The organism is Psychrobacter immobilis (assembly GCF_904846235.1).
Taxonomy (GTDB): domain Bacteria; phylum Pseudomonadota; class Gammaproteobacteria; order Pseudomonadales; family Moraxellaceae; genus Psychrobacter; species Psychrobacter immobilis_C.
Map to the genome: position 1 here is coordinate 57,672 of NZ_CAJGZN010000001.1, position 115,343 is coordinate 173,014.

General features: G+C 43.4%; 96 protein-coding genes and 3 tRNA genes (2 of these 99 cut by a window edge). 75 read left to right on the top strand and 24 right to left on the bottom strand.

The window, feature by feature from the left end; translation table 11 throughout:
* Both mgtE and JMX07_RS00340 read right to left on the bottom strand, forming a co-directional pair.
* Positions 1 to 290: the start of a magnesium transporter gene (mgtE, locus tag JMX07_RS00335; protein ID WP_165597466.1), read on the bottom strand. Its footprint begins 1,114 nt before the window's first position; only the first 290 of its 1,404 coding nucleotides appear in the window; the start codon lies at positions 288 to 290; its stop codon lies off the left edge, out of view.
* A gap of 156 nt (positions 291 to 446) precedes the next feature.
* A complete protein-coding gene (locus tag JMX07_RS00340) occupies positions 447 to 2,480 on the bottom strand; it encodes a UvrD-helicase domain-containing protein (protein WP_114700718.1) in 2,034 nt (677 codons plus the stop codon).
* Between the two features lie 845 nt (positions 2,481 to 3,325).
* On the opposite strand from JMX07_RS00340, the gene ndhC reads away from it, so the two are divergent.
* The 14 genes from ndhC (at position 3,326) to JMX07_RS00410 (ending at position 20,697) form a co-directional block, all read left to right on the top strand.
* Positions 3,326 to 3,949 (top strand): NADH-quinone oxidoreductase subunit A, encoded by a 624-nt coding sequence (gene ndhC, locus JMX07_RS00345; protein WP_102091044.1) that lies wholly within the window; start codon positions 3,326 to 3,328, stop codon positions 3,947 to 3,949.
* 174 nt (positions 3,950 to 4,123) lie between these two features.
* Complete coding sequence (locus JMX07_RS00350; protein ID WP_101206265.1) at positions 4,124 to 4,792, top strand: NuoB/complex I 20 kDa subunit family protein; 669 nt, start codon at positions 4,124 to 4,126, stop codon at positions 4,790 to 4,792.
* A 152-nt stretch (positions 4,793 to 4,944) separates the two neighbouring features.
* Positions 4,945 to 6,720: an NADH-quinone oxidoreductase subunit C/D gene (gene nuoC / locus JMX07_RS00355; protein ID WP_057758925.1), complete on the top strand. Its 1,776-nt coding sequence runs from the start codon at positions 4,945 to 4,947 to the stop codon at positions 6,718 to 6,720.
* 147 nt (positions 6,721 to 6,867) lie between these two features.
* The gene (nuoE, locus tag JMX07_RS00360) at positions 6,868 to 7,377 is read left to right on the top strand and encodes an NADH-quinone oxidoreductase subunit NuoE (protein WP_057758927.1); all 510 of its coding nucleotides are present in this window, start codon (positions 6,868 to 6,870) and stop codon (positions 7,375 to 7,377) included.
* Positions 7,374 to 8,798, top strand: coding sequence for an NADH-quinone oxidoreductase subunit NuoF (nuoF, locus tag JMX07_RS00365; protein WP_227684567.1), 1,425 nt, complete (start codon positions 7,374 to 7,376; stop codon positions 8,796 to 8,798). Before nuoE ends, nuoF begins: the two co-directional genes overlap by 4 nt.
* 10 nt (positions 8,799 to 8,808) lie before the next feature.
* Positions 8,809 to 11,886, top strand: coding sequence for an NADH-quinone oxidoreductase subunit NuoG (gene nuoG, locus JMX07_RS00370; RefSeq protein ID WP_201605235.1), 3,078 nt, complete (start codon positions 8,809 to 8,811; stop codon positions 11,884 to 11,886).
* 52 nt (positions 11,887 to 11,938) lie between these two features.
* On the top strand, positions 11,939 to 12,931 hold the full coding sequence (gene nuoH / locus JMX07_RS00375) for an NADH-quinone oxidoreductase subunit NuoH (RefSeq protein WP_180958090.1): 993 nt from the start codon (positions 11,939 to 11,941) through the stop codon (positions 12,929 to 12,931).
* Positions 12,932 to 12,989: 58 nt separating this feature from the next.
* On the top strand, positions 12,990 to 13,538 hold the full coding sequence (nuoI, locus tag JMX07_RS00380; protein ID WP_010198902.1) for an NADH-quinone oxidoreductase subunit NuoI: 549 nt from the start codon (positions 12,990 to 12,992) through the stop codon (positions 13,536 to 13,538).
* Positions 13,535 to 14,278 (top strand): NADH-quinone oxidoreductase subunit J, encoded by a 744-nt coding sequence (gene nuoJ, locus JMX07_RS00385; protein WP_114700722.1) that lies wholly within the window; start codon positions 13,535 to 13,537, stop codon positions 14,276 to 14,278. The genes nuoI and nuoJ overlap by 4 nt, the downstream gene beginning before the upstream one ends.
* A 98-nt stretch (positions 14,279 to 14,376) precedes the next feature.
* The gene (gene nuoK, locus JMX07_RS00390) at positions 14,377 to 14,685 is read left to right on the top strand and encodes an NADH-quinone oxidoreductase subunit NuoK (protein ID WP_025653102.1); all 309 of its coding nucleotides are present in this window, start codon (positions 14,377 to 14,379) and stop codon (positions 14,683 to 14,685) included.
* Positions 14,686 to 14,689: 4 nt separating this feature from the next.
* Positions 14,690 to 16,564: an NADH-quinone oxidoreductase subunit L gene (gene nuoL, locus JMX07_RS00395; protein WP_201605237.1), complete on the top strand. Its 1,875-nt coding sequence runs from the start codon at positions 14,690 to 14,692 to the stop codon at positions 16,562 to 16,564.
* A 3-nt stretch (positions 16,565 to 16,567) separates the two neighbouring features.
* Positions 16,568 to 18,193, top strand: coding sequence for an NADH-quinone oxidoreductase subunit M (gene nuoM, locus JMX07_RS00400; protein WP_201605239.1), 1,626 nt, complete (start codon positions 16,568 to 16,570; stop codon positions 18,191 to 18,193).
* A gap of 3 nt (positions 18,194 to 18,196) precedes the next feature.
* The gene (locus JMX07_RS00405; RefSeq protein WP_201555948.1) at positions 18,197 to 19,675 is read left to right on the top strand and encodes an NADH-quinone oxidoreductase subunit N; all 1,479 of its coding nucleotides are present in this window, start codon (positions 18,197 to 18,199) and stop codon (positions 19,673 to 19,675) included.
* Positions 19,676 to 19,869: 194 nt separating this feature from the next.
* Complete coding sequence (locus tag JMX07_RS00410; protein ID WP_201605241.1) at positions 19,870 to 20,697, top strand: ferredoxin--NADP reductase; 828 nt, start codon at positions 19,870 to 19,872, stop codon at positions 20,695 to 20,697.
* A gap of 108 nt (positions 20,698 to 20,805) precedes the next feature.
* Here the strand turns inward: JMX07_RS00410 and JMX07_RS00415 are convergent, their stop codons facing one another.
* Positions 20,806 to 21,585, bottom strand: a complete 780-nt coding sequence (locus JMX07_RS00415) for a hypothetical protein (protein ID WP_227684569.1) — start codon at positions 21,583 to 21,585, stop codon at positions 20,806 to 20,808.
* A 581-nt stretch (positions 21,586 to 22,166) separates the two neighbouring features.
* Between JMX07_RS00415 and JMX07_RS00420 the strand changes: the two genes are divergently transcribed.
* Together JMX07_RS00420 and JMX07_RS00425 are read left to right on the top strand one after the other, a co-directional pair.
* Entirely contained in the window at positions 22,167 to 23,054 is an 888-nt protein-coding gene (locus tag JMX07_RS00420) for a TonB family protein (RefSeq protein WP_201571580.1), read from the top strand.
* 206 nt (positions 23,055 to 23,260) lie between these two features.
* On the top strand, positions 23,261 to 24,136 hold the full coding sequence (locus JMX07_RS00425) for a mechanosensitive ion channel family protein (protein WP_201605250.1): 876 nt from the start codon (positions 23,261 to 23,263) through the stop codon (positions 24,134 to 24,136).
* A gap of 49 nt (positions 24,137 to 24,185) precedes the next feature.
* Here the strand turns inward: JMX07_RS00425 and ybeY are convergent, their stop codons facing one another.
* A complete protein-coding gene (gene ybeY, locus JMX07_RS00430; RefSeq protein ID WP_201605259.1) occupies positions 24,186 to 24,785 on the bottom strand; it encodes an rRNA maturation RNase YbeY in 600 nt (199 codons plus the stop codon).
* Between the two features lie 313 nt (positions 24,786 to 25,098).
* Positions 25,099 to 26,202 (bottom strand): PhoH family protein, encoded by a 1,104-nt coding sequence (locus JMX07_RS00435; protein WP_201547628.1) that lies wholly within the window; start codon positions 26,200 to 26,202, stop codon positions 25,099 to 25,101.
* A 599-nt stretch (positions 26,203 to 26,801) separates the two neighbouring features.
* On the opposite strand from JMX07_RS00435, the gene JMX07_RS00440 reads away from it, so the two are divergent.
* The 3 genes from JMX07_RS00440 (at position 26,802) to JMX07_RS00450 (ending at position 30,850) form a co-directional block, all read left to right on the top strand.
* The gene (locus JMX07_RS00440) at positions 26,802 to 28,130 is read left to right on the top strand and encodes a UbiH/UbiF/VisC/COQ6 family ubiquinone biosynthesis hydroxylase (protein WP_201605261.1); all 1,329 of its coding nucleotides are present in this window, start codon (positions 26,802 to 26,804) and stop codon (positions 28,128 to 28,130) included.
* 167 nt (positions 28,131 to 28,297) lie between these two features.
* Positions 28,298 to 29,581: an FAD-dependent monooxygenase gene (locus JMX07_RS00445; protein WP_201605263.1), complete on the top strand. Its 1,284-nt coding sequence runs from the start codon at positions 28,298 to 28,300 to the stop codon at positions 29,579 to 29,581.
* 36 nt (positions 29,582 to 29,617) lie between these two features.
* Complete coding sequence (locus tag JMX07_RS00450) at positions 29,618 to 30,850, top strand: PIN domain-containing protein (protein ID WP_201605271.1); 1,233 nt, start codon at positions 29,618 to 29,620, stop codon at positions 30,848 to 30,850.
* A 1-nt stretch (position 30,851) separates the two neighbouring features.
* Here the strand turns inward: JMX07_RS00450 and JMX07_RS00455 are convergent, their stop codons facing one another.
* Positions 30,852 to 31,763 (bottom strand): lysine exporter LysO family protein, encoded by a 912-nt coding sequence (locus JMX07_RS00455; RefSeq protein ID WP_102092960.1) that lies wholly within the window; start codon positions 31,761 to 31,763, stop codon positions 30,852 to 30,854.
* Between the two features lie 264 nt (positions 31,764 to 32,027).
* Here JMX07_RS00455 and JMX07_RS00460 point away from each other — a divergent pair, with 264 nt between their 5' ends.
* Genes JMX07_RS00460 through JMX07_RS00470 form a run of 3 tightly spaced genes read left to right on the top strand, consistent with a single transcriptional unit; the run spans position 32,028 to position 36,757 of the window.
* A complete protein-coding gene (locus JMX07_RS00460) occupies positions 32,028 to 34,736 on the top strand; it encodes an alpha/beta fold hydrolase (protein WP_201605273.1) in 2,709 nt (902 codons plus the stop codon).
* Between the two features lie 3 nt (positions 34,737 to 34,739).
* Positions 34,740 to 35,933 (top strand): patatin-like phospholipase family protein, encoded by a 1,194-nt coding sequence (locus tag JMX07_RS00465; RefSeq protein ID WP_201605275.1) that lies wholly within the window; start codon positions 34,740 to 34,742, stop codon positions 35,931 to 35,933.
* The gene (locus JMX07_RS00470) at positions 35,930 to 36,757 is read left to right on the top strand and encodes an SDR family NAD(P)-dependent oxidoreductase (protein ID WP_201605277.1); all 828 of its coding nucleotides are present in this window, start codon (positions 35,930 to 35,932) and stop codon (positions 36,755 to 36,757) included. The genes JMX07_RS00465 and JMX07_RS00470 overlap by 4 nt, the downstream gene beginning before the upstream one ends.
* A gap of 26 nt (positions 36,758 to 36,783) precedes the next feature.
* Here the strand turns inward: JMX07_RS00470 and JMX07_RS00475 are convergent, their stop codons facing one another.
* The 3 genes from JMX07_RS00475 to nadA all read right to left on the bottom strand — a co-directional run bounded on the left by JMX07_RS00475 (position 36,784) and on the right by nadA (position 40,919).
* The gene (locus JMX07_RS00475; RefSeq protein ID WP_179798650.1) at positions 36,784 to 37,677 is read right to left on the bottom strand and encodes a phosphatidate cytidylyltransferase; all 894 of its coding nucleotides are present in this window, start codon (positions 37,675 to 37,677) and stop codon (positions 36,784 to 36,786) included.
* 121 nt (positions 37,678 to 37,798) lie between these two features.
* Positions 37,799 to 39,709 (bottom strand): L-aspartate oxidase, encoded by a 1,911-nt coding sequence (gene nadB, locus JMX07_RS00480; protein ID WP_201605279.1) that lies wholly within the window; start codon positions 39,707 to 39,709, stop codon positions 37,799 to 37,801.
* Positions 39,710 to 39,779: 70 nt separating this feature from the next.
* Positions 39,780 to 40,919 carry a quinolinate synthase NadA gene (gene nadA, locus JMX07_RS00485; RefSeq protein ID WP_201605281.1) on the bottom strand — a complete coding sequence of 380 codons (1,140 nt, stop codon included), beginning with the start codon at positions 40,917 to 40,919 and terminating at the stop codon, positions 39,780 to 39,782.
* A gap of 360 nt (positions 40,920 to 41,279) precedes the next feature.
* On the opposite strand from nadA, the gene JMX07_RS00490 reads away from it, so the two are divergent.
* From JMX07_RS00490 to JMX07_RS00500, 3 genes are all read left to right on the top strand, one after another.
* Positions 41,280 to 42,311, top strand: a complete 1,032-nt coding sequence (locus JMX07_RS00490) for an NUDIX hydrolase (RefSeq protein WP_201605289.1) — start codon at positions 41,280 to 41,282, stop codon at positions 42,309 to 42,311.
* 160 nt (positions 42,312 to 42,471) lie between these two features.
* Positions 42,472 to 43,332: a carboxylating nicotinate-nucleotide diphosphorylase gene (nadC, locus tag JMX07_RS00495; RefSeq protein WP_201605291.1), complete on the top strand. Its 861-nt coding sequence runs from the start codon at positions 42,472 to 42,474 to the stop codon at positions 43,330 to 43,332.
* Between the two features lie 302 nt (positions 43,333 to 43,634).
* Positions 43,635 to 44,276, top strand: coding sequence for a MarC family protein (locus tag JMX07_RS00500; protein WP_082624565.1), 642 nt, complete (start codon positions 43,635 to 43,637; stop codon positions 44,274 to 44,276).
* Positions 44,277 to 44,425: 149 nt separating this feature from the next.
* On the opposite strand, the gene JMX07_RS00505 is transcribed toward JMX07_RS00500, so the two are convergent.
* Positions 44,426 to 45,028 carry a LysE/ArgO family amino acid transporter gene (locus JMX07_RS00505; protein WP_201605293.1) on the bottom strand — a complete coding sequence of 201 codons (603 nt, stop codon included), beginning with the start codon at positions 45,026 to 45,028 and terminating at the stop codon, positions 44,426 to 44,428.
* A gap of 166 nt (positions 45,029 to 45,194) precedes the next feature.
* Between JMX07_RS00505 and JMX07_RS00510 the strand changes: the two genes are divergently transcribed.
* The 3 genes from JMX07_RS00510 to JMX07_RS00520 all read left to right on the top strand — a co-directional run bounded on the left by JMX07_RS00510 (position 45,195) and on the right by JMX07_RS00520 (position 47,377).
* A complete protein-coding gene (locus JMX07_RS00510) occupies positions 45,195 to 45,923 on the top strand; it encodes a hypothetical protein (protein ID WP_201605662.1) in 729 nt (242 codons plus the stop codon).
* Between the two features lie 175 nt (positions 45,924 to 46,098).
* On the top strand, positions 46,099 to 46,785 hold the full coding sequence (locus tag JMX07_RS00515; RefSeq protein ID WP_201605295.1) for a hypothetical protein: 687 nt from the start codon (positions 46,099 to 46,101) through the stop codon (positions 46,783 to 46,785).
* 40 nt (positions 46,786 to 46,825) lie between these two features.
* On the top strand, positions 46,826 to 47,377 hold the full coding sequence (locus JMX07_RS00520; RefSeq protein ID WP_201605297.1) for a hypothetical protein: 552 nt from the start codon (positions 46,826 to 46,828) through the stop codon (positions 47,375 to 47,377).
* A 154-nt stretch (positions 47,378 to 47,531) separates the two neighbouring features.
* On the opposite strand, the gene rluB is transcribed toward JMX07_RS00520, so the two are convergent.
* Positions 47,532 to 48,458: a 23S rRNA pseudouridine(2605) synthase RluB gene (gene rluB / locus JMX07_RS00525; protein WP_201605664.1), complete on the bottom strand. Its 927-nt coding sequence runs from the start codon at positions 48,456 to 48,458 to the stop codon at positions 47,532 to 47,534.
* Positions 48,459 to 48,780: 322 nt separating this feature from the next.
* Here rluB and folD point away from each other — a divergent pair, with 322 nt between their 5' ends.
* The gene (gene folD, locus JMX07_RS00530; RefSeq protein ID WP_201605299.1) at positions 48,781 to 49,659 is read left to right on the top strand and encodes a bifunctional methylenetetrahydrofolate dehydrogenase/methenyltetrahydrofolate cyclohydrolase FolD; all 879 of its coding nucleotides are present in this window, start codon (positions 48,781 to 48,783) and stop codon (positions 49,657 to 49,659) included.
* 99 nt (positions 49,660 to 49,758) lie between these two features.
* Positions 49,759 to 50,277, top strand: a complete 519-nt coding sequence (locus JMX07_RS00535; RefSeq protein WP_201605308.1) for a phosphate-starvation-inducible protein PsiE — start codon at positions 49,759 to 49,761, stop codon at positions 50,275 to 50,277.
* 80 nt (positions 50,278 to 50,357) lie between these two features.
* On the opposite strand, the gene corA is transcribed toward JMX07_RS00535, so the two are convergent.
* Both corA and JMX07_RS00545 read right to left on the bottom strand, forming a co-directional pair.
* Complete coding sequence (corA, locus tag JMX07_RS00540) at positions 50,358 to 51,512, bottom strand: magnesium/cobalt transporter CorA (RefSeq protein WP_413786646.1); 1,155 nt, start codon at positions 51,510 to 51,512, stop codon at positions 50,358 to 50,360.
* A 145-nt stretch (positions 51,513 to 51,657) separates the two neighbouring features.
* Positions 51,658 to 52,047: a DUF2237 family protein gene (locus JMX07_RS00545; RefSeq protein ID WP_057759025.1), complete on the bottom strand. Its 390-nt coding sequence runs from the start codon at positions 52,045 to 52,047 to the stop codon at positions 51,658 to 51,660.
* Positions 52,048 to 52,535: 488 nt separating this feature from the next.
* Between JMX07_RS00545 and JMX07_RS00550 the strand changes: the two genes are divergently transcribed.
* From JMX07_RS00550 to JMX07_RS00605, 12 genes are all read left to right on the top strand, one after another.
* Complete coding sequence (locus JMX07_RS00550; protein ID WP_201605318.1) at positions 52,536 to 53,834, top strand: ATP phosphoribosyltransferase regulatory subunit; 1,299 nt, start codon at positions 52,536 to 52,538, stop codon at positions 53,832 to 53,834.
* Positions 53,835 to 54,033: 199 nt separating this feature from the next.
* A complete protein-coding gene (locus tag JMX07_RS00555; protein WP_057759029.1) occupies positions 54,034 to 55,323 on the top strand; it encodes an adenylosuccinate synthase in 1,290 nt (429 codons plus the stop codon).
* A gap of 333 nt (positions 55,324 to 55,656) precedes the next feature.
* On the top strand, positions 55,657 to 56,088 hold the full coding sequence (gene ndk / locus JMX07_RS00560) for a nucleoside-diphosphate kinase (protein ID WP_201605321.1): 432 nt from the start codon (positions 55,657 to 55,659) through the stop codon (positions 56,086 to 56,088).
* Positions 56,089 to 56,601: 513 nt separating this feature from the next.
* Positions 56,602 to 57,831: a 23S rRNA (adenine(2503)-C(2))-methyltransferase RlmN gene (rlmN, locus tag JMX07_RS00565; RefSeq protein WP_201605329.1), complete on the top strand. Its 1,230-nt coding sequence runs from the start codon at positions 56,602 to 56,604 to the stop codon at positions 57,829 to 57,831.
* Between the two features lie 211 nt (positions 57,832 to 58,042).
* Positions 58,043 to 58,978, top strand: coding sequence for a type IV pilus biogenesis/stability protein PilW (gene pilW, locus JMX07_RS00570; RefSeq protein ID WP_227684570.1), 936 nt, complete (start codon positions 58,043 to 58,045; stop codon positions 58,976 to 58,978).
* Positions 58,975 to 59,787, top strand: a complete 813-nt coding sequence (locus JMX07_RS00575) for a helix-turn-helix domain-containing protein (protein WP_201605674.1) — start codon at positions 58,975 to 58,977, stop codon at positions 59,785 to 59,787. Before pilW ends, JMX07_RS00575 begins: the two co-directional genes overlap by 4 nt.
* 158 nt (positions 59,788 to 59,945) lie before the next feature.
* Positions 59,946 to 61,061, top strand: coding sequence for a flavodoxin-dependent (E)-4-hydroxy-3-methylbut-2-enyl-diphosphate synthase (gene ispG / locus JMX07_RS00580; RefSeq protein ID WP_102094328.1), 1,116 nt, complete (start codon positions 59,946 to 59,948; stop codon positions 61,059 to 61,061).
* A 123-nt stretch (positions 61,062 to 61,184) separates the two neighbouring features.
* The gene (gene hisS, locus JMX07_RS00585) at positions 61,185 to 62,474 is read left to right on the top strand and encodes a histidine--tRNA ligase (RefSeq protein WP_201605331.1); all 1,290 of its coding nucleotides are present in this window, start codon (positions 61,185 to 61,187) and stop codon (positions 62,472 to 62,474) included.
* A 70-nt stretch (positions 62,475 to 62,544) separates the two neighbouring features.
* Positions 62,545 to 63,339, top strand: a complete 795-nt coding sequence (locus JMX07_RS00590) for a YfgM family protein (RefSeq protein WP_102094330.1) — start codon at positions 62,545 to 62,547, stop codon at positions 63,337 to 63,339.
* Positions 63,340 to 63,485: 146 nt separating this feature from the next.
* The gene (bamB, locus tag JMX07_RS00595) at positions 63,486 to 64,694 is read left to right on the top strand and encodes an outer membrane protein assembly factor BamB (protein WP_201605333.1); all 1,209 of its coding nucleotides are present in this window, start codon (positions 63,486 to 63,488) and stop codon (positions 64,692 to 64,694) included.
* Positions 64,695 to 65,087: 393 nt separating this feature from the next.
* Positions 65,088 to 66,509, top strand: coding sequence for a ribosome biogenesis GTPase Der (gene der / locus JMX07_RS00600; protein ID WP_057759046.1), 1,422 nt, complete (start codon positions 65,088 to 65,090; stop codon positions 66,507 to 66,509).
* Positions 66,510 to 66,705: 196 nt separating this feature from the next.
* Positions 66,706 to 68,676, top strand: coding sequence for a sensor histidine kinase (locus tag JMX07_RS00605; RefSeq protein ID WP_201605335.1), 1,971 nt, complete (start codon positions 66,706 to 66,708; stop codon positions 68,674 to 68,676).
* Between the two features lie 185 nt (positions 68,677 to 68,861).
* On the opposite strand, the gene JMX07_RS00610 is transcribed toward JMX07_RS00605, so the two are convergent.
* Both JMX07_RS00610 and JMX07_RS00615 read right to left on the bottom strand, forming a co-directional pair.
* Positions 68,862 to 70,028 carry a D-alanyl-D-alanine carboxypeptidase family protein gene (locus JMX07_RS00610; protein ID WP_101206208.1) on the bottom strand — a complete coding sequence of 389 codons (1,167 nt, stop codon included), beginning with the start codon at positions 70,026 to 70,028 and terminating at the stop codon, positions 68,862 to 68,864.
* Positions 70,029 to 70,528: 500 nt separating this feature from the next.
* Positions 70,529 to 70,963: an MCR_0457 family protein gene (locus tag JMX07_RS00615; RefSeq protein ID WP_201605336.1), complete on the bottom strand. Its 435-nt coding sequence runs from the start codon at positions 70,961 to 70,963 to the stop codon at positions 70,529 to 70,531.
* 540 nt (positions 70,964 to 71,503) lie between these two features.
* Here JMX07_RS00615 and surE point away from each other — a divergent pair.
* From surE to modB, 12 genes are all read left to right on the top strand, one after another.
* Positions 71,504 to 72,322, top strand: coding sequence for a 5'/3'-nucleotidase SurE (gene surE / locus JMX07_RS00620; RefSeq protein WP_201605346.1), 819 nt, complete (start codon positions 71,504 to 71,506; stop codon positions 72,320 to 72,322).
* A gap of 135 nt (positions 72,323 to 72,457) precedes the next feature.
* Positions 72,458 to 73,246 carry a peptidoglycan DD-metalloendopeptidase family protein gene (locus JMX07_RS00625; protein ID WP_201605348.1) on the top strand — a complete coding sequence of 263 codons (789 nt, stop codon included), beginning with the start codon at positions 72,458 to 72,460 and terminating at the stop codon, positions 73,244 to 73,246.
* 69 nt (positions 73,247 to 73,315) lie between these two features.
* On the top strand, positions 73,316 to 74,614 hold the full coding sequence (locus JMX07_RS00630) for a lytic murein transglycosylase (RefSeq protein WP_201605350.1): 1,299 nt from the start codon (positions 73,316 to 73,318) through the stop codon (positions 74,612 to 74,614).
* 433 nt (positions 74,615 to 75,047) lie between these two features.
* Positions 75,048 to 76,343 (top strand): gephyrin-like molybdotransferase Glp, encoded by a 1,296-nt coding sequence (glp, locus tag JMX07_RS00635; RefSeq protein WP_201605352.1) that lies wholly within the window; start codon positions 75,048 to 75,050, stop codon positions 76,341 to 76,343.
* 205 nt (positions 76,344 to 76,548) lie between these two features.
* Positions 76,549 to 77,586 (top strand): GTP 3',8-cyclase MoaA, encoded by a 1,038-nt coding sequence (gene moaA / locus JMX07_RS00640; protein WP_413786647.1) that lies wholly within the window; start codon positions 76,549 to 76,551, stop codon positions 77,584 to 77,586.
* Positions 77,587 to 77,713: 127 nt separating this feature from the next.
* Positions 77,714 to 78,244 (top strand): molybdenum cofactor biosynthesis protein B, encoded by a 531-nt coding sequence (gene moaB / locus JMX07_RS00645; RefSeq protein WP_201605362.1) that lies wholly within the window; start codon positions 77,714 to 77,716, stop codon positions 78,242 to 78,244.
* A 56-nt stretch (positions 78,245 to 78,300) separates the two neighbouring features.
* A complete protein-coding gene (locus JMX07_RS00650; protein WP_201605364.1) occupies positions 78,301 to 78,999 on the top strand; it encodes a molybdenum cofactor guanylyltransferase in 699 nt (232 codons plus the stop codon).
* A gap of 30 nt (positions 79,000 to 79,029) precedes the next feature.
* Positions 79,030 to 79,536, top strand: a complete 507-nt coding sequence (gene moaC / locus JMX07_RS00655; RefSeq protein WP_201605367.1) for a cyclic pyranopterin monophosphate synthase MoaC — start codon at positions 79,030 to 79,032, stop codon at positions 79,534 to 79,536.
* 97 nt (positions 79,537 to 79,633) lie between these two features.
* Positions 79,634 to 79,915, top strand: coding sequence for a MoaD/ThiS family protein (locus JMX07_RS00660; RefSeq protein WP_160021603.1), 282 nt, complete (start codon positions 79,634 to 79,636; stop codon positions 79,913 to 79,915).
* A gap of 77 nt (positions 79,916 to 79,992) precedes the next feature.
* A complete protein-coding gene (locus JMX07_RS00665; RefSeq protein ID WP_201605369.1) occupies positions 79,993 to 80,484 on the top strand; it encodes a molybdenum cofactor biosynthesis protein MoaE in 492 nt (163 codons plus the stop codon).
* Positions 80,477 to 81,319 (top strand): molybdate ABC transporter substrate-binding protein, encoded by an 843-nt coding sequence (modA, locus tag JMX07_RS00670; protein ID WP_201605371.1) that lies wholly within the window; start codon positions 80,477 to 80,479, stop codon positions 81,317 to 81,319. The genes JMX07_RS00665 and modA overlap by 8 nt, the downstream gene beginning before the upstream one ends.
* Positions 81,320 to 81,365: 46 nt before the next feature.
* Positions 81,366 to 82,067: a molybdate ABC transporter permease subunit gene (gene modB / locus JMX07_RS00675; RefSeq protein ID WP_201605380.1), complete on the top strand. Its 702-nt coding sequence runs from the start codon at positions 81,366 to 81,368 to the stop codon at positions 82,065 to 82,067.
* A 215-nt stretch (positions 82,068 to 82,282) separates the two neighbouring features.
* Here modB and JMX07_RS00680 read toward each other — a convergent pair whose 3' ends face one another.
* The 3 genes from JMX07_RS00680 to JMX07_RS00690 form a co-directional block, all read right to left on the bottom strand.
* Positions 82,283 to 82,765 carry a hypothetical protein gene (locus tag JMX07_RS00680; RefSeq protein WP_057759076.1) on the bottom strand — a complete coding sequence of 161 codons (483 nt, stop codon included), beginning with the start codon at positions 82,763 to 82,765 and terminating at the stop codon, positions 82,283 to 82,285.
* Positions 82,766 to 83,222: 457 nt separating this feature from the next.
* Positions 83,223 to 83,299 (bottom strand) — tRNA-Asp (locus tag JMX07_RS00685).
* Between the two features lie 37 nt (positions 83,300 to 83,336).
* Positions 83,337 to 83,412: transfer RNA gene (locus tag JMX07_RS00690), tRNA-Val, on the bottom strand.
* A 283-nt stretch (positions 83,413 to 83,695) separates the two neighbouring features.
* Between JMX07_RS00690 and JMX07_RS00695 the strand changes: the two genes are divergently transcribed.
* The 7 genes from JMX07_RS00695 to JMX07_RS00725 all read left to right on the top strand — a co-directional run bounded on the left by JMX07_RS00695 (position 83,696) and on the right by JMX07_RS00725 (position 93,983).
* Positions 83,696 to 85,333 carry a cardiolipin synthase gene (locus tag JMX07_RS00695; protein ID WP_201605382.1) on the top strand — a complete coding sequence of 546 codons (1,638 nt, stop codon included), beginning with the start codon at positions 83,696 to 83,698 and terminating at the stop codon, positions 85,331 to 85,333.
* 116 nt (positions 85,334 to 85,449) lie between these two features.
* Positions 85,450 to 86,889, top strand: coding sequence for a tetratricopeptide repeat protein (locus JMX07_RS00700; RefSeq protein WP_201605384.1), 1,440 nt, complete (start codon positions 85,450 to 85,452; stop codon positions 86,887 to 86,889).
* Between the two features lie 132 nt (positions 86,890 to 87,021).
* On the top strand, positions 87,022 to 88,578 hold the full coding sequence (locus JMX07_RS00705) for a 3-deoxy-D-manno-octulosonic acid transferase (protein WP_201605386.1): 1,557 nt from the start codon (positions 87,022 to 87,024) through the stop codon (positions 88,576 to 88,578).
* Positions 88,575 to 89,297 (top strand): 16S rRNA (uracil(1498)-N(3))-methyltransferase, encoded by a 723-nt coding sequence (locus JMX07_RS00710; RefSeq protein ID WP_201605388.1) that lies wholly within the window; start codon positions 88,575 to 88,577, stop codon positions 89,295 to 89,297. The genes JMX07_RS00705 and JMX07_RS00710 overlap by 4 nt, the downstream gene beginning before the upstream one ends.
* 264 nt (positions 89,298 to 89,561) lie before the next feature.
* Positions 89,562 to 90,686: an extracellular solute-binding protein gene (locus JMX07_RS00715; RefSeq protein WP_201605390.1), complete on the top strand. Its 1,125-nt coding sequence runs from the start codon at positions 89,562 to 89,564 to the stop codon at positions 90,684 to 90,686.
* 170 nt (positions 90,687 to 90,856) lie between these two features.
* Complete coding sequence (locus JMX07_RS00720; RefSeq protein WP_201605392.1) at positions 90,857 to 92,533, top strand: ABC transporter permease; 1,677 nt, start codon at positions 90,857 to 90,859, stop codon at positions 92,531 to 92,533.
* Positions 92,534 to 92,657: 124 nt separating this feature from the next.
* Positions 92,658 to 93,983, top strand: a complete 1,326-nt coding sequence (locus tag JMX07_RS00725; RefSeq protein ID WP_201605395.1) for an ABC transporter ATP-binding protein — start codon at positions 92,658 to 92,660, stop codon at positions 93,981 to 93,983.
* Positions 93,984 to 94,017: 34 nt separating this feature from the next.
* Here the strand turns inward: JMX07_RS00725 and JMX07_RS00730 are convergent, their stop codons facing one another.
* Positions 94,018 to 94,893 carry a methyltransferase domain-containing protein gene (locus JMX07_RS00730; RefSeq protein WP_201605398.1) on the bottom strand — a complete coding sequence of 292 codons (876 nt, stop codon included), beginning with the start codon at positions 94,891 to 94,893 and terminating at the stop codon, positions 94,018 to 94,020.
* 56 nt (positions 94,894 to 94,949) lie between these two features.
* Positions 94,950 to 95,231: a hypothetical protein gene (locus JMX07_RS00735; RefSeq protein ID WP_057759093.1), complete on the bottom strand. Its 282-nt coding sequence runs from the start codon at positions 95,229 to 95,231 to the stop codon at positions 94,950 to 94,952.
* Positions 95,232 to 95,699: 468 nt separating this feature from the next.
* On the opposite strand from JMX07_RS00735, the gene JMX07_RS00740 reads away from it, so the two are divergent.
* From JMX07_RS00740 to JMX07_RS00770, 7 genes are all read left to right on the top strand, one after another.
* Positions 95,700 to 95,879, top strand: coding sequence for a hypothetical protein (locus tag JMX07_RS00740; protein ID WP_201605401.1), 180 nt, complete (start codon positions 95,700 to 95,702; stop codon positions 95,877 to 95,879).
* A gap of 292 nt (positions 95,880 to 96,171) precedes the next feature.
* Complete coding sequence (gene gyrA, locus JMX07_RS00745) at positions 96,172 to 98,964, top strand: DNA gyrase subunit A (RefSeq protein WP_201605403.1); 2,793 nt, start codon at positions 96,172 to 96,174, stop codon at positions 98,962 to 98,964.
* A gap of 176 nt (positions 98,965 to 99,140) precedes the next feature.
* Positions 99,141 to 100,211, top strand: a complete 1,071-nt coding sequence (gene rarD / locus JMX07_RS00750; protein WP_201605406.1) for an EamA family transporter RarD — start codon at positions 99,141 to 99,143, stop codon at positions 100,209 to 100,211.
* A 240-nt stretch (positions 100,212 to 100,451) separates the two neighbouring features.
* A complete protein-coding gene (gene rarD, locus JMX07_RS00755; protein WP_057759099.1) occupies positions 100,452 to 101,522 on the top strand; it encodes an EamA family transporter RarD in 1,071 nt (356 codons plus the stop codon).
* A 212-nt stretch (positions 101,523 to 101,734) separates the two neighbouring features.
* Positions 101,735 to 102,403, top strand: coding sequence for a glutathione S-transferase (locus JMX07_RS00760; protein WP_201605409.1), 669 nt, complete (start codon positions 101,735 to 101,737; stop codon positions 102,401 to 102,403).
* A gap of 94 nt (positions 102,404 to 102,497) precedes the next feature.
* Positions 102,498 to 102,809, top strand: a complete 312-nt coding sequence (locus JMX07_RS00765) for a hypothetical protein (protein WP_201605412.1) — start codon at positions 102,498 to 102,500, stop codon at positions 102,807 to 102,809.
* A gap of 103 nt (positions 102,810 to 102,912) precedes the next feature.
* A complete protein-coding gene (locus tag JMX07_RS00770; RefSeq protein ID WP_201605415.1) occupies positions 102,913 to 104,049 on the top strand; it encodes a ribonuclease Z in 1,137 nt (378 codons plus the stop codon).
* A 40-nt stretch (positions 104,050 to 104,089) separates the two neighbouring features.
* On the opposite strand, the gene JMX07_RS00775 is transcribed toward JMX07_RS00770, so the two are convergent.
* Positions 104,090 to 105,061, bottom strand: coding sequence for an ATP-binding protein (locus JMX07_RS00775; protein WP_413786644.1), 972 nt, complete (start codon positions 105,059 to 105,061; stop codon positions 104,090 to 104,092).
* A gap of 192 nt (positions 105,062 to 105,253) precedes the next feature.
* Between JMX07_RS00775 and JMX07_RS00780 the strand changes: the two genes are divergently transcribed.
* The 3 genes from JMX07_RS00780 to JMX07_RS00790 all read left to right on the top strand — a co-directional run bounded on the left by JMX07_RS00780 (position 105,254) and on the right by JMX07_RS00790 (position 107,465).
* Positions 105,254 to 106,279: a serine/threonine protein kinase gene (locus JMX07_RS00780; RefSeq protein WP_201605424.1), complete on the top strand. Its 1,026-nt coding sequence runs from the start codon at positions 105,254 to 105,256 to the stop codon at positions 106,277 to 106,279.
* A 167-nt stretch (positions 106,280 to 106,446) separates the two neighbouring features.
* Positions 106,447 to 107,007 (top strand): DJ-1/PfpI family protein, encoded by a 561-nt coding sequence (locus JMX07_RS00785; protein WP_320157996.1) that lies wholly within the window; start codon positions 106,447 to 106,449, stop codon positions 107,005 to 107,007.
* Positions 107,008 to 107,066: 59 nt separating this feature from the next.
* Positions 107,067 to 107,465 carry a ribbon-helix-helix domain-containing protein gene (locus JMX07_RS00790; protein ID WP_201605429.1) on the top strand — a complete coding sequence of 133 codons (399 nt, stop codon included), beginning with the start codon at positions 107,067 to 107,069 and terminating at the stop codon, positions 107,463 to 107,465.
* A gap of 213 nt (positions 107,466 to 107,678) precedes the next feature.
* Here the strand turns inward: JMX07_RS00790 and JMX07_RS00795 are convergent.
* From JMX07_RS00795 to JMX07_RS00805, 3 genes are all read right to left on the bottom strand, one after another.
* Positions 107,679 to 107,763 (bottom strand) — tRNA-Leu (locus tag JMX07_RS00795).
* 218 nt (positions 107,764 to 107,981) lie between these two features.
* A complete protein-coding gene (locus JMX07_RS00800) occupies positions 107,982 to 109,763 on the bottom strand; it encodes a sigma 54-interacting transcriptional regulator (protein WP_201605431.1) in 1,782 nt (593 codons plus the stop codon).
* Positions 109,764 to 109,861: 98 nt separating this feature from the next.
* Positions 109,862 to 111,226, bottom strand: a complete 1,365-nt coding sequence (locus JMX07_RS00805) for a two-component system sensor histidine kinase NtrB (protein ID WP_201605434.1) — start codon at positions 111,224 to 111,226, stop codon at positions 109,862 to 109,864.
* Between the two features lie 135 nt (positions 111,227 to 111,361).
* Here JMX07_RS00805 and rimO point away from each other — a divergent pair, with 135 nt between their 5' ends.
* The 4 genes from rimO to uppS form a co-directional block, all read left to right on the top strand.
* Entirely contained in the window at positions 111,362 to 112,948 is a 1,587-nt protein-coding gene (gene rimO, locus JMX07_RS00810) for a 30S ribosomal protein S12 methylthiotransferase RimO (protein WP_201605437.1), read from the top strand.
* 172 nt (positions 112,949 to 113,120) lie between these two features.
* Complete coding sequence (pyrH, locus tag JMX07_RS00815; protein WP_057759121.1) at positions 113,121 to 113,846, top strand: UMP kinase; 726 nt, start codon at positions 113,121 to 113,123, stop codon at positions 113,844 to 113,846.
* Positions 113,847 to 113,962: 116 nt separating this feature from the next.
* Positions 113,963 to 114,517, top strand: a complete 555-nt coding sequence (gene frr, locus JMX07_RS00820) for a ribosome recycling factor (RefSeq protein WP_057759123.1) — start codon at positions 113,963 to 113,965, stop codon at positions 114,515 to 114,517.
* A 389-nt stretch (positions 114,518 to 114,906) separates the two neighbouring features.
* Positions 114,907 to 115,343, top strand: the 5' portion of a protein-coding gene (gene uppS / locus JMX07_RS00825) for a polyprenyl diphosphate synthase (RefSeq protein ID WP_201605451.1). 322 nt of this gene lie beyond the right edge of the window; only the first 437 of its 759 coding nucleotides appear in the window; its start codon is at positions 114,907 to 114,909; its stop codon lies beyond the right edge, outside the window.

Here is a 115,343-nt window from a genome sequence, read left to right on the forward strand (position 1 = left end):
TCCATCAATGGCTGGCGCGTATCGACATCTAGCTCGGCAAGCACCTCACCTTTGATGTGTTCTGGCACCTGCGCCCAAATCAATAGACGATTTTGAGTTGGGAAGGACTCTAATAGGTTGGCAATCTCATATTCGGACTGCTTTTCTAAGAACTCTGTAATGGCCTCGTATGCTTTATCAGCAACCAACCCCTGCAGATACAGAAGCTTATATTCGGCACTATATTCAGCCGAATTATAGTCTCCTGACAGCATGGCGGTTCGTTCCTGATTTGGCATCGGGGTAGGCATAAGTGTTCCAAGTTTTTACAGTCGAGTTTTTACAGTATATAAAGAACAATAACAATGACGATTATAACAATCGCCTTTTGCGTAGTCTAAAGCATGTTCTTTTGAGCGTTTTACTTAGGTGTTTATTACTCAGATGCTTAAATGTTTTGAGTAAGATTAACGCTTACCCAGTAACGCTCGAATATTGGCCAGATATTCATCAGCAACAGCTTCTGGGTCTTTGGTCGCTTTTTTCTTTTTCGCTTTGGCAGGCCAATCAATATGATCCTCAGGCAGCTCATCCAAAAATCTGGATTCTGAGGTAACGCGCATCTGACCACCAGCACGGCGCTGGGTCGCGAGCGTCAATGTTAGTTCACGACGTGCACGAGTAATACCCACGTACATCAGACGGCGCTCTTCTTCGACCGTCTCACTCATAATGGAGTTGCGATGCGGCAGCATCTCTTCCTCAAGCCCCATGATATAAACAAAATCAAACTCCAAGCCCTTTGCCGCATGCAAGGTCATCAAGTTGACTTTGTTAGTGTTCTCTTCTTCTTGCTGTTGCTCAAGCATATCAAGCAGAACCAGCTTACGAATGATGGTATCAATCGTTCGGTCTTCATCTTCTTCAGCGCGATTAATCAAGGACTGAATACTGGTGTACAGCATATCGATATTATCAATACGGTTTTTTTCTTGTTGCGGCGTTTTGGCATCGCTACGGACAAAGTCAATATAACCTGTCTCATCAATCATCTGGCGTACGATCGGCACAGGGTCTGGGTGTTGATCCAGCTCACGCGTATAGTGCTCGATGAATTCACCAAACTCTTTTATCGTACCATAAGCCTTTGACGGCAATACATGAGTCAGGCCAGCATGGGTACAAGAGGCCAGTAACGATATGCTGTGCTCTTGCGCAAACAAACCAAGTTTTTCTAGCGTGGCTGGTCCCATACCGCGCTTAGGTGTATTGATAATACGCAAAAACGCACTGTCATCCTCAGGGTTCAAAATCAGACGCAAATACCCCATGATGTCTTTGATTTCACTACGCGCAAAGAATGACTGACCGCCTGATAATTTATAAGGCACTTGCAGTTGACGTAATTGTGCCTCTAGCATACGTGCCTGAAAGTTACTGCGGTACAGCACCGCATACTGTTCCCACTCATTGCCAAAACGCAGCTTATGAGTGACGATTTCTTTGGCCACGCGCTCCGATTCATCATCGTCATTACGGCAGTTAATGATGCGGATTTTTTCGCCTTGACCTTTATCTGACCACAGTTTTTTCTCGAATAAATGCTCGTTATTTAGAATAACGGCGTTGGCCGAAGTCAAAATACGCGTGGTTGAGCGGTAATTTTGCTCAAGCATAACGATTTTCAGCTTTGGAAAATCTTCTTTTAGCAGAGCCATGTTTTCAGGCTTTGCTCCGCGCCATGCATAGATAGATTGGTCATCATCTCCTACCACAGTAAAGCGACCTTGCGGGCCAACCAGATATTTAATCATCTCATACTGCGCTGTATTGGTATCTTGATACTCATCGACCAATAGATAGCGAATACGGTTCTGCCATTTGTCTCGCAATTCTCTATTTTCACGCAATATCTTGGTTGGCAAGACAATCAAGTCATCAAAATCGACGGCATTATAAGCGCGCAAGTTACGCTCATAAAGCGCATATAACGTGGCAAAAATCATGTCTTCTGGATCGTCTAGCGTTTCCATCGCCTTATCAGGCTCGACCAAGTCATTTTTCCAATCCGAAATCATTTTGATGGCTTTACCGACCAACTCGCGACTTTCAGCGCCACTCAAGTTGTCGCGCATCATCAGCTCCATCAGCAAACGCTTACTGTCATCGCTGTCCATGATGGAAAAATTGCCTTTTAACGGAGTATGAATCAGCTCATATCGCAAAAACTGTAGACCAAATTGGTGAAACGTCGACACCGTCAACCCGCGCATTTTTTCGCTTGGTAGCAGTTTGCTTACCCGCGCTTTCATCTCACGTGCCGCTTTATTGGTAAAGGTTACGGCGGTGATGCGCTCAGCTGGCATGTCACATTCTTGGATTAAGTAAGCAATCTTACGCGTGATCACAGAGGTTTTGCCGGAGCCCGCACCTGCAAGGACAAGTAATGGACCAGATACGTAGAGCATGGCTTCTTGTTGTTTGGGATTGAGTTGACTCATAACGTGACCTGTAAGACAAAAGCAAAAAAGAGGGTAGCGCTGATATGACAAAGATAGATAAACGCAGCGCGCATCATCAAAATTCGTATCGTTGCGATATTTTAATAATCTTTATTATAAGAATAATAGAATTTAAGGTTTGATGATGCCATATCATAAAAATCTGGTGGGTCATTATAAAGCAAAAATGCTCACTTTGGGGGAGGACTTGGGTGATGAAAGTGGGGTATTTGGACACTTGATTTTTGACAAATAGCGTGGCAGTGTTTGCTCATAGCCAAATGTACGGATTTGGGGTTAATATAAGGTAAGGTCTATATCATAATTCATAGTAAAAAAAACACATTTTTTTTACACAGAAAGTGACCGTTCAATACAGTTAAAAACTAGCTTTTAGGTACTGATATGCGTATAGTACGTAAATAATTTATGCCAGTTGTCACGTCATTGTTGACCACGTGTAATGAGCTATTAAATCAATTAAGTAAGCAGTCAGATATGATATTGATTTAATACGTTGATCTTACGTTGTTAGAAGATGCGTTGGGCGACCAGCCTTTATCCGCGCGCATACCGGAATCTCTACAGTTGGTCACGTCTGACATCGTCGTCAATAAGCTTGATAGTTGGTTGTTACCAGCAAAATACCTAACATGTGACTCAATGACAGTTACTTAAACACAGTGACAGTTGCTGAAGTGCAGTGACAATTACTTAAATAAAGTCACTTTTTAAATAAAGTCACTTTGTGTTTTCGTCTGCGTTATACCTGTCGCAACATGGCCTGAGTGGGTCAGTGCTTGCGCTGTGTCTAACACTCGATTGGGTGAGGAGCACGTATTATCATGTCTGCTTTTAATTGGTCAGCCATTGCTTTTATCTTAGCCGCCATTGGGCTAGTTGTCTTTATGCTGGTCGTACCGCGCTTACTTGGCGGTCGCTCTCAAGGCTCACAAAAGGAAGAAGTATTTGAAGCGGGTGTTGTCGGATCTGGCAACGCCCGTATTCGTTTGTCTGCCAAATTTTATTTGGTCGCAATCTTCTTTGTGATTTTTGATTTAGAGGCGTTATATCTCTACGCTTATGCTGTGTCAGTACGCGAGGCGGGTTGGCTTGGCTTTGCCGCCGCTGGCACGTTTATCACTATTCTGATTATCGGTTTGATTTATGAGCTGAGCTTGGGTGCGATGAACTGGGCACCTGCTGACAAGCTACGCAAAAAAGCACGCTTGTATGCGGCGCCTGCAGGCTTTAATTTGGCAGACATCACCAAGTTTGATGGTGCTCATGAGCTAATGGTCGATCCGACAGGTAAAGTACCCGCGCAGTCATCCGGTCAAATCAATGTCTCAAACAACATTGAGACCAATCGTCGTCATCTACAAAACATCGATCATATTAATACCACGGGTAACGTTACTTCTGTGGATTTTGCGACGTCTGCTCAGCAGGACAAAACTGAACGTTAATAGCAGTTGATGCTCAGCTTAGGGCGTTTGCAAAAACGAGCAGCAAAGCATGAAGGCGTCAGTTCTGTTTGAATTAATGATTGCTGATGATTAGCCACTTATTAATAATAAAATTATGGCGACAGCGCGAGCAAGATGATTGCCACGCCAAGCCTAATATGAAGGTTGTATGTTATGAAATACACATTAACAAAAGCCAACCCCGATGCAGATACCTATCCTGCACAGACCAGTCAAACGGTCAATGATCCTATCGAAGATGAAGTGAATAAAAACGTCTTTATGGGTCGTCTCGAAGACCTCGTTCATTCAACAGCAAACTGGGGGCGTAAGAACTCACTTTGGCCATTTAACTTTGGTACTTCTTGCTGTTATGTTGAATACGCTACTACCTTAACCGCCGTTCATGATTTGTCACGTTTTGGGGCAGAGGTTATTCGTGCCTCGCCTCGTCAGGCGGACGTCATGATCGTTGCTGGTACTTGCTTCGTTAAAATGGCACCTGTCATCCAGCGCCTATATGAGCAAATGCTTGAGCCAAAATGGGTTATCTCTATGGGTGCCTGTGCCAACTCGGGCGGCATGTATGATATTTATTCTGTCGTACAAGGTGTCGATAAGATTATCCCTGTTGATGTGTATGTGCCAGGTTGTCCGCCGCGTCCAGAAGCGCTTATTCAGGGTTTGATGTTGTTACAAGAATCTATTACTAAAGAGCGTCGTCCGCTGGGTATCCATGTCAATGAGCAGGGTATCTATCAGCCGCAAATGACGCCTGAGCGTGACCGCAAGCAGGCAGATCGTATCGCTGTCAAAAACTTGCGCAGCCCAGACAGTATTTAAGTTTCAAACAGCATTTAGACTTATAGCAACAGTTTCAATATTTTATGCGCTTATCATAGTTCGGTTATGATTAACATAGCTCAGTTATGGTTGACATAGTTCGGTTATGACTAACATAGTTCAGTTATGATTAATGAAGGAATACATCATTCATGGTCACGGTAGTCGAAAACATAGATCCTAAGATCAAGCCCGTCCCAGCAGTCATCACAGAGCTGGAGCAAAAGTATGCTGGTAAATTTGTCGTGCAGCAGACTGTGGATGAGATTCCAACGGTTTGGGTGGCGCGTGCTGATTTATTAGATATTCTTTTATTCTTGCGCAAACTGCCTAAACCTTACGTCATGCTATTTGACTTGTCAGCGATAGATGAGCGTTTACGCCAGCATCGCGCGGGTTTACCTGACAGTGACTTTACGGTGTTTTATCACTTGATGTCGCTTGAGCGCAATAGTGATGTACGTATCAAGGTCGCGCTGAGCGAAGACGATGTCAATGTACCGAGCGCCACCAATATTTGGCCAAACGCCAACTGGTATGAGCGTGAAGTATGGGACATGTTCGGTATTGTCTTTACGGGCCATCCGCATTTGACCCGTATTTTATTACCAAAATACTGGGAAGGACATCCACTGCGTAAAGAATATCATGCACGCGCGACGGAATTTACCCCGTACTTCTTGAATACCGCCAAGCAACAATACGAGCAAGAAAACCTACGTTTTGTCCCAGAAGAGTGGGGCATGAAGCGTTCAGGTCGTGATGAAGACTTTATGTTCTTGAACATCGGTCCTAACCATCCCTCTGCTCACGGTGCATTCCGTTTGGTACTACAGCTCGATGGCGAAGAAGTTGTCGATTGTATTCCTGATATCGGCTATCACCATCGCGGTGCAGAAAAAATGGCTGAGCGTCAAACATGGCACTCATTTATTCCTTATACCGACCGTATCGATTATCTTGGCGGTGTGATGAATGAACTGCCGTACATCATGTCGGTCGAAAAGCTGGCTGGAATCACCATTCCACCACGTGCTGAAACCATCCGCGTGATGATGAGTGAGTTCTTCCGTATTACCAATAACTTACTATTCGTCGGTACGTTCATTCAGGATGCGGGCGGTATGACCCCTGTATTCTATATGTTTACCGATCGCCAAAAAGCCTATGACGTCATCGAAGCCGTGACTGGCTATCGTATGCATCCAGCTTGGTTCCGTATCGGCGGTACTGCTGCTGATCTGCCACGTGGCTGGCAGCGTTTGGTTCGTGAGTTCTTAGATTGGATGCCAAAACGCTTGGACGAATATGTCAAAGCGGCATTGCAAAACAGCGTGCTCAAAGGCCGTACCCAAGGGGTTGCTCAATATAATGCCAAGCAAGCACTTGCTTGGGGCGTCACGGGTGCAGGTCTGCGTGCGACAGGCGTTGACTTTGATCTGCGTAAAGCGCGTCCATACATGGGCTATGAGAATTACGATTTTGAAGTGCCAGTTGGTTACAACGGTGATGCTTATGATCGTTGTATGGTAAAAGTCGAAGAGATGCGTCAGTCATTGCGTATCATCCGCCAGTGCATGGACAATATGCCACAAGGCCCTTACAAAGCGGACCATCCTCTAGCAGTACCACCGCCGAAAGACCGTACCTTAAACGATATTGAAACTTTGATTAATCACTTTATCTCAGTATCTTGGGGTCCTGTGATGCCAGCGGGCGAGTGTACGACGATTGTAGAAGCGACCAAAGGTTTGAACAGCTATTACATCACTTCAGATAAGGCGACGATGAGCTATCGTACCCGTATCCGTACGCCGACATTTGCGCATTTGCAGCAGATGCCATCGGTGATTAATGGCTCGCTCGTCTCTGATGCCATTATGTATCTGGCATCGATTGATATTGTGATGGCGGATTGTGATCGTTAAAGCCGCTGCTTCAAAAGTATTTGTTCATCAATATATTATTGCCTGATGGCACACCAAAATGCTGTTACTCGTCAATATACCCACAGTTTTAATCAGACTAATATTGGCTTGTGATAGAGCAGGATGAGTGAGGAAAGACAGAAGATTATGAAAATTGTTTCCGACAAAATGCCAAAAGTAGATGTGGAAAGCATTCTCACCAGTGATGAAATCGCTGCCATTCATGAGTTTATGCACCATTACCCACAGGCGCGTGCCGCCTCGCTAGATGCACTAAAAATCGTGCAAAAGCGTAACGGCTGGGTTGATGATGCGCAAGCAAATGCCATTGCCAACATTCTAGATATCCCGATGTCAGATATGGATGGGGTTGCGACTTTCTTTAACCGTATTTATCGCCAACCTGTCGGTCGCCATGTGATTCTCATATGTGACTCCGTGGCTTGTTATTTGACAGGTTATGAGGCGCTGTCAGCTGAGATTAGATCACAGCTAGGCATTGAGTACGGTCAAACCACTGCTGATGGACGTTTTACCCTATTGCCAATTTGCTGCTTGGGCAACTGTGATAAGGGACCAGCGGTACTGATTGATGAAGACACTTACGGCCCTGTCCAGCCATCTGAGGTCGCGCAATTATTGGAGCTATACGCATGAGTTTAACGATTTCAGAGCAAATTGCTCGTCGCGGTCAAGGCCAAGCGCCAAGCCAGCTAAATGCACAGCGTGTTCCAATTTACGGTGATAAAGCGACAGCCACTAGTGAAACCAAGCCATTGACGTGGCGTCTAGCGCATCATGATGCGGTGCTTGATTTAGCCACTTATGAGTCTCTAAAAGGCTTTACGGGTCTAAAAGAAGCGCTATCTAAGTCGCCTAAAGACGTCGGCAATATGATTAAAGCGGCCAATGTCCGAGGTCGCGGCGGTGCAGGTTTTAATGCTGGTCTTAAATGGTCGTTTATGTCGCCACCGGATGGTTTGCCGCGCTATCTCATCTGTAATGCTGATGAAATGGAGCCGGGCACATTCAAAGACCGTTTGCTCATGGAGCGTCTACCGTTTCAGCTGATCGAAGGTATGCTCATTACTGCTCATGCGATTGGCGCCACTGACGGTTATATCTTTATCCGTGGTGAGTATATCTTGGCCGCTGAACGTTTGGTCGCTGCTATCGAAGAGTGCTTGGCCAATAATCTCATGGGCGATAATATTTTAGGCTCAGATTTTAGTTTTAATCTGCATGTGCATACGGGCGCTGGACGTTATATCTGCGGTGAAGAAACAGCGTTAATTAACTGTCTAGAAGGTCGCCGTGCTAACCCACGTACTAAGCCGCCGTTTCCGCAAATCTCTGGTGCCTGGGGTCGTCCAACCGTTGTCAATAACGTTGAAACTCTGTGTAATATGCCAGCGATTTTGAATCATGGCGTTGAATGGTATCAGTCGTTATCTGAAATCAAAGGCAAAAGTAAAACGCCAGGCACCAAACTATTTGGCTGCTCAGGATTGGTCAATGATCCTGGTCTTTGGGAGTTACCGTTTGGCTATACGGCACGCGAAATCATTGAAGATTTAGCGGGTGGTATGAAAGATGGTAAAACACTGAAAGCTTGGCTACCGGGCGGCGCCTCGACTGACTTTTTGACCGCAGAACATTTGGATGTGGTGGTGGATTTTGACACCATTCAAAATGCGGGTAGCCGTATGGGTACTGGTCTGATTATGGTTGTTGATGAATCACAAGACATGGTGCCATTACTACGCAACCTTGAGATTTTCTTTCAGCGTGAGTCGTGCGGTTGGTGTACACCATGCCGTGATGGTCTACCGTGGGGCGTGAAATTGCTTACCGCCATCAATGATGGTGAAGGGCAAGTGGGCGATGTAGAAAAACTAGAAGGCCTGACGCGTGACTTATGGATTGGTAAAACATTCTGTGCGCATGCCCCAGGTGCAATGGAACCACTAATGAGTGCGATTAAATATTTCCGTCCAGAGTTTGATCAAAAAATCACGCAGGCGGTTGGTGTCGATGTTATTGATGCTGCAGCCAACCAACAGCCAGTAGTGAAATAAGGAGAGCGGCATGGCAGTCATACATATTGATGGAACCACTGTCGAAGTAGATAGCGCAGATAACTTGCTACAAGCCTGCTTATCACTTGGCATTGATGTGCCGTATTTTTGTTATCATCCAGCGCTTGGCTCAGTAGGCTCGTGCCGTCAGTGCGCGGTCAAACAATTCCAAAATAAAGAAGATATGGAAGCAGGTCGCGGTCGCCTTGTGATGTCTTGTATGGTCGCTCCTGGCGATGATATGTACATCTCGGTCACTGACGATGAAGCCAAAGCATTCCGCAAGTCGATGGTTGAGCTACTCATGACCAACCATCCACATGACTGTCCAACCTGTGAAGAGGGCGGACATTGTCATTTGCAGGACATGACCTATATGTCAGGTCATAGCCGTCGTCGCTATCGCTTTACCAAACGCACGCATCATAACCAAGAGCTTGGTCCATTCATCGCGCATGAGATGAACCGTTGTATCGCTTGCTATCGCTGTGTACGTTTTTATAAAGACTATGCGGGCGGCGAAGATTTGGGTGTTTATGGCTCAAACAATCGTGTTTACTTTGGCCGTGATAAAGATGGTCAGTTTGAAAGCGAATTTTCAGGTAACTTAACCGAAGTCTGCCCAACAGGTGTGTTTACTGATAAAACCCACTCTGAGCGCTACAACCGTAAATGGGACATGCAGTATGCGCCAAGCATCTGTCATGGTTGCTCAGCTGGTTGTAATATCTCACCGGGCGAGCGTTATGGTGAATTGCGCCGTATCGAAAACCGCTATAACGGCGAAGTAAACCGCTATTTCTTATGTGACCGTGGCCGCTTTGGTTATGGCTATGTCAATCGTGATGATCGTCCAACCCAAGCGCTTGAACGTATCAATGATAAGCATGTCAAAATCAATATTGACTATGCATTAGATGAAACCATCAAACGTATCAAAGATAAAAAAGTCATCGGGATTGGCTCACCGCGTGCCAGTTTAGAGACTAACTTTGCGCTAAAAAATCTCGTTGGGTTTGATAACTTTTCAACAGGTCTGAATCACCAGCAGCAAGCACTGGTCAATAAATGCATCGAAGTGCTTAGCACGGAAGGCATTTATAACCCTAGCATGACCGATATCGAAACGCATGATGCAGTGCTCGTATTAGGTGAAGACATCACGCAAACTTCATCACGTGTCGCGTTGTCAGTACGTCAAGCGGCAAAAAATGAAGGCTTGAAAATGGCGGCGGCGCTGCAAACGCAGCCGTGGCTTGCTGAACCAGTTAAGCGTATCGCTCAAGATGCGCTAAGCCCAGTCTATGTCATTGATGTGACGCAGACCAAGCTAGAAGATATCAGTAAAGTGAGCGTAGTGGCGACCCCTGAAGACATCACTAAACTTGGCTTTAAAGTCGCTGATGAGATTGCTAGTTTTGCTGATGATTTAGCAGAAATCGCAGATCCACAAGCAGTTGAACAAAATGCTGATGCCAGTACTGAGACTGATGGTATGCAAGCATTGGCTCAGCAAATCGCTTATGACTTGATTCAAGCCGATAAGCCACTGGTTATCTCGGGTAGTAGCTTGTCGTCTACCGCATTGATAGAAGCAGCGGCGCAGATTACTCAAGCATTGACGCAAAAACGCTCGGCTATTAGAGCGACTGAGCAGCAGCAAGTTGAAGCGCATAATGCCAAAGTAAAAGCTCAATCGCAGTCTGCTAATGACCAGCCTGAAGAAGACCAAGATTTATCTGCTAAGCCAAACAAACCTGAAACGGGCGTAAGTATAGAAGCGCAAGATGATGTAGAACGCGCTCCTGCCGAACCGCTCGAACTAAAAGAAGTAAACAATAAGTATCAGGCACAAGCAGGTATCTACTTAACGGTTACCGATGCCAATAGCATGGGTGTTTGCATGCTCGGCGGACAGTCAGTTGAAGAGTTATTAGCGACTGATTTCGATGTGATTATCGTCGCTGAAAATCAGCTGACTGATGCCATCGATGCCAATAAATTGACGCAGCTATTGACTGATAAAACGGTCATTGCGTTAGATCATCAGCTCCTTGATTGGCATAAAGACGTCGATATCGTATTGCCAGCGGCGAGCTTTGCAGAAGCGGATGGTACATTGATATCAGCTGAAGGCCGTGCACAGCGTTTCTTCCAAGTTTACGATAACGAATACTACCATCCGATGAGCAGTATTAAAGAAGGCTGGCGCTGGATACATGCTGTGCATAGCAGCATCGAAGGTCGTGATGTCGACTGGACGCAGTTGGATGATGTGATCAATGCATTGATTGCCACCCATCCTAAACTTGCGGGTATCAAAGGCGCTGCGCCTGATGCTGATTACCGTATAACGGGTCTTAAAATTGCTCGTCAGCCGCGTCGTTATTCAGGTCGTACCGCTATGCGTGCCCCGATATCCGTCCATGAGCCGATGCAACCAAAAGATTTAGACACCGGTTTAACTTTCTCAATGGAAGGTTATAGCGGTAAAGAAACGCCAAGCTCGATGATTCCTTTTGCCAATGCGGCAGGTTGGAACTCACCGCAAGCGTGGAACAAATACCAAGACAAAGTTGGTGGCCATCTGAAAAATGGCGATCCAGGTGTACGTTTGTTCGATCAGCTAGCACGCCTAGCCACTCGTCAATATGTGGCGCCAGAAGCGATGTCTTCGAATACAACTGACTTGCAGCAAGGCCAAGCGAAACTGGTACCAATTCATAATATCTATGCCAGCTCAATGATGGCATCACGTAGCCCAATCGTCGCAGAGCAACTACCCGTTGCAGCATGGCGTATCGGTATAGACGATGCCAAAGACTGGAATATCGCTGCTGGTGATTACTTGGCGATTGAAATCGATAAGCAACAAATTACCTTGCCAGTACAGCTGGTCGGTTATTTGGCAGAAGGCTGTATCGGTTACCCCGTTGGGCAGGTGAGTATCATTCACCCATCAATGCCAGCATCGGTACGTAAAGTGGATGCACCAGTAACGATGATGGGTAGCATGGCTAACGATATGATTAATGATAATGACACAGCGCAAATAAACGCAGCGCCGATCACCACACAGGAGGTGTAATATGCAAGTTACCCGTATTATCCCTGATGTGCCAAGCTTTTTGGCCAATAGCATGAGCTTTGATACTTGGTCTATTCTGTTTTTGGTGGGTCAATCACTAGTTATCTTTTTGGTCGTGGTATTGGTTGCCGCGATGATGATTATCTATGAGCGCCGTATGTTGGCCTTATGGCAAGATCGTTATGGTCCAAACCGTGTTGGGCCTTTTGGTTCGTTGCAGTTAGTCGCCGATATGCTAAAAATCTTTTTTAAAGAAGATTGGACACCAAACTTTACCGATAAGTTTATGTTCACCTTGGCACCTGCGGTCGCCATGTTTACTGCCTTGGCCTCATTTGCCATTATTCCTATCTCGCCAACGCTTGGCGTGGTTGATTGGGATATTGGTATTTTGTTTTTCTTTGCCATGGCTGGTATTGCTGTTTATGCCGTGATGTTCGGTGGTTGGGCCTCTGCTAACAAATTCTCGTTACTTGGTGGTTTGCGTTCAGCAGCACAGACAATCAGTTACGAAGTGTTTTTGGGTTTGTCGTTGATGGGCGTTGTTGCGCTAACAGGTTCATTTAACCTACGTGCCATTGTCGAAGCGCAAGCAGACGGCTGGTATATCATCCCGCAGTTCTTTGGCTTTTTAACATTTGTGGTGGCTGGTGTTGCCGTTACGCATAGACATCCATTTGACCAACCAGAAGCAGAGCAAGAACTGGCTGAAGGTTATCATGTTGAATATTCTGGCATGAAGTTTGGTATGTTCTTTATTGGTGAGTATGTCAACGTTGTCTTGATTTCTGCCTTGATGACTTGCTTGTTCTTTGGCGGTTGGCTTGCGCCGTTCAATTTAGATATTCCATTTATTCCACCAGCTTTTTGGTTCATGATTAAAACGCTATTCTTTATGACCATGTTTGTTTTGGCTCGAGGCTCACTCATGCGTCCGCGTTATGATCAGGTGATGAACTTTGGCTGGAAAGTATGTCTGCCCGTAACCTTGATCAATCTGTTGGTTACTGCTGCGGTCATTTTGATCTTTTCTCCAACGTTATAGTCATTACTAGTAGCCATCACTGATGAACTAGGGTAAAGCTGATAAGGATAATAATCCCATGTTTACTACCATAAAAAAGACCGTCATTGGTATATTTACCATTGTCCGCAGCATGTGGATGGTCAATAGTCATGCGCTCAGACCGCGTGATACCATCCTTTATCCTGAAGAGCCGGTACCTGTACCGCCGCGTTTTCGTGGACGTATTGTCCTAACGCGTGATCCTGATGGAGACGAGCGCTGTGTCGCTTGTAACTTGTGTGCGGTGGCATGTCCGGTAGGGTGTATCTCATTACAAAAAGCCGAGCGTGAAGATGGACGCTGGTATCCAGAGTTTTTCCGTATCAATTTTTCACGCTGTATCTTTTGTGGATTGTGTGAAGAAGCCTGTCCAACGACAGCGATTCAAATGACCCCAGATTTTGAACTGGGTGAATATAAGCGCCAAGATTTGGTCTATGAAAAAGAGCATTTGCTCATTTCAGGACCTGGTAAATATCCTGATTATAACTATTATCGTGTGACAGGTATGGCGGTAGCAGATAAACCAAAAGGCGCAGCACAAAATGAGTCTGCACCGATTGATCTAAGGAGCTTGCTACCATGATGAATATTTTGAACCATCCTGAATTGGCTGGGTTTTATTCACTTGCAGCAGTGGCGATATTTGCCAGTCTGCGCGTAGTGACTCAGGCCAATCCAGTGCATGCTATCTTATCGATGATTGTGTCGTTGTTAGCAATCGCTGGGATATTTTTTGTATTAGGTGCGCCGTTTGCGGGTGCGTTAGAAATCGTTGTCTATGCCGGTGCCATTATGGTGCTATTTGTCTTTGTGATTATGATGCTCAACTTGGGCATGAGCAATGACGAGCGCGAAGAGCGTTGGCTCGATGCCGGCACTTGGGCGATACCGACAGGATTGACGATAATCATTGCCGTTGTGCTCTATGCGATGATTGGTCTCAATCACGATGAAGCGGTCATGATGGGTGGCACGACTATCTCTGCCAAAGCAGTCGGTACGGTGTTATTTACTAAATACATTATGCTGGTTGAAGTAGCAGCATTGCTATTATTGGCAGCCTTGGTCGCCGCTTATCATTTAGGTAAAGAGACAGTCGACGATGAGGTCATCGGTAATGATAGCCAAAACTTCAAGCCAAGCGTAGGCAGTATCAAACAATACGACAATGATAGTACGCTTACACAGCATGACGGCGTAGAAATGGCTAAGCCTTACGAATATAAAGATGTTGACCCGCATGACTATGTAGGTATGAAGGTAGGCATGAAAGCAGGTAGTCAAGTAGGTGCGAATAAAGTTACGCGCAAGGAGTCAGACTAATGGTACTAGCAGCAAGCGTGGCACAAGATGTGTCAAACGTGCCGTTTGCCCACGAGGTGGCAGGCTTAGTACAGCCAGTTGCTGAGGCGCAAAATGTACTGGGTATGATACCCATGAGCCATGGACTGATTTTGGCAGGTATTTTATTTGCCATCGGTCTGTGCGGCGTCATGGTACGACGTAACTTCCTATTTATGCTAATGAGTCTTGAGATCATGATGAATGCGGCAGCATTGGCATTTGTAGTGGCAGGTAGTCGCTGGGTCGATCCAGACGGACAGATTATGTTTATCTTTATTTTGACCTTGGCTGCGGCTGAAGCGTCAATTGGTCTGGCAATATTATTGCGTTTTTATCATCAGCGTGGGCATCTCGATGTCGATAGCGCCAATGAGATGAAAGGATGATGTCATGAGTTTATTACCATTAACCTTTATATTCCCGCTCATTGGCTTTTTGATTTTAGCCTTTATGCGCGACAAATTATCAGAGACGGTCGCAGCGATTGTTGGCGTGGGTAGCATGCTGTTATCAGCATTATGTACGCTAGTGGTTAGCTATACGTTTTTGACCACTAATCCAGCTGGAACGGTAATTGAGGTTCCGCTATGGACTTGGTTCCAAGTTGGCGATTTTGCGCCACATTTCGGTTTGAGCTTTGATGGTTTGGCATTGACCATGACAGGCGTCATTACTGGGATTGGCTTTTTAATTCATCTGTTTGCCTCTTGGTATATGAAAGGCGACACTGGATTTGCTCGTTTCTTTAGCTATATGAACTTGTTTGTGGCCAGTATGTTGTTACTGGTACTCGCAGATGATTTGTTCTTGCTATATCTCGGTTGGGAAGGCGTGGGTATCTGTTCGTACCTATTGATTGGTTATTATTACCATGATAGAGCCAACGGCCGTGCCGCGATGAAAGCCTTTACCGTTACTCGTGTCGGTGATGTGTTCTTAGCCTTCGGTTTGTTTTTATTATTCCGCGAATTCGGTACGCTTAATATTCAAGAGATTATTACGCGCGCGCCAGAAGTGTTCGATGTGAATAACCCAACGATGATGCTTACCACGATGATGTTGGTCGGCGGCGCGATGGGTAAATCAGCGCAGTTGCCACTACACACATGGCTTGCTGATGCGATGGCAGGTCCAACACCCGTATCGGCATTGATTCACGCTGCAACGATGGTGACGGCAGGGGTTTATTTAATAGCCCGTTTACATCCTTTGTTTGAGCTGACCCCAGGTATCTTGTTGTATTGGGTTGGCGGCGTAGGGGCGTTGACGTTGGTCGTTGCTGGATTCTGTGCACTCGCGCAAACAGACATAAAACGTATTCTTGCTTATTCGACCATGAGTCAAATTGGCTATATGTTCCTCGCACTTGGCGTGGGCGCGTGGCAAGGGGCAATCTTCCATTTGATGACCCACGCTTTCTTTAAAGCATTGCTATTCTTATCATCAGGTGCGGTTATTCTTGCCGTACATCATGAGCAAGATATCTTTAAGATGGGCGGTCTGCGTAAAAAGATACCATTGGTATTTTGGTGTTATATCATCGGTGGTGGCGCACTCGCTGCCATACCTTGGGTTACCGTTGGTTTTTATTCTAAAGAAGCAATTCTTTGGGAGACTTATGCCACAGGTCACTTAGTACTATTCTATATGGGTGTATTTGGTGCGTTCTTAACGGCCATTTATACGTTCCGTATGATTTGGATTATCTTCTTCGGTGAAGAAAAAACCCATGCCCATAAACTATCAGGTGTGTCGTATTGGTTGCCTTTGACGGTATTACTTGTACTATCTACCGCTGTTGGTGCATGGATTACGCCACCATTGGATGGTGTATTGCCAGAGAGCGTTGGTCATCTATTAGAAGTCGCAGGTCAAGCACATGCTAAGCACACCGCAGAATATATCGCGATGGGTGCCATGGCAGCAGGTTTGATATTGGCTGCACTGTTGTATGTCGTCAATAAAGGCAGAATGCTCACTAGCTTTAAGCGCTCACGTATTGGTGGGGCGCTATATCACTGGTGTTATCATGGCCTAGGTTTCGACGCGCTATATGATGTAATTTTTGTAAAACCCTTTTTATTCATCGGCCGCTTATTAAAAACCGACCCTATCGATAAAACGTGGTTGCTGTTACCTAAGCTGGCCTCAGCTGGTAATAAAGTATTGTCTGCGACGCAAACAGGGTCTCTTCGAGGTTATGCCACAAGCTTTGGCTTGGGTATGGCTGTATTGCTGGTGCTGGTAATGATGACGGTGGTGTAAAAGATGATTGAGTTACAACAAACGTGGATGCTACCAGCATTAATCGCAATTCCTTTTATTGCAGGATTGCTATGCTGGGTAGTAGAGCGATTTAATAAACGTCTGCCGCGCTGGATTGCCTTGATCGGTATGATGTTGACCTTTGCTTTGTCATTGGTACTTTGGCAGCAGGGCGATTTTAGCGATATGAGTAAGCAGGTCATTGCGCCAGATGCTGCCGTGCCTTGGGTAGCAGAATTTAGTGTGCCGTGGATACCGAGCTTTGGTATTAGCTTTCATTTAGCACTAGATGGCTTGTCACTGATGATGGTAGCCTTAACAGGTTTGCTTGGTGTGGCAGCTGTTGCCTGTTCGTGGAATGAGATTCAGCGCCGCGTTGGCTTTTTCCACCTGAACTTGCTATGGAGTTTGGGCGGCGTTATTGGTGTTTTCTTAGCGATTGACTTGTTCTTATTCTTCTTCTTTTGGGAGATGATGCTGGTTCCTATCTACTTCTTGATCGCCATTTGGGGTCATGATGTGGTTGGCAAAACCAAAGAATACGCTGCAACCAAGTTCTTTATCTATACCCAAGCGTCTGGGCTTATCATGCTCATCGGTATTTTGGTATTGGTCATTATCAGCTACGCCCAAAAAGGGGTAGTGAGCTTTAACTATAATGACTTGCTCGGTACGTCACTTGGCGGCTGGGAATATCCAATCATGCTGTGCTTCTTCATTGGCTTTGCGGTGAAGTTGCCAATCATTCCTTTCCACGGCTGGTTGCCAGATGCGCATGCGCAGGCACCAACAGCAGGTTCGGTGGATTTGGCAGGGGTGCTCATCAAGACCGCTGCATATGGTTTGATTCGTTTTGTGTTGCCGCTATTTCCAGCAGCATCACAAGAGTTTGCACCGATAGCGATTACCCTAGGTACGATTGGTATCTTCTACGGTGCATGGCTTGCGTTTATGCAGACTGATATGAAGCGTCTGCTGGCGTATACCAGTATCTCGCACATGGGTTTTGTGGTATTGGCAATCTATGCTGGAACATTGCTCAGCTTACAAGGTCTGATGATTCAGATGCTTGCTCATGGCTTGAGTTCAGCCGCACTATTCATTATGGCAGGACAGCTATATGAGCGTCTGCATACACGCGATTTGACCTTGATGGGTGGTATGTGGGGACAGTTCCGCTACTACGCACCGATATTGATGTTCTTCTGTGCCGCGCTGCTAGGTATTCCAGGGACAGGTAACTTCATTGGCGAGTTCATGATTTTATTTGGCTCATTTGCTCAGTATCCAGTGTTTGTGGTATTTGCGACATTCAGTTTGGTATTAGCAGGTCTTTATTCACTGATTTTGATTCATCGCGCGTTATTTGGTGAAAACAACATCGCTGCATTGGCAGAGCGAGAGACTAAGTCACATGGCTTACCTGCACGTAAACTAAAAGATTTGGGCAAGCGCGAGCTGTCATTACTACTGATATTAGCTGCTGGTTTGGTATGGCTCGGACTGTACCCACAGCCGTTCCTTGATACCTCAAGTCACGCTATGCAGTGGATCAATAACGCATATATATACAGTCAAGTGACACAGGTAGATGCGTCGCAGCTGCTTGATGTAATGGAGGCACGTTAAGTCATGAATGATATTACGATGAATGATTTGATAGGATTGTTGCCTTACGCGCCGATTATCGCCGTAGTGATTACGGTACTGACGGTTATGATCGCGATTACCTTTAAACGCTCGCACATGGTCACTGGTACGATTACAGTGGCAGGCTTAAACATTGGTCTATTTACCCTGATCGGTCAGATGATCGGTGTGATTGAAAGCGGATCTATCGCGCCAAATGCTGAGCAGTTATTTGTTATTGATAACTTTGCTCAGTTTAATATGGTGGTGATTTTTATCTGTGCCTTGGCTTGTTGTACGCTGTCTTATGCGTATCTGGCCAACCTAAAAGACAATAAAGAAGAGCTGTACTTGCTCATGCTGCTATCGACCATTGGTGCATTGCTCATGGTCAGCGCGCAGCATATGGCGTCATTCTTTATGAGCCTAGAGATGCTATCAGTACCGCTATATGGTTTGCTTGCTTATACTTATATGCGCAACCAGTCACTTGAGTCGGGATTGAAGTATTTGGTATTGTCGGCGACTGCATCAGCGACGTTGCTGATGGGTATGGCCTTTATCTATGCAGAAGTAGGCTCGCTAGCATTTAAGCCAATCAGCATGGTGCTAGGCAATATCTTTGAGTCGCCACTACTGATATTGGGTGCGGCAATGATGATGTTTGGTATCGCCTTTAAACTCTCAGCTGCTCCTTTCCATATGTGGACACCAGATGTTTATGAAGGTGCACCAGCGCCTATCGCTACCTTTTTAGCATCAGTATCAAAAGTGGCGATGATGGCACTGGCCGTGCGTTTCTTAATCGATACTGCTTTGCTGGCATTGCCATCAGTGCAGATGCTATTGATGGTAATGGCCACTTTATCTATCTTGGTAGGTAACTTATTGGCAGTACGTCAAACTAGCCTTAAGCGTCTACTCGGTTACTCATCTATTGCCCATATGGGTTATGTGATGATCGTTATCGTTAGTATTGGCTCGGCCGCTGATAGTATCTCTAGTATGTATATGGCGGTTTATGCCTTTACCTCTATCGGTGCCTTTGGGGTAGTGACGTTGATGTCGAGTCCGTATCGCTTATCTGGTGAAGCTGATGAGTTGACGCATTATCAAGGGCTATTCTGGCGTCGTCCATTATTGACCGCTGTCATGACTATCATGATGTTGTCATTGGCTGGTATTCCGTTGACGGCAGGCTTTATCACTAAGCTATTTGCTATCTTAGCTGCGGTACAAGGCACCAACTGGTTCTTGGCTGCGATGATTATCTTGGGCAGTGCGATTGGTCTATTCTACTACTTACGCGTTTTACTCACGCTGTTCAAACGTCCTAAGCAGTTCATCGAGTTTGACGTGTCTGGGCAATGGGGTATTCGTACCGGTGGTATCATGGTCATTGCTGTGACGGCGATTATTCTATTCTTTGGTATCTTGCCAAATAGTATGATTGAGTGGGCAAGTTTGGCTCGCATTTGGTAATGTCGCTGAGTTAATACAACAGATAAGTCGCTGCGATCTATCTGTTGTTACGGTTAAAAAACCAAGATGCGCCAGCTTTATGATAAGCTTGGCGCATCTTTTTTTATGCTTACCTTTTTGGTATTTATTTTCTTTTGCCTATCAAAGGTATCTTATAAAAATACAGTTTAATAAAGTATAAGTGACGAATAATTATGAGTGATAATATTCAAACAGTAACGGTGCTCAGTAAAACTACATGGACGCCGAACTTATTTAGCTTTACCGTCAGCCGTCCCGATAGTTTTAAGTTTACAGCGGGGCAGTTTGTACGTTTAGGCGTCAATCCCAGTCAATTAAAATATTACCAGCAGACTGATGCAAGTGATGAAACTGCTGATAGCGCATTGAATGAAGATGTCTTTCGCGCGTATTCGATTGTCTCTTCGCCCTTTGATGAGGTGATAGAGTTTTTCTCTATCGTGATTCCTGATGGTGCATTTACGTCGCAATTGCAGCACTTACAAGTGGGTGATGAACTGCTACTTAATACGATGCCATTTGGATTTTTGACGTTAGCACGTTACCAAAAACCATTGCCCAAAGACTTATGGCTGCTAGCAACAGGGACTGGTTTAGCACCGTTTTTGTCAATGCTGCAAGATTTAAAGACATGGGAAGATTACGAGCACATCGTATTGGCTTATAGCGCACGTTCGCTCGATGAACTTGCTTACGTTGAGAAAATCGAAAGCCTACAAGAAGACTTCGGTACACTGGTTGATAATCCAGCAAAGCTTATCTTTATCCCAACCGTCACTCGTGAGCCTGTCGAAGGCGCGTTGTCAGAGCGTCTGCCGAAGCTACTGCTAGAGGGTACGTTACAAGCGCGCGCGGGTATCGCATTAGATATTGATACTACGCATGTCATGCTATGTGGCAACCCAGACATGGTAGAAGATACCAAAGAGGCGTTAAAGACATTGGGACTGGTAATGAATCGCCGCGGTGAGGGTAATATTGCCGTAGAGAACTACTGGTAGTTGACGACTCCAATAAAAAAACGCTGCATCTATAAGGCCAATAACCTCTAAGCTGCAGCGTTTTTTTATGGGATAAAACATTGTCTTATGGGATGAAACATTAGCGACTTACTTTTGGCTTGGCTCAGTCGCATCGTCTACAGGGTTAATAGGGCCTTGCATCAATTCAGGATCATCATCATCACCGATGATATCTTCGTTACTGCTGGCCGCCAGTAAATCACGATAGTTGATTTGAGCCTTTAAAATCATTTGCTCTTCTTCTAGCTCGCCATAATTTATCTGTACCTTATACAAGGTACTCATGATTTTCTTATTGTTTTTTAACCAACGATGGATATCGAGATAAATCACTTCGTCTTTTGCGCGAGCAATATTAACGTACGACAGAATGAAGCCTAAAGGGTCTTTTTTGAGGACGCTATGATAAAACCAAATTGCCAGTTTGACGCCTTGACGTTTCACGAAAGATTCGCAGCGCAGATTTAATATATCGGTATAAGTTTGCTGACCAAATACAAAGCGCTGCACATTGCGATCGAGCTGGACGTGAACTAGGCTAAAGTTACTTGCTACTTCGGCATAGATGCCGCCTGCATTGACAGTGCAGTACAAACGAAACCAGTCATCATGCATCTCGACACGTAGCTCTAAAATGGCTTTTACATTGTCGGTGACGAATTTTTGTAGTGCATCATTAACGTAAGTCTGTGCCACTGGCAATGACAACTCATCTTCGAACTTGTCCGTCGTCTTATTATAGATATCTTTAACCGATTGGGCGATACGCTCCCAACCACTGCCGAATGACTCGTCAAAACGATAGCCAATACTCTCGAAGAACTCATCAAAATTGTCTGAATTATTCACGTTATCAAAGTCACTCAAACTTATTATCCTTATAGGGCGCGTCATTCAATCGGTGACGTAAAAATGGCTAAACAAACTTTGCAGGCTATCATTAATTTAAACGAAAGCTAATCATCTATAATTTCTAAATATCTACGACCATTAGTAATTTTTATACTGATAGGTAGCAAAAGCGAAAAACTGACCTCTGATACTAGTGCACAGTAAATCTGCGCTTATTGTGCTGCTTGATCATCTACTGTGCCTAATCAACACGATGCACCGTTCTGATTGTTGCAAAGTATCGTGCTACTAATGCTATTATGCTAAAGCAGTATATAACAAATACAGTGGCTTCAAAATGAACACATGCGTTTTATAGCAATTCATTTGGTATAGGCAGTGTTTCGTCTGCCTTATATATTCTCAAATGCATGTTTTTCAATCAGCGGATAAGGTTACCAATACTGTATGGCAGATGTCAAAATGCCGTCTCAGTGCTTATACTGGCGACATAATTCTATGTCATGTTATGATAGCGCCAGTATAAATCATGCCCATCGTTACAACACTTGTTAAATAGTGCTTTGTACTGATGTGCTCACAAGCTGAGATTCATTGTGGCCTATATAAAAGACTCACAGAGCTATCATTTTTCCGCGCAAGCGCCCAAGCGCGATATAAGCTTGCCTGTTGCTATTGTTATTGCAGTGGCTGTTCATGTGCTGATTATTTTCGGAATTAGCTTTTCTATGGGAAAAGACCCAGCTGCTATGATGCAAGATGTGGCAAAGGCGCTGACCGACAATATGAAGCCCAATGAAGATGCACACTTTATTGCCAACGCTTCACAAGAGGGCGGCGGTACAATAGAAGAGCAGCTCAGACAAGAGAACAATCAGTTAAGTGCAATGTCTGCTGAGCAAATGAGTGAGACTCAAGATATCGTTAATTTACAGCGTAAAGTACGTCAGCAGCGTTATCAAGAGAGTTATCTGCGTACGACGTTAAGTTGGCGTCAGGCCACTGTAGAGTCGGATAATGACAGCGAGCAAGCGCAAGATGATGCAATGGCGCAAGAAGAGCGGCTACGTAAGCAGATTGCCACCTTAGAAGCTCAGCTATCTCAGCGTCAGCAGGTCTACGCAACCAAATCCAAAGTCGTGACGATGGATAGTAATTCGACCACACGGGGTGCGGCAGCAGACTATATCAATACATTCCGTGAGCATGTCGAGCGAGTGGGCAACTTGCATTATCCCGTACAAGCGCGTGCTCAAGGCATTACGGGTGAAGTACGGCTAATGGTTATCATCAGTAACGACGGCAATATCAAAGCCATTCGACTGCTTGAAAGCTCGAACTCTACGATATTGGATGAAGCGGCCAAGCAGTCGGTACGACAAGCTGCACCCTTTGGTAAATTCACCGAAGACATGAACGATATCGTCGAGCTGCGCTTGATACGTACTTACCGCTATAGTGATACAGTCGAAGTAACGTACTAAGGTTAATGTATTCATGCACTAAGAAGATAGGTGCTAAGAAGACAAGCACTAAGAAAAAAGCTACTGAAATTAAAGTTACTGAAATTAAAGTTACTGAAATTAAAGTTACTGAAAACACAACTGTTAAGAATAACGCTTAACGCACTATTTTTTATAATCACAGATATCCAAGTTCATAACACACAGCTATAAAATAAAGAGTCAGTATGGAATTTTTAGGTTTTACCGTAGATGTCGCTACCTTAACGAGCAACGCCCTAGAGCTGGTCATTAAAATCGCTTTAGCAATACTTATATTTATCGTTGGACGTTGGCTTGCCAAAAAGGCAGTCGCTTTTTCCGATCGCCTGATGACGCGTAGCCATCTGGATGAGACAGTTGCTAGTTTTCTAAGTCGTCTATTGTATGGCGTGCTACTGGTCGTGGTAATTTTAGCTGCGCTTAGCAAAGTCGGTGTACAGACTACGTCTGTCGTCGCGATCTTAGGTGGTGCCGCTGTTGCCGTTGGTTTGTCATTAAAAGACCAACTATCAAATTTTGCCGCTGGTATTATGATTGTGACATTTCGCCCGTTTGTGCGCGGTGATTATGTACAGATTAGTAGCTACACAGGTACGGTGACTGAGATTACCTTGGTTAATACCCATCTGACGACCATTAATAATCACGATATCATCATTCCTAATAGCGATATCACGACTTCACCTGTGGTCAATTATACAGCGCTACCCAATCGCCGCGTCGATATCACCGTCGGTATTGGCTACGATGCTGATATCAAAACGGCTAAAGACGTGATGTTAAGTCTGGCAAAAAACAACCCATTGGCTTTCACTGATCCTGAGCCTATCGTGCGAGTGACCAATCTAGGCGACAACTCAGTAGATCTTACCCTAAACGTTTGGACAACCAATGCCGACTGGTGGTCGATGCAATGCGAGTTACTAGAGCAATTCAAGCAAGCTCTAGATGATGAGAAGATTGAGATTCCATTCCCGCAGCGCAGTGTCCATGTTAAAGGTTTGGATCATATGATTAATCAGATGGGTCAAGCGCAAAAGTTGCCACTATCTAAAGATTAGTGAGTAGCTGTCTAAGAGTTAGAAAATTGTTTAATAAAGCAGTGCTAGTTTAGATATAAGGATTTGGTAGGTTTAGACCTGCCAAAACCTCAATCTCAAAGTACTCCATCTCATCTTGCTCAGCTTGTCCGAGCTCGTGATCAAAACCCAGTAGGTGTAGCACGCCATGCACTAGCAAATGGCTGATGTGCTGCGCCACGGTTTTGTCCTGTTCATTCGCTTCACGTACCATCACTTCATGACAGATAATTAGCTCTCCAAGAGGTAATGTTGGCATTAGCTCAATGACGGCCGCAGGTAATTCGCTTGGATAAGACAAAATGTTGGTCGCATAGTCTTTACCACGTGCTTCTAGATTTAAAGCACGGCCTTCGACGTCATCAGTGATATATATATCTAGTGTTTTAGACTTTTCTTGCCACAGCTCAGGATCGATATCTGCAAAATAGGGTAGGGTCAGACCATTATTAATACGACCGTCTATATAATCTAAAGTCGCCATCATGACTGATAGTAAATGCTCGCGATTATAAAAAGTATCTAATATTTCATCATCAATACTGTTGGTCGCACTGATATCAAGTGCTGCTAAGCTGGCATGGTTGCTAGCGATCTTGTCGTCAAAATTAGTATTGTCAGGTTGGCTCATATTGCTGTCCTTTTTATTATAAATGTGTTTCTAATGCTGCATCTTCTAGGTGATTTATTTGCCAGCTCTTTTAATATAAAAGTAGCTTAATTATTGTCTCTTATTGCTAAGTTTTTGACTCGTAAATAGAGGCCTATGTATAGAATACATAGAGGCTACTATAGCTAAGTTACTGGTAGGCTACTAGTAGCGAAAGAGCTAAATTCAATAAACTGTTGGTAAGAAAAAACCGGACTACTTTGAGTAATCCGGTTTTCTTATACAAGCTAAATGCTCATAGCAAATGATTGTAATTCAATGATTAGCTTGATTATTACAGATTGGCTGCTGCATTAGCGACGGCTTGTCTACGCTCTTGTTCTTTAATACGTTCAAACTTACGTTTTTCTTCTAAAGCCATTTGTTCTTCATCAAATACGTCATAGGCTTCAACAATTTGTTGTACCAATTGATGTCGTACCACGTCTTTTGAATCAAACTTTGTGATATGAATCTCTTCGATATCCTTTAGAATATCCATCGCTTGTGCCAAGCCTGATTTGTGACCACGTGGCAAATCGACCTGAGTAATATCCCCAGTGATGACGGCTCGTGAGCCAAAGCCCAAGCGGGTCAAAAACATTTTCATCTGTTCAGGCGTGGTGTTTTGCGCTTCATCTAGAATGACAAACGAGTTATTTAAAGTACGACCACGCATATAGGCAAGCGGCGCCACTTCAATAATCTGACGCTCAATCATTTTACCGACTTTCTCAAAGCCTATCATCTCATAGAGTGCGTCATATAGCGGGCGTAAGTACGGATCGATTTTTTGGGTCAAATCACCTGGCAAGAAGCCCAGTTTTTCGCCAGCTTCTACCGCTGGACGCACTAGCAAAATACGCTCAATCTCATTACGCTCAAGCATATCGACGGCACACGCCACCGCTAGATACGTTTTACCCGTACCAGCAGGCCCAATACCAAACGACACATCAGAGCTCAGAACGTTTTTTACATAACGCTGTTGATTGCCACCGCGCGGAACGATGCGACCTTTACGTGTACGTAAACTGATGGGCGTAAATTCGCTAGCCTCATCCAAATCTTCATCATATTCCATGTCATCGTGATCTTGTTCGTCTTCTTCCATGTCTTCATCACGAGAGAGGCTAGATTGGATGATGAGATGCAGCTCTTCTGCACTGATGTCTTTGGTGTTCTGTGCTTCATCTACCATTTTGTAGATAATACGTTCACCACGTTCGACATTGGTCACATCGCCACTCAGGCAAAAATCGCCTTGGCGTTGCATGATTTTAATATCGAGGCGTTCTTGAATATATTTCATGTGATTGTTGTATTCACCAAGCACGGTTTTTAGCTGTGCTGGGGTCAATGATTCAAACTTTATACGGCGGCTCATGGAATCAGTCAAGCGATTATCCTTTTATTGTGTACCCGACGCTATGATTTGGTTTTAATTGCGTGGCGGGTTGCAGAGATAAAATAGTTAGTGGCGTTACAGTATTTAGGTGGTAAAAAATTGTAGATGATAAAAATGACGGCGATATTATTGTTGTTTTTGTGGAAGGTCGTGAATGAAAGTAATGAAAAGTCTTGCCTTCATTATGGTAGAGAATTTTTAAATTTCAAGCCATACATCAGATAGATAACGCTGTTTTTGTATGCTGATTGCAACTGCTACAGCGATTTTCTATAGATCGATTCGATGTTGCTATCAGTTCTATATAATTCATCGCTACCCACCATGTGATAGTGCTTTAATAAAATTAATATATTTGGGTTTTATAAATATAAACCTCGTTTACGATGAGAGTGGAGAAACGATTTGTCTACTGTTAAGACCACGGCATAATAGACAATTTGTGGTAATCTATGGGCGATACCATAGGTTGCTGCAACCCATCTAACAACAGTAGTGAAATGATAAAAATTATAAAATAAAGTCAGTGACGAGCGGCTATCTATCACTAATAAATTGCTTGTCCAAAAGATTATAATAGGAAAATAACGATGCAAGATACTGATTCACATTTATCCAATGCTGACAGCATACCTAAAAAGTTCGACAGCATCTCTAAAAACAAAGAAGCGATAACTGACCAGCAAGTGCTTATCGCAGGTGGTGGTCATGTTGGTTTGTCCTTTGCATTGCTATTGGCTCATCACGGTATTGCGAGCACCTTATTAGAAAAAAACAGCTATCCAACCATCAGTCCAACGGATGACAGTACTCGCAGCCATTATTTAGATAGTCGCAATACAGCGTTATCACGGCGCACGGTACAGATATATCAAGAGATTGGACTGTGGGATGAATTACAAAGCCATGCCTGCCGTATCGATACCGTACAGATTAGTGAGCAAGGCAGTTTTGGGCGCGCGCAGCTGAATAAAGCAGAAGAGCGCGTTGAGTCATTTGGGCAAGTCATCGAAAACGCTTGGCTGGGTCGTAAGCTTTTATTAGCCGCGCAGCAAGCGCCATTAATTACCTTGATAGATAATGCCAATGTGACGACTGTCCAGCAGCAGGCCGATAGTGTGACGATTAGCTTTAATTACAATGACGAAGCCGAAAACGAGCAGCAGCTGCAAGCTAGCGTATTAGTCGCTTGTGATGGACGCGACTCTACAGTACGCCAATTGCTAGATATCGGTACAACTACGTATAATTATCAGCAAACAGCCATCGTCGGCGTAGTAGAGACAGATACGCCACACGAGCATGCAGCGATTGAGCGTTTCAGTCCAGCTGGCCCACTTGCCGTGCTCCCACTGACCGATCCAGAGGGTGATGGCAATGATGAGTATCAACACGGCTACAGGCGCTCTGTGGTGTGGGTATGCCCAACAGGTGAAGAAACCAGATACTTAGAAGACGACGCCCATTTCTTGCAGACCCTACAGCAAGCCTTTGGCCAACGCGCTGGCAAGTTTATCGCTGCTGGTCGCCGCGGCGCCTATCCATTGACCCGCGTACTAGCGAATAAGCAAGTAGAAGGACGCTGCGTCATTATGGGCAATGCTGCTCACACCTTACATCCTGTCGCTGGCCAAGGCTTTAATCTCTGTATGCGAGATGCACATGTGCTGGCGCAAATGCTGAACACACAAATACTCAAAGGCGCAGATATCGGTGATGCACAGTTATTAAAGCGTTATGAGAAAGCACGTCAAACCGACCAGAAGCGAGTGATTCGTTTTTGTGATGCGGTAGTACATGGCTTCACGCATCCTAACCCAGCGATTAAGCTGGTACGAAATATGGCTTTGTTGGCCTTTGATAAATTGCCAAATATTAAACCACTAGTCGCCACTTATGCGATGGGTCTAAAATCATAGTGCTATAGTTAAATCCTCTTTAAAAGAGTGACAGCGTTAACCTCGCTTGAAGTATTGCCTATACATCTGCACTCGGTTGCCTTGTCCCTCTTTTAAACTGAATCAACTAACTGTAATTAAGATTGATAATAAGCATTCTAATATTGAGCAATATTGAGAGACACCTTATGAAAAACAACCATACGCTGATTATCGGTAGCGGTATCGTTGGGGCAACGCTTGCTCTAAAGCTGGCGCAAGAAAAAATGCCAGTGACGTTGATTGATGCCCGTCCTGAGCGTGATAAATCAGCTTGGCAACATGTACTTAGCAAACGTGATGCACGTGTCTATGCACTTAGTATGGCTAGTATTAAGCTGCTCAATGACATTGGCGCGTGGCAAAAGATTGCCGCCTCTAAACGCAAAGCAGACTACTCGCAAATGCAGGTATGGCAGCTAAATGGGATGGGTGAGTTATTATTTGGCGAAAGTGAAGATATTGGCGCCGAGGATAATAGTAGTAAAAATCATAAGCCTACATTATTAGGTAGTATGGTCGAGCCTGCTGTTATCGAGCACGCATTATGGCAACGCTTGCATGAAATTGATGTCAGTGACTATCTGACCCTTATCGCTGGTCATAAAGTTGTCAATATGGATTGGCTAGGGGTGCAGCAAGGCTACCGTGTAACTCTGGACAATGGCGAAGCGATTGATGCGTGTCTATTAGTTGGTGCTGATGGGCGCGGTTCATTTGTCCGTCAGCAAGCAGGGATTGGCGTAGATACACTTGACTATAAACAAACTGCCATCTGCTGTGCGATTCAGACTGAAAAACCACATCAAGCGACAGCACGTCAAGCTATGCTACCAACAGGTACGTTGGCACTATTGCCACTAGCTGATATAACCGATGTTGATAAGGCAAGCCCGCAGCATTGGCAGTCGATAGTATGGACATTGCCGCGCAATCAAGCGTTGGCATTGATAGAGGAAGAAGATCGTTTTATCGCTGATAAGTTAGCAGCTGCTAGCAATTACGAGTTGGGTGCGATTAATCAGATTGAGTCTATCGCTAGTTTTCCATTAGTGGCACAGCAAGCGAAAAGCTACGTCGCTGATAACTTGGTACTTATTGGCGATGCAGCTCATGGCGTACATCCGCTGGCGGGTCAAGGGTTGAACCTCGGTATGCTGGACGTGCAAGTATTATGTGAGCAATTAGCGCATGACTTTATACGTAGTGACGGTACGCTTTGGGGAAGTAATCAAACGCTACGTCATTATGAGCGTTCGCGCCGTCCGCATAACAGCCTGATGATGCACAGCTTTTCTGCGCTTAACTGGTTATTTGCAGGGTCGCTTGCCCAAATTCGTCCTGTGCAGCAAATTCGTAATGAAGGCATGTACCGAGTCAGTAAAATAAAACCATTGATGCGCTTGTTTGCTAAGCAGGCGAGTGGGGTATAGGAATAACAATTTAAATTAAATAATAAGAATATTTTCATGAAGCACATTTTAATCGACTATGAGAACATTCAGCCCAAAAGCTTCGATAATGTAGAGGTGGATGAATGTCATGTATGGCTTTTTTTGGGTATTAATCAGCAGAAGAGTCTACCTCTTGAATTGGTTGAAAACTTGCTCAGGTTTGATAATGAAAATGTGCACATTATTAAGATGCAACATGCAGGGAAGAATGCGCTAGATTTTTACTTGTCTTTTTATCTTGGCAAAATCTCTGAAATTGATCCTAGTGCTGATGTTTGTATTTTAGCAAGAGATAGTGGTTATGATATCTTGGTTGAGCATCTCAATAGTGCCTATGATGGTATGAGTATCATGCGGTTAGAAAATGCTAATCAGCTAACTGTGGCTTACGAGTCAAACATAGAAAATGCATCAGATATAAAAAAAAGCCAACTTGTCATCGAAGACAGTCATCATATTTTGTGTGATGACGTTACTAGCGTTGCCATGGACAATAAAAAATCTTTAGCGCAAAGCCTTGAAGAGAGCGTTCCCAAATCGGTTATACATGAGTGTTATGTATTGGTTTTTGATAGCATTGTCAATCGTAAGGTTTTTTTACCGAGCTATAAATCCAACCTATTGTACTCGATAAAGAAGTACGTTCCAGTGAAAGTACTAGAGAGATTCAATAGTACTGAGCAAGATTATATTTTTGAACAGGTTTTTGGAAAATTTATCAAAGCAGGACTTATTAGACTTGATGAAAATGGAGAAAAACTAAGTTATAAAGTAGACAGTCAAGGAATATTAGATTTAGTCACTGATCAAGTTTTACGAAGTAAGGCAAAAGAAATTGATGGATTGAATAATGTGATAAAGCAAAAACTTGCAAGTTATCGCCAAGCAAATAGTCAGGATCAAATTGATTTAGTTGTAACGTACCTCAAAAAGAAGGACATAATAAAACAAGATAATAAAGCTATCTATTACTCACCTTTCGATAATATCAAAGGAAATTCGAGTAAAGTTTCACAAGATGATAATAAGAATAGCAAAGACTCTGCTACAACATATCAACGTGCAATAGCACAGCTAAAAAGTAGACCAGCAGGTACTCGACCATCCAAAAAGTCAAGTTTAATAAACTATCTTAAAAGCTATCTACGTAATGAGGACACTAAAGCAATTGATAAGCTAGTTAAACAGATGGTTAGTAATAAAATAATCGTAATATCAAATACGAATAAGCTGATCTACAAAATATAGCTTAGCCAAGCGCCGAAAAGAACACCATCAGTACTGGCGAGACAATATTAATTAGGAAACCAAAGCTAATCGCTAGTGGCACGACTTTTAGACCACCTGACTGCTGAATGATAGGCAAGGTAAAGTCTAAACTGGTCGCGCCGCCAAGCCCAACCGCAGCGGAGGGGTATTTGCGCATAAATACCGGAATAAAGATTAACGCAAAGAACTCGCGTACCAAGTCATTAAACAACGCGACACTACCCCAAACCGCGCCATAAGCATCGGTCATGACAATCGCTGATAGCGAGTACCAACCAAACCCTGACGATAGTGCTAAGCCTTTCGTCCATGACACATCAGTAAATAGTAGTGCAAAGATAAGCCCACCCGCCAATACCGCTAGCGTAAAGATGACACTCATTTCTACGCCGCGTTTATTCAGTAGTACTTCTTTTAAGGTGATGCCCGATCCTTTTAAGCCTATACCGACCAGTAAAATCAAAATCATCAGCATGACAGTCATAGAGTTTTCAGGCGGCATATAATCAGCAGGCAAGAAATAGCCAATCACCATCCCGATCACCACACAAACCACTTGCGCCAAGCTACCTCGAATGCTCACCCGATGCTCTTTAGATTTTACGCTTGGTTTTTTGGCATGCCACGGGCGCAGATGATCGAACAACATCAGCCCAAATAAACCTGAACCAATCGTCAGTATCGATAATACAGTGACATATAAGGCAATTTCACCCAACTGATTACCTAGACCTTCTACCTGAGACAGCTCAATACCGATCAACGCTAGGATAATAAATACCAAGTATGATAGACCTTTGTCGGCCAATTTTGTCATAGTAGGGTTAGACGGAATGGCAAAGCCAATAAACATTGGCATTAATACCAGAACAAGGGTGACTAGGCTTTCCATGATAAAGGGCTCGCAGCATTTTTAATAAGGCGTTTTTAAGAAGCTGAAGATTGTACCATATAAGGTTAATAGTATTGATATGAGCCACTGAGATTCATTGTAAATCATCGCTCATTGTTGGCTAAACTGGAAAAACTGGACGATTATAATGATGTTAATAAATATCTTTTTCAAAATGTTTGAACGTTTTTGAGCGCTTTGTAATTCTTTACCTTATAAACTTTTGTTGCTACATTAAAGTACTGAAAATATTTGGCTAAACTCATGTCGCTATATCAGCTCAAAACTCAGTTTCAAAATCAACTACGCCCGATAAGTAATGCGCTGGTTGAGCAAAATATTACTGCCAATCAAGTGACAGTATCCGCTGTTTTATTAAGTATCGGTACTGCTTATATAATTGCCAAACCAACGGCTGAACAGCAGCGGTTGTGGCTTTTATTACCATCATCATTGTTTGTACGTATGGCACTCAATGCCATCGATGGCATGATGGCGCGTGAACATGGCCAGGCATCAACGCTAGGAGCCGTGTTAAACGAGGTAGGTGATATGGTTGCCGATACGGCTCTATTAGCGAGTCTGGCGCCTCATATTCTGACCCCTCATATCAATAACAAAGAACGGCAAACGGTAATAGTCAACTTACCAACGAACATATCAATTTCTCAGCACCATATCACTGCTCTGATCGCGCTTAGTATTGGCACCGAGCTGTTGGGCGTTACTAGTAATACCATGTTAGGTGTTCGTGCTAACCAAGGGCCTTTGGGCAAAAGCGATCGTGCCTTCTTATTAGGTATGCTTGGTGCGTTTATGGGCATTAGAGCCAAAGCGCCAGTAAGTATTAAAGGGCAGGTGGCTTTACCTGCTATCAGAATGAGTCAATTATTTATATCAACAGAGATAATGCTACTAAAGACCTGTCTCAATCGACTACGTTATATGACAGAGTTATACTTGATGCATAACCCACCTCAGCTGCGATCCGTACTGGGTGAGTCAACAAACAACTCACTATTTCTTACTGTTGTTTTACCAAGTACTTCTACTGATAACGCTCGCCCATTGGAGTTCAAAGAAATGCCAACCACAACCGTTGATAGTCAAAAATTCGAAGAACAGGCCAGTGTTGGTTTTGACTTGCCTGCATCTAAAATCATCAATGGTGAAAGCTGTTATAACGCTTACGACGGCACGGCTATTTATTATCGCTATTGGCTAACGACGCCTTTAGAAGACATGAAAAAATCAGCTATCAAGCAAGCCAACCGACCGTTGCGCCAAGTTATCTTATTGCACCGAGGACATGAGCATTCGGGACGATTGGCAGAGCTGGGAGAGCAGTTTGCAACAGCTGGCTATCAAGTATTTGCTTGGGATGCACGCGGTAATGGGCGCTCAGGGGGTATAAAAGACCATGCTGAGAGCGTTACCGAGCTGGAGCGAGATTTAGAAGGTTTTGTACAACTGGTGATTGGGCAAACAGGTATTGCTATCGAGGATACATTGATTGTCGCTAGCAGTATCGGCGCGGTATTGGCAGCAGCATGGGTACACGATTATGCGCCAAATATTCGCGGGATGATATTGGGCACGCCTGCTTTGAGTATTCGTCTGTATCTGCCCTTTGCCATACCATCGCTAAAGGTGGCACGTACGCTAGGTCTGATGTCACGTGTCAGCAGCTATGTTAAAGCACAAGTACTGACCCATGATAAAGACGCGCAGCAAGCCTATAATGCCGATCCGTTAATATCCAACAGTATTTCGACCGACTTGCTCATCGACACTCATGCAACCGGTCAGCGTCTACTCGATGATGCTGGTGCTATCACCGTACCGACGTTTGTCTTATGCGCGGGTAAGGATTATGTGGTCGATAAGCAGGCTGAGCGGAAATTCTATGAGGCGATTAACACACCGATTAAACGCTGGCAGTTGTATCCAGACAGCTATCATGCAATTTTTCATGAGACCAATAAAGCCGATGTCTTTGCCGACTGTATTGAGTTTGCTGAGGAAATATTTAGCACACCAGTCCAAGCCCCTGATTTGAGTACGGCTCACTTAAACAGTGCCAGTAAGGATAAAGTGGATCGTTTGGCGATTAAACCATTCAATCCAAACTTTGCGATTACCCGTTTTGCGATGCAGAAGTTTGGTCATGTTAGCGATGCGATTGCTACAGGACTTGAGCATGGCTTTGATTCAGGTCATTCACTGGATCATGTCTATTATAATAAACCCAGCGGTCAGAATAAATTCGGACAGGCAGTCGATAAGTTTTATTTAAACAATATCGGCTGGCAAGGTATTCGCATTCGTCGTGAGCATATATTGGAATTGGCACGCTTAGCACTCGCAGATATCGAAGATAAAAACCAAGGTAGTAATAAATCATACCAACCAAAACTGTTAGATATCGCTAGTGGTCATGGTTTTTATGCGTTTGATCTATTGACAGAGTTTACAGATTTGCATGCTGAATTGCGTGATTATGAAATGCATAATATTCAGGCACTGCAAGCAAAAGCACAGCAGTTAGTGATTGCTGATCGAGTAGTAACCAGTCAAAAGGACGCCTTTGATCCTACTAGTTATATTAATGCAGATACGAATGACACTAGCGCCGATACTAAAAAAACAGATCTTGCTATTGCTTCTGGGTTATTTGAACTGTTCTCTGATAATGCGCTACTAGCGACAGCTTTGGCAGGTATTTATGACAGTTTAAAATCGGGCGGTTATCTGATTTATACCAACCAACCTTGGCATCCTGAGCAAGAATTTATCAGTAAAACATTAAACAATCACCGTGGCAGTAGTTGGGTGATGCGTTGCCGTTCGCAAGCGGAAATGGATCAATTGGTTGAGCGTGCAGGTTTTAAGAAAGTCACAATGCGTATCGATCGCTTTGGTATCTTTACTGTTTCGTTAGCGATTAAAATCGCACCAGCTGATGACGAGTGATAGATGAATAATCAGCTGGTTAAACCTTATGAGCGTGTTCAGCTTTTCTCAGGCGGAGGCTCACGTTTTGGTTATTATTTGGGCAGTTATGCAGCCCTAGCAGCGCATGATTTGACGCCAGACATTATCGTTGGTACTTGCGGTGGTAGTTTGTCTGCCTACTTAGTACACCTTGCGCCTGACCCTAAAGATTTGCAAGCATTGATGTGCAGCCGTGAGTTATATCGTGTCATCACTGCCATCAGACATGTCGCGCCAGATGAAGCCAATAAACGTCTAAAGCTGCGCTATATGACACATGCACTCAAACGTTGGCGGTTATCAAAGCAAAGGGATAATGGACAAGGACAACGTCAAGCAGACAGTTACGAGCGACTGTTAAATGAGCTACAGCAGTTGGCAATGTTTCGTATCGATAACGAGCAGTACTGGCTGGATGAGCTGTCGCAGTTTGCTGCTAGTGATAGTGGTAGCGCTGCTGGTAAAACAACGCCAGAGATAGCTATCATTGCCAGTCGATTGTATCAAGCACCTGCTGATGGCTTATGTAATAAAAAACCTGTACTGCAAGAGTTGTTATTTGCGCCGCCGTGCTTAGCAAATTTACCAAATTCTGCATCAGGTCTGGCTGACGAACAAATAACGTCACCAGCGCATATATTTGCAAACGGACGCATACACCCGTCTGTAAAAGTACAGACGCAATGGGATTTTGCCCCAGTGATTCGCGCGTCTATGGCTGACATGTACTATCTACCGCCAACACATATCACAGAGCTTGGCTGGTGTTTAGGAGGTGTGATTAATCTCACACCGATTGAGTTGGCCTGTCAGTTGGGTGATAGCGTATTTGCAGAGACTAAGGCAGGTTATGACCCATGGCTGGCTGCTCCCGCGATTCAGCGCGTCTTTGGTTTTGATCCCAATGAGCGCTTGGCAGCAGTACACAGTTATCAACCAGTCAGTGTGTCGGCGCTCACTGAAACCATTAATAAAAACCGTCAGCTACATTGGTTACCATTTGCAGATAACAAGCAGCAACTGAGAGGGCAAAATGTGCAAAAGCGGTTTAACCTAAAGCAAATGACTGTTGAGCTAATACACACCGACTATGACGGTTTTGTGCAGCAAATGCAGGCGCAATGGCAATATGGCTATCAGCGTACGGTCAACTATATACAGCAACATAAATTATGAAAAACATCGCAAAAGGTATCACTAGAAACCATGCGCCGCATATCATTATCGTTGGTGGTACGAGTGGCATTGGCTTGGCATTGGCGTTGCATCATCAGATGCTTGGCTGGCAGGTGAGCGTTGTTGGTAGTAGCGCAGCAAAGATAGCCGATATCAATAGCCAGCATCCTGCTATCGTAACTTATGTGTGTGATTTAACTGAACCAAATCAAACGCAAACGTTATTAGACAATTTGTCAGGTATTAGTTTTCAAAGGCTGATCTATAGTGCTGGTAGCTATACCAATGAGCGTATCCATCACTTAAATCAAGCAGATAGCGACCAAATGCTAGCGATCAATTTACAGGCGTTTGAGCAAGTTTTTAGATGGGCAAGCAGTCAATTAAAGCAGCAGTTAAAACAGCAATATCAGTCATTGGACGCTAGAAAAAGCGATAAACCTAGCATTGTCTGTATTGCCTCTATCGCAGGTACGATAGATTATCCTTATGCCAGTCTTTATGCAAAAAGCAAACGTGCAATGATTGCGACTGCTAGTGCTTATCGAGCAGCACTTGTACCTTATGATATCCAAGTGAACTGTATTGCCTCAGGCTATATCAATACTCAAGCATTGCGTGATTTAAACGATGGCGATGCTAGCCATAAGCCATTTATCATGAGCACGCAAGCGGCGGTTGATCATATTATGCAAGCGATTGACGATGATGTAGAGCTGGCGATATTTCCACGCTCGATGCGCTATATCACAAGTTTTTTAAACCATTTACCAAAGCCTGTGCTCAATTGGATATTGCGCAGTAAACTAGATAAAGCCAAATAATATGACTATCAATACTTTGACTAGGTTTAACCAAGTAACCAGTAGAGTAAGGTAAATACTGGAACTCCAATCAGTAAACTGTCTATCCGATCTAAGACCCCACCATGACCAGCGAGCATCGTTCCGGTGTCTTTTACCCCGTGCTGGCGCTTAAAGGCTGATTCTAATAAGTCTCCAAAGATACCGCTCACCGCCAAGCCATAGGCAGCTAATAGACAGACCCACCAATCAAAAGGAGTGAGCCAAAGACCTAATACTGCTGCCAATATTGCCGCAACTAAACTGCCAAAGATAGCACCTTCAATGCTTTTATTGGGGCTAATAATCGGCGCTAGACCTCGTTTAAACAGCTTACGTCCAAGCAGTCTTCCGCATAGATATTGGGCAATATCATTAAACTGACTGGCAAATAATACGAAGAGTAAAACACCATATTGTTCGCGTTGCCAGGTCAGTTGCTGCAAGATAATAAGGCTAATAATGAGTGAGAGGAAAGTAACACTCAGTAGCAGGTCTAAGAAGTTGAGCCGCGTATAGTGTTGAGTCAGATTGAGAGAGGTTTTCGCTAGCAGGGGAGTACTTGGCTGTAAACCTTGCCCTTGGAGTTTATGAATGAGCACGGCTTTACTGCGTAAACACCATAGGCGTTTAATCTCGTAGCTGCCGCGTAGACCAATTAATATAAAAAATAAAATGAGCAGCCATTGATAGGGATATGCTTGCGAATAAGAACCTGGCGTATCGTGCGTTATTTTTGCAATCACATAGCAAGTGCAGAGCGCGGCTAACATCAACCACCACGAGCGGGCTATCAAGTAGATTTTTGGCAAACGTTTGCGCAGACGAGGTACGGCAAGTACACTCCAAGCCAAACTGACGATTATCATTAGGGCAATCACAAACACAATATCAGAAGCCATACCGTGGACACTCAAAGAAGAGGTAATATTTTAAGCCTATCCATAATGATAGCTTAAATGCCTCTTTAACTATAGTGTTAGATATCGCCCTTGATGGGCTTCGCTATTATTTATCGTAAGCTTAAATATGGTCAGTAACAGGTATTGGATAACGCTCGTCTTCTATAATGTGAGAAAAGGAGTTAAGCGTAGTTTTTCTTAATGGCAGAATGATACTGGTCAAAGGCGTTTCAGCTAAGTCAGGATAATCCTCACGATAATGCCCACCGCGACTTTCGAAACGCTGATAAGCCGATTGAACAATCATCGCTGCTAACGCTAATTGCCTCGCCAATTGAAAAATGGCAAGCTCACTGTCAGTAGTAGGGGCTTTACTACTCATATCAGATAGCATGGTTTCAGTATGTTTGATTGATTCTTGCCACTGCTCAATTTGTTGCAATGCTTGCTCTAACTGTTTGGCACTACGCGTGATGCCCATATTAGCTGTCAAAAGAGCTTTCAACGCTATAGTTATCCCTGCAATATCTACGTCAGAATGAAATGCTTTATCAGCCTTATAAATTGGGAGTGATGACTGCTTAGAAGAGGGTAAGATAACAAATTGCGTGTTTTCTAGTGTCGGAGATTGCCAAATATCGGCAGCCAACTGATGCAGTCCATAATAGGTAGTCGTATGTGGCTGTGCCATTTTTTCTAAAGCTTCAGCCGTTTTCTCTAAAGCCTCTAAGTTCTTTAGGCGTTCCAATTTTTTTAGATAACGAGGCAGATTAGCGGCGATGTTGCGACCAACTACCACACACTCCAACAATGAATTACTTGCTAAACGGTTGGCCCCGTGCAGCCCTGTATAAGCAACTTCACCTGCTGCATACAGCCCTGCAATGTCGGTCAAACCATTAGCATCAGTCACTACGCCACCACAACTATAATGGGCAGTCGGAGCGACTGGAATAGGGTCTGTGGTCATATCGATGCCGAGTGCTAGCAGCGTCTGATAAATCTGCGGGAAATGTGCCTGTATAAATGCGGCTGGCAAGTGACTGACATCAAGGTTTACGTAGCCAAGTCCGTTACTACTAATCTGATTAGCTATTGCCCGAGCGACGATATCGCGTGGCGCCAACTCAGCGCGCTTATCAACGTCTAACATAAAGCGCGTACCAGTCTGTGGACAATAGAGTCGTCCACCTTCACCGCGTAACGCTTCAGATATCAAAAAACTGCTGTCATCTAATGCCAGACCCGTCGGATGAAATTGTACAAATTCTAAATTTGCCAAGCGGCAGCCTGCTTGCCATGCCATCATGACGCCATCACCAACACAGACATTAGGCGCGCTGGCACGCTTAAATAACTGACCTAAGCCACCACTAGCGAGTACGACAGCTGAACTATGAATGGTGAGTTGGCGCTTATTTACATGATCAAAGACCAACGCCCCTCGGCAATGTTTGATCTCGCTATCGTTCATACTAAAAGAGGAGCTGCTAATCAGAGGTGAAGTCAGTAACTCTAATGCTTCATGATAAGGCAAGATAGTGATATTGGCCGCAGTCTGTGCTTTGATGTTTAATGCGTCCATCACGTGTCGACCTGTTGCATCATCCGCATGAGCCACACGTCTACAGCCATGACCGCCTTCTTTAGTCAAGTGTAAGTCACTGGTTTTTAAGACTGAAAAATCAGGTGTATTATCATTTTCTTTAGTTAAATTAGATTGAGTAAATGGCACACCTTGCTCGCATAGCCACTGCACTGCTTGCTGTCCTGCACCCAAGATACGAGCAGTATTGTCCGTCGCACACAATCCTGCACCAGCGATTAAGGTATCAGCGACATGATCAGTCACAGAGTCTGCTTTGTCTAAGCTGGCTGCGATACCACCTTGAGCGTAGTGACTTGAGCACACCTCAAGTGCGGCTTTGCTTAAAACAGTGATATTCAGTGATTTTGGCAGAGATAGCGCGGTGCTCAAGCCTGCCAGACCAGCCCCAATAATAAGAACATCAGTTTTTATCATATTACTCATATCACTGCTGCTCCTGTTATTTTCATAGCGAGTGGTGCTGGGACGATCAACTGAATGCGACTGATTCATGCTAGGCTGCCCCAACGTTAGCGAACAGCGCACGGTCTTTGACAATGTCGCCACTGGCGGCTACGCGTTGCTTTTGTGCTTCAGCAAAATCGAGCATCCGTTGTAAAGGTTTCTTAGCTGCTACTGCCAGCTCAGGTGTCATAAGTACTTCACAGCTTTGATTGGTTAAGCACTGCTCAATACCTTTTAGACCGTTCATGGCCATCCAAGGACAAAACGCACAGCTCTTACAGCTTGCACTCTCACCAGCAGTCGGTGCGGCCAAGAATCGCTTGTTTGGCGAGCGTTTTTGCATCTCGTGCAATATGCCCAAATCAGTAGCGACGATAAAGGTATCAGCATCCATCTCATACGTTGATTGCAAAAGCTTGCTAGTCGAGCCGACCACATCGGCTAGTTCAACCACGCTATCAGGTGACTCAGGATGCACCAAGACTTTGGCCTCTGGATGTTCCTCTTTTAATTGCATTAGCTCAGTGGCTTTAAATTCGTTATGTACCAAGCAAGACCCTTGCCACAGCAGCATATCTGCACCAGTCTCACGAGCGATGTATTTGCCTAAATGACGGTCAGGGCCCCAAATAATCGGCTCACCTTGGGCATGCAGATGACGGACGATGTCTATACCGACAGATGAGGTGACCACCCAATCAGCTCTCGCTTTTACCGCGGCGCTGGTATTGGCGTAGACGACAACAGTACGCTCAGGATGGGCATCACAAAATGCTGAAAACTCTTCAGCAGGACAGCCCAAATCAAGCGAACATTCGGCTTCTAAATCTGGCATGAGGACAGTCTTTTCCATGCTTAATATTTTTGCTGATTCACCCATAAAGCGCACACCAGCGACAACCAATGTTTGGGCGCTATGAGCTTGTCCAAACCGAGCCATTTCAAGTGAGTCACCGACGCAGCCACCGGTTGCCAATGCCAAGTCTTGGATAAAAGGGTCGACATAGTAGTGTGCTACCAGTACGGCATTATTCTCTTTTAGTAGCTTTTTGATATTTTCTTCGACTACGATGCGTTCAGTGCGAGGCAAGTCTGCTGGCATTTTAGCCTTGGCGTATTCAATGTTCATCTGAGTGGCGATGCGATTGTCCGTACTCATGATAGGTGCGTCGTAAGGATATTTTTTCATAATGGCAGCCTTTTTTGGTGCAATAACGATAAATGTGTGTGCTAAAAAATGGGTAATTAGACATAACAAATTTATAGGTTATCTTAATTATGCTCATTTTGAGCATAATTACAAGTGGTTTTTTATACTCAATAAGTCAAAAGATTGGTTTTTAGTGCTCAAAATGACGTGCAGTTAAGCCGTACTGAGCTTGGAAATGGTACTAATTCATGCCCCTTATAACTATTTATCGATATTGATTTTTCATACTTACAACCACAGACTATGATAGTTTTAGATTCGAGCTATACTAAGCCATACCATAGCTATTAACCCCAATAGCCTTTCACATTTCAGAGAAAAAGGATAATTCCCAAAGCCATGACGTTGTCTTATTCACATGCGCACCAGCAAGGTAGCGGCACGACAGAAGTGGTCGCCGTATTGGTCGCTATCACAGATCATATCGCGCGCGTTCTAACCGTTGACCAAGGTAAGCTGTTGCCAAATGGGCCACTTATGCCGCTACATCGCTCGTTACAAGCAGGTGTGCGTCAATGGGTAGAGGAGCAAACGCAGCAACCGCTTGGATATTTGGAGCAGTTATATACCTTTGTCGATACTAACAGGCGTAATATTGATGGCCATGCGTTGGTGTATGTGAGTTATTTAGGTTTGGTGCAAGAGACGCAAACGCAGGCACTCCAAAGCAAAGCACTCTGGCGAGATTGGTATGATTATTTCCCATGGGAAAATCATTTGGACGGTATGCCTAGTATTATTATGGACTTTATCGTGCCTGCGCTACTTGAATGGGCCAATACTGCCAACGACTCGATTGTCCAACAGCGCAGGCGTCAGCGAGTTGGCCTGTGTTGGGGACTCAGTGAAGCGTTTTTGGCAAGTGGTCAACTACCAGACAGCCAATCAGTTAGCGAGCAGGATAATGAAAGTAGGGAATGGATCGCAGAGCATGTATTGCTACGTTATGAGATGCTTTATGAAGCAGGTCTAATCCCCGAAGCACCTAATTATCCGCCCAACTATCAGGTTGTTGCTTTGCCAGAGGACTGGTCACAGCGCATAGGCGTACCGATGTATTATGATCACCGCCGCGTGATTGCTACTGCTATCTCAAGACTGCGCGCGAAGATTGAATATAGACCGCTTATTTTTGGTCTGATGCCAGACGTCTTTACCTTGTCGCAGTTGCAGCAGAGTGTTGAGGCGTTATCAGGAGTTTGTTTGCATAAGCAAAACTTTCGTCGATTACTTGATTCACAAAACTTGGTAATGGAGACTGGGGAGAGTAGCAGTGCTCAGCGCGGTCGCCCTGCCAAGCTATATCGCTTTCGCCATGATATCGAGCTACAGAGTTTATTGATGGACAGTAAACTTCCCAAGCGCAAATAGTCATTTCAAGCCAGTCCGTTTTATCTCTAAAGTGGTTTGTAAAACGAAAAACTTGTCACCTTTCCTTGCAGGGTCGCTAACTTTACGCTATATTTATGCTCATTTTGAGTTTAAATGACGAGCAGTTTCTATCAATATCATGCCTAGATAAGGGTCAAAAATGACAATTGAACAAGAGCCAGCATTGGATGTTGTATTGCTTAAACCATTGGTTGAGAATGCATTAGCTGAAGATTTGGGTAGGCGTGGTGATGTAACGTCACAAGCTACTATCCCAGCCGATATGCAAGCGCAGTTGCAGATCAAAGCGCGGCAAGCAGGCGTGATATGCGGTATCGATTTGGCACGCTTGTCTTTTGCCTTAGTCGATGCGCAAATTGAGTTTATTGCACAAGTACAGGATGGCGAAACAGTAGAGGCTGGTGCAGTGTTAGCGACCGTAAAAGGTAACGCGCGTCACTTATTGACAGCAGAACGCACGGCACTGAACTTTATGACCCATCTCAGTGGTATTGCGACAGCGACCCGTCAGATTGTCGATAGTGTGGCCCAATATCCTGCGCAGATTACTTGTACACGCAAGACCATTCCAGGCTTACGTATCGTACAAAAATATGCGGTACGCTGCGGCGGCGGACGCAATCATCGCTTAGGGTTGGATGATGCGATTTTAATCAAAGACAATCATATCGCTATTGCTGGTGACATCAAAACGGCCATTCAGCAAGCACAGAAATTTGCTGGGCATCTGATTCCTATTGAGGTCGAAGTCGATACGCTAGAGCAATTAGAGCAAGCGCTCGATGCAGGTGTGAGTTTAGTGCTATTAGATAACATGTCGCCTGAAACATTGTCGCAAGCGGTTGCTATGTGTCAGGGGCGCGCAAAGACTGAAGCCTCAGGTGGTATTACGCCCGAAACGGTACAAGCGGCTGCAAGTACAGGGGTTGATTTTATCGCGATGGGTTATTTGACGCACAGTACGACTGCTTTGGATATTGGGCTAGATTTTAGTGCATAAATATAGATGTGCTAAAGGTTAATAGCGCTACATGCGCTCGATTTTATCGAAAAGACTATCAACGAGTTAGTAAAATGGTAATTTATACTGATAGCTTTTACTGATAATCGGTTAAATGCTTGTTTTTACACTGAAGCTTTACTAAGGTGACATGTAGGCGTAACGGCGCAAAGTTAATGATTTTCTTAGCTTATCTGCCTATGCTACAATGCCGTTTTTAACTGCCTATTGGGTCATCGTTGCACTCGCACGATGGCCTTATCTTTTTGCACAAGCGGTATCAATAGACAAGCGAGCGCTCAGTGAATACTGAAATTATCAAGATAATCCTAGCCTTTATGGTATTGATCAATCCATTTAGCGCATTGACGTTATTTTTAGATTTGACTCGCGGCTATTCGATGAACAATCGACGTAAGGTCGCGCGCGTTGCTTGTCTGACCATTTTTATCACCATCAGCTTTTTTACGATTGCAGGTGAGACGCTACTAAAAACCCTTGGTATTTCTATCGGCTCGTTCCAATTGGCAGGCGGTATATTGGTGTTTTTAATTGCGCTAAATATGATGAATGGGGAGGGTAACCCGGTTAAACCTGATCAAGAGAATTTTGATGTTGATCATGTGAAAGATGCGCCAGTTTCAATGGCAGCTGCTGTGGTTCCCCTCGCGATTCCGATGATGATTGGGCCTGGTGGTATCTCTACGGTTATCATTTATTCTTCACAAGTATCAGGTATTTTGCAGGTATCTGCCATTTTGATTGCTGGCTTATTTATCAGTCTGTTTTGCTACTTAGCATTGATGGCGGCAGGTCGTATCAGTCGCTTACTAGGTGATACTGGCTTGAACATCATGAGCCGAATCATGGGGATGCTATTGGCCGCCGTTTCTATCGAGATTATCGTTAATGGACTGCGTACGCTCTTTCCTAGCTTGATGTAAACGATCAATACAATATTACCGCTAACCATATATATTTATACAGTGGTTAGCGGATATCGACGTCATTCAGTATTATCCAATACGTCGTTTACTTAATATTCAGTTTATTCAACACTCAGCTTATCTATCATTTCTCAGTTATACCTCTATCAGCTTTGATACAAATGCCAAGCCAGATAGAGCATTAGCAACCCTACCAAAGCGTCCAGTATGTTCCATGCTTTAGGCTTCTCAAATAGAGGCCTGAGTAATCGCGCACCATACCCAAGCGCAAAGAAGAAAAAGAACGAAGCGCTAATTGCACCTGCGGCAAACGTCAATTTACTGCTTGCGCCCGTAGAGACCATGCCGACGAGTACCAATGTGTCTAGATAGACGTGCGGGTTTAACCAAGTAAAGCCAAAGCATAGTAACAAGGCTTTTTTTAAGCTAGTGACGACTTGTCCTTCAACAGTCAAAGCGTGTGACACGCGTACGCTGGCATACAAACTCTGTACACCATATCCTAATAAAAATATAACGCCTGCTATTTTTGCGATATCTATAACGTGAGGATAGCGAGCTGTAACTGCACCAAAACCACCAACGCCTGCTGATATTAAAAATGCATCGCTCACCGCACAAAACAAGCAAACAAAAAATATGTGCTCGCGTTTGAGGCCTTGTTTGAGTACAAAAGCGTTTTGGGAACCAATAGCAATGATGAGAGATAACCCAAGTAGGAAACCAGAAATATAATCGGGAGCATTCATAATACGGTGCTTAACGGTTGGCGTGTAGGAATGGTGACATTTTGCTTACTGGCAGGCCAGCAAAAACCTGCTAAGATACGCTATTGAATGAATGTATGCAATATGCGCACAATGTGAGTGTAATAGATGAGGGGCAGAGCAAGTCATGGTAGTCAGTTTGACAAGAATGCTACAGTCATTTGGGCAAGCTCAAGATGACCTACCGACATTGGCAGCAAAGAATGCTCAGGAGATGAGCGTCAATCATGAACAGGATGCTGCTGCCAATAGTGATAGCAATCACGCAGTACAAGAGCGTTCTACACTGACTCCGCCTGAACGTGTAAACCGCATATGTGATGCGTTGGCACAAGTGAGTGATAGCCAATCATCCACGCCTTTGACCGATCGCTATCTGAGTAATCGTGCTCAAATGCGCCCAACCAATAGACCGCCTTTTGACCCAGATACTTTGTGGTATCTCAAACATGGACGTTGTCCGATTATGACTGAACTTGTTGATGTGGTCGATGAGGCCACCCTAAATGCCATGCCTATTGAAGCCGTTGCGATATTAGATCGTATCAACGGTAAGCTAAAGCGTTATCGTGAATGGAGTAGTGAGCTGAACGAACAGCAACAGCAGCAGCATAACGAGCGTCAGTTCGTCATCGATAAATTGGTGTCCGAAAGTATCCCTGAAGCATTACATCATTATGAGCAGCTACAACGCTTTAGTCCGCATCGCACCAAAAATAACATGGTGCAGGGCAAGATGACTGCTGGTGATATGCTGACAGATTTGTTCTTAGAGATTGATTATGAGCTTGACGAATTATTGGATGAATTGCATCAGACAGTCTTAAACCGCCTTGCCTCAACTCATCGTTATGTTAAGAGCCGTACGCAAAGTTAAATTTTCTCTGATGACACTTTCTCTCGTACATTTGCAAAGGTTAAGTATTATCAAAAAACACAATCGACCTAGTGCATAACAATATAGGGCTTTAATAGAGCCTTATTTTTTTGTTTAATAATAACAACCACAAAAAATCAGCCACGACATTCTGATAAGTAATAAGGACAATATAATGACCCAAATGACTGCGATGTTCGTAATGTTTGTTTTGTATGGGCTGTTGCCAGCGGCTGGGTTATATCTAGGTTATCGTGGCATTAAAAAAGTCACAGCACCCAAAATGCTCGAATATAAGGCGATGCCGCAACTGGGTTATATACCTGAAAAAAGCCTACCTGTCGACATTAAAACTGCTTTGGAGCAAATTAATACAAAGGGTGAAAAGCTGCGGGTCATGTATGGCGATACCAATAACGATGGCAAGATTGATGATAAAGATACCGTCAACGAAACTTATATTATGATTCAAAACCTAATGGATAGGCATGTGCCACAAGCAGTCGCTGACTATCGTCGCTTGCACGATTTAGATGTGACAGATAGTGCGCTTGCTGATACTACCAAAATTAAACATTCTAATGTCACTGGTAAAGAAGCCTTATTAGATGTGCTTAAGACAATTAACACACAGTTCGATGACCTGCTCAACGCGTCATATCATCAAGACGGTCAAAAACTACTTGCAACCAATCGCTATCTCCAGAAACGTTTTGACAATCCTACTAGCAATGCAGATATTAAAAAGCCTGATAGTAATGCCAATAATAATATCAGTAGTGATGCGAGCAGTGATGTAAATATCCAAGCGATTGAAAGCCCAATTGGTGAAAATGTGAGTGCTAAAGACATTAAGCTATAAATACAAAGTTGAATGGTGAAAGGATAAAGAGCAAGCGTATATGAGTATCTTAATAGGCATCGGTATTGTAACGACCGTCACTACCTTTTACTTAGGTAGAAAAGGCTGGCAGGCTTTTCATAAAGCCGTCGGTATCTCACCTGGCGTACTCACTTATCAGGATTACAATGCGCCCTTGTCATTAGCCACATTAAGCTTGCAGCAGTTAACGTTGAATAAACAGCACTTAAAAACATTGCCTGAGCAGCAACTGCGCCAGTTAAAACGCATCGATGAAAAAGTAAGCAGTTATCAAACCTATCAAGCGGCTCAATATGCTCAACATAAGACGCCAGCGATAACAGAAGCACAGTTTGTATTGAATAAAATGCTGCAAACACGGTTACCCGAAATGCTAGCTACTCATTACCAATTAACAAATATAAATGCCAAGAATGCAAATAACGACAAGAGATTGGAAGCTAATGAGTTATTGCAGAGTGTTTTAGATAATATCGAGCAGCGTTTAGATAGACTCCTGGCGCAAATGGATGAGGAGCAGCTACAAGAGCTGCGAGTCATGAAACAGTATATTAATAGTCACGATAGCTGAGTCGTTATATCTATACTGAGCGACTGTGACGCCTGTAAACTTTGAAGCCTATATAAAGACACAAAAAAGCGGTCAATGACTATTTATCATTGACCGCTTTTTTATGTTTATTCTAAATCTACTTAAGACTTAGAATAATGTTAAACCAATTTAACTAGCGCTTATCATTGCGATCACGGGTGTTACGTGTACCGCGGCTGGCAGGGCTAGCGCTACTTTTAGGTTTCGCACTACTGTTGCGATTATCGCTGCGGGTGTCAGTGCGACGCGCTTTAAGCGGCTTGTTTCTGATACGTTCTTGCTTCTCTTTAGCAGCGCCATGTAGACCCGTGCCATAACGTGGGCGTAAGCTGACCAAATCCGTCAACGTATTGATTTCTTTTTTATCAAGCTCTAAGAAACGACCAGTACGTAGCTCTTTTGGTAGAACAATCGTGCCATAGCGTGTACGTAGTAGACGACTAACTTTTAGACCTTGTGATTCAAACAAACGACGTACTTCGCGGTTACGGCCTTCTTTTAGCTGGACGTGATACCACTTGTTGACGCCTTCGCCGCCGCCTTCTTTGATGTCTTCAAATTTTGCAAGGCCATCTTCTAGCATGACGCCAGCGGTCAATGCACGGGCGATATCAGACGTTACTTCACCCAATACACGTACCGCATATTCACGAGTGACTTCACCAGATGGATGCATCAAGCGATGCGCCATTTCGCCATCATTAGTAAATAACAATAGGCCAGTTGAGTTGATGTCCAAACGTCCAACCATTACCCAGCGGTCATGAGTCAGCTTTGGCAAACGCTCAAAAACAGTTGGGCGACCTTCTGGATCTTTAGCAGAGCAAACTTCGCCTTCAGGCTTGTAGTAAGCGATAACACGGCGACGCTTCTCGTTTTCAGAAGTGTATTTGATTTGACGGCCATCAACGCGAATCTCATCACCTTGCGAGACGCGATCACCGATGGTCGCAGGACCATTGTTAACCGTTACGCGGCCAGATTTAATAACTTCTTCCATTTGACGGCGTGAACCAAGTCCCATACGGGCGAGTGCTTTCTGTAATTTTTCGTCTTTCATCATAATATCCTTGAGTCGGTGGGTTTACATTTCTCAATGTAAAAAATTGGATTGACTATTCTACGCTATTTTAACAAATTTAGCACGTAAACCAATACTTTACTGGTTAATGATGTATTCACCCATAAATACGTAATACTGTTTAATTGACTTATTATGAAAATTTATCAGTGCGCAGGCTTTATCTTACGCTAGGATTTTGTAGCGTACACAGGTACAATATTACTCTTAGTCAAAGATTGACGAACCAAAGGACAGGCATGCAAAGTATTTGCGCGCGCTGTCTTTATTTTTTTATATCGTACCCTCTATTGGAGTTACTATGTCTACTGCCCAAGAATCCGCTACCGTTTTGGACGGCAAAGCACTTGCCAAACAAATAGAACAGGATCTGCGCACGCGCGTAGATACGATTAAGGAAAAGACTGGCCGCACCCCAAGCTTAGCGACGATATTGGTTGGTGACGATCCAGCCTCTGCCACTTATGTTCGTATGAAAGGCAACGCTTGCAAGCGTGTTGGCATGGACTCTATACGCGTTGAGATGCCAAGTGCCACGACTACTGAGCAGCTCATGGCAAAGATAGATGAGTTAAATAGCAATCCAGATGTACATGGTATTTTGCTACAGCATCCGGTTCCTGAGCATATTGATGAGCGTGCTTGTTTTGAGCAGATTGACTTAGCAAAAGACGTCGATGGTGTGACTTGTCTTGGTTTTGGTCGTATGGCGATGCAGCAGTCAGCTTATGGCTCATGCACACCGCAGGGCATCATGCATTTGCTAGAGCATCATAATATCGAGCTATCAGGTAAAGAAGCAGTGGTCGTAGGGCGTAGTGCTATCTTAGGTAAGCCAATGGCAATGATGCTATTGAATGCTAACTGTACAGTGACTATCTGCCATTCAAGAACTCAAGATTTGGCAGCACATATTAAGCGTGCAGATATCGTGGTTGGTGCCGTAGGCGTACCTGAGCTGATTAAAGCGGAATGGATCAAAGCAGGAGCGGTTGTCATTGATGCAGGTTTCCATCCGACAGATGGTGGCGGTGTTGGTGATATCGAAATGAAAGGCATGGAAAACATTGCCAGCGCTTATACGCCAGTGCCAGGCGGCGTTGGCCCAATGACTATCAACACGCTTATTCGCCAAACGGTCGATGCTGCTGAAAAATCAGCGGGTTTGAATAAAGGCTAAAAAAATAGTCATACGAATACTGATTGCCGATATATAAGGGGCCTGAGGTAACATAGACTCAGGCTAAATCAACCACATTTCAGTTGATAGGACCTAAACATGGCTAAAAAAAACGTAGGTGTTCATGAGCGACTACAAAGTATTGGTAGAGAGTTTGTCGATGTCTGTCATTACGTTATTTTATTTCTAATCAGTGTGGTTGTCGTTTGGACTGCAGGTAAAGAGTTTATTTATATTGTCCAAAAGGGTTCAGCGGATCTAAAAGACATATTGATGTTATTTATTTACCTTGAGCTATTGGCTATGATAGGTATCTACTTTAAAACCCATCGACTGCCAGTACAGTTTTTGATATTTATTGCCATAACAGCATTGTCACGACATTTGGTGGTTGATGTGCAGGCGGTTTCAGACTATTTCCATTTATGGCTGCTAGCGACAATTTCCGTGGCCATCATGCTACTGAGCGGCTCTATTGTAATCCTGACTTGGACGGCCAAAACATTTGGTCGCCCAGAGGATAATCTTGATAAGCAGCATGCAAATCTAACAGTTAAGGCGCTATTGCCTGATAATGCTCAAGTACCTGATAGTCATACTAAGCATCGCCGTGAATAATTAGATAGCGTTACAAAAAGATAGCAACATAAAAAAAGAGCGACCAGTGGTTGCTCTTTTTTTATGCCTAGCGTTTGGTATTACAACCATTTCAATCTTTTGAAGTTATAGTACAGATAGCTACATAAGGCGATAATAATGACCATTATGACAAGGTAAGAGTATTTCCAATGCAGCTCAGGCATAAAGTCAAAGTTCATGCCATAAATGCCAGCGATAGCTGTCGGCACTGCCAGAATACCTGCCCATGCAGCGAGCTTACGCACGACTTCATTCTGACCCATATTGACCATCGCCATATAGGTGTTCATCACCACGCTCAGCATTTCATTAAGACCATTAATAGCATCTAGGGAGTGCAATAGGTGATCGTTAACATCGCGAAAGTAAGGCTTAGCGGCTTGAGAAAATCCAGAGATAATCTCACTTTTTTTATGATTAATAAAAAAGCTACAGATGTCTTGCACAGGTAAGATAATGGCGCGCATATGTACCAGTTGCGATTTGAGCTCATAAAGGTTTTTTAGCGTGCCTTTATCAAACTCAGAAGTAAATACATAGCGCTCCTGCTCGCGCAAGTAACGGCCCAATCGATCGGTAATCGGCATATAGTTATCAACGATAAAATCGAGGATAGCATGCAGTACAAAGATAGGGCCCATGCGTAGCTTTTCAGGGCGACGATGACAATGCTCACGTACTGGCGCATAAGAGTTTGACGGGCCATTACGAATCGTAATCAGGTAGTTTTTGCCCATAAATATCGCAGTCGTACCATAACGAATGACGTTGTCTTCGAGTTTGGCCGTACGTAGCACCACAAAGACCATATCGTTGTCGTAGTTCTCTACCTTGGCTCGCTGGTGGTCAGCAAAGGCATCCTCAATCGCCAATTCGTGTAGATCAAAGGCGTCTTTCACCTTGACCATGGTCTCTAGGCTGGGGTCGTAAAGACCGAGCCAAATAAACTGACCATTATTACTCAGCGCACGGCTCACATCAGTAAGGGCGATTTTGTCTAGATTTTCGCCTGTTTTTCGCGAGTAAGCGTAGCAATTAACCACTTCATCTTTACTTGATGAATCAATGTCTTCATAGCGCTCAGAGTCAGGATCGTAGACCGTCATGGTCTCGATGGTATCCTGAGTTGTGGCTTCAGCATCGCCGTAGATATAGCTGTCATCATCATCTAGATAGAGATGCCTGTCATTCATATTGGCATAAATGTGGCTCATATTAGAGTCAGGTGCAATGTGAGCCGTTTTTTTGATTAATTGGTTATTGTCGTTTTCCATATACTTTCCTGTCATATAATAAAAAAATTCAATAATCCAAATATGCTGTGAACGCTGCTACGGTTTTATCGTGTGCCAATACTAACTATAGGGCGTAGCTTTTTAGCGTATCGATATCTACCAATGCCAATAGACTCTCGTGACACGCTTCTAGTTTGATTTGCGGTGCAATATCGAAGTCCAGTGCTTCAACCCAACGTAGCGCGCAGATGCACCAGTAGTCACCAGGTTTGAGACCAGGAAAGTTGTATTCAGGTAGTGGGGTAATTAGGTCATTACCGCGACTGGCAGAGAAGTTTAAAAACTCGCTGGTCATCTTGGCACAGACAGTATGTTGACCAACATCATGGTTGCCAGTATGGCAAAAACCATTGCGATAATAGCCAGTGATGGGATCGAAACAACAGCTGGCAAGTGCGGTGCCTAAGACATTGGTTTGGTTGATCGCAGGATTTGGGTGGTAATCAGATGACATAAGGCTTCCGAGATAAAAATATGTGTTAGTGTATCATGAGTCTGTGTTGATGACGCTGCGGTAATCGCGCTCATTATCTTATGGTTAACAAAAAACAAACCTCTCGGCTATTCGCCCAATATTGAGCCAAATACATCAACGATGACTGTCACACCTACTAAGCTAATAAGCGGCAATTGAACTGTAATTAGATAGTGATTGTGGCTAATTGTCACTAGGCGAACCTTGAGTGCTATGCTAAACTAAAGCATAAAGTGCCTTGATTATTTGTCGCAATTTTTTAGCGCATAAAGATACTCGTCTTATCATTCTAAATTATACTTATTATTCACCCTTTTGCGGTTACCTGGTTTGTTTATAAATAATTGGGTCAATGATGTTGCGCGTTAAAAATAAATACACACAGCGTCAATACCCGGCAAATCACCCTTTAAGTACCGCATCAGTACCGCGTTTTTGGTAAGCGATACGCCAAACAAGGATTTATTGTGTCTGTTAGTTCTGATTCTGCAAAACCTGCCCAGCCAAATTCTACCAACGAAACAGTGTCTCAGTCTGCCGAAAACAGTGCTGTACCCAATCGCATGCCATATTTGAGTAACTTTGGCAGTGATGTTGCCAATAGTTGGCTATTGCCTGATGGGGTGGTTGATGCCCTGTTTGAAGATGCGCATAAGCAAGAAGTGCTTAGACATCAGTTAATCGAGCAGCTTATTACTCATGGTTATCAGCTGGTTTGTCCGCCGATGATCGAGTTTACTGAGTCCTTGCTAAGTGATGCATCAGAAGATCTAAAACGCCAAACCTTTAAGATTATCGATCAGTTGACTGGTCGCTTAATGGGCGTACGCGCTGACATTACCCCGCAGATTTTGCGTATAGATGCGCATCATGGCGGTACGGGTATTGCGCGTTATTGCTATGTGGGCGATGTGATTCATACCTTGCCATCAGGTCTGTTTGGCTCACGTACGCCGCTACAGTTGGGTGCTGAGATATTTGGCTGTGCGTCACTAGCGGCAGATATTGAGCTGATAGATGTGCTGTTTACGATGGTGAATAAACTCAATATGAGTGCAGCGCTCCATATCGATTTGGGTCACGTAGCGATATTCAAACGTTTGGCTGAATTGGCTGAATTGTCAGACAGTGATACTGAGCAATTGATGTACTTATATGCCAATAAAAACCTACCAGAGCTCAAGCGTGTTTGTCGCGCTTTGCCAATGGGTGATGATTTTTATGTGTTGGCACGCTTTGGTCACGATATCGCAAACTTATTGGCTAAATTATCAGATGCGGCGCAGCAAGACAGCCAAATCGCAACGGCAATCGATGAGCTACAGCGTTTGAAAAACTATCTACAAGACCAATGGCAGTGCCCAGTCAGTATCGATGTGACTGAGCTATCAGGTTATCACTATCACACTGGCATCGTCTTCAATGGTTATATCAATAGCGAAACGCAGCCACTCGTACGTGGTGGTCGTTTTGATGGTATGCAAAGCCAGACGCAAGCATTACGTGCGGCCACGGGCTTTAGTATGGATGTCAGCCGATTGCTGGCTCATACACAGTTAGATGCGCCAACCGTTGTCTTGGTTGATTTTGCTGCGTTGACCAATGCAAATACAGATGAGATGCAGACGCTATTGCAACAAGTAGAGAGTCTACGTCAGCAAGGCTATCGCGTCACTATGCCGCTAGATGCACAGGACAGTCCAGATGATGTTACGCATCGTTTGAGCATATCTGATGACAGTCAATGGCAGCTACAAACTGTTTAATTGCCTGATAGTAGGCGATTGAATGGCGCACGCGGCCAAAAGTATTCAGTACAGGTTACGAGAACGCAAAATTATTTGTTAGATATCTCAGTGTTTCTATTTCATAAAGCACTGAGATAAAAAGATATAGCTAAGAAAATCATTTTAATTTTTCAGCTTTTATTGCACACACCTCAATACATAAAGGTAAGGATTGATCATGGGTAAGAATGTTGTAGTTTTGGGTAGCCAATGGGGCGACGAAGGTAAGGGTAAAATCGTTGATTTACTTACCGAAAAAGCCTCAGCAGTAGCCCGCTTCCAAGGCGGTCATAATGCTGGTCACACGTTGGTTGTCGATGGCAAAACCACTGTCTTGCATTTGATTCCATCAGGTATCTTGCGCGAAGGCGTCACTTGCTTTATCGGTAATGGCGTGGTGTTAGCACCTGATGCACTACTAAAGGAAATGAAAGAGCTAGAAGACAACAACGTACCAGTACGTGAGCGTCTACGCATCTCTCCTAATTGCCCACTTATCATGCCTTATCACGTGGCACTTGATCAAGCTCGTGAAGCAAAGCGTGGATCTGGTAAAATCGGTACAACAGGTCGCGGCATTGGTCCTGCATACGAAGACAAAGTAGCACGCCGTGCGATTAAACTTGCTGATTTGTTCCGTGAAGATCTAGAAGAAAAACTACGTAACCTAATCGAATATCACAACTTCCAACTGACTGAGTATTATAAAGTTGAAGCGATTGATTTTGATGAGACACTTAAGCTTTGTAAAGAGTGGAAAGAAGAGATTAAAGGTATGGTTACTGATGTAACTGAAGACCTAAATCAATTACGTCTGGCTGGCAAAAACCTAATGTTTGAAGGTGCTCAAGGTACGCTACTTGATATCGACCATGGTACTTATCCGTTTGTAACCAGCTCAAGCGTAACGGCTGGTGGTGTATCAACGGGTACAGGTATCGGTCCATTGTATTTAGACTATGTACTTGGTATCACCAAAGCGTACACTACGCGCGTTGGTAGTGGTCCGTTCCCAACTGAATTGTTCGATGATGTTGGTGCTCACCTAGCCAAAGTCGGTCATGAATTTGGGGCGACGACTGGCCGTGCACGTCGCTGTGGTTGGTTCGATGCTGAAGCATTACGCCGTGCAGTAGTACTTAACTCTATGTCAGGTATTTGCTTGACCAAGCTTGACGTACTAGATGGTCTTGAAGAATTGCTAATCGGTGTAGGTTACAACCTACCTGAAACTGAGTGTGCAGGTGCACATGATGCTGAGTTCTATGAGTCAGTTACACCTAAATATGAAACGATGCAAGGTTGGAGCGAGTCTACCGTTGGTATTACTAACTATGATGAGCTTCCAGAAAACGCTAAAAAATACATCAAACGTATCGAAGCACTGATTGGTTGCCCAGTTGATATTATCTCAACTGGTCCTGATCGCGAAGAGACTATCGTATTGCGCGATCCGTACGATGCTTAATTTTTACTATTAACTTAATTAAATAGTTTTTAGTATCAATAAAAAAACCCCAATGCTGAGCGTTGGGGTTTTTGCTTTTGTTAGAACTTATAGCATTATCAACGACTAATGCACAATAAATTTACTTTTATGCAAGGTATGGTCATAAATTAACCCTATCATTTATGGCCTTAATCATTATAATAGGCAGCAATCCGATGTTGGCGCTTATGGTTATACACTGATATACCATGAGTTGTGTAAAACAGTCCAAGTCAACATTGTGGCTAAAGCTAAAACAACGCATTATTTTTTTCATATTTTATTGAATTTATCATTTATTAGGAGCTTCTCATGGCTAACGAACGTACTTTATCTATCATCAAACCTGACGCAGTCGCTGGCAACCATATCGGCGCTATCTACAGCCGTTTCGAACAAGCTGGTCTAAAAATTGTTGCAGCTAAAATGATGCAACTTGATGATGAAAAAGCAGGCGGTTTTTATGCTGAGCACGCTGAGCGTCCATTTTACAACGACCTAAAATCTTTCATGATGTCAGGTCCAGTATTGGTATCAGTACTAGAAGGCGAAAACGCTATCGCTCAGCATCGTGAAATCATGGGTGCAACTAACCCAAAAGAAGCTGCTGAAGGCACTATCCGTGCTGACTTCGCTAGCAGCATCGACGAAAACGCAGTACATGGTTCAGATTCAGCTGAATCAGCAGCACGTGAAATCAGCTACTTCTTCAGCGATGATGAAGTTTGTGCACGTACACGCTAATATAGTAAATCAGCGATAAGCTTTTACGGCATTCGATTTGTTTGAGGTAACTGCTATAATAAGACAGCTACGATTTAAACTGATCTTACCTGTATGAGTTTTATACTTGATTGACTATAGACGAATTATTTACAACATTGATTGTTTATAATTGGTTTGCGAGACGGCTTATATCTTATGGGTATAGGCCGTTTTAGCTATTATAATAATATTATAGTTAAATAATTACTAAACTGCGACGGTATTACCCTCATCAGATGTACTACTTGTACAATATGCAATCGGCTGCCTTGTATCCGCTTTAGAGTTCTATAATTATATTATTCATTGAAATTCTTAGTGACTTGCCTCATTATTGATTTTACTTAGCGTTATCAATCCCTTATCAGCATGTTTCTGTCAATTTAGAAAACTGCGCTCATAGCGGATTGCTCATGCACTCACGTATGTATGGCAAAGCCCATATAAATAATTGCACCGCTTATCTAAGCTCCTGCAAAAAGGTTACCTATTATGTCAACTGTTCAAGCACCTACTCAGCACGTACCTGCTAAGATTACTGATAGCATTAAGCTAGTAGATGAGGCACATGCCAAAACCAATCTATTGGGTATGACGCAAGCGCAACTGGCTGATTACTTCAAGAGTATTGGCGAAAAACCATTCCGCTCAACTCAAGTGATTAAATGGATTTATCAGCATGGCGTGACAGATTTTGAGCAAATGACCAATTTGAGTAAGTCGTTGCGAGACAAATTGTCACTTAATGCTTGTGTGGTACCGCCCAAAGTGATTCATCGTCAATACAGCGATGATGGTACGCGTAAGTGGGTATTTGAAGTCACTGGTGGCTCGTTGGTTGAGACGGTGCTTATCCCTGCAGATGATAGCAAGTTAAATGGCCGTAAGACATTATGCGTGTCTTCGCAAGTAGGCTGTGCACTAGACTGTAGCTTCTGTAGTACAGGCAAGCAAGGGTTTGAGCGTGACTTGAGTGCGGCTGAAATTATCGGTCAGTTATGGGTCGCTAATGCGTCATATATGACAGATGAAAATGAAAGCTTAGAAAACGTTGATCATAGCCTATGGGAAAATAACGTCACCAACGTGGTGATGATGGGCATGGGTGAGCCGCTATTGAACTACAAGCCTGTAGTAGGCTCAATGGAGCTGATGCTAAGCGATCATGCTTATGGATTATCAAAGCGCCGCGTCACGTTATCAACTTCTGGTGTCGTCCCGAAAATGTATCAGCTAGCACAAGACATCGATGTGGCATTGGCCATTTCACTGCATGCGCCAAATGATGAGCTGCGTAACGAGTTGGTACCAATTAACAAAAAATATCCGTTAGAAGAGCTGATTGCAGCGGCAAAAAACTATGTCTATGATGTCAATCCACGTCATAAGAAGCACGTTACGATTGAGTATGTGATGCTTGATGGGGTCAATGATAGCAATAAGCATGCCCATCAGTTGGTTGCGTTATTAGAAGGGTTACCAAGTAAAATTAACCTTATTCCGTTCAACCCATTCCCGCATGCACCCTATGACAAATCAAGCAACAACCGTATTCATGCGTTTAGCAATATACTGAGCGAAGCAGGTTTTGTTTGTACGATTCGTCAAACACGTGGTGATGACATCGATGCTGCTTGTGGCCAATTGGTTGGACAAGTGGCGGATCGTACTAGACGCTCAGCCGCATGGCAGCAGAGCATTAAAGATCGTGAAAGCGTTTAGCACGTTCTCTAGAAGATAAACGTTATATCTGACTGGTATAGCGTTTTAGCTGTCTTTTGTCTGTCGCAATGGTAAGAAAATGTAGCAATGACTGTCAAGATTGCAGAACGTGGCAATTAATAACAACTAAATTGTACTTATAGGGGTTAAATCTATTAAACTGAGGCTTCGAAGATCGAACGCATTGAATCCCAGTTTTATGATGGCGGCTATGATGACTTCTAAAAATTCTTGTCAGTTCAAATATCAAAAATCATTTTCTAAGTTTTATAAGCAGTCGAGTATCAGTGCTGCGCAAACCGCTTTGCCAAAGCGTGCAGTGCTGTCGGCAGTATTTGGCGTCCTTGTATTAAGTGGCTGTCAGACCACCCCTACTAATGATTTGCTAGGTAACTCTCCTTATCAAACATCTACGCGCGCTAGCAATGATCGAAATTTAGATCAGCAGGAAATCGCCCGTGTGCGTACCTCACTTGCCGCGCAATACATCCGAAAAAATGAGCTAGATACCGCGCAGCAGCAGCTTGAAAAAGCCTTTGCTGCCGATAGCCGTTATGCGCCAGCCTATGATATGATGGGCGTTTTGTTGCAGCAAGAAGGCAGCCGTATCAATCTAGCCAAAGCTGATGAATACTTCAAAAAAGCAATCGCGCTAGATAAAGACTTTGTACAAGCACACAATAATTATGGCGTGTATCTGTCACAGACAAAGCGCTATCGTGAAGCAGCAGAACAGTTTGAGATTGCAGGGGCGTCGCTAGGCTATGAAGGTCGTATTGGCGCGCTAGAAAACCTAGGTCGTACTTATCTACAGTTAGGCGATAATAGTGCCGCTTCAAAAGCATTTTTACGCGCACTCGATGGCAATCGTAACAGCATCATTGCTCATATCGAATTGGTAGATTTGCTGCTGCAGCAACAGCGTGTACCGCAGGCACAGAGACTGTATGATGAGACGCTGATATTGGTGCAGGGGCAGGGTATTAGCCCGCGCTTGCTCTTACAAGGTATCAAGCTTGCAGCAGCACAAAATAATATAACAACGCGCCAGCAATTGGCACAGCAGCTTTTATCCGCTTACCCGCTAAGTGATGAAGCAAAACAACTTAAGACTTGGCTTAACAATCCAGAGGCACCATGGAAATGATCACCCCATCATCTAACACTCAATCTAACGCTCAGGGATCATTTGGTGCCGTGTTGCAGCAAGCCCGTAAAAATAAGCAAGTAACTTTAGAAGCAGCGGCGGCTGAGCTGTTCATTCTAAAGCGTCATCTAGAAGCGCTAGAAAGCGAAAACTTCGCTGAGCTACCACAGGCTGCATTTGCTCGTGGTTTTGCGATTAACTATGCCAAATATTTGGGTTTAGATTCAGCAAAAATCGCTAGTAGCTTCGATGCCGCCTATCCTAATGAATTAAAGGCCAAATCAGCCAGCAATATCGATACGCCGCTGCGCCCAATGGGGACTTTGCAGCGTGATACTCATAACCGTATCCGCTTTAACCCTCTATTGATCATAGGCGTTATCGGATTAATTGTCTTGGCGGTGTTCCTATTCCGCATGGTGAGTAACGCTAGCAAAGAAAACACCCAAGAGCCTGTATCAGCTGTTGAAGACATGTCAGCGATAGAGCAAGCTCAAGGCGCTGCCATCAACAGTGATGGGAGTGGCGTTGGTGCCTCTGGCTCTGCATTGAATCTAGGTGATGCTGCAACGACTGCTAACCTCAACCTTGTATTGACAAGTGACGCTGTGGTTAGCATAACAGATGCTTCTGGAAACAGTTTAATAAGCGGTTCTCAGTCTGCGGGTAACTATGAATTGTCAGGTATGCCACCGTTTAACGTGCAAATTGATAATATCGACAATGTTAGCTTGATGCTCAATCAACAAGCCGTTGCGTTAGAGACGTATGCAACGGATAAGCAAGCCACTTTTGAATTAGCACCGTAGTCAGTTGCATAAGCGCCAAATTTAAATAAAGCACTCATATGTTTGGATGAAGCATCCATGTGTTTGAATAAAGCGAATATGTGTAGGCTGATTTAGCTGGTTTATATTATATGTACAAAGGCCTAGGGCTTTTCTATTTTTGATTTAAGGATTTATGTATGTCAATGCCATCGCCTATTAATCGTCGTCTGACCAAAAAAATCTATGTCGGTGATGTCGCGATTGGTGGTGATGCACCAATTAGCGTACAGAGCATGACCAACACTGATACCTGCGATGTAGCAGCAACGGTCGCTCAGATCGAGCGCTGTGTTGAAGCGGGTGCGGATCTGATGCGCGTGTCAACGCCAACGATGGATACCGTCAAGGCGTTTGGTGAAATTCGTAAATTGGTAAGCGTGCCTTTGATCGCTGATGTGCATTTTGACCATAAAATTGCTTTAGCAGTTGCTGAAGCAGGTGCTGACTGCTTACGTATCAACCCTGGTAACATTGGTAGCGATGCCAAAGTACGTGAAGTGGTCGCTTGTGCTAAATATCATAATATTCCTATTCGTATTGGCGTCAACGCTGGTTCTTTAGAAAAAGACATACAGCGAAAGTATACTGAGCCAACTGGTGAGGCAATGCTAGAGTCGGCAATGCGCCATATCGATATTTTAGAGCGTCTTAACTTTGACCAGTACAAAGTATCTGTCAAAGCCAGCAACGTGTTTTTGACATTGGATGCTTATCGTTTAATATCAGCGCAAATTGATAACCCATTACATTTGGGCGTGACTGAAGCGGGTGTCTACCGTACGGGCGCTGTCAAATCTGCTATCGCGCTAGGTGGATTATTGCTAGATGGTATTGGCGATACCATTCGTATCTCATTAGCCGCCGAGCCTGAAGAAGAGATTAAGATTGGTTTTGATATCTTAAAATCGCTTAATATCCGCTCGAACGGTGTAAACTTTATCGCCTGTCCAAGCTGTTCGCGTCAAGAGTTTGACGTAATTAAAGTAATGACAGCGTTAGAGTCTCGCCTAGAAGATATTCGTGAACCGATGAATCTATCTGTGATTGGGTGCAAGGTGAATGGTCCAGGAGAAGCAAAAGAGGCCGATATTGGTATCGTTGGTGCTGCCCCTAGATCACTGGTCTATCGTATGGGTGAAAAAAGCCACCTTATCGATACAGGCAATCTGGTTGATGAAATAGAAGGTATGGTTCGCGCCCATGCAGAAGACTTGGCGAAAAAACGTGAAAATGAAATCATTCGCGTAAAATAAGTCATAGAATAGATTGATACGTTGGGCTATATCGTCATAGCATCAATCACATACAACGCTTATTTAAGTACATAGAAAACAATAATAGAATACCTGTTAAACATTTAAGGATACGACCGTACCATGATCAAAGCTATCAAAGGTTTTAATGATATTTTGCCTGACCAATCCGCAAAGTGGCTGCATTTAGAAGCGATATTGGCTGATGTACTTGGTAGGTACGGTTACGAGCATATTCGCTTGCCTATCGTTGAACAGACGGATCTATTTGCCCGTGCTATTGGCGGCGCGACTGACATCGTCGAAAAAGAGATGTACAGCTTTACTGATAAATCTGAGCCGCCAACGCCGTTAGCGTTGCGTCCTGAAGGCACAGCTGGAGCAGTACGTGCAGTTATCGAGCACAACTTGCTACGCGGTGACACGCCCAAGCTTTGGTACATCGGTCCGATGTTTCGCTACGAGCGTCCGCAAAAAGGCCGCTATCGCCAGTTTCATCAGTTAGGTGTCGAGAGCTTCGGTAGTGCACTACCAGATGCTGATGCTGAACTGATTGCGATGACTCATCTGATGTGGCAAGAGTTAGGTCTCAACAATGAGATGCGTTTGCAACTAAACAGTTTGGGTGAATTGGATGAGCGCTATGCTTATCGCGAAGCATTGGTTGCCTATTTAACTGATAAAAAAGACCAGCTAGACGAAGACAGCAAACGTCGCCTAACGACTAATCCTTTACGTATCTTGGACAGCAAAGAGGCGAGTACGCAAGCAGTATTGGCAGATGCGCCAAAGCTTGCTGACTTCTTGGGTGAAGAGAGTATGGCGCATTTTGAGCAGGTCAAAGCCTATTTGACTGCGCTTAATATTGATTTTGAAATCAATCCGCACTTAGTACGTGGCCTTGATTATTACAATAAAACGGTATTTGAGTGGGTAACAGATAAGCTTGGAAGTCAAGCTACCGTTTGTGCGGGTGGTCGTTATGATGGGCTAGTCGGGCAATTAAAATCAATCGGTACAGATGGTAGTAAACCAGTCAAATCTGAGCCTGGTGTTGGTTTTGCAATGGGGCTTGAGCGTTTATTGCTACTCATAGAAGCGGTTGCGCCAATTGCTGACATACCTGCTTGTGATGTATTCATCGTTGCCCATCCTGAGGTATATAGTGCTGGTATAAGCTATGCACAGAACTTGCGTCACAGTCGTCCAGATGTACGAGTGAAGATGGCCAGTGCCACGAGTCTAAAAGCGCAAATGAAAAAGGCAGACAAGTCAGGCGCGGCATTGACAGTCATCATCGCTCAGCAAGAGCTGGATGATAATACCATTAGTATCAAGGATATGCAGACAGGTGAGCAAAAGACGGTGGCACAAGATTGGCTATCAAATAAAGATAACTTTTCTCGTGGCTAGTCAATTTTTGACTAATCAGCTTCGTTTGTGGCACTAGCAATTTAATGTAAATTTTATCAGGTAAATATATATGGCTCTGACACCTAATTCGCCAAATGCAGATAACTCCATGCAAGCGTTAAAGCAATATGGTAGTTATATCGTCACTGCGATTTTGTTAGCACTGGCCGCCTATTTTGGTTGGACATACTGGCAAAACAACCATGCGCGAGTAGATACCGTCGCCGCCGATCAATATGCTGATATTCAGCAGCTAAACGAAGAGGTCAAACTGGCCTCGCAAAACCCAGATTTGGAGGCAGAGGCTCAAGAAGCACTTACCCAAAGTCGTAGCCAGCTAGACAAAGATATTGATACCTTGGTCAGTACGCACGGTGAGTCGGTTTACGCATGGCAAGCGCTAATGATAAAGGCACGTCAACAAGTAGACAATGATGACTTTGCAGCAGCGACTGAGACATTCAAAAAAGCATTGGCCATCGATTTGGGTGATGCTGGTCTAGAAGCGATTACTCGTTTACGCTATGCAAAAACATTATTGGCTGCAGGTGATACAGATGCTGCACTTTCAGAAGCAAACAATGATATGCCAAGCTCGTTTGAAGCAAGTCAGCAGGAGCTGCTAGGGGATATTTACTTAGCGCAAGACAATAAAGATTCAGCGATTAAATCTTATAGCAATGCGTGGGAGCTATTACGTAGCCGTCAAGAAACGCGTGCAGTATTGGCATTAAAGATGGAAAGCTTAGGTATCACAGCTGAGCCGATTGCTGAACAAACCAGTCTTGTTCAAGAGCCATCTGCTCCTGAGCCGTCGCTAGTGATGGATACCTCGAACGAAGTCGCTGTCGAAGCAGGGCAGTAAGTCAGTAGGCTAGATATTAAGTCAGTAGTATAGTATTGAGAGTTGGTAATCATCCAAAGCTCTTTTTTAATATAACCTAATGGTTACTAATTTGCCGTTGGCCAATTTACCAATTAATAATAATTTATCTGTAGTGAGAACATACAATGACTCAATCTATTCGCTCTAGCAAAATGTTAAACACCAAGACTATCAAAAAGACAGTCATGCATGTGGCCGTACTGGCAGTAATGAGCACGGCAGTGATTGGATGTAATCGCGGTATTAAGCCGGTCGTTAATGATCCGGTAAAATTGGTACAAATCGCTCAGCCGATTAGCGTACTACAGCCTGTATTTAGTACCGATGTTGGCAATAAAAAAGCCAGCAAAAAAGATCCGCTAGATTTGCAAGTTGGCTATGCCAATGGTCAAATCGTTACTGCATCACGCGGTGGTGAGCTGTCAGGGTTTAATAGTGCAGGCGAGCGCGTATGGTCAATCAATGTTGACGACCAAATCACCGGCGGTGTTGCAGTAGATGCATTGAGCCAGACAGCTATCGTTAGTACTCGTGGTGGCAAGGTCATGGCGTTTGATAGCACGACTGGTGCAAAACGCTGGCAGCAGCAGTTATCAGGTTCGGTTTTGACGCCAGCACTGATTACCAATAATCGTGTGGTATTATCAGCAAATGATGGTTTCTTACATGGTCTGTCACTACAAACCGGACAATCAGTATGGCAGTTCGCAACTCAAGTACCTGCTATCAGCGTTCGCGGTAGCGCTGCGCCAACTTTATTAGACAATGAGACAGCGCTTTTAGCAACAGCTGATGGTCGCCTGCATGCAATTACTGTCGATAATGGTCTTCCGCTATGGTCAAGACGTGTTGGCGTAGGTGCTGGTAGTAGTGAAGTTGAGCGCATGAGCGATGTCGATGGCAAACCTATCTTAGATAAAAATCAGTTATTTGCGATCAGCTATAGTGGTCAGCTATTAGGTATTGATTTGGCCTCGCGTCAGGTGATGTTCGTCAATGAAATTGCAAGTCTCAAATCACTGGCGGTAAATCCTCAGCAAGTTATCGCTACCAGTTTAGATGGCAAAGTAGTTGCTTATGATCGCAACAGTGGCGAGACGCTGTGGGAAAGTGATGAATTGGCTTATCGTGATCTCACCAATCCTGTGATGATTGGCAATTATATTGCCATTGGTGATTTCGATGGTGTAGTGCATTTGTTTGACCCTGCTACGGGTAGCATCGTTAGTCGCGTAGAGACAAAAGGTGCGTTGACCAACTTGCAAGTCCAAGGTAGCCGTTTAATGACTCAAAGTACGTCAGGACAAGTCGCTATCTGGCAGTTAGTGCGCTAATAACTATATAGATAGGTGCTTATAGATAATTAACGAAGTGTAATATTTCACTATAGCCCTTAAGCCTATTCTTGATTGTCATTTATAAAACACAAACGCTGCTTAGTCAGCGTTTAGTGCCTTGTGTAAATTGCTTGTTTAAACACAGGCTTTCGCGTACTCTATGCGACCGATGTGCTATCCATATATACTACTGATTTATGTATAATAGGTATAATGAATCCATCCTATATACTATTTTTAATCGTAAAATAGCCATCTATTATTTTTGCTATTGTTCTATCATCCATTTTAATTAACGGTCAATTGCAGCATATCTATTACTATTGTTATGTCACTGGTTATAAGAATAACTGTACTGCCCGTCATTGTGCCTTTCACTGAGAGTAACCCATGAGTATCAAGCCTGTGGTCGCCTTAATTGGTCGTCCAAACGTCGGTAAATCCACCTTATTTAATCAGTTCACAAAAAGTCGGCAGGCATTGGTCGCTGACCTTTCAGGATTGACTCGTGACCGTCAGTACGGTGATGCAACTTATGAAGACAAATCCTTTATCGTTGTAGATACGGGTGGTATCGGTGAAGCTGATGACGGTAGCGGTAATATCGATGACTATATGTCTGAGCAGTCGCATACAGCAATCCATGAAGCAGACATCATCGTATTCGTCGTTGACGCTCGTGCCGGTATGATTGGCGCTGATGCTGAAATTGGTAAGTTTTTGCATACGTTAGGCAAGCCTGTCTATGTTGTCGCCAATAAAGTCGACGGCGTACATGATGCAGCGCCTGCCGAGTTTTATGCATTAGGATTGGGCGAGCCGTATCCGATGGCAGCCAGTCATGGTCGCGGTGTGGGCAATTTGCTTGAAGTGCTAACAGCTGATATGCCTGAGCAAGAAAACATAGTAGAGCCAAGAGGCTTGAAGCTTGCCATTATCGGTCGCCCAAATGTTGGTAAATCAACGCTCGTAAACCGCCTGCTTGGCGAAGATCGAGTAGTGGTATTCGATATGCCAGGCACGACGCGTGATAGTATTTATATTCCTTATCAGCGTGAAGGTCGCGACTATGTTTTGATCGACACTGCTGGTGTACGTCGCCGTGGTAAAATCGATGAAAAAGTAGAAAAATTCTCTGTCATCAAGACCTTGCAAGCGATTGAAGATTCCAACGTAACCGTGATTGTCATTGATGCTCACGAAGGTATCGTGGATCAAGATTTGCATATGATTGGTTACGCACTTGACGCTGGCCGAGCGTTAGTCGTTGCGATCAATAAATGGGATGGTCTAACGCAAGATCAAAGAGACTATATCAAGCTTGAAATGGATCGCCGTTTTAGCTTTATCCCTTATGTAAAAATACATTTGATTTCAGCATTACATGGTACAGGTGTCGGTAATTTATATCCGTCTATCTTGCGTGCATACAAATCTTCGATGTTCGAAGTATCGACCAACCGTTTGACCCAGATTTTGCAAGATGCGGTAACGGCCAATCCGCCACCGACCGTTGCTGGTCGTCGTATCAAGTTACGTTATGCGCATATTGGTGGCCATAATCCACCCGTTATTGTTATTCATGGTAACCAAACCAGTGCGCTTCCTAAGAGCTATCAGCGTTATCTGGAGAATCAGTTCCGTCAGGTATTTAAGCTAGAAGGCACACCGCTTAACGTTATCTTGAAGCAAAATGACAATCCATATGCTAACAAGAGTGACACGCCGACTAAGGCAAAAGCTCAGCAATTGCGTCAACGTGAGCGTAATAGATCACAGAAATTTACTACCAAAGATAAAAAGCCTCGTTAATTCTAGTGTCTATTGGCTTATAGTTAATGTCATCCGCTTGATAGTGTGATGACATTTTTCTATTAATACTCTATAGGTTGAGCTCATAGGTATCTATCTTGCTTAGTACTTCAAAAAATACTCAAATGTTTTACTTATCACATCTTTAAAATACCTGTACTATAAATGAAAGCTGCACGCGACTCAGTAGAGTGATATGAACAACCGTTCGTCTCAAACCATCCCCGTACTTATCTGGCGTTCTGTCATACAAGCTGTCATATTGGCAGTGCTGGCAGGTTTTTTATTGCCTTTTATTTATGGCTTAGTACATTACTATCAAGAGAAAAACCACCATATCCAACAACTGGCAGCATTACTAACGACTAGTGCATCCACTGCAGATGGGGCACAGGTTGTGGCTAAGCAAGTTAATATCTTGTTAGAGAATGAGCCCACTATTCAAAGTATTGTATTTTACTCAACCTCTGAGCCGATTGAAGATATAGATCAGTCGCTTGATGACTGGAAAAACGCTTTGTTTGCGCATACTGTCAGTTTTAACTATCCAGTAGTTAGTAAGGGTATTGATGCCGGTAGTGTCACATCTAATAAGTCTGATACCAATCAACAGTTGGCAATGGTTCTATCGAATGTTATGAGCGAATCGTCAGCGCCAGATGAGACGACTGATATAGCTACCGAAAATAGCACATTGATTGGTTATATTAATATTACGATGGACGTAGAATTGCTACGTTTACATTGGTTCCAAAATATCCTGTGGTTATGGCTAACAACAGTGGTAATGATTGTTATATTTGCCTTATATATTTTTAGAAAGCTTAATTGGCCAGTTAAAGATATTGAAGTATTAACTGATGTTTGTGACATTGTCATAAACAACGCAAATCTAGAGCAATTACCAGTCATTCCGCAACAATTTAATTTTCAAGAACTGACCCAAATCAAAAAAGCATTAATTGTGTTGTTCAACCGTTTACAAGAAGCACGGCAAGGTTATGAAACCCTTGCGGCCTTTGAACAGCAATTGCACAATAAAGATATGTCACTTGATGTGCAATTGCATAACTTTCAAAGCATGATTTCTCATGAGTTAAAAACGTCATTGAATGCAATTGTAGGTGGGTTACAACTATTGGATCACGAGGCGCTAAACAGAGAGCAAAAAGACGCGGTAGAGATTATCAGTAGTGGTAGTGATAAATTGGTATTGTCTTTAGATCATATTATACAGTTGAACCAGATCCAAAAAGGTCAAATAAGAATTCATAAAAATGAGTTTAACCCATTACAGTTAATCGCTGATCTGCTAGCTAAGTTTGAAAATACAGCTACGCAAAAAGGGCTAGAGCTGATTAGTAATATTCATCATATAGACTATAGCCTATATGGTGATTCAGAAAAAATACATCAGATACTATCGATACTACTCAATAATGCGATTAAGTTCACGCCTGTCGGAAGAATTACGATTACGTCGCAACTGACACATTTTAATAAGAGTAATCGCTGGCAAATTAGCGTGAAAGATACGGGTATTGGTATTGATAAGGAACACCTAGACGATATATTTAATCCGTTCTTTCAGGTAGATTCGTCGCAAACTCGCCAGTATGAAGGCTCAGGCGTTGGCTTGCCAATCGTTAGACAAATGGCTCAGCTTATGGGTGCTACTATAGATGTTGATAGTGTGCTTGGCGTAGGTACACAGTTTACACTGACCATAGCGATGCCCAATCAACAGCAATCAAAGCAGCAGCGACTATTGTCTGGCCTAACGATTATTTATTATTATTATCATGAGACAGGCTCCTTGTTAGAGGAACTGGAATACCTAGGTGCTACGATTATTTGTCGTCAAGGTAATCAACTCGTCATAGAGGAGATGCGTAAGCAGAAAGTTGACATGGTCATGTTTGCTGAAGATGTTTTCCCAGAAAAAGCTGAGATACTAGCCAAACGTATTCGTCAGTATGAAAGCGATGAGGGTAGTAAGAGCGAGCATCGTGCGTTATTGGTATATTGGTATCCGCAGCATCGGGCGCGCCATGTAGACAGTTTTGAGTATGGTTTAAAGGCAGCTGGCATTGACTATTGTCATATTGCTACTTATAAGGACAAAGCGTTAAGCGACTTATTAAAACAATGGTTGGTTTGGACGTAGTACTGTTCTACCAAATCCGTGTTCCTAGTTGGTTTTATTTTACTAGGTAGCATTTTATATATTTACTACCTTTCAATACCGAATCACTTTTAAAATAAAGTAGGCATAAAAACAAAAAAGACGCCCATTTTGAGGCGTCTTTTTTTAAACAGTTTTTAGCTAGAATTGCTTTTTAAAAGTTTCTCTTAGAAAAGATTCTTTACCCAGCGTACGATATGTTCCCACGTACGGCTCATAAAGCCTGACTGTTCGATATCATTAGTTGCGATAATTGGAACTGAGGCTACCGCTTTACCATCGATGACAGCCATCATTTTACCAACTTCCTGACCTTTTTTGATTGGTGCTTCTAAGCTCTCAGGAATATCCACCACTGTGGTGATTTTATTTTTCTGGGTTTTGCTGGTTAGAATTTGCAAGTTGTCGCCAGTTGCCAGTTCTACCTCGTCAGCTTCTCCAAACCATACTGGAAGCTTGCTAACGAACTGTCCAGCAGGCGCCTTGGTAACCGTTGTAAAGTGACCGAAACCCCAGTTAAGTAGTTCGCGTGACTGATCGGCGCGAGCTTGTTGGCTCTTGGTACCCATAATGACAGAGATTAGACGCATGCCTTCACGGTTGCTTGATGCAACCAAGCAGTAGCCTGCCGCATCAGTGTGGCCCGTTTTTAGGCCATCAACGGTTGGGTCAGTAATCAGCAGAGCATTACGGTTACCTTGGGTAATACCATTATACGTAAACTCTTTTTCTGCGTAGATACTATAGTAGTCGCCGCTGTTTTTGATAATAGCGCGCGCAAGTTTAGACAAATCCAAAGCAGATGCTAAATGACCTTCGTCAGGCATACCAGTAGCATTGACAAAGTTAGAGTTCTCCATACCAATTTTTTGCGCTTGTTCGTTCATCAAGATTGCAAACGAGGCTTCGCTACCAGCAATATGTTCAGCCATGGCTTTCGATGCATCATTACCTGATTGAATAATAATACCGCGTAGCATATCGATGACGCTGGCGGTTTTGTTCACAGGCACATACATACAAGATTGGCTGCTGCTACCACGGCACCATGCGTTTGGACTCATCAATACCTGTTCATCTTCTTTCAGGTCGCCTGATGCTAAGCGTTGCTCAATGATATAACTGGTCATCATCTTAGTCAGAGATGCTGGCGGCAGCGCCTCATTGGCGTTCTTTTGAGCCAAAATTTCGCCAGTGTTATAGTCCATCAACACATAGGCAGTATTGTCCATTTCAGGTGGTTGAATGGCTGCGTTTGCCACTACTGCACTCATCGAGATACTTACACCAACTACCAGCTGTATCAGCTGATTTTTTACACGCTTTACTGTCATATATCATTACACCGCATCATGGAACCAAATGTATCTATCGCTTATGTTTTGTACCTATTTCCATACATTATTTTAAGCAGCATGTCTTAAATGCAGTGTTTAAAATAATGTATCGATGAAAATAGTAACGCCTACACAATAGACATAAAATTAACGCCTTATCTTAGCAAAATGACTACCGATGGGGAATCGATAAATGCAAAAATAAGGCAAGTTTGAAAAGAAAAATGAAGGCCTATCATATATTTATTCTGACTATCATCTGACCAGTCTCTGTAATAAAAATTTAACGCTCACAAAAAAGCCTGCTGCACTGCTTGTGAATAACAAGTAAAGTGACAGCAAGCTTTGATGCTACAGATATTTAAACAATCAGTTGATAACCTTTGCTTAATTGATGTTATAAAGAGTACATAGCTTTTATTTTATTATCGTTAATACTAATATTATTAATAAGCTAAGCAGATGACGCTAGTCGTTGAATCAAACTAGCTAGTTGTCTAGTAATCCGCGTTTGCCAAATCTTCACATAGTGCTTTGTTTTCTTGCTTTGAGAATCCCATCGTCCAACTACGGATACCTTGTAGTATCTGGCGATAGTCTTGCTGTGTAGATAAGTATTGAATAGCCGCTTTTGGATCTTCTAGAGAAGGCATTAGCTCATGCAGCTGTACGGTGTACGACTTATAGAACCGCTGTTTTTGCTTACCATTTAGCATTGGTGGGCATATCTCTGATAGTACCTGCATCACCGCAATTTCGTGCTTAGTGATGTTGATGCCAGACATGTCTAGCGGAATGGTAGTGCCAGAGTTATTCGCAGCATTAGAAGCTTGAGACAGCATAGCAATAGACGTTATCAGTCCTGCAATCCCAACTTTTGAGGCAGTATTTGCTATCACAGAAGCTATAGATAATATCGATTGTTTATTCATTCAGTATTACACTCGCTCGTCTTTATTTAATGGTCATATGTTAATTGGTAAAAAAACAAAAGTCACATAAAATATTGATTTATGTGTAGATATCTTGTGAGCCAAAACCATTTTTTAGCAACATATCAGTAGCATACTCTAATGACGTTACTTCAGTATCAGTACATCGGTTTGTATTGTTGTGGGGTGTTGCGTATTGTAACGCGATGCTTAATCTACTGGTTGTTATTCGTTTGATACAGATCTTGTTACGCTACTTTCATCGTATAATTATCAGCATAAGAAGAACACGATACTTTGCTAACGACAGGGTTCGTGTCTGTATATTATTCAGTTATAATCGCCCATGCTATCAAAATGAATATTTTTCTCTAGACTGTGACGTCATGTCATTGAAGAATTAGAGTATCATGTTTTCATTTTAAATATGATCATCGTATTTTTATGCCATATCTTGAACAGACATGGCGCGATAGTAGAATTACCAAATAGAGATGTAGAAAGACAGCTAATAAAACATTAACCACATACTGAGTAGAAATGAGATTTTTAATTAGTAATGATGACGGTGTGTATGCGCCAGGATTATTGGCACTATCTCAAGTATTATCGACTATCGGTGAAGTTGTCGTCGTCGCCCCGAACGATGAACAAAGCGGTTATGCCAGTGCATTAAGTGTTTCAAGACCACTGCATACGCATCAGCTGCCTTCTGGATTTGTAGCGGTAAGTGGCTCACCAGCTGACTGTGTTTATTTGGCACTGCATGAATTGTATCGTGGTAGTGACTTTGACTGCGTGATTACAGGTATCAACTCAGGGGCTAACTTGGGACAAGATGTGATGTTCTCTGGTACGTTCGGTGCTGCATTGACCGCGCAACTATCTGGTATCCCTGCTATAGCAACGTCTTTGGTAGGCGGGGGTGTCAAAAACGGCGGGCAAGAATCAGCCAGTGATTATCAAGTGGCTGCACATGAAATCGTCAAGCTGCTTACTGAAACTTCGGTTTTAGAGATGCTCAAAAGTTTGCCCTATCATGTATTAAACGTTAATATTCCTGATGTGCAGCATGCCGATGATATCAAGGGTCGAAAAATAACCTCGCTAGGCCATAAGCAGGCTGCTCAGCCAGTACGCCATATGATAGACCCACGCGGTCGAGATGCGTATTGGTTGTCTCTACGCAAAGGTAAAAATGAGCGACCATCAGAGACGTCAATCGATGCGATACAAGCAAAGCAGGATGTGATGACAGATTATCAGGCTGTAGCGGCAGGGTATGTCAGTTTATCACCAGTACGCCTACATCATACGCCAACGGCAGCGCTGGAGAGATTATCAACACTCGCGCTATAAATTCTATAAGATATAGTCCATACCGGCTTATTAAACACTGACGTGTTATGAGAATATCAGAAGACTCTTGTATGATATCAAGCGCTTTTGAATGATTAAACAATGAATGAGCAACACAAAGAATAGGAACCTTGTATGAAAAAAATCATAGCTGGATCGCACCTTGTTAAAGCCGCGTTGATTGGTACTATGGCAGTCGCTACTCTATCTGTCGTTGGCTGTGCAACGAAGCCTACCTATCAATCAGCAAACCAAGCAGGTCCTAAGATTATTACTAACGCGCAAGGCGTCCCTAACTATCACCGTGTACAACGCGGCGATACGGTCAGCCAGATTGCAGCGCGCTATCGTCTGAACTACCGCCAAATCGGAGCGATGAACAATCTAGATAGTAAATACACCATCTATAGTGGCCAATGGCTCAAACTATGGCAAGGCAATGTGGCAACCACTGCAAGTAACAATAGCTACAGTGCTCCAGTTCAAACGCAACCAACTTATACGCCACCTGTGACCCAATCTCAAACACCAGCTTATGAGGCCACTGCCAACTCGACCTCTGGTTATGATTATCCTACGCGCAACCCAGTAACTCGTAACATTGACCCTGGTGCGGGCAATATGGGAATGTGGTTTGCGGGCAAAGTTGGTGATCCAGTACTTGCCAGCCAATCAGGAACTGTGCTTTACTCAGGCAACGGTCTGCCAGAGTATGGCAATCTAATTATGATTCGTCATAGTGATAACTACATCACAGCCTACGCTCACAATAGCCAGTTGTTGGTGCAAGAGGGCGATACAGTACAGCGTGGCCAACGTATTGCTAGTATGGGCAGTAGTGGTCAGACCAATGAGGTAGGCTTAGAGTTTCAAGTTCGTTTAAATGGTAATCCTATTGACCCACGTAGCGTACTTGGGCGTTAGACTTAAATAATAGCTACGGATAGCTTGGCCACTGTGAGCCATTTTATTTATTCATGTTTGAGATTTTTTATGAGATTAAAAAAGCAATACCTCACCTTTGTGCCAGCATTAGTGATGGTCGGGTGTACAAGCCAGCAGGCAATGCAAAGTAAGCCTGTTCGTCAAGGCGGCGTTGAGATTACTCAAACCCAAACCGTTCAGGTCAAACCAACACCTGCACCAGTCGTAAAACCGCAGCCTGCGCCAAAGCCTAGCTATAGTAGCTTTTCTGATTGGAAGTCAGACTTTTCTATGCGTGCCATATCGTCAGGCTATGATGCCCAAGTTATTGGTCGATTGCTTGATTCTGCTTATCTAAACCAGCAAGTCATCTCATTAGATTCAGGTCAGCCCGAGTTTTCTAAGATGCCATGGGAATACGTAGATTCTGCGGTATCAAGTGGACGCGTCAGTGTAGGTAAACGTAAGTTTGCCGAGCAGCGTGCTTATTTGTCTCAGCTAGAGTCTCAATATGGGGTTAATGCAGAGATTATCGCTGCGATATGGGGTATGGAGTCATCGTATGGTGCTGTAACCGGTAATAGTGATTTGCCAAGTTCTCTTGCCAGCCTTGCCTATGATGGTCGTCGTCAAGAGTTTGCTGAAACGCAGTTGCTATCGTTAGCGACACTGCTACAACGCGGTGACGTGTCATGGTCACAGTTGGACGGTTCTTGGGCAGGCGGTATGGGACAAACCCAGTTTATCCCTGAGACTTGGCTCAAACAAGGGGTCGATGGTGATGGCAATGGGCATCGCAATCCTTGGGCCACTGGTGATGCATTAGCCTCGACTGCCAACTATCTTAGCAATTCAGGTTGGGTTCGTGGCTTAGCGCCTTTTTATGAAGCAACGGTGCCAGCATCGTTTGATTACTCAGTGGTTGGTAGTAAACAACCTGCTGCTAGATGGGCTGCAATGGGTGTCGATACGATAGCGGACGTTTACTTAGATGCCAATACTCAGATGGAGCTTTGGTTACCCGCTGGTAAAGACGGTCCAGTATTATTGCTAAGCCCAAACTTTGATGTGATTAAAGTCTATAACAACTCATCAAGTTATGCGTTGGGTGTCAGTCTGCTAGGCAAAACGATTAATGGACAAAGCGGGTTGCAAAAATCTTGGCCTCGTTATGAGCGTCCGTTATCGACTACGCAAGTGACTAACTTACAACGTCGGTTGACTAGTATGGGTTACGATACCAAAGGCGCTGATGGTATCGTGGGTACCAATACTCGTATGGCATTTCAGCGCTGGCAAGCAGATAACGGCCAAACGCCAGATGGATTTATCACTCAAAACAGTGCGTCTTCACTGGCTGGGTGGTGAGATAGGCTGAGGGTATTTATACATTGTATAAAAGTGGCTCTTTTTAATCGTGCTTAGCCATTATTAATTAGTTACTAGCCAACAAACGATAATTTACTTTGTTCTACAAAAAGCACCTTGCCAAGGTGCTTTTTTTGTCTCAATCTATGTCTACTTTTGCTGACATCTTTAACACAATGGACCATGCAATAAATATCAAATATTAAGACCAGTGTAATCTGGCTTTATTCAAAACTTATCAGGACAAGGTTAATACAAGAAAGTTGATACTTTGAATGATAGACTCTAGATAATGTGTTTTTTAATGATGACTTTTACTTCTTATTTTTAGCATAGTGTTTAGTAACAGTTTTCAATGACCATTTTAAATAACAGTTTCGATTACGAATAATTAGAACGACAGTAATTAGAACGACAGAAAGAGCGTGACCTTATGATTACCATGGAAGAATTACAAGCTGCGATACAGCAACGGATAGATAATTATCATATTACTGACTTTCCGCTACAAAAAAGAGCCGTTAACACTTTAGAGTTGCTGGATAGCCTAAACCATATACTGGCTCAAGATATAGCTTCGCCCTTTGATGTGCCGCGGAAAAATTTATCTGCGATGGATGGTTATGCGATTGCCAAAGGTAGTGAGTTGTCAGAAAACAGTACTATCGAAATCATTGGCGAGTCGCAAGCTGGCAATGCTTATACTGGTAAGACAGCAGCAGGGCAAGGGGTGCGGATTTTTACGGGTGCAGTCGTGCCTGATTGCTGTGATACGGTCATTATGCAAGAGAATACGAATTTTGCAGATATCAAAGCGACCGTTGATAAATCTCGGCCTTATAGCATTACGCTCACACAAACGGCCAAAGTTGACGATAATATTCGCTCACAAGGCGAAGAGATTGAGTCTGGCGAAGCCGTGTTAAAAATCGGTAAACGCCTTAATCCTGCAGATATTAGCTTACTGGCTAACCTTGGTATTAGCCAAGTTAACGTGTTCCAGCCGCTCGTTGTAGGCGTGTTGGCAACAGGTGATGAGCTCGTGGCTATTGGCAATGAGCTACAAAGTCTAGCTCAAATATATAATTCTAATACCCCAACGCTCAAAAGCCTGCTATCAGATTTGCCTATCATTGTTCGTGATTATGGCATTATCCCTGATAACCTAGAGCAAACAACTATCGCAGTCAATGAGGCCATGCAGGACTGTGATGTACTGATATCAACAGCAGGTGTCTCAGTTGGTGACTATGATTTTTTGACCACTGTGATCGAAACATTAGGTCAGATTAACCATTATAAAGTGGCGATGAAGCCTGGTAAGCCTTTTGTATTTGGTGAATTGAATAAAAATCTTGATAAGCCGGTATTGTATTTTGGCCTACCGGGTAATCCACTCTCTACGGTCGTGGGTACGCTACAGTTTGTGATACCTGCGTTGTGGCAAATGTCAGGTGCTAGCGTATCAGAGCAGCCAATGCCGCTAACTATTAAAGCCAAACTTATCAGTGATATCAGAAAATCTCCCGGCCGAAAAGACTTTCAGCGTGGCGTATTGTCACGAGACGATACAGGTCATTATCAAGTTGAATGCTTTACAAGACAGCAGTCACATAGAATCAAACAGCTGAGCCGCGCCAATTGCTTTATTGTCTTGGACAAAGACAGTGGGAACGTAGCAGCTGGTAATGACGTCGTTGTACAACCGTTTCCTTGGCTACATCGCTAATTCATCGTTTGCCAATTTATTGTAAGGTGGTCGCACAAAGCTAAAGAGCAATCCTATAACCTTACACTGGTATGCTAAACACGAATAACAAAGTAGTGCTTATAGTAAGCAGTACTGATGGCAGTAACATATGATTGATGACAACATAGATGACAAACACAAAATAGACAGCCCGCAACTGTATTCACCGAGCTTGGCACCGGCAATGTCTGATGGCTACATAGAGCCTTCCTTGGTCGTGCCCACTGAGCAGATGAGTGACTATCACCAGCCGCTAACCGATGGGTTTGCACGGCGTCTGACTTATTTGCGTCTGTCTATTACTGACTTTTGTAATTTTCGCTGTGAGTATTGCCTGCCAAACGGCTATCAAGGTAAGCGCCCTGATGATGAGCTGAGTATCTCTGAAATTGCCACCTTGGTGCGTGGCTTTGCTCAAGTAGGTACTAAAAAAGTTAGAATTACAGGTGGTGAGCCTTCTATTCGTCGTGATGTTGTCGAAATTATCGAAACAATCAAGCAAACTGACGGTATCGAGACGGTCGCGATGACCAGTAACGGTTATAAATTGGGTAGACATATAGCCAACTGGCAAGCTGCTGGACTTGATCAGCTTAATATCAGTATGGACAGCTTCGATGCCGCTACCTTTCATAAAATGACAGGCTTTGATACCTTGCCGCAGATATTGGCTGACATGGATACATTGTTAGAAACGACTGATATCAAACTGAAAATAAATAGTGTCTTGATGGCGGAGACTGCTTTTGAGAACTTAATCACGGCGATCGACTATGTCAAAGATAGACAAGTGACTTATCGCTTTATCGAATTTATGCAGACCAGTGATAATAGCGATTTGTTTTTTGCTCAGCATGCTCAGTCTGATATTATCACTGATTACTTGTTAGAGAATGGCTGGCAGCCGCACGAGCGCGGTAGTGCCGATGGCCCAGCGGTAGAGTACAGTCACCCTGAGTATATCGGTCGTATCGGTATGATTGCCCCATATGCGGCGCATTTCTGTGATACCTGTAATCGTCTGCGTGTAAGCAGCCAAGGCAAGGTGCATTTGTGTCTGTTTGATCAAGGCAACTATGATATCCGTCCATACTTACAGCAAGACGATATCCAAGGACTGGTGAACACTTTACATAGTTTTATGCCAATCAAGCCTGAGCATCATCATTTGCATGACTCTAACAGTGGCATCATGCACAATCTATCGATAATCGGCGGATAAAACATTTCGAGTCTGCAATCATGACGCTGATATACACGGTTTTTCAATGCAATCGTTTTTCAATATAGTTTTTTGATTCAACGGATCTTTAATACAATTATAAAATGACATCTATAAAGGATTATTTATGAGTAAGCCTGCTGCACAATTTACACCGCTTAATGTTGCTGTATTGACCGTTTCTGATAGCCGTACGCTGGCAGAAGATACTTCAGGCCAGTACCTAGTAGATAACTTGACCGAAGCAGGGCATCATTTAGCAGATCGCCAATTAATCACTGACGATATTTACCAGATTCGCGCAGTCATTAGTGGCTGGATTGCTAGTCCAGACGTTCATGCGGTTATTACAACTGGCGGCACAGGGTTCTTCATCAGAGACAGCATGCCAGAAGCTGTGAGTGTACTGTTTGATAAATCAATCGATGGTTTTGGTGAAATGTTCCGTCTAATCTCAAAAGATGAAATCGGTATGTCTACCGTACAATCGCGAGCAGTTGCTGGCATGGCCAATGGTACGGGTATATTCTGTCTACCAGGCTCTTCTGGTGCTTGCCGTACGGGTTGGGAAAATATCTTAAAGGATCAGTTTGACAGTCGTACTCGTCCGTGCAATTTTGTGCCGCATTTTTTGGCACAAAATCCTAGCCATGATTGAGTTATAAATAATTAAGCTATGAGTGTTATACAATCAAGCCTGACAGGTAATGGTAAATGACAAATTGCTCAAATAATCTGGATGGTTTGGCAGGTGTGGTTATCTTAGCAGGCGGGGCATCTAGACGTATGGGAACAGCCAAGGCGATGTTGACACTACCGTCAGGTGAGCAGCTGTTAGACTATCATGTTCGTCATGCGAGCAAGTTACAGGTTCCTATATTGATTGCAGATAATGGTCGCGGCTTTCAAACGGGTTTAGATGTCCATTTAGAAAAAACCAATTCGCCTATTATTCATATTGCTGATTATGATATTGACTCTAATGAGCATGATGAGCAGATTAAAACTGGCGGCGCTTTGGTCGCTATCGAATCAGCCTTACAAACATTGAGCGATTTGAATGATTCAGGCATATCAAAAAATGTACAAGCATCGTGGTTACTGGTTATCAGCTGTGATAGCTTAATACCAGCAACTGACTTGTGGCAGAAATTACAATGTGAAATAAGCCTTGCTGCCGATAAAAAAGTAATTTGCTTAAAAGATGATAGTCACTTATATCCATTATTAGGGCTGTATCAGTTGAGCATTGAGCGTGATTTGAAAAACTATATAGATAGCGGACAGCGTAGTGTAATGCAGTTTATTCAGCCATTAGTGCAAGCTGTACCATTTAGCAAAGAGTGGCAAAATTTGACCAACTTTAATACGCCTGAAGAGTTTAAGCAGGCATGTGCTGCTCTATCAAAATAATAAAAATATCACATAAGAAAGGTTATATAAATGAATGACAGCGTTCAGATAAATCAGCAATCTACTTTATCTCACTTGGATAGTGATGGTGATATTACCATGGTCGATGTCAGTGGCAAGACAGCAACGACGCGAGAAGCCAATGCCTCTGGGCAAGTTCGTTTTCCCAGTGAAATTTATACGCAGATTAAAGCGGCTGATGGGATGACCAAAAAAGGCAGCATCACACAAACGGCTCATATCGCTGGTATCATGGCGGCCAAACGTACTCATGATCTGATACCGCTTTGTCATCCACTACCGCTAGACAAGATAGGTTTGAGCTTTGAGTATAACGACGCGCTCAGCAGCATCACGGTCAGTGCGATGGTCAAGGTCACGCATAAGACAGGGGTTGAGATGGAAGCGTTAACAGCGGTCAGCGTTGCCTGCTTAACTATCTATGATATGACTAAAGCGCTATCGCATGACATCGTTATAGATGATATTCATTTGGTTAAAAAGACAGGTGGTAAGTCAGACTACAGTCATGCTTAAAGTGACAATATTGCAGAGTGCGTCATCAATTAATTAGTCAATCAATAAAGATATGCTAAATGCCAAGCAAGGAAGCTTGCATAAGATGGAGAGATTTATGAGTGCTATCGATATGACAACTAATATCGAATCAACGATGAATATTAACGTCATGTATTTTGCCAGTTTGGCTGACGAGGCCAATTGTCAGCAAGAGACAGTAAGCGTACAGCAGGATACGTCATTAACTGAACTATACGAACAGCTTAGTCAAAAGCATCGCTTTAGCCGTCCGCAGTCGGAGCTACGCGTTGCAGTAAATGACTACTTTGCCAAATGGACTGACCAGATAAATAATGGTGATAGCGTGGTTTTCATCACGCCAGTCGCTGGTGGTTAGACAAGCGTTTATTAGTGTCCATTTTGTCAGTAGCTATTCAGTGGTTACAAAGAGAAAATAATAAATAGAGAAGAAAAATGACCGACAACGTCCACGATCATTCAATGAGCATCAAACGTAGTGCTGACGAAGCTTACCTTATCGCTGAGCGTGATGGTTTTGCGCTACTAGATATTGTGATTGACGAAGATAGGCTAAAAAGTACGTTAGATAATGACAGCTGCGGCGCGTTTGTTTGCTTTGAAGGGCGAGTGCGCAATCATAATAACGCTACGAGCGTCGATCGTCTTACGTATTACGGTTATGAAGACTTAGCAATCAACCAAGGCCGCGCCATTATAGAAGAAGCCAAAAAGCGCTTTGAGATCACTCACGCTATTGCCATACACCGCATCGGAGCGTTAGAGATTGGTGATGTGGCAGTGTGGGTGGGGGTAGTGTCAGCGCATCGTTATCCAGCATTTGATGCGTGTCGCTGGATATTAGATACCATCAAAGCAGATATACCTGTCTGGAAGCAAGAATATTACGAAGATGCTTCATCTAAATGGCTCAGTAATAATGGGTAGGTCACTAGCTGCTATTAGTACCTCTGCGTGTTTGCTACTGGCATTAAATGCTTGTACAGCAGATAACAGTACGAATACAGAATCGGCAGCTGCGACAAGTGCTGAGCACCAAACCTTACGTATCGCAGCGGCAGCCAACTTATCTGATGTCCTACCTAATATCATTGATAGCTATCAAACAGATAGCAATATGTCGAATCAAGGTAATTTAGATATCGAAGTCACTTACGCGTCTTCTGGCAAGCTATATGCTCAAATCAAGGCAGGAGCCCCTTATGATATATTCTTGTCTGCCAATCAAGAGTTTCCGGCAAAGCTGTCTGATGACAAGCGTGATAAATCTGTACAACCGTTTACCTATACCAGAGGTCAGCTTGCACTCTATAGTGTCACAAAACCTTTGAATGATTTTACGCCAGCATCGCTTCTTGACGCGTTTACAAGTGCTAGTTTCACAGATGATAGCAAGATTTCTATTGCCAATCCTGAACTCGCTCCTTATGGGGCATCTGCAAAAGCTTATCTACAATCACAAAAGATATATGAAAAATTAAATGCACAGAAAAGCCTGATACAGGCAGAAAATATTGGTCAAGTATTTCAGTACGCCCATACAGGTAGCGTGGATTATGGGTTTGTGGCGCAGTCTCAACTCGTTGCGATAAAAGCCAAACCTGAGCAGTTTATTACTTTACCAATAGCGTCCTACCCAGATATTCTGCAGGATGGTATCGTTATCAATAATACAGTCCCAGCAGCGGCGTTTACTGATTACTTGCGCTCGGATGCAGGACAACAGCACTTCGCGCAAGCAGGCTACCTGCCCATTCAGTAATCCGTTAGCCTAGACACGCTACCTATAAAACGAGCCGTGACATTATATGATCGACCAGTCTCTTATGTCAGATATGCTCAGTCCATTTTGGGTAAGTATTAAGCTCGCTTCTATCACGACCTTATGCTTACTGTTGTTTGCAACCCCTATGGCTTATTGGCTTGCCAAACCAAGTCAAAAGAAGGCAGTTGGGCGTTTCAAAATTCTGCTCATGGGCATCATTGCCATGCCTCTGGTACTCCCGCCTACGGTTATTGGCTTTTATTTATTATTACTGCTAAGTCCAAGTATGGGTATCGGTAAATGGCTGATTGAGCACAATATTAGTCCGCTTATTTTTACTTTTGAAGGTCTAGTGGTTGGGTCTATTATTTACTCACTGCCTTTTTATATACAGCCAGTGTATGCACAGTTTTTGCGTATTCCGCAAAGTGTCACGGAAGTCGCGCATCTTTTAGAACCCAGTCGTCTGCGCCGCTTCGTCAAGGTAGCCTTACCGCAAGCGCGCGTGGGTATTATTTTGGGGAGTTTGGTGAGCTTTGCTCATACCATTGGGGAGTTTGGGGTTGTACTGATGATAGGCGGCAGCATCTCAGGCGAAACTAAAGTGGTATCGATTGCTATATATGAGCAGGTAGAAGCGCTCAATTATGAGGCGGCGCATATGATGTCTGGTATTCTGATTGTCATGGGTGTAGTGATGGTAGCGTTAATCGCTAGTGTGAGCCGAATAAGTCAACGTCCATAGCACTAAAACATGCGCCTATTGTATCTATGATAATAATCAACCAACAATTAATAAAAACATGAGTCCTACCCACAATAGGGATTTTAGCAAGAATCTAATGTAAGCTTCATAACTCAGATCATTATGTATCAAAAACCTCTTTCCCAGAGAGAGCTCTTATGCATCTATGACTATCGTTTCCAATAAAATACAACTCTTCATGTATTAACGTTAGTCTAATTAAGAACACTTGATAATATATCAAAAATAGTTTGGTTCTCTATGAGAAGATAACTCAAAATGCTTGGAAGGATGATACCTATAGTTATAGCAATAGCTAAGATTTTCTTGTTTACTTTGAGAGGGCTTGTCATAGATATTTGTGGAAATGATTTTAATACGTAAATTTTTATATGATTGTCAGTAATTTTTATATTTTCTAAAATATCTGTTTTACTTTCTCTAGTAAAGTCAAAAAAAGCATTGATACTAGTAGAAGTATATTCCTTGCTATTTACGGTATAAGAATACTTTATCCTCAAAGTAAATAAACTGTAATCTTCTAGCCCTGAGACTGATTTTTCAATAGTATTAACTTCTACTACCTCAGCCCAAATTCTTCTAGCATTGATTAGTATGTAAAAATCGAAAATCAGTGCAGAGATAGTGTAAATACCAACTAGAACCATCAACAAGAGTAATGTATATATCCAGAACATAGCTGTCCTTTGAGTACTTTTATCAATTGAATCTACCAGTATGTGCTGTATTTATCATCATAATATTAATTGAGACTACACTGCTAAACAATATAGCTATAGTTGTTGATAGTGCTATACCTAACGAATCTGTTGCACTTGTTAATAAGCCTGTTGTTATTGCATTAATCAACATTATGTATGTTATAGCGATTAAAGTTTGGGAGATTTTATTAGTTGTGCTCAAATTATCATTTTGCCACGTTAAGCTAAAGAAGTCGCTCATTCTTCAAGATAAAGCGTCTGTTAATTATTTTAAGTCGTATATCATAATAAGGAATAAGCTGCTTCTAACGAGAAGACATAAAGCATGAAAGCTATAATAATGAGTTGTTTTATAGACACAAAAAAACCTCAAACAATCTAATGTTTGAGGCGAAACTTGCTTAAACTCGTAAGTTTAAATTCGTTTTAAATATGGCGCAGCGGACGGGACTCGAACCCGCGACCCCCGGCGTGACAGGCCGGTATTCTAACCAACTGAACTACCGCTGCTTAGGTCTCTTAGCTTGTTTAGCCACTTGCTAAGAAGTGGTGGGTGATGACGGATTCGAACCGCCGACATTCTGCGTGTAAGGCAGACGCTCTACCAACTGAGCTAATCACCCTTCGAACAATTGCTAGGCAATTTATTCAACTTCAACTGAGCTCTTAAGTTTGTCACTAAGCTCCGTTGCTGTGGGAGTGTATTATATAGATTTACAGTTGGGTGTCAAATGTTATTTTAATATTTTTAGAAAATAATTATAAATCGGACTTGTAATCTATCAAAAATAGCACTCAAAGCCATGTATTATATAGCATTTCTAAAAATACACTTATTATCATTATTTGTTGTTTGGCGGTGAAAAGCTACTATACTATGGATGCTTTATTCGTTGAACACGGTTGATGGAGGCCAATATAAACACTTTTACTATTAAAGATACTTTTACTAGCTGGACCTGGGGAGACTTAGCGGGTCTAGGTCTGGTGCTGCATATTGTACTTATGATAGTAATGACGCTGCGAGTGGTTTCTGTGCAGCGCAATATTGGCGTGTCTATCGCTTGGGTGGCTGTGCTTTACACGTTGCCAATATTTGGTTTTGTGGCGTACATCCTGCTCGGTGAGCCGATGATTGGACGGCGCTATCGTGAACGCGTGGATCAAGCCAGCATCTTGATGAATGATATGGCAAGGCGTGAGCATCTGATTTTTGACAAAGGGCAGGACTTATTACCAGCCAACTACCGCGGTGTTAGCCAAATAGGAACGCGCTGGACCGGGTTTGGTGTATTTCCCAATCATCAAATGCAGCTGTTGACGGATCCTGCTTCTATTTTTCAACGTTTGATTGAAGATATCCATGCAGCCCAGCGTATTGTCCTTATGGAGTTTTATATTGTCTATCCAAAAGGACAGGTGCTAGAAGTCATAGAAGCGCTATCTGTAGCAGCTCAGCGCGGCGTAGAGTGTCATATATTGGCCGATAGTGTGGGCAGCTTTAGCTTTATTAATAGCAGCGTGCACCGCAAATTAGAAAAAGCAGGGGTTTATGTCCATCAGTCATTGCCAGTAGGGTTGTTTAAGACATTATTTAAACGTTCTGATTTGCGCAATCATCGTAAAATGGTGGTTATCGATGAACATATTGGCTATATCGGTAGCTTTAATTTGGTTGATCCAAGGTTTTTTAAGCAAAATAAAAATGTTGGTCAATGGATTGATGTGGCGCTACGAACGACTAGCCAGCACTCGATTAGTATTAATACAGCGATGGCTAAGGTGATTGTTACCGACATCGGTGCTGAAAGTAATGACAATCTTGCTGAGCTGCATCAACGGGTTAATAACTATACCCGTAAGTTATATGTGATGCATCCGACTATCAATGACTTAAATAGCCGAGTGAAGGTATTGGCGGATACGGTTGATGATCATGAGCAGCCAGATATAGGTGCCACCTCGATTGTCGTACCAAAGATGCCTGTCGTGGACAAAGTCTTAGCGCAGCTAATACCTTCAGCACCGCAGCTAACGGCTCATGTGATTTACAATACATTAGTTACCGTAATTCATCGTGCCAATAAGCGTATTCGTATTACCACGCCTTATTTTGTCCCTGATGAATCCTTATCGGGCGCGCTGACGATAGCGGCTAAGCGCGGCGTTGATGTGACGATTATTGTTCCTGAAAAGGTTGATTCATTTCTGGTACAGCATGCCTCTCAAGCCTATTATCAAGAGTTGTTGGATGCTGGGGTAACGATTGCCTTGTTTAAGGGCGGTTTGCTACACGCAAAAACAGTGGTTATCGATGATGACTACTGTCTATTTGGCACCGTTAATATTGATATGCGCAGCTTTTATCTAAATATGGAAGTCAGTTTGGCGATTTATACGCCAGAAATGGTTGCCCAAGTAGCGGAATGTCAGGAAGTCTATTTAGAAAACTGCCGAATCCTAGATAGTGATGAGTGGCAACAGCGTCACGGATCAAAACGCTTGTTTGACAATGTCGTGCGCTTGTTCAGTCCTTTATTGTAGCACTCGAACTTTTAAGGTAAGGTAATCTACCAGTACCGTTCTATTATTTTAGTCGTAGCACTTTTATAGCCTATACTTTTTGGGTTTATTTATCTGCAAAGAGGTCACGTCCGTCTATGTCTGCATCACCTTTAACACCACTGGACTATATTGCAGAAGGCTATTGGCAAGATTTCTTAGCTGAGCGTCCTATTGCAGGTGGTATCGCCTACGAAACTGAGCTGCGCGCTTGTACACTAGACGAGTCGCTTGAGAGTTTACAGCGTATCGACACGCTATTATCCCAAGTGCGCCGAGATATGATTAAGAGCGGTATATGGGATGAGACGATGCTGCTGGTCGATGAACGCTATCGTAATTTTATGGTATTTTTGGCGTTTTATGCCGGTCGTGTATTGGCGCAACAGTGGCAAAGCAAGCCACATTGGTATGGTCATTTTGAGCTGCGTAAACGTTACCCTGAGCTAACGTTGATCACCGATGATTTTTATCAGCATATGGCTGTTGGTTATGATAATGGTGGGGTTAAAGAGCGCTTATTTTTTGCACTAGAGCCAATAGGGCTGCGTCTGTTTGGTCATATTGATCGGCAGTTTGACGCAGTACAAGGCGGGCAAGTAGATAGTGGGTTATATCAAGCGGTTAGCCTTAGACTACCAACTATTTTAAGTAACGACGTTCATTCAGTGTCCGAATTAACAGCGCACAAAGCAATAACGCACAAAGCAACCACTCATCAAGTCACTGATAGCATCGCTCCGAGCGCAGATTCAAATATGCATGTCAGTACTAGCCAATCGAGTGAGCTTCTGGAAAAGCAAGAAGAAGTATCGATAGGAGCTGAGCGTAACCAAGCAAACGTAGTACCTCCTGAGTCTGAGAGTCCAATAAAGCCTGAGCTGACTAAAGTAATGAAGCCAACAGCCAAGCCTACGTCATCTGTAAAGAATACATCAACGCCAGAGATGTTTACGCAACTGCTTATAGAATTAGATGAGATAACGGTGCCACAACCAACTGGTGATGTCCAGTATCTGCAAGCACGCAAAGTACTGGATCAGTTCGAGCAGCATATTGCCAAGCAGAACAAGCCTCGTCGCCAAGTTATATTTTCAAATGATCACAACACGGCAAAAAACAAAGCGCTTTTAATACTACAATCGGCTGCTGAAGATGGTAATACAGCTGCTATGTTACGTTTGGCCATGTATGAATTGTTAGGTGAAGGTTTGGCTACAAATAGCGATGATTCTAAAAAATCTGGCGTAGAGTGGGTCAATCAAGCCGCTAGCAAAAACGACAGCCGTGCTCAGCGTCTACTCAGTAAAATGTATTACCAAGGAATAGGGGTATCACAAGATATAGATAGCGGTAAATACTGGTTAGAGCAAGCGGCAGATAATGGTCATGCAGAAGCAGCCAATCTGGTCAAGCAATGGCAGCAAGCAGAAATGCTGCTGACCACACAGAAACAAGAGCAGCACAGCACCAAGCGCTATCAGCTGTTAATTGGCGCAATCATCGCAGTCGCTTTATTGATAATAGTCATTATCTAACAATCATTATCTAATAACTATTTACTCAGTAACTTTTTAAAAGCTTATTGTTACAGCTTAAATTCAGGTAGAATTGGCGCGCTCTACCTTTACCCTTTTATTGTTTGATTCATAACTAATTTGGGCTGTTCCATGCCATCATCTAATACCCCGTCTGACCACTCTGCAAATCCAATTGACCCTGTATCATCGCCTAATCGTGCGGTACACGAGACACCTTTATATTATCAGTCTCTGATTAGGCTGCTAAAGCCACTATATCGTCTGCAAGTATGGCGTCGATCTCATAAAAACGATAACTATCAACAGGAAATCGATCAGCGTTTTGGTAAGCAGTATCCACCGCGTCCAGTGGTCAATGCTGATAGCGATAAAGGGGTAATTTGGTGCCACGCAGTCTCATTAGGCGAAACCAATACGGTTGCACCTTTATTAGATATGTTATTGGCTAATGGCTATCAGATATGGTTGACCAATACGACTCAGACAGGTTTTGCCCGTGGTGCCAGTCGTTTTGCAGAACAGATAGCTCAGGGTCAGATGAGTCATAGCTATGTGCCAGTCGACAGCCCTGCCGTTATCGAGACTTTCTTGACGCATGTACAGCCTATTGCTGCCTTATTTGTAGAAACAGAGCTATGGGCAAATATCTTGACCAAATTATCCCAGCACTGTATTCCAAGTATCCTAGTCAACGGTCGACTATCTGCTTCTTCTTTTCAGAGCTATCAAAAAATTGGTGCAGTTAGCGCCAGCATGATGAAAAACCTTTCCTTAATAATTGCGCAAGACAGCGACTCTGCTAAACGCTTTAGGCAACTAGGGGCTAGTAGCGCCCAAATTCGCGTGGCAGGCTCATTAAAGTGGGTAATCAATGCGTCCAAAACTGATGACCAAGCGGTAGAAGATAACCGTATTTATAGTAAGAAAGCTGATCTGCGAGCAGATTTTGGTATAGCAGATCGTCCTGTGTGGGTAGCTGCGAGTACTCATGATGGCGAAGAGGCAGCAGCGTTGTCATTGCAGCAGCAACTACTGTCTCAAGCCACATTAGCAGATACATTGCTTGTTATTGTCCCTAGACATCCTGAGCGTTTTGACGCAGTAGCAGAACTCATTCAGAAAACTGGGTTAAATATGGCTCGGCGCAGTGATGGAGACGTGCTTGATGCAGATACGCAAGTCTATCTAGCAGACAGCATGGGTGAGATGATGACTTGGTATACATTGGCAAATGTAGCATTTGTGGGCGGCTCGCTGGTAGATATTGGTGGGCATAATCCAGTGGAGCCTGCAAGTGTGGCCACGCCTGTACTCATGGGACGTTATACTCAGTCGTGCCAAAGCGTAATAGACAAACTGGCTGAAGTAGGCGCTGTATATCAGCCAAATAATGACTTCTATCGTCCAATTGAGTCAGATAACTCAAGTAGTTCGGATATACAGATAGTCAGTGATGATCAGTTAGAGGCGAATAAAAAATCCTCTCGTAAGAAAACAGCTTATAACCGTGAAGACGCTGTGAGCATTTATACGCAGCTAGAGACTTGGTTGTGTAATTTGCCATTGGCCGTGCAGGCTGGGCAAGCTGGCGAGCAAATGACGATACAGCAGCAAGCGGTATTGACCCGCCAATTTACTATGATTGAAGACGCAATCGAGATGTCTTCTAACCAAGATAATTTATGAACTGTATATTATTGCCTGCTGAAAACTTCTCAGCAGACGCAGCAAAAATCGATTCCTTGTCTCAAGTCAGCCATGTGACTAAAGTGCTGGGCGCAAAAGTCGGTGATACGCTTAAAATTGGCCAGATCGGTGGCAACCTTGGTACTGCTGTTATCGAAGATATTACCGCTGACAGCATTCAGTTAAGTAACGTTCAGCTCAATACTGTGCCGCCAGCCAAATTAGATTTGACTGTCATTTTGGCGTTACCGCGTCCTAAAGTGCTACGGCGTTTAATCATGGATATGACGGCGCTTGGTGTACGCGATATCATTCTTATCAATAGCTATCGTACTCAAAAAAGCTATTGGCAAAGCCCAATGCTTGAGCGGGTTGACGAGTTTGTATTAGAAGGTCTACAGCAGAGCATCGATACGATCGTTCCTAGTATTACGCTACAAAAACGTTTTAAGCCATTTGTCGAAGACTCACTTGGAAGCCTAATAAGCAGTCAAGCGATTGTCGCGCATCCTTATAGTCAGCAGTCCTTTTCTGAATTTTTACAACAGCAACCATCACGAGAGCTACCAAATCTAGTCTGTATAGGCGCTGAAGGTGGTTGGATTGACTATGAGATAGAGCTGTTGTTAGCTCAAGGCTGCACGCCTGTACATATAGGCTCTCGTATCTTACGTACAGAAGCTGCAGTCAATGCAATATTGGGACAATGGCTGCTTTAGATGGATACTAAAACGCGTCGCTAGACCAAACTATGGAAAGAGCGGTTAAAAAATAGTTCTTAAAAATCAATGCTAAAGACTCATCACAGGTATATTTACCAGTTAAACAAATGTATTGATAATTAATCTCACTTCCATTAGTATGTTGCTTTGATATATTATGGCCTGATTACTGCTAGCGCTTAGCAAATCATCGTTATAATCACTGTTGTTTTGTCTCACCATCCGTCTTACTTTTTTTACAGCATTACTATGGGGAAAACCATGTCATTGAACGCTATCAGCGCTAATCTAACCTCTACGAAGCTTATTCTACCTGCAGCCGTATTTGGCATGATGTTGGGTTTGGCAGGTTGTAGTAATTCTTCAACCACAGAAGAGAGCGTAGAAGTAGAGTCAACAGAAACAGGTGCTGAGCAGCAAGCAGCAACTGACGAAGCTACGACTGCTGATGGTCAGACAATTACTATCTACTCATCACGTAATGAGCAGCTGATTAAACCATTGTTAGATCGCTATACTGAGCAAACAGGTGTAAAAGTTGAACTGGTTACAGACCAAACTGGGCCTTTGATGGCGCGTCTAAAAGCTGAAGGTCAGAATACCCCAGCTGATATGCTATTGACCGTTGATGCTGGTAACTTATGGCAGGCTGCAGAGCAAGGCCTATTACAACCAGTATCATCTACTGTATTAGAAGCTAAAGTCCCTGCAAAATACCGTGATCCAAAAGGTCAGTGGACAGGTCTGTCACTACGTGCACGTACTATCTTTTATGACCCAAGCAAAGTCACTGCTGACCAGCTATCTACTTATGCAGATTTAGCCGATCCAAAATGGAAAGGCAAATTATGCTTACGTACTTCTAAAAAGGTCTATAACCAATCGCTTGTCGCTAGCATGATGGAGCATTTGGGCGAAGAGAAGACCGAAGCAGTTATTAAAGGGTGGGTTGATAACCTAGCGACTGATGTGTTCAGTGACGACGTTGCGATGTTAGAAGCTATCGCTGCTGGTCAGTGTGAAGTAGGTATTGCCAATAGCTACTACTATGGTCGTCTATTGGACGAAAAACCAAACTTCCCTGTTAAAATATTCTGGGCAAACCAAGATACGACTGGTACGCACGTAAACATCTCAGGCGCTGGCGTGGTTGCAGGTTCGGACAATCCAGATGGTACGCTTAAACTGATAGAGTGGTTGTCATCTGACGAGGCACAAGGTCTCTATGCTAGCTCTGACAAAGAATTCCCAGTAAAAGTAGGTATCGATGAGTCAGACATGCTTAGATCATGGGGCGAGTTCAAAAAAGACGATATCAATGTACAGAAATTCGGTGAACTACAAACTCAAGCTATCCAAATGATGGATAAAGCGGGTTATAAATAAGGGATCGCCAGTAATACTGATACCAATCGCAAAATCATAACTTCGAGACAATAGTTCTTAAAGAATAGGTTCAAAGGTTAGTTATTACAGATCAGTTATTCAAGTAATGACGATTTTGAGGTTGGTATAAGCTTACAAGGTCTCTATACGTATGACACGGTAATGATAATATGATCACAACGCCAGATGCGTCTGTTAGTCAAAATGATACTGTCAATAACGGTGTTAACGACCAGCAGACTGTCAGCCAAGACCACGCCCTTCGTAAACGTATTATCTCGAAATCAGTCTTAGGGCTGATTTCGTTGTTTATGCTAGTACCGATTTTAATCGTGCTGCTGTCGTGGACTCAGCCAGTGGCAGAGATTTGGACACATATGGCAGACTATGTACTGCCGCAAGTGCTCAAAAACACGGCAATTTTATTGCTAATGGTGACTGTCGTTTCAGGTACTATTGGTACTGCTCTGGCTTGGGTCACTAGTATGTATCGTTTCCCTGGTCAGCGTTTCTTTTCGTGGGCGTTGATGTTGCCACTTGCCATCCCTGCTTATGTATTGGCATTTGTCACTATTGGGATTGTTGACTTTAGTGGGCCGCTACAGACAGCTCTGCGCGATTCCGGTATCAGCACTGCCATACCGTCGATAAGGAACGTATGGGGCGCAGGCTTGGTATTATCGCTAGCGTTTTACCCTTATGTATATTTGCTCGCGCGTCAGGCATTTTTGTCACAAGGCAGGCGAGCGATAGAAGCGGGGCAGATGCTAGGTTTGAGTCGTAGCCGTGTATTTTTTCGTCTGGCATTACCGCAAGCATTACCGTGGATCATTGGTGGCTTATTGCTAGCTAGTATGGAAACCTTAGCGGACTTCGGTGCAGTATCTGTATTCAATGTCGATACTTTTACTACCGCCATTTATAAAGCATGGTTTGGTTTTTTTAGTTTGACCACAGCGGCTCAGTTAGCAGCCTTGCTTATTGGTGTGATTTTTATCGTGGTATTGTTTGAGCAGTATTGGCAAGCGAAGCGTGGTAGCTCACTTACCCAAGGTAGCAGCCAACGCTTTGATGCCAGCAAACCTGCCAAACTCGCCATGACACTGCTGTGTACGCTGATCTTTTTAGTTGCCTTTTTAATTCCTTTCTTACAGCTCATCTATTGGACAGCACTTAACTTTCGCCAAGATTTTGATGCACGTTACATTGATTTTGTCACCAACAGCCTCATGATTGCTAGTATGACCACGCTGTTTATTGCCTTTTTGGCCATTATTATTGCGTGGATCAAACGGCAGTATCCTGATAAATCGACTAAGCTAATGACCACTTTAGCCAATTTAGGCTATGTCGCACCGGGGACTGTATTGGCGGTAGGGATATTTATACCTATTGCGTGGCTTGATAATCAAATGATTGCCTTTGGTATCACCTCACAGCAAGTGCTCTCTGGCAGTGTCATTGTTATGCTACTGGCGTTATCGACGCGTTTTATGACGGTGAGCTTTCAGCCAGTTGACAGACAGTTGCAGCGATTGACCGTCAATCAAGAGGCTGCTGCAAAATTACTTAGCGACAGTCCTTATCAGCGCTGGCGTCATGTGATGCTGCCTGTGCTTAGCCCTGGTGTATTGACCGCATTATTGATGGGCTTTGTCGAAGTGATGAAAGAGATGCCCATTACGCTAATGACAAGGCGTCAAGGCTGGGATACGCTTGCAGTACGAGTATTTGAAATGACGAGTGAAGGTATGTGGGGACGAGCCGCATTGCCGAGTTTGCTAATCGTGCTAGTTGGATTGCTCCCTGTCTGGATATTACTACGTCAAAGCGACAAACACAGCTAGTAACAACACAGCTAATAGCAATAATTTGGCATAAGTTTAACAGCACACTCATAGTGTCAGCTATATTATAATTTGCCCTGTTTTATCGATGGTTTTACTTACTAATAGCGAACTGGTACCGTTTATGTACACTGATTCAATGAACGACTCTACAAATTCTAAGTCAGAAAAGGCTCGGGCTAATCACATGCCTGTAGCAAAATCAGCACTGTCACAAAATAGAATCAATCCAGTTCAGCCGAATAAAACTGTAGAACAAAGCAATACCTCACAACAAAATACTGAGAAACATATCGCGACAGATCCTTATTTTAGTGTACAAAACCTAATTGTCGGCTATGACGATACTATTGTGGTTAATGGCATGTCGTTGATGCTCGAGCAAGGAGAGATTGGTTGCTTCTTGGGTTATAGTGGCTGCGGGAAGACCACAGCGCTACGAGCAATCGCGGGACTGGAGCAAAGTCGTGGCGGCACTATTTATCTAAACAACCAACGCCTAACAGAGAAAACTGCTCGTCAATCATTTGCAGTTGCGCCAGCCAAGCGTGGCATGGGCATGGTGTTTCAAGACTATGCTCTGTTTGGGCATTTAAGCGTGGCAAAAAACATCGCCTTTGGTCTCAATAAGTGGTCAGCTGCTGACAAAAAAGCCCGTGTGGCTGAGATGCTAAGTTTAGTTGAATTGACTGAACATGCAGACAAACGTCCAAATGAGCTTTCTGGTGGTCAGCAGCAGCGTGTGGCTCTAGCAAGAGCGCTAGCCCCCAAACCAAAACTACTATTACTTGATGAACCATTCTCTAATCTAGATGTGGTGCTGCGTGAATCACTAGCAATGAATGTCCGTGATATTCTTAAACGTACCAACACCACAGCAATTTTGGTCACTCATGATCAAAATGAAGCGTTCGCGCTAGCGGATAAAGTAGGGGTAATGGATAAAGGACGATTGGTACAGTGGGCAAGGCCAAGCGAGCTGTATCATGAGCCTGTCAGTCCTTTTGTCGCTGAATTCGTAGGCGAAGGCGCGATGGTAGACGGCATTATCAAAGAAGGTCATGTTGAGACGGCGCTAGGTAATATCTATCGTCGCATGGAAGTCTATGATGAATCAGGCCAGCCACAGTATTGCGAATATGACTATCCAAACGGTACACCGATCAAAGTACTTGTACGCCCTGATGATATTATTCATGATGATGACAGTACCCAGACAGCTTTAGTTATTGGACGTGTGTTTCGCGGTGCCAACTATTTGTACCGACTGCAGTTAGATGACGGACAGACTGTCTTATCCTTAGTTGCGAGCCATCATAATCATGCAATCGGCTCGTATATTGGCATCTTGCCTTTGCTAGAGCATGTTGTAGTCTTTGATGAAAAAGACATCAATGCCACTACTTGGTCAGAATACGATAGATCATCGAGAATGGATGAAGAGGTTTAGCCGTCTTCATCCATTTTTGAGCTATCGTCTAAATTTACCGTTTAGCCAAAATATGTAAATAACGACCAAGCCACTTGTACGGCTCTAATTGTGAGTAGCGTAACTCCATTCTAATCACTGCATCTGGGTCGTTGTGACCGCCACGCTTGAGCGGCGCATAATCATGAAATACCCGCAAGCCACTGCTACGTACCGTCTGATAATCATGCGCTTTGAGCCAAGACTCGACTTCTTCTTTAGCCACGGGATAGTTCGGGGTGAGGCTTTTCTTATTGTCCGCTTTGTAATCGTTACCATCAAGTAAGCTATCGAGTAAGTTAAAATTTCCCATGATAAGATTGCGATAATCGAAACTTGCTGGATTATAGAAGCAGACGGATAGCGCGCCACCATCTATTAAGTGCTTATCAAAAAAGTCCATGACCGCCGCTGGTTCTGCTAACCATTCAAGTAGCGCGTGCGACATAATCAAATCAAATTTTTCTGTCTCTGTCTCTGTCTCTGTCTGAGCCAGTTTTTCTTCAAGCGCTTGATAAGGGCAAATATACCAAGTGATGTCTAGCTTTTTATCGATTTTCTCTGCGCTCGCTTTTGCCTTCTCAAGCATATTTGCTGAGATGTCATTTATGACTACGTTATGACCTTGAGCAGCAAGTTCTATCGCAATTTGCGCAAGCCCTGCACCCACATCCAAGATGCGTAAAGGTCGCCCAAGCGCCTCACTCATTTGTGCGCTATATTCGAAAATATCACGGCGTAGCACAGCCAATCGAATCTCGCCTTTTAAACCACCATAGACTTTCTTTTCGAAATGATCGGCAATGGCATCGAAACTACGATCTGCTCGATCGTTTTCTGCTGGTATAGAAAGGTTTGAGTCAGGCTGGCTATCTTGATGTCTAATTGGCATAAGGTATTTAGTTCAATAAGTAAGAGGGTCAAATTAATAAAACTATTCAGTATGAACTAGCGTTTCAAACGTCTGTTAATTACCCATTTAAAAACGAATTTCGCTAAAACAATAACGACAAATACCACGATAACAAACACCCACATACCGTTGCCTTGTAGGTTTTCTTGGTAGGCTTTTGACAAGTATGCTGATAAAGCCATAGCGACTAAAAGTGCTCCCCAACGGACATAGGGTACAGCGCGATTGTTATGGTTAGGAAAGCTAGCAACATAATCGCTCGAAAAGCTGTATAGCACCATTGCTAAAATCCAAACAATTGCAAGAATGATATCCATAATAAAAGTAGCCTGTTAGGTCGTTATGTAAGTGCTATAAAAGATGAGGTAGTGTAGCGTTTAGAATTTTTTTGTCCAGTATCACTCAAAAAATAGCTGCATCAAAGTGGTTTAAATCATAATGTGCTCATGAGAATAATATGACTGTTGAAAATAGTATGCTTATGAAAGAATTATGGTTGTAAAAAAAGCATGCTCATGAAAACAATCAGTTCACGTCAGAGACAGTTGTAGGTGTTGTTGTATTGGCTAAATATTCTAAGCATCCTAGTTGTTTGCCAATAGAGCTTATATGCAAACCACGTATGAGCTCTATGCTCAAGATTTTAGCGTTAAATCAAATGTCATGTTGAACTGTAGATAGAAATATAAGTATCCACTCAGTTAGTCAAAATAAATCTTGTCGAGCTGTAGCCAATGAGTATAGTATTTTTCTATTTAATATCCATCAGATACGGAGAATAAACAATGAAATCAATCAGCACAGCGCTACTCGCTCTAGTATTTGCCTTTACATCTATGAGCCAAGCCCAAGCTCGAAATACGCCTTGTTCAGGAAAAATGGGCGGGGTGTCTCATTGCTCAGCAGATGGTAAGTTCGTCTGTAAAAATGGCAAAATCAGCCAATCAAAAAAAACCTGCCATTAGAATTATTTTAGTGTGTATGGATAATTCAAAATATCACTGTGAATGAACCGTCTAGCTTGATTTTAATGGTACTCAGAACCCCCTAAATCAGCAAATTTGTGCTAAAATAGCTTCTTTTATTAAACATTAAAACTATCGCTATTTTCCTATTGTTTTGCACGTGTAGCAGTGTTTTTTTATGGTGTCTATTTTGGTCATGACTGCCCATTTATGTGGCAGTATTTTTATATGATCTACGGGTGCCATAAGCGATGTGTCAACGTTAGAAAAAAATGTGAGTGAAGGAGTGTATATGAGCGAATCGGTCAGTCCTATTGGCATCGTAGATGAACTAAAGCAGTCGTATTTGGATTATGCGATGAGCGTGATCGTCTCGCGTGCGCTGCCTGATGTGCGTGATGGGTTCAAACCTGTACACCGCCGCGTGATGTATGCCATGCACGTGCTATCAAACGACTATAATAAACCGTATAAAAAATCAGCACGTGTGGTCGGTGATGTTATCGGTAAGTACCATCCACATGGCGATAGTGCCGTCTATGATGCCATCGTACGTATGGCGCAGGATTTCAGCTTGCGCTACCCAATGGTTGATGGTCAAGGTAACTTTGGCTCGATCGATGATGATCCTCCGGCAGCGATGCGTTATACCGAAGTACGTATGACCAAACTGACCCACCAGATGCTCGCTGATTTGGACAAAGACACGGTCGATTGGGAAGACAACTACGACGGCTCTGAGCGCATGCCAAGTGTGATGCCAGCGCGTATTCCTAACCTATTGGTCAATGGTGCGACGGGTATTGCCGTTGGTATGGCGACCAATATGGCCCCGCATAATTTGACCGAAGTGATCAATGCTTGTTTGGCCTATGCTGAAAATCCACAAGTTTCAGCTGAAGAGCTGATGTCGCATATCTCAGGTCCTGATTTCCCTACGGGCGGTATTATCTATGGTCGCGCGGGCATTTTAGATGCTTATCGTACGGGTAAAGGCCGCTTGCATATTCGTGGTCGTTATCATATCGAGCCGATGAGCAATTCTGGCGTCAACCGCGATCGTGAGCGCATCGTATTCACCGAAGTACCTTATCAGGCTAACAAAGCCAAGTTGATTGAGCGTATCGCAGAGCTGGTCCGTGATAAAAAAATCGAAGGTATTAGCGAAATTCGTGATGAGTCTGATAAAGATGGTATGCGTATAGCTATTGATTTGCGTCGCGGCGAGACTGCTGAAGTTATTGTTAATAACCTATTTCTACAAACGCCGCTAGAGTCTAGCTTTAGTATCAATATGGTGGCGCTGGATAATGGTCAGCCAAAACTATTGACCTTGCGTCAGCTTATCGCTGCATTTGTCCGTCATCGTCAAGAAGTGGTGACACGTCGTACGATTTATGAATTGAACAAAGCCCGCGTTCGTGGTCATTTGCTAGAAGGTCTAACGGTTGCTCTAGCCAATATCGACGAAATTATCGCGACGATTAAAGCTTCTGCAAACCGTGGCCTAGCACGTGAAAGCTTATTAAATAACACGTGGGGTTCAGGTAGCGTCGTTGCGATGCTTACAGCTGCTGGTAGTCAATCAGTACGTCCTGAGTTTATCGAAGGCGAAGATCCTAAGGCGCCGTTTGGTCTAATCGAAGGCGAAGAGCGTTATCGTTTGTCACTTGAGCAGGTCAATGCGATTTTAGATATGCAATTGCATCGTCTGACTGGCCTTGAGCAAGATAAGTTGACCGAAGAATACCAAGATTTACTGCGTGAAATTGCACACTTAGAGTCTATCCTTGGCGATTTTGATAAGCTGATGGCTATTATCTCTAATGAGATGATCGAGATTCGTGATAACTTCGGTGATGAGCGCCGTACCGATATCATCGATTCACGCATGGACTTTAGTCGCGAAGACCTTATCCCTGAGCAAACGGTCGTTATGACGGTATCGCGTACTGGTTACGCTAAGACTCAGCCGATTGATGATTATGTCGCGCAAAAACGCGGCGGTAAAGGTAAGTCTGCCACAGCAATGAAAGAAGACGATGTAATCGATCATTTAGTCGTGACATCAACGCATTCTACGGTACTGTGTTTCACTGATAGTGGACGTGTCTTTAGCTTACGTGGTTTTGAAGTGCCGATTGCCAGTCGCGGTGCTCGTGGTCGTCCATTGGTCAATCTAATTGGTCTAAATAGCGACGAAACCGTTACAACCATACTACCAATTCCAAAAATTGTGGAAGATACATCAGTAGTAAGTGAAGTATCAGAAGTAAGCAATGATGACGATTCGGTAGAAGATAGCAACCAAGCAGAGCCACCTTTTGTATTCTTTGCCACGGCCAACGGTACAGTGAAGCGGGTAGAGCTAAAGCAGTTTGCCAATATTCGCTCGAACGGTTTGATTGCAGTTGGATTAGAAGACGGTGATAAATTGGTCAGCGCTCGAATCACTAATGGTAGCCAAGAAGTGATGTTGTTCGCTTCAAGTGGTAAAGCCATTCGTTTTGATGAGAATGATGCACGTGCGATGGGCCGTACGGCAAAAGGCGTCCGCGGTATGCGTCTGGCTACTGATGAATTTATCAAATCATTGGTCGTTATCGAAGATGATGTACGTGAAATCTTGATTGCTTGTGAAAATGGCTTTGGTAAACGTACCTTTATCGATGAGTTCAATACGCAAAATCGTGGCGGTGGCGGTGTAATCGCTATCAAGACCAGTGAGCGTAATGGTGCGTTAGTACGAGCGACCAAGGTTGACTCTACTGATGATATTATCTTAATCTCTGATAAAGGTACGCTCGTACGTACGCCAGTTGAGCATGTCGCTAGCTCTGGTCGTAATACGCAAGGCGTGACGCTGATTCGCCTGTCAAAAGATGAAAAACTGGTTGCCATGGCACGTGTTGAGCATGAAGAGAGCGATGATGAGCTTATCGATGCCATGAGAGAAGACGGTACGTTTGAGGTAGAAGGTCAGGAGCAGATAGATATTGATGCGACAACTGACAATACCGCAACTACTGACGTCGATGATGTGATTGATATTGCAAACGATCATAAACCAAGTGACAATCTATAATAGACTAACTATGCATAAGACGATGACGAGTAATAGTCTTGGTAATTAGCTTTTGAGTCTAGTCTCTTAGCATTTTTCTAGAAAAAAGCCTCTGACGTTATCGTCGGAGGCTTTTGTTTTTTTATTCTCATTTTTTCAATACTGTAAATAAGGTTCTATTTTTTAAGGCTGTTGTTATGCTTACGACCAATCAAACTTTTCAGGGAACGGTTGCTTCGGTAGCATCGAGCTTTTTATTCTCGATGATGTTTTTGTTTGGACTGTTTATGCTGCCCTTAACAGGGACGCAGGTAGCATCATGGCGTGTGCTCATGATGTTGCTCAGTTTGGTTATATTGGTCAGTTTGACTAAGCAGTGGCAACGTGTTTTTGATTATATAAAGACGCTAAAGACACTAAAAGAATGGCTGATATTTATACTGCCTGCGCCAATCCTAGGTGGACAGATTTGGTTATTCATGTGGGCACCAGTCAATGGGTTTGGTCTCGATGTCACGTTGGGCTATTTTTTATTGCCGCTAGTGATGATTGTGCTTGGTCGATTCTTTTACCATGAGTATATGAGCATCTTGCAGTGGGCTGCCGCGATATTTGCAGCGCTCGGCATCGGCTACGATATTATTCAGTATGGCTCAGTCTCTTGGGTGACACTGTTTGTATGCTTGGGTTATCCGCCATATTATCTGCTACGGCGCACCCTTTCTGTACCGCCTATTACGGGCTTATTGTTTGATTTGACGCTATTGACACCAGTCGTGCTCATCGTGCTATATATGACGGGTGGTTTTGATGTTGCGGCGCAAGATGTGAAGTTCTGGTATCTATTGCCGCTGCTTGGTGCTTTTAGTGCGCTTGCGATGTCGCTGACGATGATTGCCAGTAGCAAGTTGCCAGTATCACTGTTTGGGGCATTAAGTTATATCGAGCCGATGCTGTTATTTGTGTTGTCTATTACTATTCTGAGTCAAAGCCTTGAAGAAGGTGGTTCGCTCTTTATGTATGGCATGATTACGCTTGCGCTACTGGTCATGATGGCCGATAGTGTAAAAGGCTACCTTGTTCGTCAGCGTAATGACCGCTTGCATGGCTATAGAGAGCTTCAGATTGGCGGCTTTCCACCGCGTCGTCATTTTATCAATCAGCGTATCGATGGCGTGCTAAAAGCCCATCGTTTTCGTAAGATTCGTCGTTACCAAAAGAAGATGGATAAGATACAGCAAAAAATCCAACAACTTGATGCAAAATAAGCACTTACCTGCATTAAATTTACTGAATTTAAAAGTTTAGACACTAGATGAACAGTGGCATTGCTTATTCATGCTGACTTTGACATAATGCCGACCATGATGTAAGCCTAGTACATCAAAAGCGTTCAACTTAGATTGCGCGACGACCTTATATGCAAAAGCCTCAGACGTTCTCGTCTGAGGCTTTTGTTTTTTTTAAAAATTGCCATGGATGTGCCCCAATCTTTAAAGGCTGTTGTGATGCTGACTACTAACCAAACCTCGCAGGGTACAATCACCGCTGTCGCTGCAAATTTTTTATACTCATTACTGTTCTTATTTGGTCTACTGCTGCAACCATTATCAGGTACGCAAGTCGCTTCGTGGCGCGTGCTGACAATGTTTTTTAGTCTAGTACTGCTGGTAAGCGTATTAAAGCAGTGGCAGCACATTTTTGATTATTTAAAAACACTAAAAAATGCAAAAGAGTGGTTTTTATTTATATTACCTACACCGATTTTGGGCGCACAAATTTGGATATTTATGTGGGCGCCAGTCAATGGTTTGGGGCTTGAGGTAACGTTGGGTTACTTCCTATATCCGATGATTATGATTGTTGTCGGCAGGTTCTTTTACAACGAAGACATGAGCTTACTTCAGTGGGCTGCCATTGTGTGTGCGGGTCTTGGTATCGCTTACGATATTTTTGAGTATGGCGCTATTTCTTGGGCGACTTTGTTTGTTTGCTTGGGTTATCCTCCTTACTATCTACTACGTCGCAAGTTGGCAGTACCACCTATTACTGGTTTGATTTCAGACCTTGTATTGTTATTGCCAGTGGTATTGGTCGCGCTGTATATGAATGGTGGTTTTGAAGTAGCAATCACCAACCACAAGCTTTGGTATCTGTTGCCGTTATTAGGCATTATCAGTACCGCTGCAATGTCACTAACAATGGTGGCCAGTCAGAAGCTGCCTGTCTCATTGTTCGGGACTTTGTGCTACCTTGAGCCGATATTCTTGTTTATCTTCTCAATCGCAATTTTAGATCGTAACTTACATGATGGTGGCTCCATGCTGATGTACAGCATGATTTTCATCGCACTGCTGATTATGATTGCTGATAGCGCACTGGGCTATATGGCACGTAAACGTGAAGACCGCTTACACGGCTACAATGAGCCACAAGTGGGCAGTTTCCCACCACGTCGTCGTCTTAAAAATCGCCGTATCAAAGGCGTGCTAATCGCGCATCGATTCCGTCAGATCAAAAAGTATCAGCAAAAGATAGATAAAATGACGCGCAAGATTGAAGCATTACATTTAGATTGATGTTGAAGAGTACAGTGTCTTAGGCGTAGGTTGAGATGTAAATTGAACTGACTTGGTAGACATTGTTTTCCAGTATGTCTGCCAACTCGCAGTATTAAACAAGTAGAAATTACGCTATTATCGAGAGCAGTAGTGCCGCGATTGAGTGAACATATGGCGCTATATCTGAGATATTATGGCTGATTTACTACAATATATAACTAGGACGGTTTATGTTACATCTTCATCATTTAGCAAACTCGCGCTCGTTTCGTATTATTTGGCTGTTGGAAGAGCTCGGCGCCGATTATAAACTGACTTGCTATGAGCGCAATAAGGCATACCGTGCTCCTGACAGCCTAAAGCAAGTGCATCCGATTGGTAATGCGCCGATACTAGAAGCGGACGATCGTGTGCTGATTGAGTCAGGGTTTATCATTGAGTATCTGATTAAGCACTATGATAAAGAAAAGCAGTTCAAACCTGAAGATAATAACGAAGCAGCGTGGGAAGCCTACACGTTTTGGCTACACTTTGCAGAGGCTTCATTGATGCCACTGTTGGTCATGCGTTTGGTATTCACAAAAGTAGTGTCTCAGTCGCCAATGCTAATCAAACCTATCAGCAAAAAAATCCAAGGTCAGATTGAAAAAAACATGATCAGTAGCGGTTTGGAGAAGATGCTAGATATGATGGAGCGTCATCTACATGAAAATCACTGGTTTGCAGGTAGTGAATTTAGCGCCGCTGATATTCAAATGCATCTTGCAGTCTTGGGTGCCAATGCTGGTGCAGGTCTAGATCAGAGTAAATATACCAATCTTTTGAACTGGCTCAAACGCTGCGAAGAACGAGATGCCTTTAAACGAGCAGAAAAAAAGGGTGGCCGTCTGAATTTTTAGAGGATACTGGTATAATCCTCTCTCAACGCTTAAGTAGCCATGTAGACCAAAGGCTTTGTTTATGAATAAACAAAGCCTTTTTTAGGATAATGTTATGACAGACCTAAATACCTCGAATAAAGGTAATCTGAAGCAAGATAGTCTAGACAAAGATAATAATCAGTCAGCAACTCAAACATCACTTAATAAGCAAGATACCAGTATGCAAGAAAATAATAGACAACAGATTAATAGCCAACAAGTCTCTATCAAATCGTGGTCACAGAAAATTCTGGTGGTCATTCTATGTGTGGCAAGCTTTTATGGTGGCTGGAAATCTTACGAATCGAATATGGTAAATGAGTGCACTGCCAATGGTGGGCAAATGATTGAAGGTCAAAAGACCATGATATGCCAATTGTCATAGCTAGGGCATATTCTTCGTTTATCTTATTTCTGTTATCGTTTTAGAATGAAGAGACGCACTTGTACTTCTGAGCCAGTACTCCTGATAAATAAAAGGCATCACTATGCTAAAGCTAACCTTTTTGGGTACGTCCGCGGGTGTACCGACTAAACAGCGTAATGTGACCGCATTGGCCATAGAGTGTTTGAATCCGCATAGCTCTGGCGTACAGCAAGGAAGTCGGCAACAGAATAATCAGAGTAAGAAATCGCGTCCATGGGTGTTGATTGATTGCGGTGAAGGCACACAGCAGCAATTGCTACATACTAAGCTCTCATTGCATCAAATGGCTGCTATCTGCATCACCCATGTGCATGGTGACCATTGCTATGGTCTGCCAGGGTTACTAGCAAGCGCTGCCATGTCAGGACGTCGTGATGCGCTGACTTTGATTGCCCCAAAAGCGATTGCTACTTTGCTTGATGCCATTACCTTAACCACGGAATTGTATTTACCTTTTGCTCTTAATTTTGTAGCGATTGAAGAGGTGTTAGCTGAGCAAGGTGATACGAACAAAGTCGACATTAGCTTAAGCGACCAACATCAGCTTGATATTGACATCACGCGGCTATCACATCGGGTTGCTTCTCATGCCTTTGGTATTACTCAGACTATTAGCCGCCGCATCCTTAATACAGATAAGCTTGTGGCAGATGGTATTCCAGCAAGTGCGCTGTGGGGTAAATTGCAGCAAGGCGAAGATGTCACGACTGAGGATAATAGACAATTGCACTCAGTAGACTATATCAATGAGGAAATACAGCAGACGCGCGTGGTGGTGGCAGGAGACAATGATACGCCAAATTTGTTAAGCGAAGCCGTTATCAATGCGGATTTATTGGTGCATGAAGCCACTTATACGCATGAGGTCATGATGGCTATTCAAGCCAGAAACCCTGACTATGACCCAATGCATAGCAGTGCGCATGTGGTGGGCACATTCGCGCAAAAGATGAACCTGAAAAACATCATTTTGACCCACTTTAGCGCTCGCTATCAGAAATTTGATAATCCAGATAGCGAAACGCCAAATATGGCATATATTCGTTTAGATGCTGAGAGCGTCTACAAAGGCAATCTCTGGTTAGCAATAGATTTTGACCAATATATGGTCAATGGTGCTGTTGAGTCGGTAAGCAATCAAGAGGGCAGTCAAGAAGAGAATCGCGTGCAGTATATAGGCTCTGCACGCAGTGATTAGACATGGCTAAGCTTAGATATGATTGAGCGTTAAATATGACCTAGTGCTTACTGTCTTCGATAGCCAATTGTGTTTTACCACTCCAAAAACGGCTAAATTGATAAGCAACTCGTCCTGAGCGACCGCCACGTTCTGAGGCCCAACGTAGCGCATCCTTTCTGATCTTATCAGGCATAGACTGACTTGCTAAAATTTCCTTAGCCTCATTATCCACATCAGCGGAGATTTTTTGCTGCTCTAAATTCAGATAATGCTGAACGATTTGCAGATAAGTCTGCTGATCCATAGGATGGAAGGTGAGGGACAAACCGAACCGATCTGATAATGACACGGTCTCATCAATGGCCTCATAGGGATTGACTTCATCCGTCTGCCCATTATAGATATCGACATTGTCTTTCATCATCTGCGGTAGCAAGCGACGGCGATTACTGGTGGCGTAGACCAGTAGTTTGTCTTGCTCAGAGTCTAGCGAGCCATCGAGCACGCTCTTTAGCGCACGATAGCTCTCGTCTTGACCATTAAAAGCGAGGTCATCACAGTATACGATATAGCGGCAATGACAATCTGCTGGTAGGGCATTAATAGCAGCACGAATCTTATCCAATACTTGCAGATCATCGCGCGCAACCTCAATAATACGTAAGCCTTCACTATGATGAGCTTGTAGCAAAGCGCGAATCAATGATGACTTACCGGCACCGCGTGTGCCTGACATCAATACATGGTTGGCAGGGTAACCTTTAATAAACTGACGGGTGTTTTGTACCAGTTTCGATTTTTGCGTATCGATACCATGTAAGTCATCTAAGCTCAAAAACAGGTTGACCGACAAAGGCTGCAGGTGACCAGTGCGACCACCAACCCAGCGATAAGCAAGCTGGCTCGGGTCGATTTCAATAGTTGGTGTGACTCGCTCTTGTAAGTACTGACTGAGTAAGTCTAACAAAGGTGCGGGTAGGGCATAAGTAGGTTGATCAGATGGCATGGTCGGGGTAGTTGGTTGTGACATAGTGGCTCTAGCAATTAAGGTTGTCTTTAATACCATACCCAAAAATACAATTAACGCTGCTAAAATTTCAGTGCCTACAATCTTAGTACCTATTAATCGTAGTACTTGTAATCATTATTCGCGCTATTATTATCTTTGGAAATGATACGAATGGGAAGGCTGTAATCTCACTATATTATGAGAAACAATACCATGGAAAATAGTGCCAGTAATCCGTCTATTACGCAAGCCTTGCAAGCCCAGGCGATACAGCTATTGCCCATTATTACCCAAGAACTGGTCGCACAATATTTTAGCCAGATAGTGCATCAACGTATTGCTCAGCAAAGCACAGAACAAACGCAAGATGCCAAAACGCAACATATCGACAATACTTACTTCCAAGGACTAACACGTGCCCAGCATCCGCAATTTGGTAGCGTGATGATTAAATGGCAGTTGAGTGATGGCGCTTATCCTATCGCTGCCGATTTAACTCACGAAGCGGATATTTTAGCTGCTGTAAATGCTTCATTGATAGTCAAAGATAATGCTATCGCACCGCCGCTATTGGCGCATCATTGTCTAAAAGTCCAAATACTAGAGCAGTTGAAACACCTAGTTATAGTGGTCATGCCTTATTATCCTAATGGTAGCTTGGCGAGTCAGCTAACCGCTTCAAAACATCTGTCATTGATAGCGTCACAAAAGCATCATTTCATCATGAAATCTGCACACTTGATAGCCAATTTGCATCAGGCTGGCTGGCTACACAATGATATTAAGCTCAGTAATATTTTGCTTGAAGGTTTTGACGATGAGTGGCCAGCAGATACTATGAGTAATGATCTGGCCCCTAGATTATTACTCACTGATTTTGCTTTATCACAACGTATGACAGTGGCTAATAGCCAACCAAATATTGCTGGCACACCAGCGTATCTTGCACCTGAGCGCTGGCAAGGTCAGGGTGTAACGGTGCAAAGTGATATCTACGCGTTTGGCATAATGATGGTTGAGATACTAACAGGGAAACGCCCGTTTCAAGTAAGCGCCGACAGCCATGATAAATCAAAAGCGTGGGCGATGCAGCATTGCCAGCAACCCATTCCAACATTGTCATCAGAATATAGTCACTATCAATATATGGTCGACAAAGCATTGGCGAAGCGGGAAGAGAGACGATATCAGAAGATGGATAAGATATTGATAGATTTGAAGTTATTAGAAAATAGCTGAATTTATGATTTTATTTTAAAAAGTGATTGTTTGTAGTATTCACATGTTACCTAGTCGTTGTTTTTTATGTTTGAATGGATATTCAGGCTCATTTTAAGCGAAGTCGCTACAAACTAATTTGGGTTCCCATATTTCATTACAATGTTTTATTACAATACAGTGAGAATATCATGGCTAAAGTACTTATCATTACCGGTGATTTTGTTGAAGACTATGAAAACATGGTTCCGTTCCAAGCACTACTAGCAATGGGGCATGAGGTTGATGCGGTCTGCCCAGATAAAGTAGCAGGTGATAGCATTGCTACCTCAATACACGATTTCGAAGGTGATCAAACTTATACCGAAAAACGCGGTCATAATTTTGTCCTTAATGCGTCTTTTGCTGATATCAATGTAGAAGATTACGATGCCTTGTATTTGCCAGGTGGACGTGCGCCAGAATACTTGCGCTTGAATGCTAAGGTCATTGCAATGATTCAGCATTTCGCAAATACTGATAAACCGATTGCCTCAGTTTGCCATGGGCCACAAATGCTGACAGCTGCTGGCGTACTAAAAGGTAAAAAAGTATCTGCTTATCCTGCGTGTCAGCCAGAAATGGAAATGGCTGGCGCTGAGTATATCGAGTTACCTATGGATGGCGCTATTACAGATGGCCAACTGGTAACGGGTCCTGCATGGCCTGCCCACCCAGCGATGCTAAAGCAGTTTGTTGCCTTGCTATAAGCATTAATTCGGGTCTGTTGAACGTTCAATAGACCCCAGTATCGAGAGAGGATATATATATGTGCCAACTTTTTATTAGTGCTGACGACAGCTTGTGGAGCTCTAAAACCAAATCGCTTCGAATTCAGGGAGTTGTCACTTCAATTCGTTTAGAAGTGTTTTTTTGGGATATATTAGAAGAGTTGTCATTTCGTGATCAAATGACGGTTAATCAACTGATCACTAAGCTATACCTTGAATCTCTCGATGCTGATCATGATATTGGCAATTTCACTTCTTTTTTAAGAGTTTGTTGTTCTCGTTATTTATCTTTAATAGCCGATGGCGATCTTTCTCGCGAAACAAGATTACCTTTAGAAAAAGTCGATGCAAGAAATATTATTCAACGTGAAACCCTCCGTAAAAATCAACGTAGTGCATTATTCAATGATAGTGAAGGAATCCTTTCTATTAATTAGTTCTGTCTATGGCAAGTACATGAAAGCATTGGCAAAGCGGGTAGAGAGGTGCTATAAAAGTACGGATGAGGTGCTGAAGGATTTAGAAAGGGTAGAAAAGTAGATTAATGCTCTTGATAAGATATTTTATAGTTCTAACACCAAATTCCAGACACAAAAAAACCTGCTAAAAAGCAGGTTTTGATATTTGGTCTAAGATGTACTATCCGAAAATGGTGGGGCTGGAGAGACTCGAACTCTCACACCTTGCGGCGCCAGAACCTAAATCTGGTGCGTCTACCAATTCCGCCACAGCCCCATTTTCGTTACTCTATCATCAAAAGCGATTAAACTCAAACGCTATCTAGACAGTTAACTGATTCGGTAGTGCGTCTCAGTGGTTGGCTATTATATAGAGTTTTAATTGTTTGGCAACCCCTATTTGCAATTATTTTTAATTATTTATCATTTATTTTCGATATTAATTTTAAGTAATTGATATTAATAATAATTTATTATCGTATTTTATGCGTTTCTTTATTCTTTAGTTGGTACTCTAGGGGCAGAAATATCCAACTGCTGCAATTTGCGCGTCAGAGTATTGCGTCCCCAACCAAGTAAGCTCGCTGCCTCTATCTTTTTGCCGCCACTATGATTGAGTGCTGCTGTTAATAAAACACGCTCAAACTCAGGGGTTGCTGTTTGCAGAATATCAGTTTCACCCGTGCTTAACGACTGCTCAGCCCAATCAGCCAATGCTTGTTGCCAACTCTGGTTTTTAGGCAAAGGGCTACTTCGCTCATTTTGATGACTGTTTAACGCACTACTATTTAATACATTGCCACTTTGTACCAAGTTCTCTTGAGCGTCTTCCTGTGATGCGCCATGCTCTTCATAAAGCACCGTATTAGGTGAGATGTTTTCAAGTAGCTCTGGTGGCAAATCTGTCGCCATCACAGTATCACCAGTAGCCATAACCGTGAGCCACAAACAGACGTTTTCTAATTGACGCACGTTACCACGCCAGTCAAACGTCTGCATAATTTGCAATGCGGCAGGATGTAGATGCTTTGGAGAGGTGTTCATTTGCTCTGCAGCAGATTGCATAAAGTAGAGGGCTAATGCAGGAATGTCCTCAGGGCGTGTACGTAGTGGTGGTAGGGGTAACCGAATGACATTGAGACGATAAAACAAATCTTCGCGGAATCGGCTTTGTTTTACCAGCTCTTCTAAGTTTTGATGAGTGGCTGCGATGATACGTACATCGACCTTTATGGGCTGCTGACCACCAACACGATAAAACTCACCATTGGCTAGGACGCGTAACAGCCGTGTCTGAGTGCTAAAAGGCATGTCACCGATTTCATCTAAAAATAGAGTACCGCCGTCTGCCTGCTCAAAACGGCCTTGACGCATCGTTGTTGCACCAGTGAACGCGCCTTTTTCGTGACCGAATAGCTCAGACTCGATCAAGTCATGTGGTATGGCTGCCATATTGAGGGCAATAAATGGTTGCTGTTTACGCGGGGAGTGTTGGTGCAATGCACTGGCCACCAACTCTTTACCCGTTCCAGACTCACCAGTAATTAAGACGGAAATGGGAGATTGCGCCAACCTGCCAATAGCACGAAACACCGTTTGCATGGCTGGTGACTGTCCAATGATGCCGCTAGGGTTCCCATTACTTTTGGTTTCGACGGCACCTTTGCTCTTATTGTCTTTGTTTGTCTTGCTAGCAGGTGCTGCTTTAGGTTTTATCAGGTCTTCAGTGAAAGTATCAGACGTTATATTGGTATTAGGTTCATCTGAAAGGGAAACAGTCGTTGTCTCTAAATTGGGCTGATAATTGATGGCTTTATAAATCGTTGCAACCGCATCATCTAAGTCAAAAGGCTTGGGTAGGTATTCAAAAGCACCAGTCTGATAGCTATTGATAGCAGAGGTCAGGTCTGAGTGTGCCGTCATAATTACGATTGGCATTTTAGGGAAATGCTGATGGACCCAGTCGCTAAAAGACAATCCATCCATCATTGGCATACGAATATCGGTCAATATGACGTCTGGTAATTGCTCGGCTGACTCTTGCTGTTTTAAAACATCATTAAGGCGAGTCCATGCTGCTTGTGCTTGAGTAAAACTGATAACGGTCAATCCAGCATCTTCAAACGTGTCTGCCAACACCATACGTAGGGCTGCATCGTCATCGATTAACCACAATGTTGCAGGGTGGTCGCTGGGTGCATTATTCACAGTTACTATTTGTGATTGTGGTGATTGATCATCGCTTTTAGGTTGGAGGTCGTCGCTATATTCAGTCATGTATTGGGCCTAATCAGCAATTATTGATGGTAAGTTGGGGATTGGGAGTTAGCGTTATGAAACTTAGCAGCCTTTAATTCATAAATTCATAATTTGTTTTATGTCTCAGTGATGGGTTGAGTAAATGGTAGATATAGCGTAAATCGGGTTTGCTTGTCTTCTTGTTCTTTTGTCGAGCTCACATCAATCATACCATGATGATGACTGATAATATCTTGGACGATGGATAATCCAAGACCTGTACCAGCTGCACGGCTAGTAACCATCGGGAAAAATATCTGACCAATCAGAGCTGGATCAATACCTGAGCCATTATCAGTAATAGTAACTTGCATCACTTGCTTGTGCTGCTGTCCGACGATTGTATGCTGAAAAGCAACCCGCGTTTGAATATGCAATGTCGGTTGATAGTCAGAATTGCCCTCAGTTTGTATGGCAGCTTGTAGTGATTCTTGAGACTCTGAGATTTTATTCTGTTGTAGCGTTTGTTCGAACTCAGTCATCGACTCACAAGCATTATTAATAAGGTTTAAAAACACTTGAATCAGCTGATCCTTATCTGCACACAACTCTGGCAATGATAAATCATAATCACGCTGTAACACTACCTGTGGATACTGATTGGTCACTAAGGTTAAGACATGCTCTAAAGGCTCATGGATATTGAGCGTTTGCCAGTTTGGCAGTTGATTGGAACCTAGAAGCTGCCCAATAAGATGAGTCAATCGATCAGTCTCTGAAATAATAATGTCCGTATAGTTGCGCAGCTTTTGATTCATTTTTTGCAAATCATGCTGCGTGTCAGTGTTGGTAGTTGTCAAAGCATTATCAGCGCTAGAGGTGTTAGTAGTAGATGCGTCACTGAATTTAATAAACTGCCGTTGCAACAGCTGGGCTGCCCCGCGAATACCAGCAAGAGGGTTTTTTATTTCGTGCGCCACTGAGCGTAGCATATGACGGGCCACTGTATACTGCTGTTGTTGGCGCTGCTCCTCAGAGATACGACTTTGACGATCTTTACCCCACATCTCGATAATAAAATAAGGCTGCTGTTCATAGATGACCGGTGTGACGCTATAGTCGACTGACAATGATAAATTACCGTTTAGCGGTGTTTTTATGATGTGGTCATGATCGATAAAAGGTTGTTGGTAGTTCTGCGCTTGCACAAAGCGCTCGGTCAAAGAGTAAGCTGGCTCGCTCGAAGGCTCATTTTCATTTGTCTCACTACTATCATTATTGATAAATGCAATATCTTTAGTCTTTAACTCATCAGGTGCGAGCAGTGTCAAGATTGATTGATTGATTAGTCTGCCGCTACTAATGGCAAGTAGCTGCTCGGCTTGAGCATTCAACCGTGTGATTGATAGCTCATCGTTGACCCATAAAATAGCGGTGAATAAGTGCTGAGATATAAATGCGAGGTCAGGGGTTGTTTTGGCGGTTATAAAATCAGCGTTCATCAGTAGTGCCCAAAAAAGTCAGATGCTTGAGATAATATTTAACCACAAATCAAGACTATAGAGCGGCAAAACTGGTGATTTTTGCAAAAAAAACGTACAATGCGCTCAGCCAATTTATCTCTAGCAAGGTCAGCCATGTCCAAAACTTCTACCGAGTCAGTGAATACGACAGCAGCAGCTCCTCTATCTGCCGTAAAAGACACTGCCACTATCTTCAATCCTGCCGCGCCTACCATAGTACAAGCGCAGAGTCAGGCAGATGTCAGTCAAACAGATACTAAACAACCTTACCATCATAAAGCCAACCACAATCAGAACCGTAGTGTAGCCCAAAGCAGCGATGTAACGACTGCCAATGCGACTGCTACGATGCCAGTTAGTGCAGCGCCAAAGATTGGTTTTGTGTCACTAGGTTGTCCAAAAGCATTGGTAGATAGTGAGCGTATTATCACTGAGCTAAGCCGTGATGGCTATCAAGTAGCCAGTGATTATGACGGTGCCGACTTGGTCGTGGTAAACACTTGCGGCTTTATTGAATCAGCGGTACAAGAGTCACTTGATGCGATCGGCGAGGCCATTAGCAAAAACGGTAAAGTGATTGTCACTGGTTGCTTAGGTAAAGAGGCGGACAAAATCCGTGAGATGCATCCAGCTGTACTAGCAGTGACGGGCGCACATGCCTATGATGAAGTGATTACGGCAGTAGCGCAGCATGTGCCTAAGCCAAATCGCAGTCAGGACGCCAACTATGATCCAAAAATAGATTTGATTAATGAAGCGGGTATCAAACTGACCCCAAGCCATTATGCCTATCTAAAAATATCAGAAGGCTGTAATCACCGTTGTACGTTCTGCATTATCCCAAGCTTGCGCGGTGATTTGGTATCGCGTCCGATTGATAATGTGATGAACGAAGCACTGGCACTCAAAAAAGCTGGCGTGAAAGAATTACTTATCATCTCGCAAGATACCTCGGCATATGGTCTTGACCTAAAGTACAAGACCAGCTTTTGGAATGGCATGCCGCTCAAGTCTAAGTTTTATGACTTATGCCAAGCATTGAACGATTTGGGCATTTGGGTACGTCTGCATTATGTCTATCCGTATCCACACGTAGACAAAGTCGTTGAGTTGATGGGTGAGAAGAAACTGCTTCCTTATCTAGATATTCCGTTTCAGCATGCCAGTCATCGCATCCTAAAGGCGATGAAACGTCCTGCGCATAGCGAAAACACTTTGGCCCGTATCAAAGCGTGGCGTGATATCTGTCCTGATATCGTGATTCGTTCGACCTTTGTGGTTGGCTTCCCTGGCGAGACAGAAGAAGATTTTCAGTGCTTGCTTGATTGGCTAGTTGAAGCACGCCTCGATCGCGTGGGCGCATTTACTTATTCAGAAGTAGAAGGCGCAGTGGCCAACGACTTGCCTGATCATGTGCCTGAAGACGTCAAGCAGTCTCGCTATGAGCGACTAATGGCGCTACAGCAAGATATTTCAGCGCAAAAGCTACAAGAAAAAGTCGGCAAAACCTTAACGGTATTGGTCGATGAAATTGATAGCGATGAAAATATTGCTATTTGCCGTAGCTATGCTGATGCACCTGAAATTGATGGTCATGTCTATGTTGATGACATCAACGCTCAAGTTAAAATAGGGCAGTTCTTAACCGTGACTATCGATGATGCTAGCGAATACGATCTATTCGCCAGTTATCAAGGCTAGATATCCAATAAGATATGCGAGTGAAAATTGCCCAATGGCGGGCAGTTTTTGCTACAATTAGCGCAATTTAGCCTTTTTAATACGCTTAGCTGTAAGTGTGGCGTTGTGGGCAAACTCGATTTGTATTTTACCGATAATTTTCTTTATAATTTCATAATAACAAGGTGACCTCATGTCTGACAAAAACCCGCGTTACGCTCGTATCTTGCTAAAACTCTCCGGTGAAGCCTTAGCTGGTAGTAAAGACATGGGTATTGATACCGAAGTGCTTGATAAAATGAGCTTGTCTATTGCTCACTTGCGTGGACTTGGTGTCCAAGTTGGTATCGTGGTCGGTGGTGGTAATTTATATCGCGGTGCACAGTTACAAAAAGAAGGTCTCGTTGGCCGCGTTACTGGTGATCAGATGGGCATGCTAGCGACCGTTATGAACGGACTGGCAATGCGTGATGCGCTTGAGCGTCGCAACATCAAAACCCGCTTGATGTCAGCGTTACCGATTGGTGAAGTCACCGAAAGCTATAGCAGTCGTAATGCCATTCGTTATCTTAAAAACGGCGAAGTTTGTATCTTTGTCGCAGGTACGGGTAACCCATTCTTTACCACTGACACGGCTGCATGTTTGCGCGGTATCGAGATCGAAGCTGGTTTGATTTTAAAAGCGACTAAGGTCGATGGCGTTTATGACAAAGACCCAAGCCTACATGATGATGCAGTCAAATATGACGGTCTGACTTTTGATGAAGTACTAGAGCAAAAGCTAGGCGTCATGGATTTAACGGCTATCGCATTATGCCGTGAGCATAACGTACCGCTACAAGTGTTTGATATGACTAAACCTAATGCATTATTGAATGTCATCATGGGTGAAAATGAAGGCACACGAGTTTTTCATTAATTGATGCGATACTGGCTGGCAACTAACGTCAGTAAATAGCTAACGTTTAGCAACAAGTAATTAATATCCCAATAGCAAATAAAAAATTTGTCGGTAACGATAAATAAGGATACACAATGATTAAAGAGATTAAGCAAGACGGCGAAGCACGCATGCAAAAAACGTTGGAAGCGCTTGAAAGCACTTTCAGTAAAGTTCGTACTGGTCGTGCGCATCCAGGTATGTTGTCAGGTGTGATGGTCAGCTACTACGGTTCTGATACACCATTGAACCAAGTGGCAAGCGTAAACGTTGAGGACTCGCGTACCTTACTGGTTCAACCATTTGACCGTACGATGGTACAAGCAGTAGACAAGGCCATTCGTGAAGCAGATTTGGGCCTAAACCCAATGTCTGCTGATGTGATTCGTGTGCCAATGCCAGCATTAACAGAAGATACTCGTCGCGATATGCAAAAACTTGCACGTGGTGAAGCTGAGAGCAGCCGAGTGTCTATCCGTAATATTCGCCGTGACATGATGAATGATATCAAAGACTTGGCAAAAGAAAAAGAAATCTCAGAAGATGATGAGCGCCGCGCGAGTGATGACATTCAAAAAATCACTGACAAATACATTGAAACGATCGATGCTCGCTTAAGCAAAAAAGAAAGCGATTTGATGGAAGTTTAAGACTAATATACTTGTCATTTATAGCAAGAATCAGTTCGGTAGATTATCTGTAATTTAGCAGCCAATACTTTATAGCTATTGGCTGTTTATTATTGTGTAGACTGATATAGTTAATCCTCTATAAAAGAGTCGCAGCGTTAACCTCGATTGAAGTATCGCATATACATCTGAACTCGGTTGCCTGGTCTCTCTTTTAAACTGAATCAACTATATGCAGCCATATCTAGAACATGCCAAAAACGCGATTGATTAGACTTTGTTCATCGCATTCTGAACATTAAAAATTCACAATATAATTATGATAAGTTAGTGAATTATATAAATGGCACTTTTTATTCGCCGTTGCACACGTTATTATTATTTTACCTTAACAATAAGCAAGTTCGCCTATGTCCACTTCAGCCGTTTTGGCGCCCGCTATTCTTCCTCGTCATATCGCCATCATTATGGATGGTAATAATCGCTATGGTAAGGCCAATAATTTAGGCCAAGGTCAAGGTCATATAGCGGGTAAAAATGCACTAGATCCCCTTGTTGATTATTGTGTCAATACAGGCATTAAAGTGCTGACCGTTTTTGCGTTTTCTAGCGAAAATTGGCAGAGACCGCCTAGTGAGGTAGCATTGTTGATGCAGCTACTCACATCGACGATTCATGAGCAAATGCCGCGCATGAATGAGTATCGTATTCGCTTGCGTTTCATCGGTGACCGTAGTCAACTTAGTGAGTCATTACAAACGCTAATGGCTGATGCAGAAGAAAAAACGGCGAAGTTTGACGCAATGACGCTAGTGATTGCGATTAGTTACGGTGGGCAGTGGGATAT

Coding starts and splice junctions, on each gene's coding strand:
- JMX07_RS00455 (WP_102092960.1), bottom strand. CDS start 31,763: ATGGAAAGCCTAGTCACCCTTGTTCTGGTATTAATGCCAATGTTTATT.
- JMX07_RS00440 (WP_201605261.1), top strand. CDS start 26,802: ATGCAAGATACTGATTCACATTTATCCAATGCTGACAGCATACCTAAA.
- glp (WP_201605352.1), top strand. CDS start 75,048: ATGATTACCATGGAAGAATTACAAGCTGCGATACAGCAACGGATAGAT.
- JMX07_RS00625 (WP_201605348.1), top strand. CDS start 72,458: ATGAAAAAAATCATAGCTGGATCGCACCTTGTTAAAGCCGCGTTGATT.
- JMX07_RS00350 (WP_101206265.1), top strand. CDS start 4,124: ATGAAATACACATTAACAAAAGCCAACCCCGATGCAGATACCTATCCT.
- nuoE (WP_057758927.1), top strand. CDS start 6,868: ATGAAAATTGTTTCCGACAAAATGCCAAAAGTAGATGTGGAAAGCATT.
- JMX07_RS00770 (WP_201605415.1), top strand. CDS start 102,913: ATGCTAAAGCTAACCTTTTTGGGTACGTCCGCGGGTGTACCGACTAAA.
- JMX07_RS00490 (WP_201605289.1), top strand. CDS start 41,280: ATGACGTTGTCTTATTCACATGCGCACCAGCAAGGTAGCGGCACGACA.
- JMX07_RS00760 (WP_201605409.1), top strand. CDS start 101,735: ATGTTACATCTTCATCATTTAGCAAACTCGCGCTCGTTTCGTATTATT.
- nadA (WP_201605281.1), bottom strand. CDS start 40,919: ATGAAAAAATATCCTTACGACGCACCTATCATGAGTACGGACAATCGC.
- JMX07_RS00720 (WP_201605392.1), top strand. CDS start 90,857: ATGATCACAACGCCAGATGCGTCTGTTAGTCAAAATGATACTGTCAAT.
- JMX07_RS00800 (WP_201605431.1), bottom strand. CDS start 109,763: ATGACTGAATATAGCGACGACCTCCAACCTAAAAGCGATGATCAATCA.
- JMX07_RS00725 (WP_201605395.1), top strand. CDS start 92,658: ATGTACACTGATTCAATGAACGACTCTACAAATTCTAAGTCAGAAAAG.
- nuoH (WP_180958090.1), top strand. CDS start 11,939: ATGAGCTTTGATACTTGGTCTATTCTGTTTTTGGTGGGTCAATCACTA.
- pilW (WP_227684570.1), top strand. CDS start 58,043: ATGATGACTTCTAAAAATTCTTGTCAGTTCAAATATCAAAAATCATTT.
- JMX07_RS00660 (WP_160021603.1), top strand. CDS start 79,634: ATGAGTGCTATCGATATGACAACTAATATCGAATCAACGATGAATATT.
- JMX07_RS00545 (WP_057759025.1), bottom strand. CDS start 52,047: ATGTCATCTGATTACCACCCAAATCCTGCGATCAACCAAACCAATGTC.
- nuoM (WP_201605239.1), top strand. CDS start 16,568: ATGATTGAGTTACAACAAACGTGGATGCTACCAGCATTAATCGCAATT.
- JMX07_RS00445 (WP_201605263.1), top strand. CDS start 28,298: ATGAAAAACAACCATACGCTGATTATCGGTAGCGGTATCGTTGGGGCA.
- JMX07_RS00765 (WP_201605412.1), top strand. CDS start 102,498: ATGACAGACCTAAATACCTCGAATAAAGGTAATCTGAAGCAAGATAGT.
- JMX07_RS00735 (WP_057759093.1), bottom strand. CDS start 95,231: ATGGATATCATTCTTGCAATTGTTTGGATTTTAGCAATGGTGCTATAC.
- der (WP_057759046.1), top strand. CDS start 65,088: ATGAGTATCAAGCCTGTGGTCGCCTTAATTGGTCGTCCAAACGTCGGT.
- JMX07_RS00520 (WP_201605297.1), top strand. CDS start 46,826: ATGAGTATCTTAATAGGCATCGGTATTGTAACGACCGTCACTACCTTT.
- JMX07_RS00450 (WP_201605271.1), top strand. CDS start 29,618: ATGAAGCACATTTTAATCGACTATGAGAACATTCAGCCCAAAAGCTTC.
- rarD (WP_057759099.1), top strand. CDS start 100,452: ATGCTGACTACTAACCAAACCTCGCAGGGTACAATCACCGCTGTCGCT.
- JMX07_RS00680 (WP_057759076.1), bottom strand. CDS start 82,765: ATGTTCTGGATATATACATTACTCTTGTTGATGGTTCTAGTTGGTATT.
- JMX07_RS00630 (WP_201605350.1), top strand. CDS start 73,316: ATGAGATTAAAAAAGCAATACCTCACCTTTGTGCCAGCATTAGTGATG.
- bamB (WP_201605333.1), top strand. CDS start 63,486: ATGACTCAATCTATTCGCTCTAGCAAAATGTTAAACACCAAGACTATC.
- JMX07_RS00475 (WP_179798650.1), bottom strand. CDS start 37,677: ATGGCTTCTGATATTGTGTTTGTGATTGCCCTAATGATAATCGTCAGT.
- ndhC (WP_102091044.1), top strand. CDS start 3,326: ATGTCTGCTTTTAATTGGTCAGCCATTGCTTTTATCTTAGCCGCCATT.
- JMX07_RS00615 (WP_201605336.1), bottom strand. CDS start 70,963: ATGAATAAACAATCGATATTATCTATAGCTTCTGTGATAGCAAATACT.
- surE (WP_201605346.1), top strand. CDS start 71,504: ATGAGATTTTTAATTAGTAATGATGACGGTGTGTATGCGCCAGGATTA.
- JMX07_RS00425 (WP_201605250.1), top strand. CDS start 23,261: ATGGAATTTTTAGGTTTTACCGTAGATGTCGCTACCTTAACGAGCAAC.
- pyrH (WP_057759121.1), top strand. CDS start 113,121: ATGTCTGACAAAAACCCGCGTTACGCTCGTATCTTGCTAAAACTCTCC.
- JMX07_RS00605 (WP_201605335.1), top strand. CDS start 66,706: ATGAACAACCGTTCGTCTCAAACCATCCCCGTACTTATCTGGCGTTCT.
- ybeY (WP_201605259.1), bottom strand. CDS start 24,785: ATGAGCCAACCTGACAATACTAATTTTGACGACAAGATCGCTAGCAAC.
- nadC (WP_201605291.1), top strand. CDS start 42,472: ATGACAATTGAACAAGAGCCAGCATTGGATGTTGTATTGCTTAAACCA.
- JMX07_RS00700 (WP_201605384.1), top strand. CDS start 85,450: ATGTCTGCATCACCTTTAACACCACTGGACTATATTGCAGAAGGCTAT.
- rarD (WP_201605406.1), top strand. CDS start 99,141: ATGCTTACGACCAATCAAACTTTTCAGGGAACGGTTGCTTCGGTAGCA.
- nuoF (WP_227684567.1), top strand. CDS start 7,374: ATGAGTTTAACGATTTCAGAGCAAATTGCTCGTCGCGGTCAAGGCCAA.
- frr (WP_057759123.1), top strand. CDS start 113,963: ATGATTAAAGAGATTAAGCAAGACGGCGAAGCACGCATGCAAAAAACG.
- JMX07_RS00465 (WP_201605275.1), top strand. CDS start 34,740: ATGAATAATCAGCTGGTTAAACCTTATGAGCGTGTTCAGCTTTTCTCA.
- JMX07_RS00665 (WP_201605369.1), top strand. CDS start 79,993: ATGACCGACAACGTCCACGATCATTCAATGAGCATCAAACGTAGTGCT.
- nuoC (WP_057758925.1), top strand. CDS start 4,945: ATGGTCACGGTAGTCGAAAACATAGATCCTAAGATCAAGCCCGTCCCA.
- rluB (WP_201605664.1), bottom strand. CDS start 48,458: ATGAAAGACGAAAAATTACAGAAAGCACTCGCCCGTATGGGACTTGGT.
- corA (WP_413786646.1), bottom strand. CDS start 51,512: ATGAGCCACATTTATGCCAATATGAATGACAGGCATCTCTATCTAGAT.
- nuoI (WP_010198902.1), top strand. CDS start 12,990: ATGTTTACTACCATAAAAAAGACCGTCATTGGTATATTTACCATTGTC.
- rlmN (WP_201605329.1), top strand. CDS start 56,602: ATGTCAACTGTTCAAGCACCTACTCAGCACGTACCTGCTAAGATTACT.
- JMX07_RS00470 (WP_201605277.1), top strand. CDS start 35,930: ATGAAAAACATCGCAAAAGGTATCACTAGAAACCATGCGCCGCATATC.
- moaA (WP_413786647.1), top strand. CDS start 76,549: ATGTCTGATGGCTACATAGAGCCTTCCTTGGTCGTGCCCACTGAGCAG.
- JMX07_RS00775 (WP_413786644.1), bottom strand. CDS start 105,061: ATGTCACAACCAACTACCCCGACCATGCCATCTGATCAACCTACTTAT.
- modB (WP_201605380.1), top strand. CDS start 81,366: ATGATCGACCAGTCTCTTATGTCAGATATGCTCAGTCCATTTTGGGTA.
- JMX07_RS00695 (WP_201605382.1), top strand. CDS start 83,696: ATGGAGGCCAATATAAACACTTTTACTATTAAAGATACTTTTACTAGC.
- JMX07_RS00730 (WP_201605398.1), bottom strand. CDS start 94,893: ATGCCAATTAGACATCAAGATAGCCAGCCTGACTCAAACCTTTCTATA.
- nuoL (WP_201605237.1), top strand. CDS start 14,690: ATGAGTTTATTACCATTAACCTTTATATTCCCGCTCATTGGCTTTTTG.
- nuoG (WP_201605235.1), top strand. CDS start 8,809: ATGGCAGTCATACATATTGATGGAACCACTGTCGAAGTAGATAGCGCA.
- hisS (WP_201605331.1), top strand. CDS start 61,185: ATGATCAAAGCTATCAAAGGTTTTAATGATATTTTGCCTGACCAATCC.
- JMX07_RS00505 (WP_201605293.1), bottom strand. CDS start 45,028: ATGAATGCTCCCGATTATATTTCTGGTTTCCTACTTGGGTTATCTCTC.
- JMX07_RS00460 (WP_201605273.1), top strand. CDS start 32,028: ATGTCGCTATATCAGCTCAAAACTCAGTTTCAAAATCAACTACGCCCG.
- moaC (WP_201605367.1), top strand. CDS start 79,030: ATGAATGACAGCGTTCAGATAAATCAGCAATCTACTTTATCTCACTTG.
- JMX07_RS00515 (WP_201605295.1), top strand. CDS start 46,099: ATGACCCAAATGACTGCGATGTTCGTAATGTTTGTTTTGTATGGGCTG.
- JMX07_RS00650 (WP_201605364.1), top strand. CDS start 78,301: ATGACAAATTGCTCAAATAATCTGGATGGTTTGGCAGGTGTGGTTATC.
- rimO (WP_201605437.1), top strand. CDS start 111,362: ATGTCCAAAACTTCTACCGAGTCAGTGAATACGACAGCAGCAGCTCCT.
- JMX07_RS00340 (WP_114700718.1), bottom strand. CDS start 2,480: ATGAGTCAACTCAATCCCAAACAACAAGAAGCCATGCTCTACGTATCT.
- JMX07_RS00780 (WP_201605424.1), top strand. CDS start 105,254: ATGGAAAATAGTGCCAGTAATCCGTCTATTACGCAAGCCTTGCAAGCC.
- gyrA (WP_201605403.1), top strand. CDS start 96,172: ATGAGCGAATCGGTCAGTCCTATTGGCATCGTAGATGAACTAAAGCAG.
- folD (WP_201605299.1), top strand. CDS start 48,781: ATGTCTACTGCCCAAGAATCCGCTACCGTTTTGGACGGCAAAGCACTT.
- JMX07_RS00710 (WP_201605388.1), top strand. CDS start 88,575: ATGAACTGTATATTATTGCCTGCTGAAAACTTCTCAGCAGACGCAGCA.
- ispG (WP_102094328.1), top strand. CDS start 59,946: ATGTCAATGCCATCGCCTATTAATCGTCGTCTGACCAAAAAAATCTAT.
- ndk (WP_201605321.1), top strand. CDS start 55,657: ATGGCTAACGAACGTACTTTATCTATCATCAAACCTGACGCAGTCGCT.
- nadB (WP_201605279.1), bottom strand. CDS start 39,709: ATGAGTAATATGATAAAAACTGATGTTCTTATTATTGGGGCTGGTCTG.
- modA (WP_201605371.1), top strand. CDS start 80,477: ATGGGTAGGTCACTAGCTGCTATTAGTACCTCTGCGTGTTTGCTACTG.
- JMX07_RS00590 (WP_102094330.1), top strand. CDS start 62,545: ATGGCTCTGACACCTAATTCGCCAAATGCAGATAACTCCATGCAAGCG.
- JMX07_RS00555 (WP_057759029.1), top strand. CDS start 54,034: ATGGGTAAGAATGTTGTAGTTTTGGGTAGCCAATGGGGCGACGAAGGT.
- JMX07_RS00510 (WP_201605662.1), top strand. CDS start 45,195: ATGCTACAGTCATTTGGGCAAGCTCAAGATGACCTACCGACATTGGCA.
- JMX07_RS00575 (WP_201605674.1), top strand. CDS start 58,975: ATGATCACCCCATCATCTAACACTCAATCTAACGCTCAGGGATCATTT.
- moaB (WP_201605362.1), top strand. CDS start 77,714: ATGAGTAAGCCTGCTGCACAATTTACACCGCTTAATGTTGCTGTATTG.
- JMX07_RS00705 (WP_201605386.1), top strand. CDS start 87,022: ATGCCATCATCTAATACCCCGTCTGACCACTCTGCAAATCCAATTGAC.
- JMX07_RS00410 (WP_201605241.1), top strand. CDS start 19,870: ATGAGTGATAATATTCAAACAGTAACGGTGCTCAGTAAAACTACATGG.
- JMX07_RS00805 (WP_201605434.1), bottom strand. CDS start 111,226: ATGAACGCTGATTTTATAACCGCCAAAACAACCCCTGACCTCGCATTT.
- JMX07_RS00405 (WP_201555948.1), top strand. CDS start 18,197: ATGAATGATATTACGATGAATGATTTGATAGGATTGTTGCCTTACGCG.
- JMX07_RS00610 (WP_101206208.1), bottom strand. CDS start 70,028: ATGACAGTAAAGCGTGTAAAAAATCAGCTGATACAGCTGGTAGTTGGT.
- JMX07_RS00535 (WP_201605308.1), top strand. CDS start 49,759: ATGGCTAAAAAAAACGTAGGTGTTCATGAGCGACTACAAAGTATTGGT.
- JMX07_RS00790 (WP_201605429.1), top strand. CDS start 107,067: ATGTGCCAACTTTTTATTAGTGCTGACGACAGCTTGTGGAGCTCTAAA.
- JMX07_RS00715 (WP_201605390.1), top strand. CDS start 89,562: ATGTCATTGAACGCTATCAGCGCTAATCTAACCTCTACGAAGCTTATT.
- nuoJ (WP_114700722.1), top strand. CDS start 13,535: ATGATGAATATTTTGAACCATCCTGAATTGGCTGGGTTTTATTCACTT.
- JMX07_RS00740 (WP_201605401.1), top strand. CDS start 95,700: ATGAAATCAATCAGCACAGCGCTACTCGCTCTAGTATTTGCCTTTACA.